Annotated in this window: 98 protein-coding genes and 2 pseudogenes (1 of these 100 running past the window's edge); 38 read left to right on the forward strand and 62 right to left on the reverse strand. The window is 53.7% G+C overall.

What is annotated here, in order from left to right:
• The 9 genes from tuf to fkpA all read right to left on the reverse strand — a co-directional run.
• The coding region (gene tuf, locus OGY17_RS03220; protein ID WP_286553871.1) for an elongation factor Tu at positions 1–1,034 on the reverse strand (1,034 nt) is incomplete at its 3' end.
• 69 nt (positions 1,035–1,103) lie between these two features.
• Positions 1,104–3,218, reverse strand: coding sequence for an elongation factor G (gene fusA / locus OGY17_RS03225; protein WP_003023659.1), 2,115 nt, complete (start codon positions 3,216–3,218; stop codon positions 1,104–1,106).
• 96 nt (positions 3,219–3,314) lie between these two features.
• A complete protein-coding gene (rpsG, locus tag OGY17_RS03230; RefSeq protein WP_003023657.1) occupies positions 3,315–3,785 on the reverse strand; it encodes a 30S ribosomal protein S7 in 471 nt (156 codons plus the stop codon).
• A gap of 95 nt (positions 3,786–3,880) precedes the next feature.
• Entirely contained in the window at positions 3,881–4,255 is a 375-nt protein-coding gene (rpsL, locus tag OGY17_RS03235) for a 30S ribosomal protein S12 (protein WP_003023654.1), read from the reverse strand.
• Between the two features lie 125 nt (positions 4,256–4,380).
• Positions 4,381–4,668 carry a sulfurtransferase complex subunit TusB gene (gene tusB, locus OGY17_RS03240; RefSeq protein ID WP_008786292.1) on the reverse strand — a complete coding sequence of 96 codons (288 nt, stop codon included), beginning with the start codon at positions 4,666–4,668 and terminating at the stop codon, positions 4,381–4,383.
• Positions 4,669–4,675: 7 nt separating this feature from the next.
• Entirely contained in the window at positions 4,676–5,035 is a 360-nt protein-coding gene (gene tusC / locus OGY17_RS03245) for a sulfurtransferase complex subunit TusC (RefSeq protein WP_191215363.1), read from the reverse strand.
• Positions 5,035–5,421 carry a sulfurtransferase complex subunit TusD gene (tusD, locus tag OGY17_RS03250; RefSeq protein WP_008786293.1) on the reverse strand — a complete coding sequence of 129 codons (387 nt, stop codon included), beginning with the start codon at positions 5,419–5,421 and terminating at the stop codon, positions 5,035–5,037. Before tusD ends, tusC begins: the two co-directional genes overlap by 1 nt.
• On the reverse strand, positions 5,421–6,143 hold the full coding sequence (locus OGY17_RS03255; RefSeq protein WP_003023643.1) for a helix-turn-helix transcriptional regulator: 723 nt from the start codon (positions 6,141–6,143) through the stop codon (positions 5,421–5,423). Before OGY17_RS03255 ends, tusD begins: the two co-directional genes overlap by 1 nt.
• A 167-nt stretch (positions 6,144–6,310) precedes the next feature.
• Positions 6,311–7,129, reverse strand: coding sequence for an FKBP-type peptidyl-prolyl cis-trans isomerase (fkpA, locus tag OGY17_RS03260; protein WP_003827768.1), 819 nt, complete (start codon positions 7,127–7,129; stop codon positions 6,311–6,313).
• A 232-nt stretch (positions 7,130–7,361) separates the two neighbouring features.
• Here fkpA and OGY17_RS03265 point away from each other — a divergent pair, with 232 nt between their 5' ends.
• Positions 7,362–7,580, forward strand: a complete 219-nt coding sequence (locus OGY17_RS03265; RefSeq protein WP_003023639.1) for a protein SlyX — start codon at positions 7,362–7,364, stop codon at positions 7,578–7,580.
• A gap of 113 nt (positions 7,581–7,693) precedes the next feature.
• On the opposite strand, the gene slyD is transcribed toward OGY17_RS03265, so the two are convergent.
• The 4 genes from slyD to kefG all read right to left on the reverse strand — a co-directional run bounded on the left by slyD (position 7,694) and on the right by kefG (position 10,966).
• Positions 7,694–8,305, reverse strand: a complete 612-nt coding sequence (gene slyD, locus OGY17_RS03270; RefSeq protein WP_008786294.1) for a peptidylprolyl isomerase — start codon at positions 8,303–8,305, stop codon at positions 7,694–7,696.
• A 94-nt stretch (positions 8,306–8,399) separates the two neighbouring features.
• Positions 8,400–8,600 carry a YheV family putative zinc ribbon protein gene (locus OGY17_RS03275; RefSeq protein WP_003023632.1) on the reverse strand — a complete coding sequence of 67 codons (201 nt, stop codon included), beginning with the start codon at positions 8,598–8,600 and terminating at the stop codon, positions 8,400–8,402.
• A gap of 9 nt (positions 8,601–8,609) precedes the next feature.
• On the reverse strand, positions 8,610–10,415 hold the full coding sequence (gene kefB, locus OGY17_RS03280; RefSeq protein ID WP_003827759.1) for a glutathione-regulated potassium-efflux system protein KefB: 1,806 nt from the start codon (positions 10,413–10,415) through the stop codon (positions 8,610–8,612).
• Positions 10,415–10,966: a glutathione-regulated potassium-efflux system ancillary protein KefG gene (kefG, locus tag OGY17_RS03285; protein ID WP_003023629.1), complete on the reverse strand. Its 552-nt coding sequence runs from the start codon at positions 10,964–10,966 to the stop codon at positions 10,415–10,417. The genes kefB and kefG overlap by 1 nt, the downstream gene beginning before the upstream one ends.
• Before the next feature lie 132 nt (positions 10,967–11,098).
• Between kefG and OGY17_RS03290 the strand changes: the two genes are divergently transcribed.
• Positions 11,099–13,000, forward strand: a complete 1,902-nt coding sequence (locus OGY17_RS03290; RefSeq protein ID WP_057067138.1) for an ABC transporter ATP-binding protein — start codon at positions 11,099–11,101, stop codon at positions 12,998–13,000.
• A 16-nt stretch (positions 13,001–13,016) separates the two neighbouring features.
• The gene (locus OGY17_RS03295; RefSeq protein WP_057067186.1) at positions 13,017–13,949 is read left to right on the forward strand and encodes a LysR family transcriptional regulator; all 933 of its coding nucleotides are present in this window, start codon (positions 13,017–13,019) and stop codon (positions 13,947–13,949) included.
• A 93-nt stretch (positions 13,950–14,042) separates the two neighbouring features.
• On the opposite strand, the gene mdcH is transcribed toward OGY17_RS03295, so the two are convergent.
• The 10 genes from mdcH to prs all read right to left on the reverse strand — a co-directional run bounded on the left by mdcH (position 14,043) and on the right by prs (position 23,665).
• Complete coding sequence (gene mdcH / locus OGY17_RS03300; protein WP_032945181.1) at positions 14,043–14,939, reverse strand: malonate decarboxylase subunit epsilon; 897 nt, start codon at positions 14,937–14,939, stop codon at positions 14,043–14,045.
• Positions 14,939–15,556: a malonate decarboxylase holo-ACP synthase gene (locus tag OGY17_RS03305; protein WP_258884052.1), complete on the reverse strand. Its 618-nt coding sequence runs from the start codon at positions 15,554–15,556 to the stop codon at positions 14,939–14,941. The genes mdcH and OGY17_RS03305 overlap by 1 nt, the downstream gene beginning before the upstream one ends.
• 3 nt (positions 15,557–15,559) lie before the next feature.
• The gene (locus OGY17_RS03310; protein WP_032945183.1) at positions 15,560–16,519 is read right to left on the reverse strand and encodes an AEC family transporter; all 960 of its coding nucleotides are present in this window, start codon (positions 16,517–16,519) and stop codon (positions 15,560–15,562) included.
• Positions 16,520–16,643: 124 nt separating this feature from the next.
• Positions 16,644–17,444 (reverse strand): biotin-independent malonate decarboxylase subunit gamma, encoded by an 801-nt coding sequence (gene mdcE, locus OGY17_RS03315; protein WP_267454277.1) that lies wholly within the window; start codon positions 17,442–17,444, stop codon positions 16,644–16,646.
• Complete coding sequence (locus tag OGY17_RS03320) at positions 17,444–18,277, reverse strand: biotin-independent malonate decarboxylase subunit beta (protein WP_286606389.1); 834 nt, start codon at positions 18,275–18,277, stop codon at positions 17,444–17,446. Before OGY17_RS03320 ends, mdcE begins: the two co-directional genes overlap by 1 nt.
• Positions 18,270–18,569 (reverse strand): malonate decarboxylase acyl carrier protein, encoded by a 300-nt coding sequence (gene mdcC / locus OGY17_RS03325; protein WP_032945188.1) that lies wholly within the window; start codon positions 18,567–18,569, stop codon positions 18,270–18,272. The genes OGY17_RS03320 and mdcC overlap by 8 nt, the downstream gene beginning before the upstream one ends.
• A 17-nt stretch (positions 18,570–18,586) precedes the next feature.
• Entirely contained in the window at positions 18,587–19,447 is an 861-nt protein-coding gene (locus tag OGY17_RS03330) for a triphosphoribosyl-dephospho-CoA synthase (RefSeq protein WP_267438797.1), read from the reverse strand.
• Positions 19,447–21,102, reverse strand: a complete 1,656-nt coding sequence (gene mdcA, locus OGY17_RS03335; protein ID WP_032945191.1) for a malonate decarboxylase subunit alpha — start codon at positions 21,100–21,102, stop codon at positions 19,447–19,449. Before mdcA ends, OGY17_RS03330 begins: the two co-directional genes overlap by 1 nt.
• 197 nt (positions 21,103–21,299) lie before the next feature.
• Positions 21,300–22,790 carry a nicotinate phosphoribosyltransferase gene (locus OGY17_RS03340; RefSeq protein WP_267438798.1) on the reverse strand — a complete coding sequence of 497 codons (1,491 nt, stop codon included), beginning with the start codon at positions 22,788–22,790 and terminating at the stop codon, positions 21,300–21,302.
• Between the two features lie 14 nt (positions 22,791–22,804).
• Complete coding sequence (prs, locus tag OGY17_RS03345) at positions 22,805–23,665, reverse strand: ribose-phosphate diphosphokinase (RefSeq protein ID WP_286606392.1); 861 nt, start codon at positions 23,663–23,665, stop codon at positions 22,805–22,807.
• Between the two features lie 191 nt (positions 23,666–23,856).
• On the opposite strand from prs, the gene OGY17_RS03350 reads away from it, so the two are divergent.
• The 4 genes and pseudogenes from OGY17_RS03350 to OGY17_RS03365 all read left to right on the forward strand — a co-directional run bounded on the left by OGY17_RS03350 (position 23,857) and on the right by OGY17_RS03365 (position 26,818).
• Positions 23,857–24,576 (forward strand): NUDIX hydrolase, encoded by a 720-nt coding sequence (locus tag OGY17_RS03350; RefSeq protein WP_286606394.1) that lies wholly within the window; start codon positions 23,857–23,859, stop codon positions 24,574–24,576.
• 35 nt (positions 24,577–24,611) lie between these two features.
• Positions 24,612–25,680, forward strand: a pseudogene (locus tag OGY17_RS03355) (hydrolase).
• Positions 25,677–25,895 carry a YheU family protein gene (locus OGY17_RS03360; RefSeq protein ID WP_003023615.1) on the forward strand — a complete coding sequence of 73 codons (219 nt, stop codon included), beginning with the start codon at positions 25,677–25,679 and terminating at the stop codon, positions 25,893–25,895. Before OGY17_RS03355 ends, OGY17_RS03360 begins: the two are co-directional and overlap by 4 nt.
• Before the next feature lie 53 nt (positions 25,896–25,948).
• Complete coding sequence (locus OGY17_RS03365; protein ID WP_008786301.1) at positions 25,949–26,818, forward strand: phosphoribulokinase; 870 nt, start codon at positions 25,949–25,951, stop codon at positions 26,816–26,818.
• Between the two features lie 93 nt (positions 26,819–26,911).
• Here the strand turns inward: OGY17_RS03365 and OGY17_RS03370 are convergent, their stop codons facing one another.
• Positions 26,912–27,319, reverse strand: a complete 408-nt coding sequence (locus OGY17_RS03370) for an OsmC family protein (protein WP_003827750.1) — start codon at positions 27,317–27,319, stop codon at positions 26,912–26,914.
• A 308-nt stretch (positions 27,320–27,627) separates the two neighbouring features.
• On the opposite strand from OGY17_RS03370, the gene crp reads away from it, so the two are divergent.
• Both crp and OGY17_RS03380 read left to right on the forward strand, forming a co-directional pair.
• The gene (gene crp, locus OGY17_RS03375; RefSeq protein WP_000242758.1) at positions 27,628–28,260 is read left to right on the forward strand and encodes a cAMP-activated global transcriptional regulator CRP; all 633 of its coding nucleotides are present in this window, start codon (positions 27,628–27,630) and stop codon (positions 28,258–28,260) included.
• A 51-nt stretch (positions 28,261–28,311) separates the two neighbouring features.
• Positions 28,312–30,399, forward strand: coding sequence for a YccS/YhfK family putative transporter (locus OGY17_RS03380; RefSeq protein WP_008786302.1), 2,088 nt, complete (start codon positions 28,312–28,314; stop codon positions 30,397–30,399).
• A 90-nt stretch (positions 30,400–30,489) separates the two neighbouring features.
• Here OGY17_RS03380 and argD read toward each other — a convergent pair whose 3' ends face one another.
• The 5 genes from argD to ppiA all read right to left on the reverse strand — a co-directional run bounded on the left by argD (position 30,490) and on the right by ppiA (position 33,826).
• Positions 30,490–31,707, reverse strand: coding sequence for a bifunctional acetylornithine/succinyldiaminopimelate transaminase (argD, locus tag OGY17_RS03385; protein WP_032945195.1), 1,218 nt, complete (start codon positions 31,705–31,707; stop codon positions 30,490–30,492).
• An 85-nt stretch (positions 31,708–31,792) separates the two neighbouring features.
• The gene (gene pabA / locus OGY17_RS03390; protein WP_153752109.1) at positions 31,793–32,356 is read right to left on the reverse strand and encodes an aminodeoxychorismate synthase component 2; all 564 of its coding nucleotides are present in this window, start codon (positions 32,354–32,356) and stop codon (positions 31,793–31,795) included.
• Positions 32,357–32,387: 31 nt separating this feature from the next.
• On the reverse strand, positions 32,388–32,990 hold the full coding sequence (locus OGY17_RS03395; RefSeq protein ID WP_005121664.1) for a putative adenosine monophosphate-protein transferase Fic: 603 nt from the start codon (positions 32,988–32,990) through the stop codon (positions 32,388–32,390).
• Positions 32,980–33,147: a FicA/YhfG family antitoxin gene (gene ficA / locus OGY17_RS03400; RefSeq protein WP_003827708.1), complete on the reverse strand. Its 168-nt coding sequence runs from the start codon at positions 33,145–33,147 to the stop codon at positions 32,980–32,982. The genes OGY17_RS03395 and ficA overlap by 11 nt, the downstream gene beginning before the upstream one ends.
• A gap of 106 nt (positions 33,148–33,253) precedes the next feature.
• Positions 33,254–33,826 carry a peptidylprolyl isomerase A gene (ppiA, locus tag OGY17_RS03405; protein WP_003023595.1) on the reverse strand — a complete coding sequence of 191 codons (573 nt, stop codon included), beginning with the start codon at positions 33,824–33,826 and terminating at the stop codon, positions 33,254–33,256.
• Between the two features lie 264 nt (positions 33,827–34,090).
• Between ppiA and tsgA the strand changes: the two genes are divergently transcribed.
• The 7 genes from tsgA (at position 34,091) to OGY17_RS03440 (ending at position 47,426) form a co-directional block, all read left to right on the forward strand.
• Positions 34,091–35,272 carry an MFS transporter TsgA gene (gene tsgA / locus OGY17_RS03410; RefSeq protein ID WP_032945197.1) on the forward strand — a complete coding sequence of 394 codons (1,182 nt, stop codon included), beginning with the start codon at positions 34,091–34,093 and terminating at the stop codon, positions 35,270–35,272.
• A 271-nt stretch (positions 35,273–35,543) separates the two neighbouring features.
• A complete protein-coding gene (gene nirB, locus OGY17_RS03415; RefSeq protein WP_008786307.1) occupies positions 35,544–38,087 on the forward strand; it encodes an NADPH-nitrite reductase large subunit in 2,544 nt (847 codons plus the stop codon).
• Positions 38,084–38,410: a nitrite reductase small subunit NirD gene (nirD, locus tag OGY17_RS03420; protein ID WP_003023590.1), complete on the forward strand. Its 327-nt coding sequence runs from the start codon at positions 38,084–38,086 to the stop codon at positions 38,408–38,410. Before nirB ends, nirD begins: the two co-directional genes overlap by 4 nt.
• A 186-nt stretch (positions 38,411–38,596) precedes the next feature.
• Entirely contained in the window at positions 38,597–39,406 is an 810-nt protein-coding gene (gene nirC / locus OGY17_RS03425) for a nitrite transporter NirC (protein ID WP_008786308.1), read from the forward strand.
• Between the two features lie 11 nt (positions 39,407–39,417).
• Entirely contained in the window at positions 39,418–40,791 is a 1,374-nt protein-coding gene (gene cysG / locus OGY17_RS03430) for a siroheme synthase CysG (RefSeq protein WP_286606396.1), read from the forward strand.
• A gap of 319 nt (positions 40,792–41,110) precedes the next feature.
• Positions 41,111–47,059 (forward strand): pectate lyase-fold domain-containing protein, encoded by a 5,949-nt coding sequence (locus OGY17_RS03435; RefSeq protein ID WP_286606397.1) that lies wholly within the window; start codon positions 41,111–41,113, stop codon positions 47,057–47,059.
• A 196-nt stretch (positions 47,060–47,255) separates the two neighbouring features.
• Complete coding sequence (locus OGY17_RS03440; protein WP_008786311.1) at positions 47,256–47,426, forward strand: YhfL family protein; 171 nt, start codon at positions 47,256–47,258, stop codon at positions 47,424–47,426.
• A gap of 66 nt (positions 47,427–47,492) precedes the next feature.
• On the opposite strand, the gene trpS is transcribed toward OGY17_RS03440, so the two are convergent.
• From trpS to OGY17_RS03500, 12 genes are all read right to left on the reverse strand, one after another.
• A complete protein-coding gene (trpS, locus tag OGY17_RS03445) occupies positions 47,493–48,497 on the reverse strand; it encodes a tryptophan--tRNA ligase (RefSeq protein WP_003827687.1) in 1,005 nt (334 codons plus the stop codon).
• Entirely contained in the window at positions 48,490–49,248 is a 759-nt protein-coding gene (gene gph / locus OGY17_RS03450) for a phosphoglycolate phosphatase (RefSeq protein ID WP_003837920.1), read from the reverse strand. The genes trpS and gph overlap by 8 nt, the downstream gene beginning before the upstream one ends.
• Positions 49,241–49,918 (reverse strand): ribulose-phosphate 3-epimerase, encoded by a 678-nt coding sequence (gene rpe / locus OGY17_RS03455; protein ID WP_003023561.1) that lies wholly within the window; start codon positions 49,916–49,918, stop codon positions 49,241–49,243. The genes gph and rpe overlap by 8 nt, the downstream gene beginning before the upstream one ends.
• 17 nt (positions 49,919–49,935) lie before the next feature.
• The gene (gene dam, locus OGY17_RS03460) at positions 49,936–50,772 is read right to left on the reverse strand and encodes an adenine-specific DNA-methyltransferase (RefSeq protein ID WP_003827684.1); all 837 of its coding nucleotides are present in this window, start codon (positions 50,770–50,772) and stop codon (positions 49,936–49,938) included.
• A 117-nt stretch (positions 50,773–50,889) separates the two neighbouring features.
• Positions 50,890–52,194 (reverse strand): cell division protein DamX, encoded by a 1,305-nt coding sequence (gene damX, locus OGY17_RS03465; protein WP_286606399.1) that lies wholly within the window; start codon positions 52,192–52,194, stop codon positions 50,890–50,892.
• 96 nt (positions 52,195–52,290) lie between these two features.
• On the reverse strand, positions 52,291–53,379 hold the full coding sequence (aroB, locus tag OGY17_RS03470; RefSeq protein WP_003827681.1) for a 3-dehydroquinate synthase: 1,089 nt from the start codon (positions 53,377–53,379) through the stop codon (positions 52,291–52,293).
• Positions 53,380–53,436: 57 nt separating this feature from the next.
• Entirely contained in the window at positions 53,437–53,958 is a 522-nt protein-coding gene (gene aroK, locus OGY17_RS03475) for a shikimate kinase AroK (RefSeq protein ID WP_003023552.1), read from the reverse strand.
• 404 nt (positions 53,959–54,362) lie between these two features.
• Entirely contained in the window at positions 54,363–55,610 is a 1,248-nt protein-coding gene (hofQ, locus tag OGY17_RS03480; RefSeq protein WP_149607332.1) for a DNA uptake porin HofQ, read from the reverse strand.
• Positions 55,513–55,926, reverse strand: coding sequence for a HofP DNA utilization family protein (locus OGY17_RS03485; protein ID WP_057067153.1), 414 nt, complete (start codon positions 55,924–55,926; stop codon positions 55,513–55,515). Before OGY17_RS03485 ends, hofQ begins: the two co-directional genes overlap by 98 nt.
• Entirely contained in the window at positions 55,916–56,371 is a 456-nt protein-coding gene (locus OGY17_RS03490) for a HofO family protein (RefSeq protein WP_286606401.1), read from the reverse strand. The genes OGY17_RS03485 and OGY17_RS03490 overlap by 11 nt, the downstream gene beginning before the upstream one ends.
• On the reverse strand, positions 56,355–56,894 hold the full coding sequence (locus OGY17_RS03495; protein WP_286606403.1) for a PilN domain-containing protein: 540 nt from the start codon (positions 56,892–56,894) through the stop codon (positions 56,355–56,357). Before OGY17_RS03495 ends, OGY17_RS03490 begins: the two co-directional genes overlap by 17 nt.
• Positions 56,891–57,673, reverse strand: a complete 783-nt coding sequence (locus tag OGY17_RS03500; RefSeq protein WP_241176491.1) for a type IV pilus biogenesis protein PilM — start codon at positions 57,671–57,673, stop codon at positions 56,891–56,893. The genes OGY17_RS03495 and OGY17_RS03500 overlap by 4 nt, the downstream gene beginning before the upstream one ends.
• Positions 57,674–57,793: 120 nt before the next feature.
• Between OGY17_RS03500 and mrcA the strand changes: the two genes are divergently transcribed.
• Positions 57,794–60,346: a peptidoglycan glycosyltransferase/peptidoglycan DD-transpeptidase MrcA gene (mrcA, locus tag OGY17_RS03505; RefSeq protein WP_003827669.1), complete on the forward strand. Its 2,553-nt coding sequence runs from the start codon at positions 57,794–57,796 to the stop codon at positions 60,344–60,346.
• A 105-nt stretch (positions 60,347–60,451) separates the two neighbouring features.
• Here mrcA and nudE read toward each other — a convergent pair whose 3' ends face one another.
• Entirely contained in the window at positions 60,452–61,012 is a 561-nt protein-coding gene (nudE, locus tag OGY17_RS03510) for an ADP compounds hydrolase NudE (RefSeq protein ID WP_003827667.1), read from the reverse strand.
• 322 nt (positions 61,013–61,334) lie between these two features.
• Between nudE and igaA the strand changes: the two genes are divergently transcribed.
• The 4 genes from igaA to hslO all read left to right on the forward strand — a co-directional run bounded on the left by igaA (position 61,335) and on the right by hslO (position 65,516).
• On the forward strand, positions 61,335–63,470 hold the full coding sequence (igaA, locus tag OGY17_RS03515; protein ID WP_032945218.1) for an intracellular growth attenuator protein IgaA: 2,136 nt from the start codon (positions 61,335–61,337) through the stop codon (positions 63,468–63,470).
• A gap of 62 nt (positions 63,471–63,532) precedes the next feature.
• On the forward strand, positions 63,533–64,201 hold the full coding sequence (yrfG, locus tag OGY17_RS03520) for a GMP/IMP nucleotidase (RefSeq protein ID WP_003023533.1): 669 nt from the start codon (positions 63,533–63,535) through the stop codon (positions 64,199–64,201).
• Between the two features lie 10 nt (positions 64,202–64,211).
• Positions 64,212–64,613 (forward strand): ribosome-associated heat shock protein Hsp15, encoded by a 402-nt coding sequence (gene hslR, locus OGY17_RS03525; protein ID WP_003837900.1) that lies wholly within the window; start codon positions 64,212–64,214, stop codon positions 64,611–64,613.
• A gap of 24 nt (positions 64,614–64,637) precedes the next feature.
• Positions 64,638–65,516 carry an Hsp33 family molecular chaperone HslO gene (hslO, locus tag OGY17_RS03530; protein WP_003023531.1) on the forward strand — a complete coding sequence of 293 codons (879 nt, stop codon included), beginning with the start codon at positions 64,638–64,640 and terminating at the stop codon, positions 65,514–65,516.
• A 109-nt stretch (positions 65,517–65,625) separates the two neighbouring features.
• On the opposite strand, the gene OGY17_RS03535 is transcribed toward hslO, so the two are convergent.
• Positions 65,626–67,344, reverse strand: a complete 1,719-nt coding sequence (locus tag OGY17_RS03535; RefSeq protein WP_286606406.1) for a DUF4153 domain-containing protein — start codon at positions 67,342–67,344, stop codon at positions 65,626–65,628.
• A 378-nt stretch (positions 67,345–67,722) separates the two neighbouring features.
• Between OGY17_RS03535 and pckA the strand changes: the two genes are divergently transcribed.
• Complete coding sequence (pckA, locus tag OGY17_RS03540; protein WP_125362809.1) at positions 67,723–69,345, forward strand: phosphoenolpyruvate carboxykinase (ATP); 1,623 nt, start codon at positions 67,723–67,725, stop codon at positions 69,343–69,345.
• A gap of 74 nt (positions 69,346–69,419) precedes the next feature.
• Here the strand turns inward: pckA and envZ are convergent, their stop codons facing one another.
• Both envZ and ompR read right to left on the reverse strand, forming a co-directional pair.
• Entirely contained in the window at positions 69,420–70,772 is a 1,353-nt protein-coding gene (envZ, locus tag OGY17_RS03545; protein WP_286606408.1) for a two-component system sensor histidine kinase EnvZ, read from the reverse strand.
• Positions 70,769–71,488, reverse strand: coding sequence for an osmolarity response regulator transcription factor OmpR (ompR, locus tag OGY17_RS03550; RefSeq protein ID WP_001157751.1), 720 nt, complete (start codon positions 71,486–71,488; stop codon positions 70,769–70,771). Before ompR ends, envZ begins: the two co-directional genes overlap by 4 nt.
• Positions 71,489–71,713: 225 nt before the next feature.
• On the opposite strand from ompR, the gene greB reads away from it, so the two are divergent.
• The 6 genes and pseudogenes from greB to OGY17_RS03580 form a co-directional block, all read left to right on the forward strand.
• Positions 71,714–72,187: a transcription elongation factor GreB gene (gene greB, locus OGY17_RS03555; protein ID WP_003023524.1), complete on the forward strand. Its 474-nt coding sequence runs from the start codon at positions 71,714–71,716 to the stop codon at positions 72,185–72,187.
• 98 nt (positions 72,188–72,285) lie between these two features.
• Entirely contained in the window at positions 72,286–74,619 is a 2,334-nt protein-coding gene (locus OGY17_RS03560; RefSeq protein ID WP_286606410.1) for a Tex family protein, read from the forward strand.
• Positions 74,620–75,051: 432 nt separating this feature from the next.
• Positions 75,052–75,279: a ferrous iron transporter A gene (gene feoA / locus OGY17_RS03565; RefSeq protein ID WP_003023519.1), complete on the forward strand. Its 228-nt coding sequence runs from the start codon at positions 75,052–75,054 to the stop codon at positions 75,277–75,279.
• An 18-nt stretch (positions 75,280–75,297) separates the two neighbouring features.
• Positions 75,298–77,616, forward strand: a complete 2,319-nt coding sequence (gene feoB, locus OGY17_RS03570) for a Fe(2+) transporter permease subunit FeoB (RefSeq protein ID WP_003827652.1) — start codon at positions 75,298–75,300, stop codon at positions 77,614–77,616.
• Positions 77,617–77,627: 11 nt separating this feature from the next.
• Positions 77,628–77,864: a [Fe-S]-dependent transcriptional repressor FeoC gene (gene feoC, locus OGY17_RS03575; protein WP_286606412.1), complete on the forward strand. Its 237-nt coding sequence runs from the start codon at positions 77,628–77,630 to the stop codon at positions 77,862–77,864.
• 233 nt (positions 77,865–78,097) lie between these two features.
• Positions 78,098–78,613, forward strand: a pseudogene (locus tag OGY17_RS03580) (Rpn family recombination-promoting nuclease/putative transposase); the annotation flags it as partial.
• Between the two features lie 44 nt (positions 78,614–78,657).
• Here OGY17_RS03580 and bioH read toward each other — a convergent pair.
• Positions 78,658–79,428, reverse strand: a complete 771-nt coding sequence (bioH, locus tag OGY17_RS03585; RefSeq protein WP_286606414.1) for a pimeloyl-ACP methyl ester esterase BioH — start codon at positions 79,426–79,428, stop codon at positions 78,658–78,660.
• A gap of 37 nt (positions 79,429–79,465) precedes the next feature.
• Here bioH and gntX point away from each other — a divergent pair, with 37 nt between their 5' ends.
• The 3 genes from gntX (at position 79,466) to gntT (ending at position 82,469) form a co-directional block, all read left to right on the forward strand.
• Positions 79,466–80,149: a DNA utilization protein GntX gene (gntX, locus tag OGY17_RS03590; protein WP_008786337.1), complete on the forward strand. Its 684-nt coding sequence runs from the start codon at positions 79,466–79,468 to the stop codon at positions 80,147–80,149.
• 58 nt (positions 80,150–80,207) lie between these two features.
• Positions 80,208–80,783 (forward strand): Fe-S biogenesis protein NfuA, encoded by a 576-nt coding sequence (nfuA, locus tag OGY17_RS03595; protein ID WP_003023509.1) that lies wholly within the window; start codon positions 80,208–80,210, stop codon positions 80,781–80,783.
• A 369-nt stretch (positions 80,784–81,152) separates the two neighbouring features.
• Positions 81,153–82,469, forward strand: a complete 1,317-nt coding sequence (gntT, locus tag OGY17_RS03600; RefSeq protein WP_003023507.1) for a gluconate transporter — start codon at positions 81,153–81,155, stop codon at positions 82,467–82,469.
• An 87-nt stretch (positions 82,470–82,556) separates the two neighbouring features.
• On the opposite strand, the gene malQ is transcribed toward gntT, so the two are convergent.
• Both malQ and malP read right to left on the reverse strand, forming a co-directional pair.
• A complete protein-coding gene (malQ, locus tag OGY17_RS03605) occupies positions 82,557–84,644 on the reverse strand; it encodes a 4-alpha-glucanotransferase (RefSeq protein ID WP_286606417.1) in 2,088 nt (695 codons plus the stop codon).
• A 9-nt stretch (positions 84,645–84,653) separates the two neighbouring features.
• Positions 84,654–87,047, reverse strand: coding sequence for a maltodextrin phosphorylase (gene malP / locus OGY17_RS03610; protein ID WP_286606419.1), 2,394 nt, complete (start codon positions 87,045–87,047; stop codon positions 84,654–84,656).
• A 618-nt stretch (positions 87,048–87,665) separates the two neighbouring features.
• Here malP and malT point away from each other — a divergent pair.
• The gene (gene malT / locus OGY17_RS03615) at positions 87,666–90,371 is read left to right on the forward strand and encodes an HTH-type transcriptional regulator MalT (RefSeq protein WP_032945235.1); all 2,706 of its coding nucleotides are present in this window, start codon (positions 87,666–87,668) and stop codon (positions 90,369–90,371) included.
• A gap of 41 nt (positions 90,372–90,412) precedes the next feature.
• Here the strand turns inward: malT and OGY17_RS03620 are convergent, their stop codons facing one another.
• From OGY17_RS03620 to glpE, 3 genes are all read right to left on the reverse strand, one after another.
• Positions 90,413–91,171 carry a DeoR/GlpR family transcriptional regulator gene (locus OGY17_RS03620; RefSeq protein ID WP_003023499.1) on the reverse strand — a complete coding sequence of 253 codons (759 nt, stop codon included), beginning with the start codon at positions 91,169–91,171 and terminating at the stop codon, positions 90,413–90,415.
• A gap of 45 nt (positions 91,172–91,216) precedes the next feature.
• Complete coding sequence (gene glpG, locus OGY17_RS03625) at positions 91,217–92,050, reverse strand: rhomboid family intramembrane serine protease GlpG (RefSeq protein WP_008786341.1); 834 nt, start codon at positions 92,048–92,050, stop codon at positions 91,217–91,219.
• A gap of 75 nt (positions 92,051–92,125) precedes the next feature.
• On the reverse strand, positions 92,126–92,452 hold the full coding sequence (gene glpE / locus OGY17_RS03630) for a thiosulfate sulfurtransferase GlpE (RefSeq protein WP_003827629.1): 327 nt from the start codon (positions 92,450–92,452) through the stop codon (positions 92,126–92,128).
• A gap of 198 nt (positions 92,453–92,650) precedes the next feature.
• On the opposite strand from glpE, the gene glpD reads away from it, so the two are divergent.
• Positions 92,651–94,159 (forward strand): glycerol-3-phosphate dehydrogenase, encoded by a 1,509-nt coding sequence (glpD, locus tag OGY17_RS03635; RefSeq protein ID WP_008786343.1) that lies wholly within the window; start codon positions 92,651–92,653, stop codon positions 94,157–94,159.
• A gap of 90 nt (positions 94,160–94,249) precedes the next feature.
• Here glpD and glgP read toward each other — a convergent pair whose 3' ends face one another.
• The 6 genes from glgP to asd all read right to left on the reverse strand — a co-directional run bounded on the left by glgP (position 94,250) and on the right by asd (position 104,999).
• Positions 94,250–96,697 carry a glycogen phosphorylase gene (glgP, locus tag OGY17_RS03640; protein WP_003827624.1) on the reverse strand — a complete coding sequence of 816 codons (2,448 nt, stop codon included), beginning with the start codon at positions 96,695–96,697 and terminating at the stop codon, positions 94,250–94,252.
• A 19-nt stretch (positions 96,698–96,716) separates the two neighbouring features.
• Entirely contained in the window at positions 96,717–98,150 is a 1,434-nt protein-coding gene (gene glgA, locus OGY17_RS03645; RefSeq protein WP_008786345.1) for a glycogen synthase GlgA, read from the reverse strand.
• On the reverse strand, positions 98,150–99,445 hold the full coding sequence (glgC, locus tag OGY17_RS03650; protein ID WP_003827621.1) for a glucose-1-phosphate adenylyltransferase: 1,296 nt from the start codon (positions 99,443–99,445) through the stop codon (positions 98,150–98,152). Before glgC ends, glgA begins: the two co-directional genes overlap by 1 nt.
• Positions 99,446–99,459: 14 nt before the next feature.
• Entirely contained in the window at positions 99,460–101,436 is a 1,977-nt protein-coding gene (glgX, locus tag OGY17_RS03655; RefSeq protein WP_286606420.1) for a glycogen debranching protein GlgX, read from the reverse strand.
• On the reverse strand, positions 101,436–103,619 hold the full coding sequence (glgB, locus tag OGY17_RS03660) for a 1,4-alpha-glucan branching enzyme (RefSeq protein ID WP_286606422.1): 2,184 nt from the start codon (positions 103,617–103,619) through the stop codon (positions 101,436–101,438). Before glgB ends, glgX begins: the two co-directional genes overlap by 1 nt.
• A gap of 273 nt (positions 103,620–103,892) precedes the next feature.
• Positions 103,893–104,999, reverse strand: a complete 1,107-nt coding sequence (asd, locus tag OGY17_RS03665; RefSeq protein WP_003827614.1) for an aspartate-semialdehyde dehydrogenase — start codon at positions 104,997–104,999, stop codon at positions 103,893–103,895.
• A 190-nt stretch (positions 105,000–105,189) separates the two neighbouring features.
• Here asd and yhgN point away from each other — a divergent pair, with 190 nt between their 5' ends.
• Both yhgN and OGY17_RS03675 read left to right on the forward strand, forming a co-directional pair.
• A complete protein-coding gene (yhgN, locus tag OGY17_RS03670; RefSeq protein ID WP_003023480.1) occupies positions 105,190–105,783 on the forward strand; it encodes an NAAT family transporter YhgN in 594 nt (197 codons plus the stop codon).
• 1,029 nt (positions 105,784–106,812) lie between these two features.
• Positions 106,813–107,259: a hypothetical protein gene (locus OGY17_RS03675; protein ID WP_008786350.1), complete on the forward strand. Its 447-nt coding sequence runs from the start codon at positions 106,813–106,815 to the stop codon at positions 107,257–107,259.
• A gap of 95 nt (positions 107,260–107,354) precedes the next feature.
• Here the strand turns inward: OGY17_RS03675 and gntU are convergent, their stop codons facing one another.
• The 5 genes from gntU to OGY17_RS03700 all read right to left on the reverse strand — a co-directional run bounded on the left by gntU (position 107,355) and on the right by OGY17_RS03700 (position 112,512).
• Positions 107,355–108,695, reverse strand: coding sequence for a gluconate transporter (gene gntU, locus OGY17_RS03680; protein WP_003827609.1), 1,341 nt, complete (start codon positions 108,693–108,695; stop codon positions 107,355–107,357).
• Positions 108,695–109,225, reverse strand: a complete 531-nt coding sequence (gntK, locus tag OGY17_RS03685; protein ID WP_003023475.1) for a gluconokinase — start codon at positions 109,223–109,225, stop codon at positions 108,695–108,697. Before gntK ends, gntU begins: the two co-directional genes overlap by 1 nt.
• 141 nt (positions 109,226–109,366) lie before the next feature.
• Positions 109,367–110,362 carry a gluconate operon transcriptional repressor GntR gene (gene gntR / locus OGY17_RS03690; RefSeq protein ID WP_008786351.1) on the reverse strand — a complete coding sequence of 332 codons (996 nt, stop codon included), beginning with the start codon at positions 110,360–110,362 and terminating at the stop codon, positions 109,367–109,369.
• Positions 110,363–110,655: 293 nt separating this feature from the next.
• On the reverse strand, positions 110,656–111,351 hold the full coding sequence (gene yhhW / locus OGY17_RS03695) for a quercetin 2,3-dioxygenase (RefSeq protein WP_003023472.1): 696 nt from the start codon (positions 111,349–111,351) through the stop codon (positions 110,656–110,658).
• A 123-nt stretch (positions 111,352–111,474) separates the two neighbouring features.
• Positions 111,475–112,512, reverse strand: a complete 1,038-nt coding sequence (locus OGY17_RS03700) for an oxidoreductase (RefSeq protein ID WP_125362799.1) — start codon at positions 112,510–112,512, stop codon at positions 111,475–111,477.
• Between the two features lie 470 nt (positions 112,513–112,982).
• Between OGY17_RS03700 and yhhY the strand changes: the two genes are divergently transcribed.
• The 3 genes from yhhY to tssD form a co-directional block, all read left to right on the forward strand.
• Complete coding sequence (gene yhhY, locus OGY17_RS03705; protein ID WP_008786353.1) at positions 112,983–113,471, forward strand: N-acetyltransferase; 489 nt, start codon at positions 112,983–112,985, stop codon at positions 113,469–113,471.
• A gap of 46 nt (positions 113,472–113,517) precedes the next feature.
• A complete protein-coding gene (locus tag OGY17_RS03710) occupies positions 113,518–114,402 on the forward strand; it encodes a hypothetical protein (protein ID WP_286606424.1) in 885 nt (294 codons plus the stop codon).
• Positions 114,403–114,672: 270 nt separating this feature from the next.
• Positions 114,673–115,343, forward strand: partial view of a type VI secretion system tube protein TssD gene (tssD, locus tag OGY17_RS03715; protein WP_286606425.1) — the 5' portion only. Its footprint extends 484 nt past the window's final position; only the first 671 of its 1,155 coding nucleotides appear in the window; the start codon lies at positions 114,673–114,675; its stop codon lies off the right edge, out of view.

Below are 115,343 nucleotides of genomic sequence, written 5' to 3' on the forward strand. Positions count from 1 at the left end.
GGCAGTTCGATGGTACCAGTCACGTCAGTAGTACGGAAGTAGAACTGCGGACGGTAGCCTTTGAAGAACGGAGTATGACGGCCGCCTTCGTCTTTGGACAGAATGTACACTTCAGATTCGAACTTGGTGTGCGGCTTGATAGAGCCCGGCTTAGCCAGTACCTGACCACGTTCGATTTCTTCACGTTTGATACCACGCAGCAGAACACCAACGTTCTCACCAGCACGGCCTTCGTCCAGCAGTTTGCGGAACATTTCAACGCCAGTACAGGTAGACTTAGCAGTCTCTTTGATACCAACGATTTCAACTTCTTCACCAACTTTGATGATACCGCGTTCTACACGACCGGTAACAACGGTACCACGACCGGAGATGGAGAATACGTCTTCGATAGGCAGCAGGAACGGCTTGTCAATCGCACGCTCTGGTTCTGGGATGTAAGAATCCAGGAAGCCAGCCAGTTCGATGATTTTCGCTTCCCACTCTGCTTCGCCTTCCAGCGCTTTCAGAGCAGAACCACGAACGATCGGAGTGTCGTCGCCCGGGAAATCGTACTGAGACAGAAGTTCACGAACTTCCATTTCTACCAGTTCCAGCAGCTCTTCGTCATCAACCATGTCGCATTTGTTCAGGAACACGATGATGTACGGAACGCCTACCTGACGACCCAGCAGGATGTGCTCACGAGTCTGCGGCATCGGGCCGTCAGTCGCAGCAACAACCAGGATCGCGCCGTCCATCTGCGCAGCACCGGTGATCATGTTTTTAACATAGTCGGCGTGGCCCGGGCAGTCTACGTGTGCGTAGTGGCGAGTCGGGGTGTCATATTCAACGTGAGAAGTGTTGATGGTGATACCACGAGCTTTTTCTTCCGGCGCGTTATCGATCTGGTCGAATGCACGAGCAGCACCGCCGTAGGTTTTAGCCAGTACGGTAGTGATTGCAGCGGTCAGGGTAGTTTTACCGTGGTCAACGTGGCCGATGGTGCCGACGTTAACGTGCGGTTTTGTACGTTCAAATTTTTCTTTAGACACGGCTATATTCCTTACTATAGTGCTCTCCCCTATGGAGAGAGCACGGGACTTAGGTTTTAATCCTGTGGATTATTTACCACGGGCTTCAATAACGGCCTGAGCAACGTTGTTCGGCGCATCGTCGTACTTCAGGAACTCCATGGAGTAAGAAGCACGGCCTTTGGTCAGAGAACGCAGCTGGGTTGCATATCCGAACATTTCAGACAGCGGAACTTCAGCATGGATAACAACGCCAGTGACGTTGGATTCCTGACCACGAAGCATACCACGACGGCGGCTCAAGTCACCGATTACGTCACCGGTGTTCTCTTCCGGAGTCTCTACTTCAACCTTCATGATAGGCTCAAGCAGAACTGGTTTCGCTTTCTTAAAGCCATCTTTGAAGGCGATAGAAGCGGCCAGTTTAAACGCCAGCTCAGAGGAGTCAACGTCATGGTAAGAACCGAAGTGCAGACGCACGCCCAGATCAACAACCGGGTAACCAGCCAGCGGGCCAGATTTCAGCTGTTCCTGGATGCCTTTATCAACGGCCGGGATGTATTCGCCAGGAATTACACCACCTTTGATGTCGTTGATGAACTCGTAGCCTTTCGGGTTTGAACCCGGCTCCAGCGGGTACATGTCGATAACAACATGACCGTACTGACCGCGACCACCAGACTGCTTAGCGTGTTTACCTTCGATATCGGTAACTTTCGCGCGAATCGCTTCGCGGTAAGCAACCTGAGGTTTACCGACGTTCGCTTCAACGTTGAATTCACGCTTCATACGGTCAACGATGATGTCGAGGTGCAGCTCACCCATACCAGCGATAATGGTCTGGTTCGATTCTTCGTCAGTCCATACGCGGAATGACGGGTCTTCTTTAGCCAGACGGCCCAGAGCCAGACCCATTTTTTCCTGGTCAGCTTTGGTTTTCGGTTCTACCGCGATGGAAATTACCGGCTCAGGGAATTCCATACGTTCCAGAATGATCGGGTGATCCGGGTCACACAGAGTGTCACCAGTGGTCACGTCTTTCAGACCGATTGCAGCAGCGATATCGCCCGCGCGAACTTCTTTGATCTCTTCACGTTTGTTAGCGTGCATCTGTACGATACGGCCGAAACGTTCACGTGCAGTTTTCACGGAGTTCAGGATGGTGTCACCGGAGTTAACCACACCAGAGTACACGCGGAAGAAGGTCAGGTTACCCACGAACGGGTCAGTAGCGATTTTGAATGCCAGAGCAGCAAACGGCTCGTCATCGCTAGCATGACGCTCAGCAGGAGTATCTTTACCGTCGTCCAGAATACCGTTGATCGCAGGTACGTCTACTGGGGATGGCAGGTAATCAATTACCGCATCCAGCATTGCCTGAACACCTTTGTTCTTGAACGCAGAACCACAGGTTACCAGGATGATTTCGTTGTTCAGAACGCGCTGACGCAGAGCTTTTTTGATCTCTTCTTCAGTCAGTTCTTCACCACCCAGGTATTTCTCCATCAGCTCTTCTGAAGCTTCTGCAGCGGACTCGATCAGGTTCTGGTGCCATTCTTCAGCCAGTTCCTGCATGTCAGCCGGGATATCTTCATAAGTGAAGGTTACGCCTGCATCTTCTTCGTTCCAGTTGATGGCTTTCATTTTCACCAGGTCAACAACACCGGTGAACGCTTCTTCAGCGCCAATTGCCAGCTGCAGCGGAACAGGGTTCGCGCCCAGACGGGTTTTGATCTGACCAACAACTTTCAGGAAGTTCGCACCCATACGGTCCATTTTGTTAACGAACGCAATGCGCGGAACTTTATATTTGTTTGCCTGACGCCATACGGTTTCAGACTGAGGCTGAACACCACCAACTGCGCAGTAAACCATTACTGCACCATCAAGCACACGCATGGAACGTTCTACTTCGATAGTGAAGTCAACGTGCCCCGGGGTGTCGATGATGTTTACGCGATGCGGTTCATACTGCTTAGCCATACCAGACCAGAATGCAGTAGTCGCTGCGGAGGTGATAGTAATACCACGTTCCTGCTCCTGCTCCATCCAGTCCATGGTGGCTGCGCCGTCATGAACTTCACCGATTTTATGGTTTACACCGGTGTAGAACAGAATACGTTCGGTAGTAGTGGTTTTACCGGCGTCGATGTGCGCACTGATACCGATATTACGGTAGCGCGCGATGGGTGTTGTACGAGCCATTTGATTCCTCGTTTATCTTTTAGGCGTTCAATTTAAGTAGCCCAAAGCGGGCTGCTTACTAGAAGCGCCCGCCTGGTGACTAAAACTCCGAAGGGATTACCAACGGTAGTGTGCGAACGCCTTGTTGGCTTCTGCCATACGGTGAACGTCTTCACGTTTCTTAACTGCAGTACCTTTGTTTTCTGCAGCATCAGAAAGTTCGTTCGCCAGGCGCAGAGCCATGGATTTATCACCGCGTTTACGAGCAGCTTCAACGATCCAACGCATTGCCAGAGCATTACGACGGACCGGACGGACTTCAACTGGTACCTGATAAGTAGAACCACCAACGCGGCGAGACTTAACTTCGACAGTCGGGCGCACGTTTTCGAGAGCTACTTCGAAAGCTTCCAGTTCGTTTTTACCAGAACGCTGAGCCAGGGTCTCCAGCGCGCTGTATACGATAGTTTCGGCAGTAGATTTTTTACCATCTACCATCAGGATATTTACAAATTTAGCCAGCAGTTCTGATCCGAACTTCGGATCCGGCAGAATTTTACGCTGACCAATGACGCGACGACGTGGCATGGAAATACTCCGTTGTTAATTCAGGATTGTCCAAAACTCTAAGAGTTTAGTTTGACATTAATATAAAACGTTTGGCCTTACTTAACGGAGAACCATTAAGCCTTAGGACGTTTCACGCCATACTTGGAGCGTGATTGCTTACGGTCTTTAACGCCGGAGCAGTCAAGCGCACCACGAACGGTGTGGTAACGAACACCCGGGAGGTCTTTTACACGACCGCCACGGATCAGGATCACGGAGTGCTCCTGCAGGTTGTGACCTTCACCACCGATGTAGGAAGTCACTTCAAAACCGTTAGTCAGACGAACACGGCAAACTTTACGCAGTGCGGAGTTCGGTTTTTTAGGAGTGGTAGTATATACACGAGTACATACGCCACGTTTCTGCGGGCATGCTTCCAGCGCAGGCACGTTGCTTTTTGCAACTTTGCGTGCACGTGGTTTGCGTACCAGCTGGTTAACTGTTGCCATTAAATAGCTCCTGGTTTTAGCTTTTGCTTCGTAAACACGTAATAAAACGACCTCATACAATATGAGGACGCAGAATTTTAGGTCGGTGTCGAAAAGGTGTCAAGAAATATACAACGATCCCACAATTACCAGGACATCTGGCTGGGATGCTTCACCGTAAGTCTGACGAAGTCAGTATAGCTAACCCTGACGACACTGTCTGAAATTTGACCACTCAAACCGCGAGCCTTAATGTCTTCTTCCAGTACATAGACCTTAATGGAGGCATTTTGCAGACTTTCAAGGAAACGGCTGCCTTCGATTGCCGCCGTCACGCCATCCTGGAGCAATAAAAGCTCATCGTCTTTATCTACCAGGCGAAGAAGAGAGGAGAAATCGGTAAGCCACGCGGAGCGATGTAGTGTGTGCAGCATGAGAGTCTCAAAACCTTAAAATGACGTCAAAGTTGCCTAACTCACGGCGTAAATCTTCCGGTTCAAGCGCTGTCGCATCGACCACAAAATTAACCCCCTGCTGAAGGCCCCGCTCGCGTAATGAAGCGGCGCACAGCCAACATTGATCGATATCGTACAACCCTAACAGCTTGAAGGTTGAGATATAGTCTCGCGCCAGCACGGCATCCGGTTGTTGTCCCTGGAGGATTTGAAAGACGCCATCGCCGATAAAAAACACGCCGAGGTCTTCCGTTAATGCAGATGTCGCCAGCAATGCATCTAACCCTTCACGGCCAGATGCGCTGCCATGCGGCACGGTAGAAAAGACAAAAGCAACACGTTTCATCAGAACTGCACCACGCGATCGCAGGTCAGGGATGCCTCAGCCAGCGATCCAAGCCCGCTGAGGTTAAAACCTGATTGTAAATTAGCCCCTGCCAGTCCCAGTCGCTTTGCCTCAGTTTCATCAACAACGCCGCGACGCAACGCCGCCGCCACGCAGATATTCAGCGTTACACCATGCTGTTGGTTCAGCTGTTGCCAGGCCCGCACCAGATCATATTCATCACTGGCGGGTGAAGTCAGTAAGTTGGCGTTATATACACCTTCTCGATAGAAAAAGACGCTGCATAACTCATGCCCTTCTTCGAGAAGCGCATGTGCAAATTGCAACGCGCTACTCGCCTGCTGCGTGCCATAAGCAGGCCCTGTCACCATGATGGCAAAACGCATTACTTGTCTTGCCCCTGGAAATCGCCGCTTTTAAACTGACGAATATAGAGGTAGACCGTATGTTTGGAGATGTTCAGCCGATCGGCGACCTGATTGATGGCATCTTTAATATCGAAGATGCCTTTCTCATATAAATTCAGGACGATCTGGCGGTTCTTCGCGTTGTTGGAAACATTGCGATCGGCATTCACTTCTTCGATCGTGAATTCCAGCGTCTGGGTAACCAGATCTTCCACCGAAGAAGCGAAGTTGACGGCAGAGCCCACTTCCGGGGTTTCCGGTGGGATAAAGGTATTCATTATCTGCGAGAAAGGAACATCAAGGTTCATGTTGATGCACAGCAGACCAATCACGCGATGCTCACGGTTGCGAATGGCAATCGTCACCGACTTCATCAAGACACCGCTTTTCGCACGTGTGAAGTAACACTTCGACACGCTGCTATCCGCACCCGTCATATCATGCAGCATACGCAACGCAAGGTCAGTAATCGGTGAGCCAATTTTACGGCCCGTGTGTTCACCGTTAGCAATGCGGATGGCCGAGCATTTCAAATCCTGCAAAGAGTGCAATACGATTTCACAATGGGAACCAATGAGCATCGCCAACCCGTCCACTACCGCTTCGTAGGATTTGAGGATATCGAAGTCGGTTTGATCGAAAGGACGTTGATCCAGCAAATCTAGCTCACTGGTTTCGTTGGTTAAAAGCGACCTGGACATGAAAAAAAGCACTCCTTTTCAGGAGCCTGTCGTTATGTTGTCAGGGCAGGCTCATCACTATTATAGGGGCATCTAAAGTAATACAGCGCACAAGGCGCTTTCCAGTATTAATTATATCCTGTCGATAATAAAAAACCGCCGCCCTGTGGGCGGCGGTTTCTGTTAGCTTATTTTTTGCTGCTGTCGGCAGCTTTATCTGCCGGTGCAGCATCTGGCTGCGCGTCAGCTTTCGGTGCCGGTTTGATGTCTAACAGTTCAACATCAAAGACCAGCGTAGAGTTGGCCGGAATACCCGGGACGCCCGTTTTGCCGTAAGCCAGATCCGGTGGGATAACCAGCTGGATTTTGCCGCCTTTCTTGATGTTTTTCAGGCCTTCAGTCCAGCCAGGGATGACACCGTCAAGACGGAAAGACAGCGGCTCACCACGGGTGTAGGAGTTATCAAACTCTTTACCATCGATCAGCGTACCTTTGTAGTTAACTACCACGGTATCGCTGTCTTTCGGTGCAGCGCCAGTACCTTCTTTCTCTACTTTGTAGACTAGGCCAGTAGAAGAGGTTTTAACGCCTTTCTCTTTAGCAAATTTCTCGCGGTAAACTTTACCTTTGGCTTCGTTGTCAGCCGCGTCTTTTTCCATTTTCGCCTGAGCGGAGCTCTTCACGCGCGCTTCAAACGCCTGCAGAGTTTGTTCGATTTCCTGGTCAGACAGTTTGCTCTTGTCTGCAAACGCATCCTGAACACCAGCGATCAGCTGATCTTTATCCAGTTTGATGCCCAGTTTTTCCTGCTCTTTCAGAGAGTTTTCCATATAACGACCCAGGGACGCGCCCAGCGCGTAAGCGGCTTTTTGGTCGTCATTCTTGAATGCTGCTTTGCTGTCAGCAGTAGCGGCTGGTTTCGCAGCATCAGCAGCGAAGGTGATCGGGGCATGCAGAGCAACAGCCATTGTGGTCGCCAGCAGCGTTACTTTAAACAGTGATTTCATCCATATCTCCAGGGCCGGGGCATCTCACCCCAGGGTTAGCTAACATAAAAATGTACTATAAAGCGTTGCAGAACAAATCAACATACAGGCACGCCCTATTATCACCACTTTTCAGACTCTTTTTGTTTAAATTAGTTTCGTTACCGAAGATTGAGTGCTGTGCAAACAAGCAAAGTTAAGTAGAATTCGCCGCAGTCCGCGATCTGCCGGAGAAAAAAGAAAGAGGTGAATCATGCAGGATACAACAATGGAAACTCGCCTGGCTGAACTGGAAAGTCGCCTGGCATTTCAGGAGATCACCATTGAAGAGCTCAACGTGACGGTGACCGCGCATGAACTGGAAATGGCCAAACTGCGCGACCATCTGCGTCTGCTGACGGAAAAGCTCAAAGCAACGCAGCCGTCCCACATTGCGTCGCAGTCTGAAGAGACCCCGCCGCCACATTATTGAGACGTAAAAAAAGCGGGGATATCCCCGCTTTTTTGTGCCGGATGACGACGTAAACGTCTTATCCGGCCTACGGTAGGCCTGATAAGCGTAGCGCCATCAGGCAATCATACCGATCAGTGGCAACCGCAGCCGCCGCCGTTACCTTTACCGCCACCGCCGCAGCAGCCTTCGCCGCCGTGCTCGTGACCATGGTCGTGACCGTGGCCGTGACCACCGCAGCAACCGTCATGACCGTGGTCATGATCGTGGTCGTGACCGTGCGCACCGTGAACGTGGCCGTGAGCCAGTTCTTCTTCGGTCGCTTCGCGGATAGCAACAACTTCTACGTTGAATTTCAGATTCTGGCCAGCCAGCATGTGGTTACCGTCAACCACAACGTGGTCGTCTTCCACTTCGGTAATTTCTACCGGTACTGGACCCTGGTCAGTTTCAGCCAGGAAACGCATGCCAACCTGCAGTTCGTCAACGCCCATGAAGACGTCTTTAGGAACGCGCTGCACCAGGTTTTCGTCGTACTGACCGTATGCGTCGTTTGCGCCAACAGCAACATCGAATTTGTCGCCAACTTCATGACCGTCCAGCGCTGTTTCCAGGCCAGAAATCAGGGAACCGTGACCATGCAGGTAGTCCAGCGGTGCACTCACCGGAGACTCATCAACCAACACACCGTCTTCTGTACGTACCTGATAGGCCAGGCTGACCACCAGGTCCTTTGCTACTTTCATGATATCTCCTGAGCATGGAAAGAATAGTGGCGCAGATTGTAGCGGAATTCTGCACCCGTGTACCCTCTAGCTTAAAAAAAGCTGCGCCATATCGCTAGTCCGGATGAAAAATCCCGATCACTTGCTCTTCTTTGCGAACGTGCTCGCGCGCCTCTTTATCGGCTTCCCGCATCTGATGACCGCACTTAACACACTCAACAATATCGATATTATTTTCGCGCCACATCGCCAGCGTATCCTGCGACTGGCAGGACGGACATTTTGCACCTGCGATAAAACGTTTACGAATTGCCATGGTTATCCTCTACTCAAATTCATCCCAGCCATCCAGCTGACGTCGCTCTTGCTGCATCTCTCGTTGGAAAATTTCCTCCAGCTCGCGCCGGGCTTCCCTGGCTCGAGAGATTTGTACCGTATCTGTATGCATGGGGATCAGTTCCCGCAGCATGCGCATATCCAGCCGCCGAAAATGCAGCTGAGCGCGCTGAGCCTGGTGCGGATGCATTCCCAGTGTAACCAGCGTTTTACGCCCCAACTCCAGCGCACTGGAGAACGTTTCGCGGGAAAACTGCGTCACACCAGCCTGTAATAACTCATGCGCCTCTACACGTCCGCGCGCTCGCGCAAGAATATGCAAATGCGGAAAATACTGTTGGCACAGTTCCACCAGTTTCATGGTGTCTTCAGGCTCATTACAGGTAATAACAATAGATTGCGCCGCCTCTGCCCCTGCGGAGCGCAACAGTTCCACCTGCGTGGCATCACCGTAATAAACCTTATAGCCATATTTACGCATCAGATTCACCGCGCTGATATCCCGCTCCAGAACGGTAATGCGCATTTTATTGGCCATCAACAGGCGACCAATAACCTGACCAAAACGCCCAAACCCCACCACAATCACCTGCGGTTTATCATCTTCCACCCAGGGTTTTTCGTCTTCCTCATCCGTGCCGTTAAACTGGCGGGAGAGCCATTTATCAATCAGCTTCATCACCAGCGGCGTGGTCATCATCGACAGCGTGACGGTCACCAGCAGCAACGCCATTTGGTCGCCCTGAAACAGCCGTTGCGAGGATGCCGTTGAAAACAGCACGAAAGCGAATTCACCACCCTGACTTAAAACCCCGGCAAATTGCATCCGTTCAGAGCTTCTCATGCCGTTAAGACGCGCCAGCACATACAGCACCAGCATTTTTACGACCACCAGCACGATCACGCTCGCTGCCACCCACAGAATATGGGTGTAGAGCACGCCGAGGTTGAGCGACATGCCAACGGAGATAAAAAACAGCCCGAGTAACAGGCCTTTAAACGGATCGATTGCCGTTTCCAACTCATGTCGGTATTCGCTTTCCGCCAGCAGCACGCCCGCGATAAACGTTCCCAGCGCCATTGACAGCCCCAGCGCATCCATAAATAAAGCAGAACCCAGCACCAACAGCAGCGTGGCAGCGGTGAACACTTCCCGCACGCCAGAATCCGCAATAAAGCGGAAAACCGGACGCAGCAAATAGCGACCGCCAATCAGCATGCCGGCAAAGGCCAGCACCTTCATCCCCACTTTGATCCAGTCAAAATGTTCGTCAGCAGAACCCGCCAGTAGCGGAACCAGTGCCAGCGCGGGGATCACCGCCAGATCCTGAAACAGCAGTACCGAAAAACCCAGTTGTCCGGATTCACTGCGGTTCATGCCTTTTTCGCGCATTAACTGTAGCGCCATAGCGGTCGATGACATCGCCAGACCAATGCCGCCAACCACTGCCGCCTGCCAGGAGAACGCAGTGAGCATCAATAATCCGGCCAGCACCACCGCGCTCAGCATCACCTGCGCGGCACCGACGCCAAAAATTGAACGCCGCAGTTGCCACAGTTTGGCGGGATTAAGTTCCAGCCCAATGATGAACATAAGAAAGACTACGCCCAGCTCGGAAAAGTGCAGAATTTCATCCACATCGCTGATGAATCCTAATCCCCACGGGCCGATAGCAATACCCGCCAGCAAGTAACCCAGCACCGGACCGATACCCAGCTTTGAGGCCAGGGGAACTGCAGCCACCGCCGCGAAGAGGAACAACACTCCCGCTGTCAATAAATCAGAACCTTCCATCAGCGGCCTCCCACAGGGATCGGATTCGCCAGCCAGTCACCATACGCTTTCGCATGGCTGTCCAGCTCCTGCTTCGTTTGCCGTCTGGCCCAGTAAACGATAATTGGGCTCATCCAGTGCATACGGCACATACCGGCCGTTAGCTCGAAAGGGCGCAGCACATCGCTCATTGGATAACGGTTTAGCGCGTCATAGCGGTAGGCACTTTCCGGTTCTCCGGTAGTGATAACGCTACGCCAGTACTTTCCCGCCAGTTGATTCCCTCCGGGGCCGCTGGCAAATCCGCGGCTCAGTACGCGGTCAAGCCATTCCTTTAACAGCGCCGGACAGCTATAGGTGTAGAGCGGATGCTGAAAAACAATCACATCATGCTCACGCAGTAGCGCCTGCTCATGCGGAATATCGATAAAAAAATCAGGATAGTGTGCGTAAAGGTCGTGCACGGTAACATTGCTAAGCTGCATGGCCGGTTTAAGCAGGACTCGGTTCGCGACCGAGTCCTGAGATTCCGGATGGGCATACAGCAGCAAGACTTTCGCTGGCTGGAACATCATCCCCCTCCCGGTTTTGTCTTTTGTCTATTTTCGACGTTTTGGGCTACCATTGCGCCTCAGTGCGGCAAATGGCCCACACATTACATTATCATAATGATAAATTAACATAGTCTGAACATACGGCGCCTTATGATTGTTTTCTCATCGTTACAAATTCGTCGCGGCGTGCGCGTCTTGCTGGACAATGCCACGGCCACCATTAATCCTGGGCAGAAGGTTGGCCTGGTGGGTAAAAATGGCTGCGGTAAATCTACCCTGCTGGCATTGCTGAAAAATGAACTCAGCGCCGACGCCGGAGGATTTACCTATCCGGGAAACTGGCAGCTTGCGTGGGTGAATCAGGAAACGCCAGCATTGCCGCAGCCCGCGCTGGAGTACGTCATTGACGGCGACCGCGAGTATCGTCAACTGGAAGCGCAGTTGAACGATGCCAACGAACGTAACGATGGACATGCCATTGCCACTGTCCATGGCAAGCTGGATGCCATCGACGCCTGGACCGTGCGCTCACGCGCCGCCAGCCTGCTGCATGGCCTCGGTTTCTCCAACGAGCAGCTTGAACGTCCGGTCAGCGACTTCTCCGGTGGCTGGCGTATGCGTCTCAACCTGGCCCAGGCGCTGATCTGCCGTTCAGACCTGCTGCTGCTCGATGAACCCACCAACCACCTCGATCTCGACGCGGTGATCTGGCTGGAAAGATGGCTGAAAAGCTATCAGGGCACGCTGATTTTGATCTCCCACGATCGCGACTTCCTCGATCCGGTGGTGGATAAAATTATTCATATCGAACAGCAAACCATGTTCGAGTACACCGGCAACTACAGTGCGTTTGAAATCCAGCGTGCGACCCGCCTCGCACAGCAACAGGCAATGTACGAAAGCCAGCAGGAGCGCGTGGCGCATCTGCAAAGCTATATCGATCGTTTCCGCGCTAAAGCAACGAAAGCGAAGCAGGCACAGAGCCGTATCAAAATGCTGGAACGCATGGAGCTGATTGCCCCAGCGCACGTGGACAACCCGTTCCACTTCAGCTTCCGTGAGCCGGAAAGCCTACCAAACCCGCTGCTGAAGATGGAAAAGGTTAGCGCTGGCTACGGCGATCGCGTCATTCTCGATTCGATCAAACTGAATCTGGTGCCGGGTTCCCGCATCGGCCTGCTCGGTCGCAACGGCGCGGGTAAATCGACGCTGATTAAGCTGCTGGCCGGCGAACTGGCCCCAATCAGCGGTGAGATTGGCCTGGCGAAAGGCATCAAACTGGGCTACTTCGCGCAGCACCAGCTGGAGTTTTTACGCGCCGATGAATCACCCATTCAGCATCTGGCACGCATGGCGCCGCAGGAACTGGAGCAGAAACTGCGTGACTACCTGGGTGGATTCGGCTTCCAGGGCGACAAAGTCAGCGAAGAGACACGCCGCTTCTCCGGTGGCGAAAAAGCGCGTCTGGTACTGGCATTGATCGTCTGGCAGCGCCCTAACCTGCTGCTGCTCGATGAACCAACCAACCACCTGGACTTGGATATGCGTCAGGCGCTGACCGAGGCGCTGATCGATTTTGAAGGCGCGCTGGTTGTCGTCTCGCACGACCGTCACCTGATCCGCTCCACCACCGACGACCTCTATCTGGTACACGACAAGAAAGTCGAGCCGTTTGATGGCGATCTGGAGGATTATCAGCAGTGGCTGAGCGATGTCCAGAAACAGGAAAACCAGGGCGACGAACCGGCGAAAGAGAGCGTTAACAGCGCCCAGGCGCGTAAAGACCAGAAGCGCCGCGAAGCGGAACTGCGCTCCCTGACGCAGCCGCTGCGTAAAGAGATTACCCGTCTGGAAAAAGAGATGGAGAAACTGCACGCACAGCTGGCGCAGGCGGAAGAAAAACTCGGCGACAGCGAACTGTACGACCAAAGTCGCAAAGCCGAACTTACCGCCTGTTTGCAGCAGCAGGCCAGTGCGAAATCCGGGCTGGAAGAGTGTGAAATGGCCTGGCTGGATGCGCAGGAACAGCTCGAACAGATGCTGGCCGACTAACTTTGGGAAGACGATGATGAATCAGCTGACGACCAACGATATTACCTTCCGCAAGCTGACCATCTTCATGACCTTTATGGAGAAGGGTAACATCGCCCGCACCGCCGAGGCGCTGAACATCAGCGGCGTTAGCGTTCACCGGGCGTTGCACACGCTGGAAGAGAACGTTCGTTGCCCGCTGTTCGTTCACAAAGGACGTAATCTTATCGCCCAACCCGCAGCGTGGACGCTGCTGGAGTACTGCCAGGAAGTCATCCAACTGATGGAGCGCGGGCTGGAAGAGACGCGCAAAACGGCAGGTGTGGGTCAGGGTCGTTTACGCGTTGGCACGCTCTACTCGCTGACGCTGGAGACGGTGCCGCACCTGATTATGGGCATGAAGCTGCGCCGCCCGGATCTGGAGCTGGATCTCACCATGGGCTCCAACGAAGCGCTGCTGAAGATGCTGGAAAACGGTACGCTGGACGCGATCCTGATTTCCATTTCAGAAAGCGAAATCGACCGCAACAGCCTCGAAGTGCTGCCCCTGTTCCACGACGATATCTACCTCGCCGCGCCGATGTCCGCTACGCTGGACGCCACCATGAAGGCGGACCTGCGTCACTATCGCAATGAGAAGTTTGTCTCACTGGCGGAAGGCTTCGCCACCTATGCCGGTTTTCAGGAAGCGTTTCATATCGCCGGGTTTGAGCCGGAAATCGTTACCCGCGTAAACGACATCTTCTCGATGCTCAGTCTGGTACAGGCAGGGGTTGGTTTCTGTTTGATGCCGGGGCGAATGAAGAAAATGTATGAGAATACCGTGAAGCTGCAAAAATTGGCTGAGCCCTATCAGATGCAGCAGCTTATCGCGATTGTCTTTGCCCGCAACCGCGAGCGTGACCCAAGCCTGTTGGCGCTGGCCGCCGAAGGGCGGATGTATGCGCGCAGCCTTAAGCCAAACGACTGATTGCCGGATGGCGACGCTTTGCGTCTTATCCGGCCTACGCGTTTCGAGCCGGTTTTGTAGGCCCGATAAGCGCAACGTCATCGGGCAATCACATCACGCACGAAGGCGTTTCGCCAGATGCACGGCAACATCCACGCCGCTGCGCTCCAGAGAAACAGACTCCCCTTCCCACGCCGCCTGACGCGTTAAGCAGGTCAGCACGCCACCGGGCGGCATTTCAATCGCCAGCCGCGCTTCACGTTCGTTAGCGGAGATAACCGCCTCCTGCCAGCGCACGGTACGCGCCATATTCATCGCCAGGTCGTCAGCAATCCGCTCCGGCTGCCACAGTACGCGCCCGGTGCTGCCGCTGAGGTAGGCGTAGCGTGGGCGAGAAAGCGTCACCTTACTGAAAGCCTCAACCAGCTTTTGTGCCGGTTCCGCCAGTAGTTCACAGTGAGAAGGCACGCTCACCGCCAGCCGGTGCGCCTTGCTGGCGCCTTTCTCCAGCGCGCGTTTTGCCACATCGGCCATCGCTTCATCGCTACCCGCAATCACAATCTGCGTTTCGGCATTCAGGTTGGCGATATAGGTTCCGCTGCCTGCCACCAGACTTTCCACCTGACTTAACGTTAGCCCCATAATCGCCGTCAGGCCGTAGCCATGCGGATACGCCTGCTCCATTAAGTCACCGCGCAGCGCCACGAGCCGCAGCGCGTCGGCAAAATCCAGCGCCCCGGCGAGCACCGCTGCCGGGTAAGCGCCGATAGACAAACCGCTGACGATATCCGGCGACACGCCGCGACGCTCCAGCTCATGCGACCACGCAACGCCCGCAATCAACAGTGACAGCTGCACCGCGCGGGTATGCTGTAGCGCCATCGGCGTGTCGAGTGTATCGGCCTCTGCGCCCAGCACCTCCCGTGCCTGCGCCAGCTCTGTTCCCGGCAGGTTTTGCAGCATCCCCGGATGCTGAGTGCCTTGCCCCGGAAAGGTAAACAGAATTTTCATTACTCCTCCCTGCTCCACGGGTCGCTCACCAGACGCGGCCCCTGCGCGGTTTTTAACAGTGCTTTACCGTCGCGCAGCCATTCGTTAAGGGCAAATGCGCCACAGGGCGTCTCAACCTGGGTATCGGCACGGCAAAGCCCTCCCGCCACCTGCTGTTGCCATTTGACCAACAGCTCGCGTGATAACGGCTGAGGCGCGCGGATCAGCAGATCCAGATCGCTTGCCGCGTGGATCACCGGGATCCCGGTAGCCAGCGCATAGCCGGTACTGCCGGTGATGCCCCACGTCCACGGCCACGCCTGCTGCGTCAATAACAACGCCACCTGAAGCGGTGGCTGAGAGATAAAAGGCGAACGCAGCAGCGACAGCGTATCCACCAGCGATTCCGGCGAGCAGACGCGAACAACCGCCTCCGCTTTCACCCAACCGGCGGCGCGCTGGTCGCGCTTCATCCCGCGGACGCCCACGGGAATACGCCCCTGCGCATCAACATCACGCCGTACGACCACCGGCAGGCCGCTATGCCAGACGGTATCCACCCAGGATTCCGTGACATCTTCGAGCGCGTCGCGCGCGTTCAGCCAGATAAGGTCGTGTGGGCGTAATGTTGTGCTCATGATTTAGATTCCTGAAGTCAGCGAGATAAACAGCGGCAGCGACAGGATACACAGTACGGAGCTCAACAGCAGCACGGCTTCTGCATCAGGCGACTGCACGCCAAAGCGGTTACCGAACACCACGCCGAAGAAACCCGCGGACAGCGCAATCATCAGGATAGCGGTAATCGCCACGGAACCATGCAGGCCGAAAATCAGCACGATACCCCAGGCAATAGCCGGTTGAATCAGCAGCTTAGTGATGGTGGAGGTAATCACCACGGTGTTGATCTGCAGTTTACGCGCAGAAAGAATGACGCCGGTCAGGAATAGCGCCGCCGCAGTAGCAGACAGACCCAACGGTTTGATCGCCGCCAGCACCAGCTCCGGCATTTTAATACCAATCGCGGAGAGGATGACCCCCAGCAGCGGGCCCATGACGATCGGTTTTTTGATCGAGCGCCACATCAGCACCGGCAGCATGGAGAGTGTAGAACCGGAGTTTCCACCTTCCGCGCGCGCTTTCTCACGTTCGAGGATCAGCAGGCAGAACGGCGTCATCAATACGGAACCGCAGGCAATGGAAACGGCAACGGACAGCGAGGTGGAAGAGGTTTCACCCAGCACGCTACCCAAAATCGGCAAGCCCAGCGCGGCGTAGTTTGGCAGCGCAACGGTCAGGGTCAGCACGGCGGCGTCCTGTGGAGATTTCTTGAAAACTTTGGTCGCCATAAAGTAGATGGCGGCATAGGTAATCCACATCGCCAGCGTCAGTACCACAATCAGCGGTGACTGCGCGACGATACCCGCCCACGGCGTTTGTACCGTGGCGCTAAACAGCGCTGCGGGTAACGCAAAGTCCATCACGAAGATATTGAGCAGGGAGACATTTTTGTTGTCCACCATTTTGGCCTTCCCGGCCCAGAATCCCAGCAGCATGATGACGAAAATCGGAGCAAGAGCATGAACAATTACGTAAGTCATATTTCACCTGTAATGAAAAAAGTTAGCACTGGCGCGATGATTATTATTTTTTCAGATGCAGTGACCCACGCGGGCGCAGCGTATGCGCCCACGGAGCCGTACATCCGGCAGGTCTCTTTTTTACTTACCAGCTAGCCCGCATGCGTTCGCGTACGAGGGCAGAGCTGCGGCGGTTGTCAGCGCCCAGACGGCTTTTCAGCGTCGGGTCCTGACGAGCGTCATTGATGGCCTGTTGCAGCGTGGTTTTCACCAGCGCCAGATCTTGTGCAGATGGGGCATCCGGATTGCTGATATCCAGCAGATTCTCCAGCAGCCCCAGGGTGGCGTAGTTGCTGATGTCATACGCCATTGGCGGAATGGACGCCGCCAGTTTTTCCAGCGCCTCAACGGTACGCAGGGTGATGCGCGCCGCCGACTCTTTACCCATCGCATGGATCAATACGCCTTTATCGTTGAAGGCTATCAGACGGTTTGCCTGGTAGCCGTGCGCCAGAAACGCGCCGGACATTGCTTTACCAACGATAAGACCAATCACCGGGTGACCCGCCAGACGCGCATTGGCATATGCCGCCGCCGCGCCGGCCAGCGCCTGGTGAATGCCGAAACCTTCTTCACGGCGACCGTAGGCCTGGCTCGGCACGTCAATCACCGCCACAATCGGGCGCTTGACGGCTTTATCGGCATCGGCGGCGATGGTTTCGCTCACCACTTTCGCCAGCGTCCAGCCTTCCAGCAGACCGACTTCGCCTTTGGCTGCGCGTGGATAATGGTTATTGGCATCGGGAACGACCGCGATAAAACGCGCGGTTTCACCGTTCAATTCACCGTCTGCCGCCTGTACGGACGGGCACAGCCCCTCGATACGTTTAGCGTTTGGCACCAGCGTTTCCAGCCATAATTCGCCACGGCTAATTACGTTACTCATCATTTCACCTCCCGGGCGAAGAGCGCTCTAATCTGTTCTGAATCGGCCTGTTTGCGGGTGTCGAAGTTGCTCAGGCGATCGAGATACCAGTCGTAGTTATCGGTGCGATGTTTTGCCGGAATGCCTTTGGCCAGCGCCTCGTTCATGGCGGCTTTCACCGCTTTCACACCGTCGTTGACCAGTGCTTCTACCAGCCCGCTTTGGTAGCGAACTTCCCCCCCTGTCATGCTCCAGATGAACGGACGGTCGCGGGAGTCATACTCTTCAATCCCGGCTTCCTGCTCGATAACCTGCGGGCCGTTGAGGCCGAGGCGCGCTTCACGGGTGACAATCAGATAGCTACACAGCGCCGCCGCAATAGACATCCCACCGAAGCAGCCGACTGTACCGGCCACAATGCCCACCACCGGGGTATAACGACGCAGGTCAACAATCGCCGCATGGATATCGGCAATCGCCGCCAGACCGAGGTTCGCTTCTTGTAAACGCACGCCGCCGGTTTCCAGGCTCAGGACCGCCTGAGTCGGGATGCCGTTGCGGTTATCTTCCGCCGCCAGCTCCAGCGCCGCCGCCATTTTGGCGCCGGACACTTCGCCCATGCTGCCGCCCTGGAACGCGCCTTCAATCGCCACCACCACTGCCGGTTTGCCGTTAATGGTGCCTTTCGCCACCACCATGCCGTCATCAGACTGCGGGACAATGCCCTGTGCGCCGAGCCACGGCGACATCACGCCTTCAAACGGGTCAAGCAGTTCACGGTAGCTGCCTTCGTCCAGCAGCGCATGCGCACGCTGGCGCGCTTTTAATTCGATAAAACTGCGATCATCACGCATAGCTCACCTCTTCAAAAACCTGTTCGATACGGATGCGCGCCACGCCCGGCGTCGCGCCGAAGTCATGGATCGTCAGTTTGCCCGCAGGCAGGCTGCTGACCGTTTGCAGACGGTTGAACAGCGCTTCCCAGCGACGGGTGCTGTTATCGACAGAAGTGGTGATATCAATGGTTAACGTCTGGCCCTGGTCGGCGGTGAATAACACCTCCATATCCCCAGAGCCCACAACGCCTGCCAGCGCTTTGCCGCTTAAGGTGCGGCTGGCCGGTACGGTTAACGTAATGTGTTCCATAACATCCTCTTAATGCTTTAAATACGGCGATTCGACGTGGTTTCGACGCGATCGAGAAACAGCGTGGCGGCAAGCAGGTCAGCGGCACCGCCCGGCGAAGCGTTCAGCGCCAGCATCTGGCTATCCAGTTCCGCTAATGCCGCCTGACCCGCCGGATGAGCGCTGCCACCAGAATTCAGCACCGCACGGGCACCGTTCTGCATGGCATCAAGCCCTTCCAGCCCTGCGCGAGACAGCACACAGGTATCGGTCAGTGAGGTCATGATCGCCATCAGCGCATCCAGCCTCGCGTGCGTTTCGCTGCTGCCGCTCAGGCGGCTTAAACGCAGCTGCGGCAGCGCACGTTGCATCACATGCGGAAACGCCTGCTGCGCTTCTTCACGTGCGCCGGGTACGCGGTAACGGTGCGTCGCACGAAGCCCCTTACTGAAGACTTTTGGCGCCGCATCGTCCGGCAGCTTCGCCAGCTCTGCGGCGGTAGCCGCAACCTGTTGGGCGCTACCTCCGCCACCGAGCATCGCCACGGCGCTCACCAGCAGCCCCAGCGCCCAAATCGCGCCGCGGTGGGTATTCACGCCGTGGGTCGCGGCCATCATCTGCTGCTCGCCTTCACGGCCGAGTCGCCCTATGGTTTGTCTGAGCGCAATATCCGCTGGACGCTGCCAGCTTTGCTGCGCCAGCGCCTGAAACGTGGGGGTCAGGCTGTGCGCGGAGCGCTCCATTAGCGAAAGCGTAAGATCGTGGTGCGCGCCGTTCCCCCGACTGTCCACCAGACCGGGTTTCGGGCTTAATCGTGCTTCGTCAATCAGACACTGCGTGGCGGTTCGCGCCAGCCATTCGGCACCGCCTTCAACCTGAATCTGGGGCAGAAGTTTCATTACCAGCTCCGGAATTTCGCAGGTGGGTTGTAAAGACCGCCGGACCATTCCACCAGGTCAGCGACACTACCGGCTGCCAGCAGCGAACGGGTGGCATCGGTACGACGAATGCCCATATCTTCCGGATAGACCACCTTGCCGCTCTGACGCAGTTCGGCAACGCGTTTAGCGTCAACGCCCAGACCGATATCGGTGATCCCGGCGACCGCAGCCACCATCGCGCGGCGCTCTTCGAGATCTTTGGCGCGGTAGAGGTAGGCAATACCTTCTTCAGTCAGCACATGAGTCACGTCATCGCCGTAAATCATTACCGGCGCCAGCGGCATGCCGGAGGCTTTCGCCACCTCTACCGCGTCCAGTTTTTCGACGAAGGTTGGCTTCACGCCCGCCTGGAAGGTTTCCACCATCTGCACGACCAGTTTTTTACCGCGCTGCATCGGATCCGGTTCGGTGATCATATTCAGCCAGGCTGGCGTTGCATGACGACGACCGTGCGGGTCATGGCCCATGTTCGGCGCGCCGCCGAAGCCGGAAAGACGGCCGCGGGTTACGGTGGATGAGTTGGCGTAGCCATCAACCTGCAAGGTGGAGCCGATAAACATATCCACCGCGTACTGCCCTGCCAACTGGCAGAAGGCGCGGTTAGAACGCATAGAGCCGTCAGAGCCAGTGAAGAAGATGTCCGGACGGGCGCGGATGTACTCTTCCATCCCCAGCTCGCCGCCGAAGCAGTGCACGCTTTCTACCCAGCCGCTTTCAATCGCCGGGATCAGCGTCGGATGCGGGTTCAAAGTCCAGTGTTTACAGATTTTGCCCTTCAGCCCCAGCTGTTCGCCGTAGGTCGGCAGCAGCAGTTCGATAGCGGCAGTGTTGAAGCCGATACCGTGGTTCAGCGACTGCACCTGGTGTTCCGCGTAGATGCCTCTAATCGCCATCATCGCCATCAGGATGTGTTCCTGTTTAATCAGGCGCGGGTCGCGGGTAAACAGCGGTTCAATAAAGAATGGTTTGTCGGCGACAACTACGTAGTCAATCCAGGATCCCGGAATATCCACGCGCGGCAGGTCGCATTCATCATCTACCAGCTCGTTCACCTGCGCGATAACGATACCGTCATGGAAGGCGGCGGCTTCCACCAACGCCGGAGTATCTTCGGTGCTCGGCCCGGTGTAGAGGTTACCTTTACGGTCAGCTTTATAACCGGCAATCAGCGCCACGTTCGGGGCCAGGTCAACATAAAGACGGGAATAGAGTTCGATGTAGGTGTGGATGGCGCCGATTTCCAGTTGGCCATCTTCCAGTAGCTGCGAAATACGCAGGCTCTGGGTACCAGAGAAGGAGAAGTCCAGCTTGCGGGCGATGCCTTTTTCAAAGATATCCAGGTGCTCGCTGCGCCCGACGCTTGGCATAATCATATGCAGGTCGTGGACAATCTGCGGATTGACTTCAGCCAGCATGCGGGACAGGAAATCTGCCTGCTTCTGGTTATTACCTTCTAATACCACGCGGTCACCCGGCGCGATCAGTTTTTCCAGCATCGCGGTCAGGTCTGCGGTCGGCAGCACCTTGCCCTGCACCGGAACGGAAGCCAGGCGGCGCTGTTTTTCCGTACGACGGGTGTTCCAGACTCGTGCTGGCGTTTGCCCAGATAACATTATTAACCTCCTGATTCAGCTAATCATTTTGATTGCTTAACACTGGAAAGAGTGTGCACCCTGGTGAGAAAGTCATCAATTAAGCGTAGGAAAGCATCATTAGCTTGAGAGTAATAATTGAAGTAACCATTTGTGACGATGATCAATTCACGCCGGGAGGGAGGAGGAAGCGGGTAAAGCTACCCGCTTGCGGAAAACTAGCTTTGTGCCGCCAGACGCTGGCGGATATCTTCAAAATGTTCACGGTTAAACAGCTTGCCGTTGAGAAAACGAGTTTTCAGCTCCCCTTCCTGCTCTTGCTCCCAGGTCTGTTCGTCATGCAGACGCAGTTCCCCTTGCTCATCACGTGTGACGCGAAGCAGACCACGGGCTGAACGTTTCAGACCATTATCAGTTTTCGGTTCTTTAAAAATCGTCCGGCCTTTGCCGTCGACTTCTCCCCACGTCGCTTTCATCGCAAAACCAAAGGTGTCACGTGTGTTGTATTGATAAGTAAAAGAACCAACGCCAAATACGACGTTTGAACTGGCAAATCCTTTCGCTTCCAGACGACGCAGGATCTCATTCGCTCGCTCAAGGGTGATGGAGTCGCCATAAATCAGTCCGACATGCGGGTCGAGCACCTTGTAACCTTTGGCGTTAATCGTGCCGCCAAAAATCTCCCACAGCACTTCCACGGACCCTTTCTCCTGAGCGGTACGATCGCTGCGGGTATCCTCATCTGCGCCAATACCACACAGGATCTCCACCGGGTTGCCGCTATCCGGACGGAATACCACCCGACCTTCACGCGCCAGAATGATGTTCTTCAGTTCACGGGTATATTCCGTCAGCACCTGCCAGTAGTCCCAGGTATCAGAGACTATCGATACAAATCCTTGCGGGTAGAGATCGGCAATCAGGCGGCGGAAGGTTTCAATTTCATGCTCGCGCTCACCCATACACATCACGCTGTGTTCGGTAGCCGGAATGCTGGCGCCGATAAAATAGGGCTCGCCGTCGGTGTAGTAATCGCGGGCGTACAGCAGAGATGGAATACTGTCGGTCCCTTTAAAGCTCAACAAATGCCCACTGCCCGCCTGCATGGTGTCCTGTAATCCGGACATACCGCGAAATGAAAAGTCATGGCACTGGAAGTCAAGGTGCGTCAGGTCGCTACAGGTTTGCTCTGCCCAGCGAGCGCAGATTTTGCGGTAGTGGTGAGCTATCGTGGCATTTGTTGACGCCTTCCACAGCTCCGCCGACAGCACGGTCTCCAGGTAATTCACCAGCCAGAAAAACTCGGGTTGGGTGTTGATGATAGTTAAAACCGGTACCGCCATCGGGACTTTGCTGCCTTCATCCAGCGCCTTGATGTGCAGCGGCAGATAGCCCAACTGATGCAGTGCACGAATATGGTCCACCGCCACCGCATCTTTGCCCAGATAGCTGTCCATGACCTGTTTGTATTCGCTGACCACCTCGTCTTCCGGGCGGGCAAAGAACGCCTCATTAAACAGGTCGACTAAAAACCACTGCATAAAACCCTGCAGGCCGAAGAATACCAGTTTGCCATCCGCCAACGGCGAGGAGAAAAAGCGATCGCTGCGCGGGGTAAAGTTGGAATACACGCGATGGGTACCCTGCGGATACTGTACGCGATGAGAAACTTTGTAGCCGTCGATAGCCAGAATCGGGTTCATTTTCATAATCAGTCTCTCCCTCAGGCGCGGTAAATCGCGTCAATATCGATAAGCTCAAGCTGCGGATGTACCAACGCTGGGGCAGCTAAAGAGGTGGTGGTGTAGATAGCGTCAATACCGTTTGCAAACAGGTGATCAACGCCCTTAGAAAAGATACCGTGGGTGACATACAGGCTGACACTGCGGGCGCCAGCATCACGTAACACCTGTGCAGAGCCTATAAACGTACCGCCTGCGTCACACAGATCGTCAACAATCAGCAGATCCCTCCCCCTGACGTCTCCAGCCAATAACGCAAATCCCGTCAGGCTGCCGCTTGCCACATCACGTTTTTTACTCAGGATGGCGTACTGCTCCACACCGGCTACTCTGGCTACAGCATCAATCTTCTTCAGCGATCCCGCATCGGGAGCAACCAGCATCAGCGCGTTTTGCTGAAACAGCCGCGATAATGACGCGCTTTGCATCAGGCAGACCTCCTGGGGGATCGCCACAAAGTTGTCGATTGCAGCCGCCGCCGCATCGCTGTGCGGGTCGAGCACGTTGACCTTGTCAAATTTCAACGTATTGAGCTGACTGGCGAAGACTTTCAGCGCAAAGCTGTCACCCGATACCATATGTCTGTCCTGACGCGCCCACGGCAGCCAGGGAAGGTCGAGATGGCTGACCGGTACATCGGTCTGATGACGTACCGCCTCAACCAGTTGCGCCAGCAGCATAAAATCGTTCATATCACGCATAGCCGTGGCACGGATGCGCATCAGGCGAGCAAAGGTTGGCAGCGCATCGGTGACTTTTAACCAGACAGCACCATCAGGAAAAACACCGCTGGCAACGGCATAGGTCTGGTCGTCCAAAGTTAGTGTCAATTTTATGTTCATCGCGCTCACCCCTTAATTGTGTCCCTTCGACACAATTAATAATGTCCCTGTGACACATATTAAGCAAGCATAAAATGAATTATTTTTAAGCCGTGAGCTAATCCACTGATAAGCAATGAGAAAAAACGAACCTTGCCCCCCGGTGTCGGGCTGGTACACTTGTCAGCGTTACAAATCATCGTGAGTACCTTATGACCACCGAAGCCGACTACCTGAATCAGTACGACGCCAGCCGCTTCCCTTCACCTCTGGTGACGGTAGATAGCGTGTTATTTACCCTGCATCAGCAGGCGCTGTGCGTATTACTGGTCGAGCGGGCAAACCAGCCGCAAAAAGGGCGTTGGGGATTACCCGGCGGCTTTATTGATATCGAAAACGATGATTCAACCCGCGCCACCGCGCTGCGCAAACTCACCGAAAAAACAGGCGTTTCGCCTTCGTGGCTGGAACAACTGGATACCTTTTCCGGCCCTGATCGTGACCCGCGCGGCTGGAGCCTGACGGTCACCTGGTTTGCACTAATCGCCTGGGTAGACTGCGCGCCCCATATCGCCAGCGTCAGCAATGCCCGTTGGGTCCCGGTTGATGAGCTGAAAAATTATTCACTCGCGTTCGACCACGGAGATATCATTACGGCGGCCCTGCATCGCTTACGGCAAAAAACGATGTACTCACTCCTGCCTGTATACTGCTTGCCGGAGACATTTACCCATGGGCAACTGCTCGAAGCCACTGAGGTGATCCTCGGCCAGTCGATCCAGCGTAAAAGTCTGATTCGTCGCTTTGAAGCGTCAGGAATGTTTGAAGATACCGGAGAAAGCGTGGCGACAGGGACGCGTAAAGCCCGCCTGTGGCGACGTAAACCCAACGTCGATTTTCATCTTTTCTCGCGTAACCTGCTGACTGACTAGCGACAAAATCACATATTGGCTAACCCGCACGCGCTGTGCGCGGTATAGTTATTCTTTCCGATTATTAATTGCTCCGGTGTTATGGTTGAAATCACGTCCACAGAAATGACCCCACCTACCGACGATTCGCGAGAATTCCGCCCGATGCGCGGTATCAGTAACCGCCATCTGCAGACGATGCTGCCGCGTTTAATTCGCCGCAAGGTGAAGTTCGACGCCCACTGGCAGCGTCTGGAATTGCCCGACGGTGATTTCGTCGATCTGGCGTGGAGTGAAGATCCGCAACAGGCGAAACACAAACCGCGCCTGGTGGTTTTTCACGGTCTGGAAGGCAGTCTGAACAGCCCCTACGCACATGGCCTGATTGAAGCAGCGCAAAAGCGCGGCTGGCTGGGCGTGGTAATGCATTTTCGCGGTTGCAGCGGCGAACCCAATCGTCTGAACCGCATTTATCACTCCGGTGAAACAGAAGATGGCACCTGGTTTTTACACTGGCTGGAGCGTGAGTTCGGTCGCGTACCGACCGCGGCGGTAGGTTATTCACTCGGTGGAAACATGCTGGCTTGCCTGCTGGCAAAAGAAGGCAACGATATTCCGATAGATGCGGCGGTTATCGTTTCTGCACCTTTCGTGCTGGAAGCCTGTAGCTACCATATGGACAAGGGCTTCTCCCGGGTCTACCAGCGCTACCTGCTCAATCTGTTGAAAGCCAATGCCTCACGGAAGCTTGAAGCTTATCCAGGTTCGTTGCCGGTGAGTCTGGCCCAGTTGAAATCTTTGCGCCGCATTCGCGATTTTGACGATCTAATCACCGCCAAAATCCACGGTTTCGCCGATGCTATAGACTATTACCGCCAGTGCAGCGCCATGCCGTTGCTCAATCGGATCGCCAAACCAACGCTGATTATCCATGCGAAAGACGATCCGTTTATGGATCATCATGTGATCCCGAAACCGGAAAATCTGCCCTCACAGGTGGAGTACCAGCTTACTGAACACGGCGGCCACGTCGGATTTATAGGTGGCACGGTGCGCCGTCCTGAGATGTGGCTGGAATCAAGAATCCCGGACTGGCTGACAACGTATCTGGAGGCATCATCATGATTATCCCCTGGCAAGATATCTCCCCGGACGCGCTGGACAATTTGATTGAAAGCTTTGTCTTGCGCGAAGGCACCGATTATGGTGAACATGAACGTTCGCTCGAACAAAAAGTCGCCGACGTCAAACGCCAACTACAATCAGGTGAAGCCGTGCTGGTGTGGTCTGAACTGCATGAAACGGTCAACATTATGCCGAGGAAGCAGATTCACGAGTAATCCGTAGCCGCCTGCCGACTTTACTATAATTACAACCATTTCATGGAGTTGTTATGTCTGCCAAACATCCGGTGATTGCGGTAACAGGATCCAGCGGCGCGGGGACCACCACCACCAGCCTCGCGTTTCGTAAAATTTTCGCGCAGTTAAATCTGCGCGCCGCCGAGGTGGAAGGTGACAGTTTTCATCGCTATACCCGTCCGGAAATGGACATGGCGATTCGCAAAGCGCGCGATGCCGGGCGGCATATCAGCTATTTTGGCCCCGAAGCTAATGACTTCGGCTTGCTGGAACAAACCTTCATCGAATACGGTCAGACGGGCAAAGGCCAGTCGCGAAAATATCTGCACACTTACGATGAGGCCGTACCATGGAACCAGGTTCCGGGGACATTCACGCCCTGGCAGCCGCTGCCTGAACCGACGGATGTACTGTTCTACGAAGGGCTGCACGGCGGTGTTGTCACCCCGCAGCAAAACGTGGCCCGGCATGTCGATCTGCTGGTTGGCGTGGTACCTATCGTAAACCTGGAATGGATCCAGAAGCTGACCCGCGATACCAGCGAGCGTGGACATTCGCGTGAAGCGGTGATGGACTCGGTGGTACGTTCAATGGACGATTACATCAATTACATCACACCGCAGTTTTCCCGGACGCATATTAACTTCCAGCGCGTACCGACCGTCGATACCTCCAACCCCTTTGCCGCTAAGAGCATTCCATCACTGGATGAAAGCTTTGTCGTGATTCATTTTCGTAACCTGGAAGGGATCGATTATCCCTGGTTACTGGCCATGCTGCAGGGCTCATTCATTTCCCATATCAATACGTTAGTCGTACCTGGCGGCAAGATGGGTCTGGCGATGGAATTGATTATGCTGCCGCTGGTACAGCGACTGATGGAAGGTAAGAAGATCGAGTGATGTGGTCTTTTGCCGGATGGCGGTTGATGCCTTATCCGGCCTACGCGTTTATATCCTGTAGGCCTGATAAGTGTAACGCCATCAGGCATGGCATCACGCAGCAGCAACCACTTCATAGGAATGGGTAATATTCACAGCCTTTTCCAGCATCAACGCCACGGAGCAGTATTTTTCCGCTGAAAGATCGACGGCGCGGGAGACAGACGCATCTTTCAGATCGTTACCCGTTACGATGAAATGCAGGTTGATGTGGGTAAACAGGCGCGGCGCTTCATCACGACGCTCTGAAGTCAGCTTCACTTCGCAGTTGGTCACATCCTGACGACCCTTTTGCAGGATCGATACCACATCAATTGCGCTACAACCGCCAGCAGCCATTAATACCATTTCCATCGGGCTCGGCGCTTTATCACCGGAGTTACCGTCCATCAAAATTTGGTGGCCAGAGGCGGACTCACCGAGGAAGGTTAACCCCTCAACCCACTTTACACGCGCTTGCATATTTCGTAACTCCAATGTTTCAATTTTCCTGACAGATTACGCGCACATAACAATTCTCGCAACGGAAGGCGACCTGCGTCATGCTGAAGCGAGACACCAGGAGACACACGGCGAAAGCTATGCTAAAACAGACGGGATGCTACAGTAATACATTGACGTACTGCATGTATGCAGAGGACATCACATTACAGGCTGCAGTATATTTTTGACAGCCCCTTTCCCAGGTAGCGGGAAGCATATTTTTGCAAACCCAGAGGCAGCGTCGTTTTCTGGCTCTGGAGACAGCTTATAACAGAGGATAACCGCGCATGGTGCTTGGCAAACCGCAAACAGACCCGACTCTCGAATGGTTCTTGTCTCATTGCCATATTCATAAGTACCCATCGAAGAGCACGCTGATTCACCAGGGTGAAAAAGCGGAAACGTTGTATTACATCGTTAAAGGCTCCGTGGCAGTGCTGATCAAAGATGAAGAAGGGAAAGAAATGATCCTTTCTTATCTGAATCAGGGCGATTTTATTGGTGAATTAGGCCTCTTCGAAGAAGGTCAGGAACGTAGCGCCTGGGTACGTGCCAAAACCGCATGTGAAGTCGCTGAAATTTCCTACAAAAAATTTCGCCAATTAATCCAGGTCAACCCGGATATTCTGATGCGCCTGTCTTCTCAGATGGCTCGTCGTCTGCAGGTCACGTCTGAAAAAGTGGGCAACCTTGCCTTCCTCGACGTAACCGGTCGTATCGCGCAGACTCTGCTGAATCTGGCGAAACAGCCTGATGCGATGACCCACCCGGACGGCATGCAGATTAAAATCACCCGTCAGGAAATCGGCCAGATCGTTGGCTGCTCCCGTGAGACCGTCGGTCGTATTCTGAAGATGCTGGAAGATCAGAACCTGATCTCCGCACACGGTAAGACCATCGTCGTCTACGGCACGCGTTAACCCCATCGAAGTGGCGCGTTACCCAGTAATGCGCCACTTTTGTTTACTCCGATGTGGCGAAGACTGATATACCACCCAGAGATCAACTACGCACTACGACAAACGCTGGTGCTATGTTTACCTGTGGCTGTTGGTCTGATCATCGGTCAGCTTCATTTGGGGCTTCTCTTTTCCCTCGTCCCTGCCTGCTGCAACATTGCCGGTCTTGATACCCCGCACAAGCGCTTTTTCAAACGCTTAGTCATTGGTGCATCGCTGTTTGCCGGGTGCAGTTTGATCATGCAGCTACTGCTTGCGCAAACTATACCGCTACCATTGATCCTCACCGGCCTGACGCTGATTCTTGGCGTAACCGCCGAGCTAAGCCCCTTGCATGCGCGATTACTGCCAGCCTCGCTTATCGCGGCGATTTTCACGCTCAGCCTGGCCGGGAATATGCCCGTCTGGGAGCCACTGCTGATCTACGCGCTGGGCACGTTATGGTACGGCCTGTTCAACTGGTTCTGGTTCTGGATGTGGCGCGAGCAACCGCTCCGCGAATCGCTTAGCTTGCTGTACCGTGAATTAGCCGATTACTGTGAAGCCAAGTACAGCATGCTGACCCAGCATGCCGACCCAGAAAAAGCGCTGCCTCCCTTGCTGGTTCGCCAACAAAAGGCGGTGGATCTGATTACCCAGTGCTATCAGCAAATGCATATGCTGTCGGCACATCACAACAACGAATACAAACGCCTGCTGCGTGCTTTCCAGGAGGCGCTGGATTTACAGGAGCATATTTCCGTTAGCCTCCACCAGCCAGAAGAAGTGCAAAAACTGGTTGAGCGTAGCCACGCGGAGCAGGTAATTCGCTGGAACGCGCGAACCGTCGCCGAACGCCTTCGGGTACTGGCCGATGATATTTTGTATCACCGCTTGCCGACCCGTTTCTCGATGGAAAAGCAGATTGGCACGCTGGAGAAAATCGCCAGGCAGCATCCGGACAATCCGGTGGGGCAATTTTGCTACTGGCACTTCAGCCGTATTGCCCGCGTGCTACGGACCCAGCGCCCGCTGTATGCCCGTGACTTAATGGCTGACAAGCAGCGTCGGTTGCCGCTGATCCCTGCCCTGAAAAACTACCTGTCGTTGAAATCCCCAGCGCTGCGCAATGCCGGACGCATCAGCGTTATGTTGAGTATCGCCAGCCTGATGGGCAGCGCCTTACACCTGCCAAAGCCTTACTGGATTTTGATGACAGTCCTGTTTGTTACGCAAAATGGCTACGGGGCGACCCGGGTGCGCATCTTACACCGTTCCGTAGGTACGCTCGTTGGACTGGTTATTGCCGGCGTCACGTTGCACTTTCATATTCCCGAAGGTTTCACGCTGGCGGCCATGCTGCTGATCACTCTGGTGAGTTATCTGATCATCCGTAAAAACTACGGCTGGGCTACCGTCGGTTTTACGGTAACGGCGGTATACACCCTGCAACTGCTGACGCTGAACGGGGAAGAGTTTATCGTGCCGCGGTTTGTCGATACGGTGATTGGCTGCTTAATCGCCTTTGGCGGCACGCTCTGGCTGTGGCCACAGTGGCAGAGCGGTCTGCTGCGTAAGAACGCCCACGATGCGCTAGAAGCCGACCAGGAGGCCATTCGTCTGATCCTCAGCAACGATCCACAGGCCACGCCGCTGGCGTATCAACGCATGCGCGTCAACCAGACGCAAAACACGCTGTTCAACTCGCTGAACCAGGCAATGCAGGAGCCAGGATTTAACTCGCACTACCTTGCAGATATGAAACTGTGGGTCACGCACAGCCAGTTCATCGTTGAACACATCAACGCGATGACCACGCTGGCAAGGGAACATACGATGCTGACGCCGGATTTGGCGCAGCGGTATCTGGAGTCCTGTGAAATTGCACTCCAGCGCTGTCAGCAGCGGCTGGAATATGATGGGCCGGGAAGCTCGGGAGATGTGAATATTCTCGAAGCGCCAGAGATGCTGTCCCATGGTCCGTTAAGCACCCTTGAGCAGCATCTGCAGCGGGTTCTTGGGCATCTGAACACCATGCATACCATTTCGTCGGTAGCATGGCGTCAGCGACCGCACCACGGGATCTGGCTGAGCCGCCGACTACGGGACATGAAGGGTTAAGAGATTTGCCGGATGCGCTACGCTTATCCGGCCAACGAATCACACCTTACCCTGTAGGCCGGATAAGGCGCGCGCGCCGCCATCCGGCAATCAGCCCACCACCTTCGCTACCGCCTGCGCGAAACGCTGCATCCCTTCATCGATATCCGCCTGCTCCACCACCAGCGACGGCGCGAAACGCATCACGTCCGGCCCGGCGTTCAGCACCATCACCCCTTCGTGTGCGGCGGCATAGAGGAAATCGCGCGCCCGGCCTTTAAACTGCGGCTTCAGCTCGGCGCCAATCAGCAGCCCCATCCCGCGAATATCGCTGAAAATGTCGAACTGTTGATCAATCTTGTGCAAATGCTGGACAAACGCCTGACGCCGGGCCTGAATGCCTCCCAGCACCTCCGGCGTGTTGATGATATCAAACGCTGCCCCCGCTACCGCGCAGGCCAGCGGGTTACCGCCGTAGGTGGAGCCGTGCGAACCCACGTGGAACGCGGAGGCAATCTCCTGAGTGGTCAACACCGCGCTTACCGGGAAGCCGCCACCGAGCGCCTTCGCGCTGGTGAGGATATCCGGCGTCACGCCGTAGTGCATATAGGCAAACAAATCGCCGGTACGCCCCATCCCGCTCTGCACTTCATCAAATACCAACAGCGCCTGGTGCTGGTCACAAAGTTCACGCAAACCTTGCAGGAATTCCGGCGTTGCCGCAGTGACGCCGCCCTCTCCCTGAATAGGCTCAACCACCACCGCGCAGGTATGATCGTCCATCACCGCTTTGACCGCATGCAGATCGTTAAACGGGACATGGATGATATCCGCCGGTTTTGGCCCAAAGCCGTCGGAGTATTTCGGCTGCCCACCAACGGATACGGTAAACAGCGAACGGCCGTGAAACGCATTATGGAAGGCAATGATTTTGGTTTTGAACGGGCTATGACGCACGCAGGCATAGTGGCGCGCCAGCTTAAAGGCGGTTTCGTTGGCTTCAGTACCGGAGTTCATGAACAGCACGCGCTCGGCAAAGGTCGCATCAATGATTTTACGGCCTAAGCGCAACGCCGGTTCGTTGGTAAAAACGTTGCTGGTATGCCACAGGGTTTCACCCTGGGTTTTTAACGCCTCAACCAATGCCGGATGGCAATGCCCTAACGCGGTCACTGCAATGCCGCCCGCGAAATCAACATACTCTTTGCCCTGTTGATCCCACACTCGACTCCCTTTTCCTTTTACCGGGATAAACTCAGCCGGTGCATAAATCGGCAGAATCACTTCATCGAATGTCGCGCGCGTAATTGCAGTTTGTTCAGTTGCCATGTCATTACCACCCTGTTAAGCAGAAACGCCAGTGAAATTATAATCACAAAATATGAATAAAAAATCACTGAATAGCAACTACAAATCAGCGATTGAGAAAATTAGCCAGCAGCTGATGCCCCTGTTCGCTGAGAATACTCTCCGGGTGAAACTGTACCCCTTCCATATCCCACTCGCGGTGACGAATGCCCATAATCTCCTGCGTTTCACTCCAGGCTGTTACCTCAAAGCACTCGGGAAGCGTCTCAGGGGCAACCACCAGAGAGTGGTAGCGCGTCACCGTTAATGGGTTTGCGAGTCCCTGAAAAACACCCTGCCCGGTATGGGTAATCGGCGAGGTTTTACCGTGCATCACTTTAGCCGCCCGAACTACGCTCGCGCCAAAGGCCTGCGCCATCGCCTGGTGGCCAAGACAAACACCCAACAAGGGAAGCTTACCGGCGAAATGACGAATAACATCCAGTGAGATACCGGCGTCATCCGGTGTGCATGGCCCAGGGGAAATCACGATTTTTTGCGGGGTCAGCGCGTCGATTTGCGCCAGCGTCAGCTCGTCGTTGCGCCGGACAAGGACATCAGCGCCCAGTTCGCAGAAGTATTGGTACAGGTTCCAGGTAAAAGAATCATAGTTATCAATAAGCAGGATCATGGCGGCTCCGGTACATAAGAACCGCGCTATTCTACTCAGTTTCCGGGGCTTCGCTTACCACTTTACGAAATATCGCCCGCAGTGCAGACAGGTCACCCATCGCCCCGCTCTGATTAGCCTGATTCCACTCCTCAACCGGAATGCCATCCCAGCTCAGCATATACCCGGCATGAATCGCTAACTGTTCGAAGAAAATACGCTGCGCCAGGCCACTGCCGATGCGAAACGGATGCAGCACATTGATTTCGCAATAATAGTGCGCAAGACGATCGACAAACTTGTCTTCCGGTAATCCCACCAGCCAGGACTCATCTTCCAGGTCCTGCATCAGCGCATTGCCCTCTTTCTCGATATAGGCGAAGTGGCAAAAGCGAGTATCGCCCTGGTAAATATCGACTTCACGCAGGTGTCCCGCCCAGTCAAAAATATCCCGATACAGCTGGCGATGAATGGCGCACAGGTGCGGTAAGCCCCGTTTAAGCGGCCCCAATTCGATAGTCGCCGCACGCAGCGCTGTCAGTTCATAAGCCGCCTGCGCCAAACGCTGCGCCTGATGAATCCCCAGACGGTTACGCATGACATTCAGGCCCGGATATAAATACGGGTCGCGACCATCACCGAATTTATCGCTCATAGTGCCTCCTCAGCTCTTCAAGACGCGCCAGGGCGTCTTCAGCACTCAGAGTAACCCGTGGAATATCTACGCCTTCCAGCCGTCGGCTGGCCTGGAAATTGGCGTTTCGCCGTTGTTCCCACAGCCTGGACTTTTGTTTATCGGTGAGTTTTTTCACGTGACCTCCCTGAATGAGCCGACACTTGCCACAAGTATAAGCAGCAATTTCGGGTTACGCAGAGAGAGGGGTGAACGCGGGCAAGAACTACCCGCGCAAGATACGATTACGGCAGGACTTTAGCAGAAAGGATAACAATCGGTTTTGACGGGACATTCTGGTATGGACCGACATCATGGGTCTGTACCTGAGAGATCTTATCCGCGACATCCATACCTTTCACAACTTTACCGAAAACAGCGTAGCCAAAGTCACGCTGGCCGTGATCGAGGAAAGCGTTATCTGCAATATTGATAAAGAACTGGCTGGTCGCGCTGTCTTTATCCGCTGTACGCGCCATAGCAATCGTGCCGCGAGTGTTACGCAGTCCGTTATCGGCTTCATTCTTGATTGGCGGGTTAGGTTTCTTCTGCTGCATCTGCTCGGTAAAACCGCCGCCCTGCACCATGAAGCCTGGGATCACACGGTGGAACGTGGTGTTGTTATAGAAACCACTGTTGACATAATCGACAAAGTTTTGCACTGAAACCGGGGCTTTCTGACTGTTCAGCTCCAGCTCAATGTTACCAGCAGAGGTTGTCAGCAGAACATGTGGATCACCTTTTGCTGCCAGTGCTGCGGGGGAGAGAGCAGAAAGAGCGAGAACAGCTGCAACAGCCGCCAGAGTCGATTTGAGCATGAGAATTCCTTAACAAGAGCAGAAATGAAGCAAGTGAATTGATTCTAAAGAGCCTTCAAGGACAAGGCCATCCCTTTACTTAATTTTACGTACCTGAAACAAATGTAACCTCATGGCTGCAAGTATCAATGTGATCAAGATCACATAGAAAAATGTAACGCACCAAGTTATTACCGATAAATATTTAAATGCGTCACTAAAGCGCCTAAAATCTGCCCGCTCACGGCGCAGTCAATGCGCCTTACACTTCTATACAGGCCAGTCATGACTAACAGCAATCGCATCAAGCTCACATGGATTAGCTTTCTCTCCTACGCCCTGACAGGTGCGTTGGTAATTGTCACCGGGATGGTGATGGGAAACATCGCAGATTACTTCCATTTGCCCGTTTCCAGCATGAGTAACACCTTCACCTTCCTGAATGCCGGCATTCTGATCTCTATCTTTCTGAATGCATGGTTAATGGAAATCGTGCCACTGAAAACCCAGTTGCGCTTCGGCTTTATCCTGATGGTACTGGCCGTTGCCGGACTGATGTTCAGCCATAGCCTGGCCTTGTTCTCCGCCGCCATGTTTGTATTGGGCCTGGTAAGCGGTATCACCATGTCGATTGGTACGTTCCTGGTAACTCAAATGTACGAAGGTCGTCAGCGCGGTTCCCGCCTGCTGTTTACTGACTCCTTCTTCAGCATGGCCGGTATGATTTTCCCAATGGTTGCCGCGTTCCTGTTAGCGCGCAGCATCGAATGGTATTGGGTCTATGCCTGCATCGGCCTCGTATACGTCGCCATTTTCCTGCTGACCTTCGGTTGTGAATTCCCGGCACTGGGTAAACACGCTCAGCAGTCAGACGCGCCGGTAGTAAAAGAAAAATGGGGGATTGGCGTGCTGTTTCTGGCGATCGCTGCACTGTGCTACATCCTTGGTCAGCTGGGTTTTATCTCCTGGGTCCCGGAGTACGCCAAAAGTCTGGGCATGAGCCTGAACGATGCGGGTAAACTGGTCAGCGACTTCTGGATGTCTTACATGGTTGGCATGTGGGCATTTAGCTTTATTCTGCGTTTCTTCGATTTGCAGCGCATCCTGACCGTACTGGCGGGTCTGGCTACCGTCCTGATGTATCTGTTTATCACCGGTACGCCAGAGCATATGCCGTGGTTTATTATGACGCTGGGCTTCTTCTCCAGTGCGATTTATACCACCATCATTACCCTTGGCTCCCAGCAGACGAAGGTCGCCTCACCCAAACTGGTTAACTTCGTTCTGACCTGCGGCACCATCGGCACCATGCTCACTTTCGTCGTCACCGGCCCTATCGTGGCACACAGCGGCCCGCAGGCGGCATTGCAAACAGCTAACGGCTTGTATGCGGTTGTATTCGTGATGTGCTTTATTCTTGGGTTTGTCACGCGCCATCGCCAGCATAACGCCCCAGCAACGCATTAATCTCACTGCCGGATGGTACCCACATCATCCGGCACATTCTCGCCCTCCTCTTCTTTCACTGGTCATGTAGGCCAATTCTTACAAAAACCCCTTAATTTGTACGCTATTTATACAAACACGAAAACCCAAATAATTCCGTCACTTATAAAAATGCTGACAAATCAGCTATATACCTCTTAAGGAGTATATAAGGGCGAATTTGATTTGCATCAATAAGCGCGGTTGCTGAATCGTTAAGGTAGGCAGTAATAGAAAAGAAATCGAGGCAAAAATGAGCAAAGTCAGACTCGCTATTATCGGTAATGGTATGGTCGGCCATCGCTTTATTGAGGATCTTCTTGATAAATCCGACGCTGCCAATTTTGATATTACCGTCTTCTGTGAAGAACCCCGCAAAGCGTACGACCGCGTACACCTGTCTTCCTACTTCTCCCACCACACCGCCGAAGAGCTTTCTCTGGTGCGTGAAGGATTCTACGAGAAGCACGGCGTTAAGGTGTTAGTGGGCGAGCGCGCAATTACCATTAACCGCCAGGAGAAGGTAATCCACTCCAGCGCAGGTCGTACGGTTTACTACGATAAGCTGATCATGGCGACAGGCTCTTACCCGTGGATCCCACCGATTAAAGGTTCGGAAACCCAGGACTGCTTCGTTTACCGCACCATCGAAGACCTCAACGCGATTGAGTCTTGCGCGCGCCGCAGCAAACGCGGTGCTGTTGTCGGCGGTGGTCTACTGGGCCTGGAAGCCGCCGGTGCGCTGAAAAGCCTCGGCGTTGAAACCCACGTGATTGAATTCGCCCCAATGCTGATGGCTGAACAGCTGGATCATATGGGTGGCGAGCAGTTACGTCGCAAAATTGAAAGCATGGGCGTGCGTGTGCACACCAGCAAAAACACCAAAGAGATCGTTCAGGAAGGCACCGAAGCGCGCAAAACCATGCGTTTTGCCGACGGTAGCGAACTGGAAGTCGATTTCATCGTCTTCTCTACCGGTATTCGTCCACGCGACAAACTGGCCACCCAGTGCGGCCTGGACGTCGCGCCACGCGGCGGGATCGTCATTAACGACACTTGCCAGACATCTGACCCGGACATCTATGCCATCGGCGAATGCGCCAGCTGGAACAACCGCGTGTATGGTCTGGTCGCTCCAGGCTATAAAATGGCGCAGGTTGCCGTTGACCATATTCTCGAAACTGAAAACGCCTTTGAAGGCGCGGACCTGAGCGCCAAGCTGAAGCTGCTCGGCGTTGACGTCGGCGGTATTGGCGACGCGCATGCGCGCACGCCGGGCGCCCGTAGCTACGTCTATCTCGACGAAAGTAAAGAAGTCTACAAACGCCTGATCGTTAGCGAAGATAACAAAACCCTGCTCGGCGCGGTTCTGGTGGGCGACACCAGCGATTACGGCAATCTGCTGCAACTGGTGCTGAACGCCATCGAACTGCCGGAAAACCCGGATTCACTGATTCTGCCAGCACACGCAGGCAGCGGTAAGCCGTCTATCGGTGTCGATAAACTGCCGGACAGCGCGCAGATTTGCTCCTGTTTTGACGTCACCAAAGGCATGCTGGTTGCCGCTATCAACAAGGGCTGCCATACCGTTGCGGCGCTGAAAGCGGAAACCAAAGCCGGTACCGGCTGCGGCGGGTGTATCCCGCTGGTAACGCAGGTCCTGAACGCCGAACTGGCGAAACAGGGTATCGAAGTTAACAACAACCTGTGTGAACACTTCCCGTACTCACGTCAGGAACTGTTCCATCTCATCCGCGTAGAAGGCATCAAAACCTTCGAAGAGCTGCTGGCAAAACACGGGAAAGGTTACGGCTGCGAAGTGTGTAAACCTACCGTAGGTTCCCTGCTGGCTTCCTGCTGGAATGAGTACATCCTCAAACCGCAGCACACGCCGTTGCAGGACACCAACGACAACTTCCTGGCGAACATCCAGAAAGACGGTACTTATTCCGTGATCCCGCGCTCTGCGGGTGGCGAAATTACCCCTGAAGGCCTGGTAGCTGTGGGCCGTATCGCGCGTGAATTTAACCTGTACACCAAAATTACCGGTTCTCAGCGTATCGGCCTGTTCGGCGCGCAGAAAGATGACCTGCCGGAAATCTGGCGTCAGCTGATTGAAGCCGGTTTTGAAACCGGTCACGCGTATGCCAAAGCGCTGCGTATGGCAAAAACCTGCGTAGGCAGCACCTGGTGCCGTTACGGCGTCGGCGATAGCGTGGGCTTCGGCGTGGAGCTGGAAAATCGCTACAAAGGCATTCGTACCCCGCACAAAATGAAATTCGGCGTCTCCGGCTGTACCCGTGAATGTGCGGAAGCTCAGGGTAAAGACGTGGGTATCATCGCCACTGAGAAAGGCTGGAACCTGTACGTTTGCGGTAACGGCGGGATGAAACCTCGTCATGCAGACCTGCTGGCAGCGGATATCGATCGCGAAACGCTGCTCAAGTACCTTGACCGTTTCATGATGTTCTACATCCGTACTGCCGACAAACTGACCCGTACCGCACCGTGGTTAGACAATCTGGAAGGCGGTATCGAGTATCTGAAGTCCGTCATCATCGACGACAAGTTGGGCCTGAACCAGCATCTTGAAGAAGAGATGGCCCGTCTGCGTGAAGCTGTGGTGTGTGAGTGGACAGAAACCGTTAACACCCCATCCGCGCAGGTTCGCTTCAAACACTTTATCAACAGCGAAAAACGCGATCCGAATGTCCAGGTTGTGCCTGAACGTGAACAACATCGTCCGGCCACGCCTTATGAGCGTATCCCGGTGACTCTGGTGGAGGAAAACGCATGAGCCAGTGGAAAAACATCTGCAAAATCGATGACATTCTGCCTGCAACAGGCGTCTGCGCCCTGTTAGGTAACGAGCAGGTTGCGATTTTCCGCCCGTATCACAGCGATCAGGTGTTTGCGATCAGCAACATCGACCCGTTCTTTGAGTCCAGCGTGCTTTCTCGTGGGCTGATTGCTGAACATCAGGGCGAATTGTGGGTTGCCAGCCCGCTGAAAAAACAGCGTTTTCGTTTAAGCGACGGTCTGTGCATGGAAGACGAACAGTTCTCCGTGAAACATTACGAAGCGCGAGTGAAAGACGGCACGGTGCAACTGCGCGGTTAATAAATTTTGGGAGGCGCAACGCCTCCCCTTTTTTGACGTATTTGTAGGTCTTTTATTGGTAGGCCTGATAAGCGTAGCGCCATCAGGCAATTGCACAGGCACATTGCCGGATGGCGGCATAAATGCCTTATCCGGCCTACGGTTACGATTTCTTTTTATTGTTTGTACTTCAAGGATAATCAACACATGTTCACAGACACTATTAATAAGTGTGCGGCTAACGCTGCGCGCATCGCACGCCTGTCGGCTAATAACCCGCTTGGATTCTGGATCAGTTCAGCAATGGCGGGAGCCTATGTGGGTCTCGGCATCATTCTTATTTTCACCCTCGGTAATCTGCTCGACCCGTCCGTTCGTCCTCTGGTGATGGGTGCAACCTTTGGTATCGCCTTAACGCTGGTCATTATTGCCGGTTCGGAACTGTTTACCGGCCACACCATGTTTCTGACGCTCGGCGTCAAAGCAGGCACCATCAGCCACGGTCAGATGTGGGCTATCCTGCCAAAAACCTGGCTGGGTAACCTGGTCGGTTCCGTGTTTGTCGCTCTGCTTTACAGCTGGGGTGGCGGTAGCCTGCTGCCGGTCGATACCAGCATCGTCCATTCGGTTGCTCTGGCGAAAACGACCGCGCCTGCAATGGTTTTGTTCTTTAAAGGCGCACTGTGTAACTGGTTGGTTTGTCTGGCAATCTGGATGGCAATCCGTACCGAAGGCGCAGCAAAATTCCTCGCTATTTGGTGGTGTCTGCTGGCGTTTATCGCTTCCGGCTACGAGCACTCCGTTGCCAACATGACGCTGTTTGCCCTCTCCTGGTTCGGCCACCATAGCGAAGCCTATACCCTGTCAGGAATTGGTCATAACCTGTTGTGGGTGACACTCGGTAATACTTTGTCCGGTGTCGTATTCATGGGATTGGGTTATTGGTATGCTACGCCAAAATCGGAGCGTCCGGCTCCGGCAAAAATCAATCAGCCAGAGGCTGCTGCCAATAATTAAGGGGTAATGTCGTGGATCATTTGCCTATATTTTGTCAACTACGTGACCGCGACTGCTTGATCGTCGGCGGTGGTGATGTCGCAGAACGCAAAGCGCGGTTACTGCTGGAAGCGGGCGCTCGTTTAACGGTTAATGCGCTGGCGTTTATTCCGCAGTTCAAAGTATGGGCAGATGAAAACATGCTGACGCTGGTTGAGGGGCCGTTCGATGAGTCCCTGCTCGACACCTGCTGGTTGGCTATTGCCGCCACCGATGACGATACCGTCAACCAAAGCGTCAGCACCGCCGCAGAATCACGTCGTATCTTCTGCAACGTGGTCGATGCGCCAAAAGCAGCCAGTTTTATCATGCCCTCCATTATCGACCGCTCACCGCTGATGGTGGCGGTCTCCTCCGGCGGGACATCGCCAGTGCTGGCCCGTCTGCTGCGTGAAAGGCTTGAATCCGTACTGCCTCAGCATCTGGGCCAGGTCGCGCAGTATGCCGGCAAGTTGCGCTCCCGAGTGAAGCAACAGTTTGCCAGCATGGGTGAACGTCGCCGCTTCTGGGAAAAATTGTTCGTGAATGACCGCCTGGCGCAGTCGTTGGCGAACAATGACCTGAAAGCCGTCGAGGAAACCACTGAGCAAATGCTCAGCGAACCGCTGGATCACCGTGGTGAAGTGGTGCTGGTTGGCGCCGGTCCTGGCGATGCCGGCCTGCTGACGCTGAAAGGGCTACAGCAGATCCAGCAAGCGGATGTCGTGGTCTATGACCGTCTGGTTTCCGACGACATCATGAACCTTGTACGCCGCGATGCAGACCGAGTGTTCGTCGGTAAACGTGCGGGCTATCACTGCGTACCGCAGGAAGAGATTAACCAGATCCTGCTGTGTGAAGCACAACAGGGCAAGCGCGTGGTTCGACTGAAAGGTGGTGACCCGTTCATCTTTGGCCGCGGTGGCGAAGAGCTGGAAACGCTGTGCCATGCCGGTATCCCATTCTCTGTAGTGCCGGGTATTACCGCAGCCTCCGGTTGTTCTGCCTATTCCGGCATTCCACTGACCCATCGTGATTACGCTCAGAGCGTGCGTCTGGTTACCGGACACCTGAAAACCGGCGGTGAGCTGGACTGGGAAAACCTGGCAGCAGAGAAACAAACGCTGGTGTTCTACATGGGGCTGAACCAGGCGGCCACGATTCAGGAAAAATTGATCGAATTTGGCATGCAGCCCGATATGCCCGTCGCCCTGGTAGAAAACGGTACCTCCGTGAAACAGCGTGTCGTCAATGGCGAGCTGACTCAGCTAGGAGAGTTGGCGCAACAGGTTGAAAGCCCAGCGTTAATTATTGTTGGTCGTGTGGTAGGCCTTCGCGATAAGCTGAACTGGTTCTCAAACCATTAATTGAATGCAAATAAATGCCCTGACTCTCAGGGCATTTATTTTCTCGTTTATTATTCATGATTTATTCTCAAACCTGAATTAAGAAAGACTAAACTCATTCACCAACAAAATGAATCTGCGCTCTAATTTATAAAAAACACGTAAAATACCCTATTTATATCCGTACAACCCATAAATCTAATTCACATCCTAAATAATACATGACCATTGAGTAATTTGACGAAGCACGGTCATTCAGTGGCAAAATAATAAATTACCTCGAAATAAATTTATGCCTTCAATGGCATATTTTGTGCGTATTTATTTAAGGATGTCGATTATGCAAAGGAAAAAACTCATTGCTGTGGGTATTGCTCTTGCGTTGCAAACTTACTATCTCCCGGCGATAGCCGCAGATAGTAGCGACGATGACAATGATTGCCCTACTGATATATCCGTATTATCAAAAGCCGAACGTAACAAACTCTCCGCACGCTGCCTGGCAGATTATACAGAACAAGACAATCACTGGGGATGGGTCGCAGGTGGTGTCGCTGCGCTAACAGCTGGTGTAGCGATAGGTATCGATAACAATGGCGGCGGCCATTCCCACCATAATGATACTCCGGCAACCCCATCAGATAATGGCGATGTAACGCCCACACCTCCTGACGACGATAGCGGCGATGTAACGCCCACGCCTCCCGATGACGATAGCGGCGATGTAACGCCCACGCCTCCCGATGACGATGGCGGCGATGTAACCCCCACGCCTCCCGACGACGATGGCGGCGATGTAACCCCCACGCCTCCCGATGACGATGGCGGCGATGTAACACCTACACCTCCTGATGATACCTCTGTTATTACCTTCAGTAACGGCGTCACCATCGATAAAGGCCTGAACACACTGACATTTGACGGTATCAAGCTGGATAGCGGCACGGACCTCGGCGGCGCCGTATGGAATTACGTCGAACAGGACGATCGGTGGCAGATCGCATTACAAGACGGTAAAACGCTGCTGGTTTCCGACTGGAAAGTGACCGATGAGAATGCCGCCGTCATTGAAGGTACGGTACAAGGAAGCGGCCTGTACTGGAAATATGACAACCAGGGATACCTGATCGTTGCCGATGACCAGACAACCGTCGTCGCTGGCGATGACGCTTCAAATACTGCCGATCGCGGGGTTGATACCCGTGGTGAAGGTAAAACTGGCGTCATCATCTCCGGCGATCGGACAAGCAACGCGTTAAGCGGTGATTCCTCCGTCAGCGATGGTGCGGTCGGCATCGTCATTACCGGTGACAACACCACCAATACGATTTCAGGACAAAGCACCGTCGACGGCGCAACCGGCGCGCTGATTTCAGGTAACGGCACCACCACCCGCATTTCCGGTGGCATTGACGTCACAGGTGGCGGCACCGGCATGGTGATCGATGGCAACGAAACCACGGTGGCGAATACCGGCACCTCTAACATCAGCGGTCAAGGTTCAACCGGCTCCATCGTCAATGGCGACAACTCGCACGTTATCAACGATGGTGAACTCTATGTGGCCGACGGCGCTACCGGGGCAAAGATTACCGGTGATGATGTCCTCATCGACAATAAAGGCGATACCACCGCCAGCGGCGCAGGTTCTACCGGGCTATTTATTGACGGCGACAACGCAACCATTAACAGCGAAGGGAAGCAGGATATTTCCGGCGGCGCAACGGGCATCCTGATTAACGGCAACAGCGCCACCTTCGATAATATCGGCACCACCGATGTCAGCGGCGCAGGCTCTATCGGTATCAGCATCACCGGCGACAAAACGCGCATTACTAACGATGGCGAACTAAACGTTACCGACGGCGCGACCGGAGCCAAAATGACCGGTGATGGTGCGGTGATTGATAACACCGGCGACTCAACGGTATCCGGCGCGGGGTCTACCGGACTGTACATTGCAGGTAATAAGGCGCTGGTTATTGGCGAAGGAGATCAAACCATTGCGCAGGGCGCAACGGGTACCGTCATTGCGGGCGATAATTCCCGAATCGCGAATACGGGTGATATCACCGTGGATGGCGCGGGCTCGATCGCTGCAGTCATTGATGGAAATAATAATAGCCTGACTCAGGCAGGTGACATACTAGTCACCAACGGCGCGACGGGTATCGTCACTGACGGGTCGGGTAACGAAATCAAAAACACCGGCAACGCGACCGTGCGCGATGCAAACTCCGTGGGTTTTGTGATCGATGGTGAAAGAAATGTCTTTAATAATAAAGGGAATATCGACGTCAGCCTGAATGGTACTGGCGCAAAAATGAGTGGCGACTCGTCACAGGCGACGCTGGATGGTGATATCAATGTGACCGCTGTCGAGGACAGCAACGGCCTATACCGTGGTGCACAGGGCCTCGATATGGCGGGTGATAACAATACGCTGAATATTACCGGCAACGTCACAATCAGCGGTGACTATGACGCAGATAGCCAGATGGCCAGCAACAGCGATACCCTCCAGGGAATCACCGTCAGCGGCACGAACAATCAGGTGGATCTAACCGGCTCGCTTAACATCAATGTTAGCGATGTGAGCACGGTAAGTGGACAGTGGCTGGATACATACGGCCTCACGGTCAAAGGTGATGGCAATACCGTCAATCTGATGGGCGGTATTGATATCAACTACGCCGAAAATGGCGATGGCGAAGTATCGTCTGTTACAGGCATAAATATAGACGGAGCTAGCAGTGTCACATTAAGCGGTGAGTCCACATTGAATATCACCACCCTCCCCGGCGGCTCAGTGACACTGGCCAATGTACAAAACGGCGGCAGCTTAACGTTAGACCAAAACTCTGTAATTAAAATCACAGAAACAGTTTTGCCCAGTGAGCATTACACCTACAACGCAATATTAACCGCAAAAGGCCAGGGTTCATCGATCGATAATCAGGGAGCCATCGTTGATGACGGCGCTGTCGCCCTATTATTCGCCCGCAGCGGCGCACAGGCAAAAAACAGTGGCGATATTAGCGCCTATGCCACAAGCGGTCATGACAACCGTAATGCAATCACTGCGGCTACCGATCAAGGATCGATAGTTAGCAACGCAGCGGGAGGATCAATCACGCTGGTATCGTCACTAACCCCTGGCAGCGATGGAGGAATAGGAACCTTCCCGCTGATTTGGTACAGCAATACGCTGTACGCCATGCTGGCGGAAAACTACGGCGAAGTGAGCAACGAGGCAGGCGCCACAATAAATCTCCAGGGGGCGGGGGTCTATGGCGTATCCGCCAGTAAAGGGACGGCCCTCAATGCCGGAGATATTTACCTGGACGGCTTCGTCCCGACGCTGAACGACGATAATACCGTCGCCAGCAAAAGCTACTGGTCACCATCACAATTCTATCTGACCAGCTCGGCAATGGTGGCAGGCACCACCGACGGTGGTTATGGCGATGCAACCGCCACCAATACAGGCACCATTACCGTCAATAATGCGGGCTTCGGTATGATGGCACTTAACGGCGGCACAGCCATTAACCAGGGCACTATTAACCTGACCGCCGATGCAGGCGTCACCAAAACCGATGATAACCAACTGGTGGGCATGGCGGCGCTGAATGGTGGCATCGTGATTAACGACACCACAGGGACCATCAATATTGATGCCAATTACGGCAAGCCTTTCCTGACTGACAGCAAAAGTACCGTGGTTAACTACGGTACGGTCTGTTATGACAGCAACTGCCAGGGCAGCGACGACTACAACCCAACCGACAGCAACGTTTCCCTTACTTTTGCTGATGGCGATGTCATTACCGCCGCAGGCGAAACGCTTACCGGCGAAACCATCATTACCAATCCGATAGCAACGGAAACCGTACACATTAGCAACGCGGGCACCGTCAGCGGCGGCAAGGTCATCGTTAAAAATTACGGCGATTTAACCAATGCCGACACCGGCAGCATCAGCAGCGTCAGTATTGCAACAGGCGGCACCTATACCAACGAAGGTACAACAGCGGCAGTCTCCGTTGACGGCGGTATCTTCAACAATACAGGCACCGTGACCGGGAAAACCGGCACCACCGTCGCAGGTTCCATTATCAACAACAGCGGGTCCATGAACACGGTTGAGCAATGGTCCAGCACCATGAACAATACCGGCATCGTGACGGACTGGACCGGCGCATCGGGTGGTGCGGTACTGAACAACAACGCTGGCGGCGAAGTCGATAAACTCAAATTTACCGCTGCCGCAACCGTCAATAACGCGGGTGTCATTAATAACGGCACCGTCGATAAAAACGGTACGCTCAATAATCTTGAAGGCGGCGTGATGACGCTGGCAGATAACGCCCTGTGGTCCGGTGCCTTCAATAACTGGGGGACAGTGAACAGCGATGCCGATATCGCCACCGGCGGGAGCGGGCACACGCTGTACAACGGCAGCACTGGCGTCATTAACGGGCAGGTCACTACCTCGAAAAATAATGGCGGCAGTAAAGCCATTAACGACGGCACCATCAACATTGATAAAACTAACAATGTGGCGATGTCCGCGCACGGCAGCGCGAAGATGGTCAATAATGGCACTATCAATGTAGGTACAGTAGGCACCACGCAAACCGGCATGGTCGGGATGCAACTGGAATCAGATGCCAAATCCGATGCGGTGATCGAAAATAACGGCACCATCAATATTTACGCCAGCAACTCCTACGCCTTCAGCCTGTTGGGCAGTAACGGCCATATCGTCAACAACGGCACGGTCTACATTGATGACAACGTGACTGGCTCCGGCTTTATCAAGCAGGATGGTAAAACCATTGAAGGCAGCGGCGAAAACGGTGATGGTACGGAAGTGCATTATGTTGACTTCACGGCCCCCACGGAACCTGCTATTACCGATGGCACGACAACCGTTACCACCAGCGACAGTGCAGATTCATCGGCCACCAACAACCTGTCGGGCTATGTGGTCGGAACCAGCGCTGATGGCAGCGCCGGTAAGTTGATGGTCAGCAATGCCAGCATGAACGGCGTGGAGATTAACACCGGTTTTACCGCAGGTACTGCCGACACCACCGTCAGCTTTGACAACGTGGTCGAGGGCAGCAACCTGTCCGACGCAGGTGCCATTCAGTCCACCTCCGTGGTGTGGAATGCACAGGGCAGCACCGATGCCAGCGGCAACGTTGACGTCACCATGACCAAAAACGCCTATGCCGATGTGGCGACCGATAGTTCCGTCAGTGACGTGGCGCAGGCGCTCGACGCCGGTTACACCAACAACGAGCTGTACACCAGCCTCAACGTTGGCTCCACCGCTGAACTGAACAACGCGCTTAAGCAGGTGAGCGGCAGTCAGGCAATCACCGCATTCCGTGAAGCCCGCGTGCTAAGCAACCGCTTTACCATGCTGGCCGATGCCGCGCCGCAAATTAAAGATGGCCTGGCGTTCAACGTCGTAGCGAAAGGCGACCCGCGCGCTGAGTTGGGCAACGATACCCAGTACGACATGCTGGCATTACGTCAGTCGTTGGATCTCACCGCCAGCCAGAATCTGACGCTGGAGTATGGTATCGCGCGCCTGGACGGTGACGGTTCGAAGACCGCGGGCGACAATGGCCTGACCGGCGGCTACAGCCAGTTCTTTGGTCTGAAGCACAGCATGGCGTTTGATGAAGGTCTGGCGTGGAAGAACAGCCTGCGTTATGACGTACACAACCTCGACAGCAGCCGTTCTGTCTCTTATGGCGACACCAACAAGGTGGCGGATTCCAACGCACGTCAGCAGTATCTTGAGTTCCGCAGCGAAGGGGCGAAAACCTTCACCATGCTCAACGATACGTTGAAAGTCACGCCGTACGCCGGGGTAAAATTCCGTCATACGCTGGAAGGCAGCTATAAAGAGCGTAGTGCGGGTGATTTCAACCTGTCGATGAACGCTGGCAGCGAAACCGCTGTGGATTCCATTGTCGGAATGAAGTTCGACTATACCGGTGAAAATGGCTGGAGCGCCAGCGCCACGCTGGAAGGCGGTCCGAACCTGAGCTACAGCAAGAGCCAGCGTACTGCGTCACTGCAAGGTGCCGCAGGCCAGTCCTTTGGCGTAGACGACGACCAAAAAGGCGGAGGCATCAACGGCCTGGCGACGGTCGGTGTGAAATACAGCGCCAAAGACGCCAGCCTGAATCTGGACGCTTACCAGTGGAAAGAGGACAACATCAGCGATAAAGGCTTTATGTTGAATTTCAGAAAAACATTTCGCTAATTAATTAAACCCGCAGCCTGGTATTATTTATTAATACCAGGCTTTTTTATTTAAATTCAATTCACTAATCGTATGTTTTATATATAAAGCGACATGTCCTTTTCTGGACTACTTAAAGTTTATGTTAGTTGATATCTTATCCGGCGAAAAATGGACTTCATCCATTTAGAAATAGATATCTAACAAGGATTTTGACATGTTTAAATTTGCAAAAATCACCTTAGTTGCTGGTGTTCTGGCTACGCTGACCGCGTGTACTGGTCATATCGAAAACACAAAAAATAACTGCAGCTACGATTATTTCCTGCATCCAGCAATTTCGATTTCAAAAATTATTGGTGGCTGTGGCCCGGCTGCGAATCAGTAATAGAAGCGATTGCGCAGATACAAAAAAACCGGGAACTTCCCGGTTTTTTTAACAACACAGAGCGCATTACGGCTTGGCGACAAAACCAATCGCTTCGTAAACGGCTTTCAGCGTAACAGATGCGCGGGCGCTGGCTTTTTCCGCACCTTCTTTCATCACTTTCTGCAGGAAAGCTTCATCGTTACGGAAACGGTGATAGCGTTCCTGAAGCTCGGTCAGCATACCGGAAACGGCCTCTGCGACTTCACCTTTCAGATGACCATACATTTTGCCTTCGAAGTGCTGTTCCAGCTCCGGAATGCTCTTACCGGTGACGGCGGAGAGAATATCCAGCAGGTTGGAAACACCCGCTTTGTTCTGCACGTCGTAGCGTACAACTGGCGGCTCTTCGGAGTCGGTCATCGCACGTTTGATTTTTTTAACCACAGATTTCGGATCTTCCAGCAGACCGATCACGTTGTTGCGGTTGTCATCCGACTTGGACATTTTCTTCGTTGGCTCCAGCAGCGACATCACGCGCGCGCCGGATTTAGGAATGAACGGCTCAGGCACTTTAAAGATGTCGCCATACAGGGCATTAAAGCGCTGGGCGATATCGCGGCTCAGTTCCAGATGCTGTTTCTGATCTTCGCCAACCGGTACCTGGTTGGTCTGATACAGCAGGATGTCTGCCGCCATCAGTACCGGATAATCAAACAGACCGGCGTTGATGTTCTCCGCATAGCGCGCGGATTTATCTTTGAACTGGGTCATACGGCTCAGCTCGCCGAAGTAGGTGTAGCAGTTCAGCGCCCAACCTAACTGTGCATGCTCCGGTACGTGAGACTGCACGAAAATGGTGCTTTTTTCAGGATCGATACCGCATGCCAGATACAGCGCCAGCGTATCGAGCGTTGCTTTACGCAGTTGCTGAGCATCCTGACGAACGGTGATGGCATGTTGGTCAACGATGCAGTAGATGCAATGGTAGTCATCCTGCATGCTCACCCACTGACGCAGCGCACCCATATAGTTGCCAATGGTCAATTCACCTGAGGGCTGTGCGCCACTAAAAACGATGGGCTTAGTCATTTTTTGATTCCTGATTTTCGCTATGCGGAAGCCCGAGAGCGGGCAGTAGTTCATTAATACGGTCGTAAATAACGTCGGGCTGGCTCAGCGCGATCGACTCGCCGTAGTTGTAGCCATAGGTCAGGCCAACGGACGGACAGCCAGCAGCTTTTGCCGCCTGAATATCATTGCGTGAATCCCCTACGAAGAGCATTTGCTCAGGCTTGATGCCAAGCTTACTTGCCACAAGCAGCAGCGGATCCGGATGCGGTTTTTTATTCTGCACGTCGTCACCACCGATGACCACGCTAAAGTACTTGGCGATATCTAATGCTTCGAGCAATGGCGCGACAAACGGGGTCGGTTTGTTGGTCACCAGACCCAGCGGCAATCCTTTCGCATGCAGCGCGCCCAGCGTGTCGGCAACATCAGGGAACAGGAATGTCCCCTCTTCTGCGACATCGCCGTAGTATCTGTCGAACAGCTTACGCAAAATGCGTACCTGCTCCTCGGCGGGAATATCATCATCAACGGGCGGTTTACCCATCGTTTTACGTAATGTTGCGCGCTCCTGACGGGACCACGCCAGCGCGCGCTCCATCAGTACATCTGCACCGTTACCAATCCAGGTGATAACGCGTTCTTCTCCGGCAACCGGCAGTTCCAGCGCATACAGCGCCATGTCCACCGCTGCGGCTAATCCCGGCGCGCTGTCGACCAGCGTGCCGTCGAGGTCAAATGCAGCGCCCCGAATATCCTGAAACTTATCCATGACTTACCTTCGCCAGTTCATTGCGCATTTCATCAATGACTTTTTTGTAGTCTGGTTGGTCGAAAATGGCGGAGCCTGCAACAAACATATCTGCGCCTGCCGCGGCAATTTCACCAATGTTATTCACTTTGACGCCACCGTCCACTTCGAGGCGGATATCGTAGCCAGATTCATCAATACGACGACGCACTTCGCGCAGCTTATCCAGCGTTTGTGGGATGAAGGACTGTCCGCCAAAGCCTGGGTTAACGGACATCAGCAGGATCACATCGAGCTTATCCATGACGTAGTCCAGATAGCTCAGCGGTGTTGCCGGGTTGAACACCAGGCCCGCTTTACAGCCATGCTCTTTGATCAGCTGTAAAGTGCGATCGACATGCTCGGAGGCTTCCGGATGAAAAGTAATGATGCTGGCGCCAGCGGCGGCGAAGTCCGGGACAATACGATCGACCGGTTTCACCATCAGGTGAACATCAATCGGGGCGGTGATGCCATATTTACGCAGCGATTTCAGTACCATCGGTCCGATGGTCAGGTTCGGTACGTAGTGATTGTCCATGACGTCGAAGTGCACGACATCGGCACCGGCAGTCAGCGCTCTCGCGGTGTCCTCACCCAGGCGGGCAAAATCAGCCGACAGAATTGAGGGGGCGATCAAATACTGTTTCATCCGCTTCTCCTTGAGATTTATTTCTTCGCAGGCGTTACGACTCCTGGTTTATACAGTGCCAGCAGTTCGTTCACCTTTTTACGCGTGCCGCCATTGCTGCTTATGCTGCGCCGCACTTTGACCTGAAAATGTTTCGCCGCTCGGTACCATTCACGGGTATCGGGCGTATCGTGGTTCGAAATTAACACCGGGATCTGCTTACTGACCAGCTTTTCTGCCATCTCGGCCAAATGCGCCTGCTCTTTCGGGCTAAAGCTGTTGGTGTGATACGCAGTGAAATTTGCCGTCGCCGAAAGCGGTGCATAAGGGGGGTCACAATAGACCACAGAGTTGCTATCCGCACGGTTCATGCACTCTTCATAGGAGAGGCAATGGAACTCCGCATTCTGCGCTTTCTCAGCAAAATGGTACAACTCGGCTTCCGGGAAGTAAGGTTTTTTATAACGCCCAAACGGGACGTTAAACTCGCCGCGCAGGTTATAACGGCACAATCCGTTGTAACCAAAGCGGTTCAGATACAAGAACAGCACTGCTCTGCGGAACGGATCCTCGCTGGCATTAAATTCTTCTCTGAACCGATAGTACACCTCAGCCTGATTGGTTTCAGGCATAAACAGCTCACGCGAAGCCTGCACATACTCATCGGTACGCGTCTTCACGATGTTATAGAGACTGATAAGGTCGCTGTTGATATCGGCAAGAATATAACGAGAAAAGTCGGTGTTGAGAAACACCGACCCGGCACCCACGAAAGGTTCAATCAGGCACTCACCCTGAGGTAAATGCCGTTTGATATCATCAAGCAGGGGGTATTTCCCCCCTGCCCATTTCAAAAAAGCGCGATTTTTTTTCATGCTGACTAACTAATTACACCTTCTCCGGCTGTGGAGAAAGCTCCGACAGCATCCTGCGCTTTAGTCTTTGTCCCGCAATTGGGCGAAACATCAAACCATTGCAGAACATATCCTATCTTACTTCAAATCGGCCTGAACCTGATGCAGCGGTTTTGCCCACGGGTTTTTCGCCTGAATATCAGCGGGTAACGTAGACACTGCACGTTTCGCGTCTTCTTTAGACGCATACACGCCTGTCACCAGAACATACCACGGTTGACCGTTACGCGTCGTCTGGTACACCACGTAGTTCTTCAGGTTTTCTTTCTTCGCCCAACCGTTCAAGTTGTCGTAGTTAGAAGAACTGCTGAGCTGCAGCGTGTAATGGCTGGACGGCGCAGATTTTAACGCTCCAACATTACCTGCACTTTTCGCTCCGCCAGCAACAGGCGTTGTCGTTGTTGCTGTCGCCGTTGACGCAGGCGTTGCGGTCTGCGTTGGCGTCGCAGTTGCTTTCGGCTCAGCGGTCGCTTTCGGCGTAGCGGTTACCACAGGTGCTTTAGTTGTGGTGGTCGGCGCGGTAGCAGTTACGGTTGGTTTTGCCTGAGCAACAGGTTTCGGCTCTGTCGGCGTCGCTTTCACCGTAGTTTGCGGTTTACTCTTCGGCTCAATAACGGCCTGTTTACGTTCCTGGCGCGTAGCAGCAGGACGCTCAGTCGTTTCCGTTTTCGCCGTCTGGCGCGCAGCATTACCATTACGCATCGGCGCAACGGTCGCAGGTTCGGTCGGCAGCGTAGAGTTAACCACTGCGTTGTTAACCTGCTCCTGACCCTGCGGTTGTGTCAGAGCATTGTTCAAATCGCCCTGCACTTCAACACGCTGCTGGCCTTCGGTTGCCGCAGGTGCCTGACCTTGAGTCGGGGTAGAGGAAATCGGTGGCAGGGAAACATCCTGCTGGGTATTGCCAGCGGTCTGCTCAGTGCCCGTTGCAGGAGCCGTTGCGCTCGCCTGATCCGTTGCATTGCTGCCAGAAAGATCGATGCTCTTCTCACCAGATGCTGCCTGCTCATTGGAAGAAGATGAGGGGGCTTTCAGCGCAGAACCAATGCCGATAATCAGCAGCAGCAGTACCAGAACACCCACACCCATCATCATATATTGGCGGGAGGCAGGTTTGCTGGCGGCTTTCTTACGCTTGCGCGGACGACGTTCTACACGCTCTTCATCCACGGCATCGTCATCAGATTCATACTCTTCTTCAATGTCCTGCTCTTCTTCACGCTCTTTGCGTGCTCGTGCAGGACGGCGATCGTCAGCATCCAGATCAACATCATCAAAATTGATTTGCGGCTCATTATCGCGTTCAGACGATTGACGAGAACGACCAGTACGACGATCGCTGGGATCGGGTTTCAGCTCGTCTTCTGGTTTGAATTCATCCATTTAACACCCCACTCAAAGGTTAATGCTTACGACTTTGCACATAACCTGAAGCTAAAAGACCTACGTTTCGCAACGTAAGCCTGACCTTTCTTGTTGTTACGCCTGCTGGCAATCAGCAATAGCGTTAAGAACCACCTCGTGCGACACTCCGCCGCGCACTTCACTCTTCCCTATCGCTCGCGGAAGCACCAAACGAATCTCTCCCGCTAACACTTTTTTATCTCGCAGCATGTGCGGCAGATAAGCCTCGGTGGACATTTCACGCGGCCCATTCACCGGTAAGCCAGCTCGCTGTAACAGCGTAATGATGCGCTGCGTATCAGCGGAGGTGAACTGACCCAAACGTTCTGACGTACGGGCAGCCATTACCATACCTGCTGCGACTGCTTCACCATGTAACCAATTGCCATAACCCATTTCAGCTTCGATCGCATGGCCAAACGTGTGTCCCAGATTCAGTAAAGCACGTAAGCCCATTTCACGCTCGTCTGCTGCGACAACTTCTGCTTTCAGCTCACAACAACGACGGATACAGTACGCCATTGCCGGACCATCCAGACGCAGTAACGCATCCAGATTGTCTTCCAGCCAGCTGAAAAATTCACCGTCAAGAATGATGCCGTATTTGATCACTTCCGCCAGCCCCGATGCCAGCTCACGCGCAGGAAGCGTTTTCAGACAATCGAGATCCACCACCACGGATGCCGGTTGGTAAAACGCGCCAATCATGTTTTTACCGAGGGGATGGTTTACGGCGGTTTTGCCGCCAACGGAGGAGTCGACCTGCGACAACAGAGTTGTCGGGACTTGAATAAAACGAACACCACGTTGATAGCTGGCTGCCGCAAAACCGGTCAGATCGCCAATCACGCCGCCGCCAAGGGCAACTAACGTGGTATCACGACCGTGCGGTTTTTGCAGTAACGCGGTGAAAACCGTATCCAGAACCGTCAGGCTTTTATACTGCTCGCCATCGGGAAGGATAACGCTATCAACGTTAACACCCGCCTGTTCAAGTACGCCGCGAACCTTATCGAGATAAAGGGGAGCCAGGGTTTCGTTGGTCACCAACATAACCTGATCGCCCGATTTCAGCGGTAAGAATGAAGCTGGCTCATTGAACAAACCAGCCGCGATGGTGATAGGGTAACTACGTTCCCCGAGAGTGACTGTGATCCTCTCCATTACGCGACATCCACCTTAGTTACTTGTACCCGCAGACGAGTGTGTATTCAGCCAGAATTAGTTGCTTTCCAACATATGAATAATCTGGTTTGCTACGACTTTTGCGCTCTGATCGTCGGTGCGAATGGTCACGTCAGCAATCTCTTCGTACAGAGGATTGCGTTCGTCAGCCAACGCTTCCAGAACTTCACGAGGCGGTGATTCTACCTGCAGCAGCGGGCGTTTCTTATCACGTTGAGTACGTGCAAGTTGTTTTTCAATTGTCGTTTCAAGATAGACCACGACGCCACGCGCGGAAAGACGGTTACGTGTTTCACGTGATTTTACAGAGCCACCGCCAGTTGCCAGCACAATACCCTGTTTTTCCGTCAACTCGTTGATGACTTTTTCTTCGCGATCACGGAAGCCGTCTTCACCTTCTACATCGAAGACCCAGCCCACATCAGCTCCGGTTCGTTTCTCAATCTCTTGATCAGAATCGTAAAATTCCATATTGAGTTGTTGAGCTAACTGGCGCCCAATAGTGCTTTTTCCGGCACCCATAGGCCCAACCAGAAAGATATTGCGTTTCTCTGCCATTTTTTCGGTACTACTAAGACTATTCGTTAATGGTAAACCCGCTTCGCAGACACCCAGCGCAGCAGGACATGAACTGAAACCTCATAAGATATTGCGAGAGTCAGACTGAAAATTATCTCAATACTCAAGCGGGTTTGGCAACTGAATAAATCACCAAACCTAACGCATTTCTGGTCGTGGCAGGCATGCTACCCTGCAAACATCAGACCTGGCGACGTATCGCGCAGTCAAATGACACCCAATAAGCCTATGGCACACCACCGGAAAGGCAAAGCGTATTCACTGCCGCATAAGTAAAGAAAAGTACCGACGCTCAAATCGGTACTCCTTGTATGCTAAATACACCCTCACGTCAAATCCCTGAAACGTGTTCAGTGCAAAAACAACGGCTTTTCATGCATAAGTTATTCCGTTGAAACCAGTCTGGGCGTAATAAAGACCACTAATTCGCGCCGTTCGTCTTCTTTACCATCATGGCGAAAAAGAGAGCCAAGCCAGGGAATGTCGCCTAATAGCGGCACGCTGTCGGCTGCGGATTTATTCTTATGTGAAAAAATCCCGCCAAGCGCAATCGTCTCGCCGCTTTTTACCTCGACCTGCGTTTCAATCTCCTGCTTGTCGATAGCCAGCACTTCGCCATCTGCCTGCTGTAGAACCTGTCCGGGAACATTCTGGCTGATATGCAGTTTCAGCCTGATTCTCCCTTTCTGCAACACCGTTGGTGTTACCTCCATCCCCAGTACCGCTTCCTTGAACTCGACGGATGTCGCACCGCTTTCACCGCTGGAGACCTGATAAGGGATCTCACTGCCCTGCTTAATACTGGCAGGTTGCAGGTGAGATGCCAGTAATCGTGGACTGGCGATGATATCCAACTGCTGTTTTTGCTCCAGCGCAGACAACTCCAGTTCCAGTAAACGACCGTTAATACGGCCAATGTTAAATCCCACACGGGATGTGGCGGTGGCTACAGAAAGGTCGCTGGCGAGCGTCGTGACATTCCCAACCGCCCCCGAGTGTTGTGCGTCAGCCAGCGACCACTTCACTCCCAGCTCGCGCAAACTTTTTTCATTAATAGTCACGATATGCGCCGCCAGTTCGACCTGGGCAACCGGCAAATCCATTTCCGATACCCACTTTTCCAGGGTGTTAAGCGCAACGCTATTATCACGCAGCAGTAAGCGGTTGGTCCGTTTATCCACCGTCATGCTTCCCTTGGCACTGAGCAGCTTTTCTCCTGCTTTTGCCAGCTCGGCAGCATCGGCATAGTGCAAAATAATGCTGCGCTGCTCCAGCGGCATACTGGCCTGAATCCGCGCCTGTTCATTGTCCTGGCGGGCCGCATTTTCACTCTGCCATTGAACAGAATGTACATGCAGGATGTTTCCCTCCTGGCGTAATACCAGTCCGGCACTTTTTACCACCGTCTGCAATGCCTGCTTCCAGGGGACATCCGTCAAATGCAGCGACAGCACACCGCTGACATCTGGCGAAACCACCAGGTTTTTCTGTTCCTGTTCAGCCAGCGCCTGCAATACTTGCGTAACCGGCACATCATCGACCACCAGCGTCACGTTTTGCGGTTTCGTCGCCAGTGCGCTCGTTATCCCGACCGCCAGCGCTATTACTATCCACGCTATCCATCGCTTCATTTACCGCTCCTTGTCGTTGCCACTGCCACCGCGGCGGTTCGCAGTTTTTTTCTGTGCCGAGGGTTATGTTCTGGGCCGTTATCTGCGTAATCGTCCAACCGTTTTTCAGGACGTCATTTGGCTTAACCCGCCGCCATTTTTTCTGGCTATCCTGAACGATGCCAATGGGTCGCGTGCCCTGGCTCACCATGCCCTGAAAACGCCATGTCGACAGCTCAGCAATTTGGCAACGGTCCTCCGGCGGCAGGAAGGGATTACGCATACCGGTGAGCATCAGTACGCTTACGCATATCAACAGCCAGCGTTCAACCGTCATTCAGACGCTCCAGCTGTAGCGTTAGCAGCAGCTCCGTGTCTTCTGCGCTAAGCGAAAATCGGCTGACGTTCATCCCCTGATCCGCCAACTGGACAAACGTCTGCGGGATAGCATCCCAGGCCGATATCAGCGCCATCTCTCCGCCTTGCGCGGAGGGTTGCCAGTGGATAAGACGAGTAAGTGAAGTCTGAAACAGTAGCGGAGAGAACAGGGTCAGTTTCTCTTCCGGCTCTGCTGGTGATGCCGCTAACAGATAGACATCTCGCCATTGCATCTGAATAGCTGCCCGTTGCTGGACCAGCGTCTCGCGTCGCATCGTCCGCTCCCGCACTACGGGATAAAGACATAACGTCACCAGTATGAGTAGCCCCAACATCCAGCCGCACCAACAGATGAGTCGAAAGCGCGGCGACTGCGCTAACCAGACATCACAGAGCGTTATCATGCGCACCGCTCCGTGTCAGTCGATAGTGGAATTGCCAGCGTCCCTGCACATCCTGCTGCGTTTCACCGGGGCTGCTCAACTGAAATAATGGCTGCTGGCGTAATTGCGCTTCCAGAGTCTTCAGCGCGGCAAAGTTCAGCGTGTTTCCCGTCAGTTCCAGCGAGCCCTGCTGCCAGGTCATTTTTGTTAACCACGCCTGCTCAGGCAGTAATTCCGCCAGCTCTTGCAAAACCGACTGCCAGCTTCGGGTCTGCTCACGCTGTTTGCTCCGTGCCTGCACCTGTTGCCATCGTTGCTGGCGCTGCTGCATACGCGGCTTTAGCGCCATTAAGGCCTCGACACGCGTCTTTTCGGCATCTGCCAGCAACAATTCAGCCCGATTTTCTACACTCAACACGCTGTAGTAGCGCAACAACACGCCAATACTAAGCAGTAGCGAAGCGCTAAATAAGATGCCCCAGAAGCGCAGGCAAGCGTAACGCCGAGTCTGACGCCAGGGCAGAAGATTAATGGTCGCTATCATCGGTACGCGCCTCCCATAGCGAGTCCCAGCGCAATGGCGAAGTGATGACTTTGCGTTGGAATGGGCGGCTGGCGTACAGACACGGCGCTCAAAGGATCGAAGCCGCCAGGGGAGCATTGCGCAATGGCTGTCGGGGGAAGAGACAATGTCGCGGCAAGCTCATCAATACTGCCAATATCGCCCGTTGATTTACGTCCCCATGCCGAACGGGTCGCCCATAACCACTGGGCGTCATCACGCCATACCAGACACTGCTGATGCTCTGGCAAGAAGGGAATAAATCGCTGTAACGCGCTGGCATCCGGTGTAATCGCCGTAACCTGCACCTTCAGGGTTTGGATAAGCGTCAGAAGCGCTGAAATCTCTTTGCTTTGCGCAGCAGTGACGTTAAACGCCGGGCTCAACGTGTCTTCGCTATAATCAAAATGCAGCGCATCCGGCGCCATATCCAGTTCACGCGCCATCGAACCAGACAACCATGCGGTTTGCTCTGGCTCGCGTAACGTCATTGTCGGACGAGGAAACTTTTTTTGTAACGTCCTGTTGGCGGGAAAAGAGAGATGAATATGGTGTCGGCGAGGAAGCTCCCGGCTCCACGGCAGCAGCGCGGCGACCAGCTGTTCAGGCTCGCGAATGTGGCCATCGACGATAGCCTGAGGCGTCAGCGGTATACGCCACCAGCGTTGCAGATACCAACCTGATGCTTCGCGAACGATAGCGACAGCCAGCGCTTCATGTTGCTGAATATGCAGACCAATTTTCCAGATATTGAAAGCCATTGCTGATGATCTCCTTATCACCCGTCGCTTTAACGGGTATATCAATGCGTCTGGCTTGCCTTTATACTACCGCGCGTTTGTTTATAAACTGCCCAAATGCCACTAAATGGGAAATCTCCAGTGAAGTTCGTAAAGTATTTATTAATCCTTGCAGTATGTTGCATCCTGCTGGGAGCAGGCTCGATTTATGGCCTCTATCGCTATATTGAGCCGCAATTACCTGACGTCGCGACGCTCAAAGATGTGCGTTTACAGATCCCGATGCAGGTTTACAGCGCTGACGGCGAGCTAATCGCGCAATATGGCGAGAAACGTCGAATCCCGGTCACGCTGGATCAGATGCCGCCGGTAATGGTTAAAGCCTTTATCGCCACAGAAGACAGCCGCTTTTATGAGCACCATGGGGTAGACCCGGTGGGGATCTTCCGTGCGGCCAGCGTCGCATTGTTCTCTGGTCACGCGTCGCAAGGGGCGAGTACCATTACCCAACAGTTGGCGAGAAACTTCTTCCTGAGCCCGGAACGTACGCTGATGCGTAAGATCAAAGAAGTGTTCCTGGCGATCCGCATTGAACAACTGCTGAGTAAAGATGAGATCCTCGAACTGTATCTAAACAAGATCTATCTGGGGTATCGCGCCTATGGCGTGGGTGCTGCCGCGCAGGTCTATTTCGGTAAGACGGTGGATCAACTCAGCTTAAGTGAAATTGCGGTGATTGCCGGTCTGCCAAAAGCGCCGTCAACCTTCAACCCGCTCTATTCGATGGACCGTGCAACCGCGCGACGTAACGTTGTACTGTCGCGTATGTTGAGTGAAAACTACATCACGCAGGCCCAGTACGATCAGGCGCGCGGCGAGGCCATTGACGCTAACTACCACGCGCCGGAAATCGCTTTCTCTGCACCGTATCTGTCTGAAATGGTGCGCCAGGAGATGTATAACCGTTATGGCGAGAAAGCCTATGAAGACGGGTATCGCATCACCACCACCATTACGCGCAAAGTACAGCAGGCAGCTCAGCAGGCAGTACGTAACAACGTGATGGATTACGACATGCGCCACGGCTACCGCGGCCCGTCGAACGTGCTGTGGAAAGTGGGCGAAAGCAGTTGGGACAGCAAGAAAATTACCGATACGCTGAAAGCGCTGCCGACTTATGGCCCCCTGCTGCCGGCGGTTGTTACCAGCGCCAATCCACAGGAAGCCATTGCCGCGCTGGCGGATGGTACATCAGTGTCATTACGGATGGATGGTATGCGCTGGGCGCGTCCTTACCGTTCGGATACTCAACAAGGCCCGACGCCGCGTAAAGTGACCGACGTAGTACAGACTGGCCAGCAAATCTGGGTACGCCAGGTGGGAGATGCCTGGTGGCTGGCGCAAGTGCCGGACGTCAACTCCGCCCTGGTCTCCATCAATCCGCAAAACGGCGCGGTGCTGGCGCTGGTTGGTGGTTTTGACTTCAACCAGAGCAAGTTTAACCGTGCAACCCAGGCGTTACGCCAGGTTGGCTCCAACATCAAGCCATTCCTGTATACCGCCGCAATGGATAAAGGTCTGACGCTGGCGAGCATGCTCAACGACGTGCCAATCTCCCGCTGGGATGCCGGTGCTGGTTCCGACTGGCAGCCGAAGAACTCCCCGCCGCAGTACGCCGGTCCTATCCGCTTACGTCAGGGGCTGGGTCAGTCGAAAAACGTAGTGATGGTACGCGCCATGCGCGCTATGGGCGTGGATTACGCGGCAGAGTATTTGCAACGTTTCGGGTTCCCGGCACAGAACATTGTGCATACCGAGTCACTGGCGCTGGGTTCGGCTTCGTTCACGCCGTTGCAGGTGGCGCGCGGTTACGCGGTGATGTCTAATGGCGGCTTCCTGGTCGATCCGTATTTCATCAGTAAGATTGAAAGCGATATGGGCGGCGTTATCTTCGAAGCGAAGCCGAAAATTGCCTGCCCGGAATGCGATATTCCGGTGATATATGGCGATACCCAGAAATCTAATGTGCTGGAAAACAGTAACGTAGAAGATGTCGCCGTCTCGCAAGAACAGCAGAATGCCGCCGTGCCTATGCCGCAACTTGAGCAGGCAAACCAGGCTCTGGTCGCGCAAAGCGGCACACAGGAGTACGCTCCGCACGTGATCAACACGCCGCTGGCCTTCCTGATTAAAAGCGCGCTGAACACCAATATCTTTGGTGAACCAGGCTGGATGGGAACCGGTTGGCGCGCAGGTCGCGATTTACAGCGTCATGATATCGGTGGGAAAACCGGGACCACCAACAGCTCTAAAGATGCGTGGTTCTCCGGTTACGGACCAGGGGTAGTAACGTCGGTATGGATCGGCTTTGATGACCATCGCCGCAACCTTGGTCATACAACGGCTTCCGGCGCGATCAAAGACCAAATCTCCGGCTACGAAGGCGGTGCGAAGAGTGCGCAGCCTGCATGGGATGCTTACATGAAATCCGTGCTGGAAGGTGTGCCTGAACAGCCGCTGACGCCACCACCGGGTATCGTGACGGTCAATATCGATCGCAGTACCGGTCAACTGGCGAGCGGTGGTAACAGCCGTGCAGAGTATTTCATTGAAGGTACTCAGCCAACGCAGCAGGCGGTACACGAGGTAGGGACAACCATTATCGATAATGGTGAGACACACGAACTGTTCTGATCGATTGCCGGATGGCGCTTCGCTTATCCGGCCTACAATTTCGGTACAATTATTTGATCTTCCGGAATTTTGTAGGCTGGATAAGGTATCAGTTGGCAATCGTAATTAAAGCCGTCCCTGCCCTTTCAGCCATTCACGGACGAGGAACAGCGCACTGACATTACGTGCTTCATGAAAATCAGGATCTTCCAGCAGGTCCATCAAATGCGCCAGCGGCCAGCGCACCTGCGGTAATGGCTCGGGTTCATCACCCTCCAACGATTCAGGATATAAGTCCTCTGCCACCACGATGTTCATCTTGCTGGAGAAATAAGATGGCGCCATGCTGAGTTTCTTTAAAAACGTCAGATCTTTTGCGCCAAACCCCACCTCTTCTTTCAGCTCCCGATTCGCCGCCTCAAACACGCTTTCGCCAGGATCGATTAATCCCTTGGAAAAACCCAGTTCGTAGGACTCCGTCCCGACCGCGTACTCGCGAATAAGGATCAGATGGTCGTCAACAATCGGCACAATCATTACCGCTTCACGCGTGGATGGACGCATACGTTCATAAACGCGGCGTACACCATTGCTGAACTCAAGGTCCACGCTTTCGACCTTAAACAGCCGGGATTGGGCGACGGTTTCCACTTTCAAAATCGTGGGTTTCTGTAATGATTTGCTCATTGTGAGGATCTTTGCTGTGAAATCTGGGGTTATTGTGCGATATACCGCACGGTTTCGGCAATGTGAATTGCCGTTTATTTACATTTATGTAACGTACTAAAAGTTAATCCCTATTTCAAATTAAAAGTCAATAGGTTGAAATAACTCCAGGAATTTGCTGATATTCCATTTTTGGTGATTTTGCTATGATTCGCATTTACTGGGCTGTACTTAAAGATGCTCAAGTTCGACTCCACACTTGCCGATAGCCAACCACAGAATCACGAATATTGAACAGGGTGCGACTGACCACGCCTGACAGACTAAGTAAGATGGGGAAAGCATGAGCACCATTCTGATTTTTTTAGCTGCTTTGCTGGCCTGCTCATTGCTTGCAGGATGGCTACTCAAATCAAAATCCAGGCAGAAAAATTTACCCTTGAGCAGCGTCTTCTCAGACGCCTCGAAACGTAAACTCACACCTGAAGAACGCAGCGCAGTCGAAAACTATCTCGAAAGCCTTAGTCAAATTCAGCAAGTACCCGGTCCCACGGGAGCCAGTGCTGCACCGGTCTCATTAACGTTGAATGCCCAAAGTAATAGCGTCATCGTGCTTACTCGTTCGATTACACGTTACGGCATTACCACCGACGATCCTAACAAATGGCGCTACTATCTTGATTCCGTTGAGGTACATCTTCCCCCTTTCTGGGAACAATACATCAACGACGAAAACAGCGTTGAGATAATCCACACCAATACGATACCGCTGGTTATCTCGTTGAACGGCCATACGCTGCAGGAATATATGCAGGAAGCGCGAGGTTATGCGTTACAGCACACCGCTTCTACCCAGGCTTCCATTCGTGGTGAAGAAAGTGAGCAGATTGAACTGCTGAATATTCGCCAGGAAACCCATGAAGAATATGCGCTCAGCCGCCCTTCGGGATTGCGCGAGGCGTTACTGATAACCGCATCATTCCTGCTGTTCTTTTTCTGTTTGGTTATCCCGAATACGTTTGTTCCGTGGGCAGTTGGTGGCGCGGTGTTGCTGTTAGCTGCGGGTCTGTGGGGATTGTTCGCCCCGCCGTCCAAAAGCGCCCTGCGGGAAATTCATTGTCTGCGCGGTACGCCACGTCGCTGGGGGTTATTTGGCGAAAACGACCAGGAACAAATTAATAATATCTCGCTGGGTATTATTGATCTGATCTACCCACCTCACTGGCAACCTTACATCGCCCAAGACCTTGGCCAGCAAACGGATATCGATATTTATCTCGATCGCCACGTTGCCCGCCAGGGGCGTTTTTTATCTCTGCACGATGAAGTGAAAAACTTCCCGTTACAGCACTGGCTGCGCAACGCCGTCATCGCAGGCGGCTCGTTACTGGTACTGCTGATGCTGCTGTTTTGGATCCCGCTGGATATGCCGATAAAGGTCACGCTCTCCTGGATGAAGGGCGCGCAAACTATCGAAGCCACCAGCGTTAAACAGCTCGAAAACGCGGGCGTTCGCGTGGGTGACACGCTGCACCTGAGTGGTACGGGTATGTGTAACATTCATACCCAAGGAAGCTGGAATGCGCAGCCTGCCACGCCGTTTATGCCTTTCGATTGCTCGCAAATTATCTGGAATGACGCGCGCGCATTGCCGCTGCCTGAGTCTGACCTGGTGAATAAGGCTACCGCGCTCACGCAGGCCGTGAGCCGTCAGCTGCATCCCAAACCTGACGATGACTCTCGCGTCAGCGCATCGCTACGCTCAGCAATCCAAAAGTCCGGCATGGTATTACTGGACGATTTTGGTGAGATTGTCCTGAAAACGGCCGATCTGTGTGCAGCCAAAGATGAATGTGTGCGCTTAAAAAATGCGCTGGTTAACCTCGGTAACAGTAAAGACTGGGCCGCGCTGGTGAAACGGGCAAACGCAGGCAAACTGGATGGCGTGAACGTGCTGCTGCGTCCGGTAAGCGCAGAGTCACTGGATAATCTGGTAAATACCTCTACGGCACCGTTTATTTCACGCGAGACTGCGCGAGCAGCCCAGGCGCTGAATAGCCCTGCCCCTGGCGGTTTCCTGATTATCAGTGATGAAGGCAGCGATCTGGTCGATCAGCCGTGGCCGACGACCTCGCTATATGACTATCCTCCCCAGGAACAGTGGAACGCCTTCCAGCGCCTGGCGCAGATGCTGATGCAGACGCCGTTTCGCGCGGAGGGGATCGTCACCAATATTTCGACTGACGCCAATGGCACCCAGCACATTGGACTGCACCGTATTCCGGACCGCTCAGGTTTATGGCGCTACCTTGGCACGACGCTGCTGATGTTCTCCATGCTCGGATGCGCTATCTACAACAGCATACAGGCATTCAGACGCTACCAGCGTCACCGCACCCGCATCGCGGAAATTCAGAGCTACTACGAAAGTTGCCTCAATCCAACGCTGATTGACAACCCGGAAAGCCTGATTCGATAACACGCTCGCGCGACAGGATATGCTACCCTGTCGCGCATCATGTTTTCTTCTGGGGAGTTTCCATGCATATCAATATTGCCTGGCAGGATGTCGACACCGTGTTGTTAGATATGGACGGCACGCTGCTCGACCTGGCATTCGATAACTATTTCTGGCAAAAACTGGTGCCGGAAACCTATGGCGCGAAGCAGGGTATCTCTCCTCAGGAAGCTCAGGACTATATTCGTCAGCAGTATCATGCCGTGCAGCATACGCTAAACTGGTATTGCCTGGATTACTGGAGCGAGTGCCTGGATCTGGATATTTGCGCCATGACCACGGAACAGGGACCGCGCGCCGTTTTGCGCGAAGATACCGTACCGTTTCTTGATGCCTTAAAAGCCAGCGGCAAGCGCCGCATTTTGCTCACCAACGCGCATCCGCATAATCTGGCGGTGAAGCTTGAGCATACCGGTCTGGCCTCACACCTTGATTTATTACTTTCCACCCACACATTTGGTTATCCCAAAGAGGATCAGCGGTTATGGCACGCTGTGGCTGAAGAAACGGGAATGAGTGCAGAGAAGACGCTGTTTATTGACGACAGCGAACCCATTCTCGACGCCGCTGCTCTGTACGGTATTCGTTACTGCCTCGGCGTGACCAATCCCGACTCCGGCATCGCCGAAAAACAGTACGCACGCCATCCGTCACTGAATGACTACCGCCGACTGATCCCCTCACTGATGTGAAGGAGACGCCATGAAAGAAAAGCCCTCTGCTGAAGTCAGGCTGGATAAATGGCTGTGGGCTGCACGCTTTTACAAAACGCGTGCGCTAGCCCGCGAAATGGTTGAAGGCGGTAAGGTGCACTACAACGGCCAGCGCAGTAAGCCAAGCAAGATTGTCGAGCTGAACGCCACCCTCACCCTTCGCCAGGGAAATGACGAACGAACAGTCATTATCAAGGCCATCACCGAGCAGCGTCGCCCGGCAACGGAAGCCGTTACGCTGTATGAAGAAACCGCGGAAAGCGTGGAAAAACGCGAAAAAATGGCGCTGGCGCGTAAACTTAACGCGTTAACCATGCCGCACCCGGACAGACGACCGGACAAGAAAGAGCGCCGCGACCTGTTACGATTTAAACACGGCGACAGCGAGTGACTGTCACCTGCAAGAGAGATGATTATGCCGCAACATGACCAATTACATCGTTATCTGTTTGAAAACTTTGCCGTGCGCGGCGAGCTGGTGACCGTATCGGAAACCCTGCAACAGATCCTCGAAAATCATACTTACCCGCAACCGGTCAAAAACGTACTGGCTGAGCTGCTGGTTGCCACCAGCCTGCTCACCGCCACGCTGAAATTTGCCGGTGATATCACTGTGCAGTTGCAGGGTGATGGTCCGCTGAGCCTGGCCGTCATCAACGGCAACAACAATCAGCAGATGCGCGGTGTGGCCCGCATGCAGGGTGATATTCCTGAAGATGCCGATCTGAAAACGCTGGTGGGCAACGGTTACCTGGTGATCACCATTACCCCGGAAGAAGGCGAGCGTTATCAAGGCGTGGTCGGTCTGGAAGGTGACACGCTGGCAGCGTGTCTGGAAGATTACTTCATGCGTTCTGAACAGCTGCCGACACGCCTGTTCATCCGCACTGGCGACGTTGATGGCAAACCCGCTGCTGGCGGAATGCTGCTGCAGGTAATGCCGGCGCAAAACGCGCAGGCAGATGATTTCGATCACCTGACAGCCCTGACCGAAACCATCAAAGCCGAAGAGCTGCTGACGCTGCCGGCCAACGAAGTGCTGTGGCGCCTGTACCACGAAGAAGAGGTTACTCTCTACGATCCGCAGGACGTTGAGTTCAAATGCACCTGTTCACGCGAACGCTGCGCAGGCGCACTGAAAACGTTGCCGGACGAAGAAGTGGACAGCATTCTGGCGGAAGAAGGCGAGATCGATATGCACTGCGATTACTGCGGTAGCCACTATCTGTTTAACGCCATGGATATTGCTGAGATCCGCAGCAATGCCTCCCCTGCCGATCCACAGGTTCATTAATCACTGTCTTGCCTGATGGCACGGCGCTTATCAGGCCTACGGAAAATCTGTCGTAGGCCTGATAAGACGTTCGCGCTGCCATCCGGCAAAAACGATGTCGGCAACACACTCATTCGGTGTAATAAGTCATCGGCAGTCTTTTGCCATCAATAGTGATATCCCGCCAGATTCTTGGGGCTGAGCCCAGTTGCTGATTCGCTACCGCCTGCAGCAATTTATCCTTAGTGAATCCGTCAGGTAGCGTGGCAACAGCTAACAAATCCCATTTGTTTTTTTGCATGCCGAAGATCAGACTCTCCCCATCGCCAAAGGCATATAACACCTGCTCAGGATGACCATCCGCATTGAGGTCCTGACTCACCAGTACGCACGCATTCTGCTCAGCACAAGAGGTGATGCGATACCCCTGTGTTTTGACAAACGCCCAGAACGCATCGTCTGGCTTCTGGCTCCCCGGAGCAATCACAACCTTCGATACTAACTGTGTTGCGCTTAGCTCTTTAACCGGATCCCGGCGCCCTTGCAGCAGAGAATTCAAGTCGCGTCTGCGTTTACTGTCTTGATTAAACGCCACATCTTTTTGTAATGCTTCCAACGCTGCGCGCCCCGGTTTTCCGCTGTGATCCAACATATACAGGCTGACTTGATTCGGTTTAATTTTCCCGCTGTGATACAGCCCCATATGGCTGTTAACGCTGATGCGCCAGGCATCAATAACCGGCGATGACAGCAGAACCAACAGCCCCAATGCCAGCAACGAAACGCCAAGAATGACCGGCCCCTGAAGCTCAAGCGGATTGCGCCCGCGGCGCAAAATGCTGGCCAGATAGCCAAACGACCATACCAGCAGTACCACGACCACCAGCACGCCATAAACACGCTCAGGCGTCCAACCGTACTGCTGTATTCGCACCCACAGTGACCAACCGGCAATCAGCATATAGATGGGCGCGACAATCAGAGAGCATTTGATCAGGTAGCGTAACGCGCCTGGATAGGGTAACGCCTCTTTTTGCGGTTCACGCACGATAGCCATCAACAGCAACAGGAGCAGCGTCAGCGTTGACATCAACCCGGCCGCAGACACGCGTTGCGAAATAGCCTCCAGCCCGGTGAAGGGTAAGGTCAGTATGAACATCAGCGCCAACAGCGCGACCAGAGGTAACAGACCGGTGGCGATAAACGTCAGTAATTTTTGTACCGCCGTGACCAGACGCGACTGTGTGCGGGCCAGTACTACTGCCAGTGCGGTAATCAGACCAAAGGCCACATAGCCAAACCAGTCGGTATCAAAGAAGAGCGTGCTGAAGAAGGGAATACCGACCAGCTTAAACATCTCGCTCCATAGCAGGAGCACCAGCCAGAACAAACCGTTGGCGACAAAGACAATCAGCAACGTCAACGCATTAAGCCACAATTGCCGATAAAAATGCGGGTAACGCGCCTGCTCACGAGAGACATGAAGCGAGTACTGAATCCAGGGCAAAGCAAGCATCGCCATCAGCAGTAAACGCCAACCGTAGAACATAAAAACTTCATGTTGCCGCCACTTATCACTGTCCTCGACTTGCCACTTTAGCCAGACGCTCATCGCCAGCACCACAACAAAGATCAGCGCCATCCAGTACCACAGCGCGCGTTGTTTGAAAGAAACAACAGTAAGCAAAAGTGCCGAGGTGATCGCAATCGTCGCAGGCATGCCATAGAACAGCCAGCCGTCATTATGGGGCGCCAGATATGTCATCAGCAGATAGCATAATGTCCCCTGCAACAGGCCGATGAATATCATGCCCCAACGCGTCGTACGTGAAATTTCAGCACTATCCATGTCAGTATCCAGAATGAAGGGAAAAGCTAATTATCGCATCAACTTCACAATTTTGAGCATTGATAGAGCGATTTCAGACCACGACGACGGGAAGTGAATCGATATTGTTTATGTATAACCAACGCTCATTTCTTACGTGAATGCGATTACACTCACAAGATTCCCGCCAAAAACACTCTCCATTAACGTTTTAAGAACATTTTCCACAACAAAAAAGGGTTTCCTGCCATAATATCTGCCTCTTTGTGACAGGAGTCGCAGCGCATTCGGTCGCCCGTGATTTTCCCGGATGCGTAAATCTATGAGCCTTGTCGCGGTTAACAATCCCTAAAAAACCTTACTATTCCAGGTAATACATATTGGCTAAGGAGCAGTGAAATGCGTGTGAACAACAGTTTAACCCCGCAAGATCTCAAGGCTTATGGTATCAATGACGTTCAGGATATCGTTTACAATCCAGACTACGACACGCTTTTCCAGGAAGAACTTGATCCAAACCTGGAAGGTTATGAGCGTGGCGTGTTAACGAATCTGGGCGCCGTTGCCGTTGATACCGGTATCTTTACCGGACGTTCGCCAAAGGATAAGTACATTGTCCGTGACGACACCACGCGCGACACGCTGTGGTGGTCCGACAAAGGTAAAGGTAAGAACGACAACAAACCGCTCTCCCCGGAAACCTGGCAGCATCTGAAAGGATTAGTCACCCAGCAACTTTCCGGCAAGCGCCTGTTTATCATTGATGCTTTCTGCGGCGCTAACGCCGATACCCGTCTTTCCGTGCGCTTCATTACCGAAGTTGCCTGGCAGGCGCATTTTGTCAAAAACATGTTCATCCGCCCAAGCGACGAAGAGCTGGTTGATTTCAAACCTGATTTCATCGTGATGAACGGCGCTAAATGCACCAACCCGCAGTGGAAAGAGCAGGGTCTGAACTCCGAAAACTTCGTGGCTTTCAACCTGACTGAGCGTATCCAGTTGATTGGTGGTACCTGGTACGGCGGCGAAATGAAGAAAGGTATGTTCTCCGTAATGAACTACCTGCTGCCGCTGAAAGGCATTGCCTCCATGCACTGCTCAGCAAACGTTGGGGAAAAAGGCGATGTGGCAGTCTTCTTTGGCCTGTCCGGCACCGGTAAAACCACGCTGTCCACCGACCCGAAACGTCGCCTGATTGGCGATGACGAACACGGCTGGGATGACGACGGCGTGTTTAACTTCGAAGGCGGTTGCTACGCGAAGACCATCAAATTGTCTAAAGATGCCGAACCGGAAATCTACAACGCGATCCGTCGTGACGCGCTGCTGGAAAACGTCACCGTGCGCGAAGATGGTTCCATCGATTTCGATGATGGTTCAAAAACTGAGAACACCCGCGTTTCCTACCCGATTTATCACATCGATAATATCGTTAAGCCGGTGTCAAAAGCGGGTCATGCTACCAAAGTGATCTTCCTGACCGCCGACGCATTTGGCGTGCTGCCGCCGGTTTCTCGCCTGACGGCAGACCAAACGCAGTACCACTTCCTGTCTGGCTTCACCGCCAAACTGGCCGGTACCGAACGCGGCGTCACCGAACCGACCCCAACCTTCTCTGCCTGCTTCGGCGCAGCATTCCTGACTCTGCACCCAACGCAGTACGCAGAAGTGCTGGTGAAACGTATGCAGGCGGCAGGTGCACAGGCGTATCTGGTTAACACAGGCTGGAACGGTACCGGCAAGCGTATCTCTATCAAAGATACCCGTGCGATTATCGACGCCATCCTGAACGGTTCGCTGGATGACGCGGAAACGTTCCGTCTGCCGATGTTTGACCTGGCTATCCCGACCGAGCTGCCGGGCGTGGACACTCGCATTCTCGATCCGCGTAATACCTACGCATCTCCGGAGCAGTGGCAGGAAAAAGCCAATGCGCTGGCGAAACTGTTTATCGAGAACTTCGAGAAATATACCGATACCCCAGCGGGTGAAGCGCTGGTTAGCGCCGGACCGAAGCTGTAACGAAAAGTGCCGGATGGCGGTTTCGCCTTATCCGGCCTACAGCAACAAAAAGGGAGGCATTTTGCCTCCCTTTGTTATGCGTCTTTCGTGTTGCCCGGCGCGCGAGTGAAGGGAACCGGAAGCCATGCACGAATCGACAGCCCACCGCGTTCACTGGTACCAATCTCCAGCATACCGTTATGGTTATCAATAATACGCTGCACAATCGCCAGACCCAGGCCCGTGCCGCTGGTACTGCGCGCGCTGTCGCCGCGGACAAACGGCTGGAACAGGTGCTTACGCTGCTCCGGCTTGATGCCCGGACCATCATCTTCTACCTGGAACCAGGCGCGATGCTGCTCCATTCCGCTACTGACCTTAATCCAGCCGTTGCCGTAGCGGGCGGCATTAACCACCATATTGGCAACCGCACGCTTGATCGACAGCGGGTGCATCTTCACCTGAATGCTGCCCAGCAGCAGCGCAGTTTCGATTTCACGTTCGTAGCCGCTTTCCGCCGCAACCACTTCACCCAGCACCGAGTTCAGATCTGCCATCTCCATTGGCATCTCCTGACCGGTACGCAGGTAATCGATGAACTGCTCGATGATGGCGTTACACTCTTCGATGTCCTTATTGATGGACTCCGCAAGATAACCGTCCTCTTCGCCCATCATTTCCGTCGCCAGACGAATACGCGTCAGCGGGGTACGTAAATCGTGGCTCACGCCCGCCATTAACAGTGTACGGTCATCGGCCAGCTGCTTCACGCCCGCGGCCATATGGTTAAAGGCTCGGGTTACGGAGCGCACCTCTGAAGCGCCATACTCACGCAACGGCGGCGGAATGATACCTTTCCCCACCTGCAGCGCCGCATGTTCAAGATCCACCAATGGCCGGTTCTGGATACGGATAAACAGCCACGCCCCACCGATAGCCAGCAGCATAATCGCTAGCGTATAGCGGAACAGCGGCGAGAAGTCACCCTGATGAATTTCTGTAAGCGGCACGCGTACCCAGATATTGGGCGACAGCCAGGTTTTCAGCCACACGACCGGCGAGCTTTTGTTTACCTCAACGCGGACTTCCGTTGGGCCACCCAGCTGCTGCGCCATCTGATGGCTTAAGAATTCATAGTGTTGCGCCCAACGCAGTCCGGCCTCTTCAGCAGCCTCGTTGGAATAGAGAGAAATACCCAGCTCACGATAAATTTCCCGGCGGAATGCGGGCGGCACCACCAGTTGCGTACCGTCCTCCAGTTGCAGTTTATCGGTCATCAGCATACGAACTTCGTACGCCAGAACCTTATTAAACTGCTGGAGGCTCGGCAGAATCGCGAAGTTCAGCACTACCAGGTATGTCGTCACCAGGCTGGCAAACAGCAAGGTGACGATGAGCAATAACGTGCGGGCAAACGAACTTCGTGGTGAGAAGCGCATTCGCCTCATGCTTTAGAACCGTCCGGAACAAAGACATAGCCCAGACCCCATACGGTCTGAATGTAGCGTGGATGAGCCGGATCTTCTTCCACCATGCGGCGCAGACGGGAGATCTGGACGTCGATAGAACGTTCCATCGCAGAATATTCACGACCACGGGCGAGGTTCATCAGCTTGTCGCGGGACAGCGGCTCGCGCGGGTGGCTTACCAGCGCTTTCAGAACCGCAAACTCCCCACTGGTGAGCGGCATCGGCTCATCTTCGCGGAACATTTCACGCGTACCGAGGTTCAGCTTGAACTTACCAAAAGCGATAACCGCTTCTTCCTGAGAAGGTGCGCCCGGCAGTTCATTCGCCTGACGACGCAGGACTGCGCGAATACGTGCCAGCAGCTCACGCGGGTTAAACGGTTTCGGGATGTAATCGTCGGCGCCGATTTCCAGCCCTACGATACGGTCAACTTCTTCACCCTTCGCTGTGACCATAATGATCGGCATCGGGTTGCTCTGGCTGCGCAGGCGACGGCAAATAGACAGGCCATCTTCTCCCGGCAGCATTAAATCCAGCACCATCAGGTGAAAGGACTCACGGGTCAGCAGACGATCCATCTGCTCAGCGTTTGCGACGCTTCGAACCTGGAAGCCCTGCTCGGTCAGATAACGCTCCAGAAGCGCACGCAAGCGCATGTCGTCATCGACCACCAGAATCTTATAGTTCTCTTGCATTGTTATTACTCCCAAAGGTTCGCAACAATTAAGTGTATATTCTTAAGAAAGCTAACGTGAGTCACCAGCGAATTCTGGTATGAATTCCAGGCTAAATTGTTACAAAGCATATTAAACAGCAGCTTAAGTATACAATGTTTCTCGCAATACATTATTTATTCTGTTGATATGCTCACGTAATACTAATTGTGCGCATCATCACAGAGTCGAAGGTAAAACAATAAGATGAAAACGCCCCTGATAACCCGTGAAGGGTATGAAAAACTTAAACAAGAGCTGAATTATCTCTGGCGTGAAGAGCGCCCGGAAGTCACCAAAAAAGTTACCTGGGCCGCAAGTCTGGGTGACCGCAGCGAAAATGCCGACTACCAGTATAATAAAAAGCGCCTGCGTGAGATCGACCGCCGCGTCCGTTATTTGACCAAGTGCATGGAGAATCTAAAAATCGTCGATTACTCCCCACAGCAGGAAGGCAAAGTCTTCTTTGGCGCATGGGTTGAGATTGAAAATGACGATGGCGACATCCGCAAATTCCGTATTGTTGGCTACGATGAGATCTTCGGTCGTAAGGATTACATCTCAATCGACTCACCAATGGCGCGGGCGCTATTGAAAAAAGAGGTCGGCGATCTCGCAGTAGTAAACACCCCAGGTGGCGAAGCCAGCTGGTACGTGAATGAGATTGAATACGTGAAGTGAGACCGGAACAATCCGAAGCCCCGGCAGATGGCTGGCATTTTTGCCAGTCAATCCGTATAACTATCCCCTGATTTTTTATCCTATAGACGAAGCTATCCATGATGAATGATTCTTTCTGCCGCATTATCGCAGGTGAAATTCAGGCTCGTGCTGAACAGGTAGAAGCTGCCGTTCGCCTGCTTGACGAAGGGAACACCGTGCCGTTTATCGCACGATATCGTAAGGAAATCACCGGCGGTCTGGACGATACGCAACTGCGTAATCTGGAAACCCGTCTGGGATATCTGCGTGAACTGGAAGACCGCCGTCAGGCAATCCTGAAATCTATCGGCGAGCAAGGCAAACTGACCGACGATCTAGCGAAAGCGATCAACGGCACGTTAAGTAAGACCGAACTCGAAGACCTCTATCTGCCGTACAAACCTAAGCGCCGCACCCGTGGGCAGATCGCCATTGAGGCCGGACTGGAGCCGCTGGCAGACCTGTTGTGGAACGAACCGTCTCACGACCCGGAAACGGAAGCCGCAAAATATCTCAACGCCGAAAACGGCGTGGCGGATACCAAAGCCGCCCTCGACGGCGCGCGCTACATTCTAATGGAGCGCTTCGCTGAAGATGCTGCTCTGCTGGCGAAAGTACGTGATTATCTGTGGAAAAACGCCCACCTGGTCGCCACCGTGGTAAGCGGTAAAGAAGAGGAAGGCGCTAAGTTCCGCGACTACTTCGATCACCACGAACCGATTTCTACCGTGCCATCCCATCGTGCGCTGGCCATGTTCCGTGGCCGTAACGAAGGCGTGTTGCAACTTTCACTGAATGCCGATCCGCAATTCGATGAGCCACCAAAAGAGAGCCACGGCGAGCAGATTATCCGGGATCACCTGGGACTACGCCTGAACAACGCCCCAGCAGACAGCTGGCGTAAAGGCGTGGTTAGCTGGACGTGGCGCATCAAGGTGCTGATGCACCTCGAAACGGAGCTGATGGGTACCGTGCGCGAACGTGCGGAAGATGAAGCTATCAACGTCTTTGCCCGTAACCTGCATGACCTGCTTATGGCCGCTCCGGCCGGGCTGCGCGCCACCATGGGCCTCGATCCAGGTCTGCGTACCGGTGTAAAAGTGGCAGTGGTTGACGGTACCGGCAAGCTGGTCGCGACCGACACCATTTATCCGCATACCGGTCAGGCCGCCAAAGCCGCCGCTGCCGTTGCGGCGCTGTGTGAAAAACACAACGTTGAACTGGTGGCGATTGGTAACGGTACGGCGTCGCGCGAAACCGAGCGTTTCTTCCTCGACGTGCAAAAGCAGTTCCCGCAAGTGACCGCGCAGAAAGTGATCGTCAGTGAAGCCGGCGCGTCGGTTTACTCCGCATCCGAACTGGCGGCGCTGGAGTTCCCGGACCTCGACGTATCTCTGCGTGGCGCGGTGTCTATCGCCCGTCGTCTGCAGGATCCGCTGGCTGAGCTGGTGAAAATCGATCCGAAATCTATCGGCGTGGGCCAGTATCAGCACGACGTAAGCCAGACTCAGTTGGCGCGTAAGCTGGATGCGGTGGTGGAAGACTGCGTGAACGCCGTCGGCGTCGATCTGAATACCGCCTCCGTACCGCTGCTGACCCGTGTTGCTGGTCTGACGCGCATGATGGCGCAGAATATCGTTGCCTGGCGCGATGAGAACGGTCAATTCCAGAACCGTCAGCAACTGTTAAAAGTCAGCCGTCTTGGGCCTAAAGCCTTTGAACAGTGCGCGGGCTTCCTGCGTATCAACCACGGCGATAACCCGCTGGATGCCTCAACCGTTCACCCGGAAGCTTATCCGGTTGTGGAACGCATTCTGGCCGCCACCGAGCAATCGTTGCGTGACCTGATGGGTAACAGCAGCGAACTGCGTAATCTGAAAGCTGCTGATTTTACCGACGAACGCTTCGGGGTGCCGACCGTCACCGACATCATCAAAGAGCTGGAAAAACCGGGCCGCGATCCGCGTCCTGAATTTAAAACCGCGCAGTTTGCCGATGGTGTAGAAACCATGAACGATCTGCTGCCGGGAATGATTCTGGAAGGGGCAGTCACCAACGTCACCAACTTCGGCGCGTTTGTTGATATCGGCGTTCATCAGGATGGTCTGGTGCATATCTCTTCGCTGTCGAATAAGTTCGTCGAAGATCCGCACACCGTGGTGAAAGCAGGCGACATTGTGAAGGTGAAAGTGCTGGAAGTGGACCTGCAGCGTAAGCGTATCGCGCTGACCATGCGTCTGGACGAGCAGCCGGGTGAAACCAATGCGCGTCGCGGCGGCGGGAATAACGATCGCACTCAGGGTAATCGTCCGACGCCAAAAGCCGCGAAACCACGTGGCCGTGACGCACAGCCTGCGGGCAACAGCGCCATGATGGATGCGCTGGCGGCGGCGATGGGTAAAAAACGCTAAGTTTAAACCCTGTGCCGGATGGTGGTGTAAACGCCCTGTCCGGCCAGGTTATCGCCATTAATTTGCAGGCCGGATAAGACGCATGAGCGTCGTCATCCGGCATATTTAATCTATGTCCCGCTTTGCACCAAAATATATTTATCACTTCATTAACAGATGAAACCTTAATTAAACATTAAGATCCCCAATAATTACTTCCGCGAATCACTCGTTTCCAACCAGAATAAATATTGAGGAATATCAAAATTGGCTCAAATTATTATCCAATTGTACATTCCGTCACATTTATTCTATTGATGATAGAAACCATTCTCATTATCATTGATTTGTTGATTATTTACTCTTTCCTTACGTTGGCTAATCATCTGGTCTCATGCCGCCCTGTCGCCCCATGAGGTAATCATCCAGTTAGCGAGATATAAGTAGGTCCCTATGCAATTCACTCCTGACAGTGCGTGGAAAATTACCGGTTTTGCCCGTGAAATCAGCCCGGCTTATCGTCAGAAACTGTTGTCACTTGGCATGCTACCCGGCTCATCCTTCAACGTGGTACGCGTCGCCCCGCTCGGCGATCCTATCCATATCGAAACGCGTCGCGTAAGTCTGGTATTGCGTAAGAAGGATCTGGCGTTATTAGAAGTGGAAGCGGTTTCCTGTTAATACAGTGAGTCTATAAAAATGAAAAAACTAACCATTGGTTTAATTGGTAATCCTAATTCCGGCAAGACAACTTTATTCAACCAGCTCACCGGCGCGCGCCAGCGTGTAGGCAACTGGGCTGGCGTTACCGTTGAGCGTAAAGAAGGCCATTTCGCCACGACGGACCACCAGGTCACGCTGGTCGATTTACCCGGCACCTATTCTCTGACGACAATCTCATCCCAAACCTCTCTCGATGAGCAGATTGCCTGTCACTATATTTTAAGCGGCGACGCGGATCTCTTGATCAACGTGGTCGATGCTTCAAACCTTGAACGCAACCTCTACCTGACGTTGCAACTGCTTGAGCTGGGTATTCCCTGTATCGTCGCACTGAACATGTTAGATATTGCTGAGAAACAGCAAATCCGTATCGATATCGACGCCCTCTCCGCTCGTCTTGGCTGTCCGGTGGTTCCACTGGTTTCCACCCGCGCCCGCGGCATTGAAGCACTGAAGCTGGCGATCGATCGCTACAAAGAAAACGACACCGTTGAGCTGGTCCATTATGCCCAGCCGCTGCTGCAAGAAGCTGATTCCCTCGCCGACGCAATGGCCAAAGATATGCCGCTTAAACAGCGCCGCTGGCTAGGCCTACAGATGCTCGAAGGCGATATCTACAGCCGTGCTTACGCCGGTGATGCAGCACAAAACCTTGATGCCGCTGTTGCTCGCCTGAGCGAGACAATGGACGACCCGGCGCTACATATTGCCGATGCACGTTACCAGTGCATTGCCGCTATCTGCGATACCGTCAGTAATACCCTGACGGCAGAGCCGAGCCGTTTCACCACCGCGGTAGATAAAATTATCCTCAACCGCTTCCTCGGTCTGCCGATTTTCCTGTTCGTGATGTACCTGATGTTCCTGCTTGCCATCAACATTGGCGGCGCGCTGCAGCCGTTGTTTGATGTTGGCTCCGTGGCACTCTTTATCCATGGTATTCAGTGGATTGGCTATACGCTGCATTTCCCGGACTGGCTGACCATCTTCCTGGCCCAGGGCCTTGGCGGCGGGATTAACACCGTGCTGCCGCTGGTACCGCAAATCGGCATGATGTACCTGTTCCTCTCCTTCCTTGAAGACTCCGGCTACATGGCGCGCGCCGCGTTTGTGATGGACCGTTTGATGCAGGCGCTGGGACTGCCGGGCAAATCGTTTGTCCCGCTGATCGTCGGCTTTGGCTGTAACGTACCGTCTGTAATGGGCGCACGTACGCTGGATGCCCCGCGTGAGCGTTTGATGACCATCATGATGGCGCCGTTTATGTCCTGTGGCGCACGTCTGGCGATTTTCGCCGTCTTCGCCGCAGCGTTCTTTGGTCAGAACGGCGCGTTGGCGGTCTTCTCGCTGTACGTGCTGGGTATCGTTATGGCGGTGTTGACTGGCCTGATGCTCAAACACACCATCATGCGTGGCGAAGCAACGCCGTTCGTGATGGAGCTGCCGGTATATCACGTACCGCACATTAAGAGTCTGATCATTCAAACCTGGCAACGTCTGAAAGGCTTCGTTCTGCGTGCAGGTAAAGTCATCATCATCGTCAGCATTTTCCTCAGCGCGTTTAACAGCTTCTCACTGAGCGGGAAAATCGTCGACAACATCAACGACTCTGCTCTGGCTTCCGTTAGCCGCGTCATTACCCCAGTCTTCAAACCGATTGGTGTTCACGAAGATAACTGGCAGGCAACCGTAGGTCTGTTCACCGGCGCGATGGCGAAAGAAGTGGTTGTCGGTACGCTGAACACGCTCTATACCGCAGAAAACATTCAGGAAGAAGAGTTCAACCCGGCAGATTTCCACCTCGGTGATGAGCTGCTCGGCGCGGTAGATGAAACCTGGCAAAGCCTGAAAGACACTTTCAGCCTGAGCGTGCTGGCTAACCCTATCGAAGCCAGCAAGGGCGACGGTGAAATGGCTACCGGTGCAATGGGCGTGATGGGCGAGAAATTTGGCAGCGCCGCCGCCGCGTACAGCTACCTGATCTTTGTTCTGCTGTATGTACCGTGCATTTCAGTGATGGGCGCTATCGCACGTGAATCCAGCCGTGGCTGGATGAGCTTCTCGATTCTGTGGGGCCTGAATATCGCCTACTCTCTGTCGACGCTGTTTTATCAGACGGTCAGCTACAAAGAGCACCCGACCTACAGCCTGGTGTGCATTTTAGCGGTCATCCTGTTTAACATCGTGCTGCTGGGCCTGCTGCGTCGAGCTCGCAGCCGCGTGGACCTCGCACTGCTGGCAACCAACAGAACGGCGAGTTCCTGCTGTTCCAGCACGACTGGCGATTGCCACTAAGGTTATCGACAATGGCATCGCTTATTCAGGTTCGTGATTTACTTGCTTTGCGGGGGCGCATGGAGGCGACACAAATTAGCCACACGCTGCATACCCCGCAACCCATGATTGACGCCATGCTGAATCAGTTAGAAAAAATGGGCAAAGCGGTGCGGATTCAGGAAGATGCCGACGGGTGTCTTTCCGGAAGCTGCAAAAGTTGCCCGGAAGGTAAACCCTGCCTGCGCGAGTGGTGGGCTTTACGCTAATCAGATGCTCTTTGCCGGATGGCGCTACGCTTATCCGGCCTACAAATGATGCAAACATCCAGGCCGGATAGCGCGTTTACGCTGATATCCGGCTTTTTTGCGTAATGGATTCCACACAGATTTCATTATTTCAGCAAAAAAGATCTATCCTCCAGCCAGCCACGCATCGTTATTAATCCGTGGATGATTACTGGTAACCTGGGAAGTAGAGTCTCGTCATCTTTTTTCTCAGGTATAGCACCGCGTTTCCACTGATCGATATCACTGTTGTGCCCGATGACGAGATTATGCAGCATCGCCGGATGGCGCTGTTGGAGCTCATCCAAAAGCATATTCGTAAACGCGATTTGATGGGGCTGGTAGAAAAACTGGCCATCCTGCTTGTTAAAGGACACGCTAATGACAACCAGTTGAAAGCCTTGTTTAATTATTTAATGCAGGCCGGTAACACCACACATTTTGGCGAGTTTCTTCATGAAGTCGCCGAACGTTTACCCCAACATAAGGACAAGTTGATGACTATCGCCGAAAGATTACGACAGGAAGGGCACCTTAATGGTCTTCAGGAAGGCCATAGGAAAGGGTTGCAAGAAGGGTTACAGGAGGGGTTACAAACGGGTCTGCAACAAGGCAAACGAGAGGAAGCATTACGTATTGCATCAACTATGCTGGCTGATGGTATAGACCCACTAACCATCTTCAGAATTACTGGCCTGACCGCTGAGGATCTGGCTACGCGCAGCCATTAATCTTAGGCCCGGCGAGCATGGCACCACCGGGCAACACATCAAATTTATAGTTTCTGTTTTAACGCCACAAGCGCTGCACAGAATTCGGCGGGATGCGAGATAAACGGCGCATGCGCCGCTTTGGCAAACACCAAAGACTCGCTCTGCGGCCACAGGGCATCCAGCATCGGGACGACTTTGCGCGGCACCAGCCCGTCAAGATAGCCGTACAACCGCAGGAAAGGCATTTCCACCGCGCACAGCGGTTCTCGCAGATCGACCGTTTTCAGGATCTCAAGTCCACCATTGAGCACCTCGACGTCCGGCATGGGTAAAGCCAGTACCGTTTTCTTCAGCGCTCGCGCATCCTGACGCGCAGTTTCTGTGCCCATCGTTTGCAATGCCAGAAAACGCTCCACCGTACGCTGGAAATCTTCGCTCAGCTGCTGCTGGAAGCCTGCCAGCACCTCTGGCTTGATTCCCGGCCACTCATCCCGCGCGCTAAAGCAAGGGGAAGACGCGACGGTCACCAGCGCCTGAACACGATCAGGATGCGTTAACGCCACCTGACTCGCGACCAGCCCGCCCAGACTCCAGCCGAGCCAGATAGCTTTCTCCGGTGCCTGTTTCAATACCCGCTCAGCCATCTCTTCCAGTGACATTGCACCGAAACCCTGGCTACGACCAAATCCCGGTAAGTCGACAAGATGCAGCGTAAAATGCGAACTCAGTTCCTCGCTTATGCAATGCCACACTTGCGCATTCAGTCCCCATCCGTGCAGCAGCACAAGATGGTAATTTCCCGAACCCTGGGTCTGCCACCAGATGTCATTCATCAGTTATTGTTCTCTTTTAGCCTGAAAGGATGCATCTATGCTAACAGTACCGGGATTGTGCTGGCTATGCCGAATGCCCCTGACGTTAGGGCATTGGGGGATCTGCTCAGTCTGTACGCGGGCAACGCGTCAACACGCCAGCCTGTGCCCTCAATGTGGACTCCCTGCCGCTCATACCGTCATTCCCTGTGGGCGCTGCCTGCAAAAACCGCCGCCGTGGCAGAGACTGGTTACCGTCAGCGACTATGTTCCGCCGTTGAGCGGGCTTATCCACCAGCTCAAGTTTTCACGACGCAGCGAAACAGCCTCAGCTCTTTCACGTTTGTTGTTGCTGGAGGTACTACAGGCCCGGCGCACCAGCGGCCTTCCTCTACCGGACAGGCTGGTCAGCGTCCCGCTCTGGCAACGTCGACACTGGCGCAGAGGGTTTAATCAGAGCGATTTACTGTGCCGTCCGCTGGCACGCTGGCTGGGTTGCGACTGGGACAGCCGGACCATCTCGCGGGTTCGGGCAACCGCCACACAGCACCATCTCAGCGCCCGATTACGTAAACGTAACCTGAAAAATGCCTTTCGCCTTGAATTGCCGGTGCAGGGACTCCATATGGTTATTGTGGATGATGTCGTCACTACCGGAAGTACCGTCGCGGAAATCGCGCAGCTGCTTTTACGCAACGGCGCGGCGACTGTCCAGGTATGGTGCCTGTGTCGAACCTTGTAGAGCCTCGATGATGGGCGTATTATAACCAAGTAAAATAGTCAACTATTAGGCCATTACTATGATCCATATTTCCGATGCTGCACAAGCGCACTTTGCCAAACTGCTGGCAAATCAGGAAGAAGGGACACAAATCCGCGTATTTGTGATTAATCCCGGCACGCCTAACGCTGAATGCGGCGTTTCTTATTGTCCGCCGGACGCCGTGGAAGCAACCGACACCGCCATTAAATTTGACCTGCTGACCGCATATGTTGATGAACTGAGCGCACCGTATCTGGAAGATGCAGAAATCGATTTCGTTACCGACCAGTTAGGCTCCCAGCTGACCCTGAAAGCACCAAACGCCAAAATGCGTAAAGTTGCCGATGATGCGCCGCTGATGGAACGCGTGGAGTACATGCTGCAATCGCAGATCAACCCACAGCTGGCTGGCCACGGTGGTCGTGTCTCTCTGATGGAAATCACCGATGAAGGCTACGCCATTCTGCAGTTTGGCGGCGGCTGTAACGGCTGTTCAATGGTAGATGTAACGCTGAAAGAAGGTATCGAGAAACAGCTGCTGGCTGAATTCCCTGAACTGAAAGGCGTTCGCGATTTAACCGAACACCAGCGCGGCGAGCACTCTTACTACTAACGCCCGAACCTGTAGAGTATCCGTAGGCCCGATAAGACGCACCCGCGTCGCTATCGGGCATTGCTGCCGAATGGTAGCGTAACGGCCTACAACACTGCATTTCTCTGCCTGTGCCCTGCAACAATCCCCCGCATAATTTGACCAGCTTCTCATATTTTAAATTTTGCCTGTCCAGGTGATTTTCAAGCGCAGCATGTTACCCGTATCATTCGTGTCAGCACCTAACACACACATAATAGCCAGTTAAACTGATTAGTTTTGAAGGCAACCAGCATTGGTGCTGAGAATACTCTGTTCCCGGTCGGGACAATCGGAATTTGTCATCTAAACACTGACGTTACCCATAACAAAGTAAAGGCCAGGTAAATCATGCCATTAGTCATCGTTGCTATCGGTGTAATCTTGTTACTCCTCCTGATGATCCGTTTCAAAATGAACGGCTTCATCGCTCTCGTCCTGGTGGCGCTTGCTGTCGGATTGATGCAAGGGATGCCACTGGATAAAGTCATCGGTTCGATTAAAGCCGGCGTCGGCGGAACCCTTGGCAGCCTCGCCCTGATTATGGGTTTTGGCGCCATGCTGGGCAAAATGCTGGCGGACTGCGGCGGCGCACAGCGCATCGCAACCACGCTGATTGCTAAATTCGGCAAAAAACACATTCAGTGGGCAGTGGTATTAACCGGATTCACCGTCGGTTTTGCCCTGTTCTACGAAGTCGGCTTCGTGCTGATGCTGCCGCTGGTATTCACCATTGCTGCCGCTGCTAACATCCCGCTGCTGTACGTTGGTGTGCCGATGGCGGCTGCGCTGTCCGTTACTCACGGCTTCCTGCCGCCGCACCCGGGTCCAACCGCTATTGCCACCATTTTCCACGCAGATATGGGTAAAACTCTGCTGTTTGGTACGATTCTGGCAATCCCGACCGTTATTCTCGCCGGTCCGGTATACGCGCGTTTCCTGAAAGGCATCGATAAGCCAATCCCGGAAGGTCTGTACAGCGCAAAAACCTTCACTGAAGAAGAGATGCCAGGCTTTGGCGTCAGTGTCTGGACCTCTCTGGTCCCGGTTATCCTGATGGCAATGCGCGCCGTGGCGGAGATGATTCTGCCGAAAGGTCATGCTTTCCTGACGGTTGCTGAATTCCTCGGTGACCCGGTCATGGCAACGCTGATTGCGGTGCTGATTGCGATGTTCACTTTTGGTCTGAACCGCGGACGTTCGATGGATCAGATTAACGACACGCTGGTGTCCTCAATCAAAATCATCGCGATGATGCTGTTGATCATCGGTGGTGGCGGTGCCTTCAAACAGGTTCTGGTTGATAGCGGCGTAGACAAATACATCGCTTCAATGATGCACGGCTCTAACGTGTCTCCGCTGCTGATGGCATGGTCTATCGCTGCAGTACTGCGTATCGCACTGGGTTCCGCAACCGTTGCAGCGATTACTGCAGGTGGGATTGTGGCACCGCTGATTGCAACGACCGGCGTAAGCCCTGAGCTGATGGTTATTGCGGTTGGTTCCGGTTCCGTCATCTTCTCCCACGTGAACGATCCTGGGTTCTGGCTGTTCAAGGAGTACTTCAACCTGACCATCGGTGAAACCATCAAGTCATGGTCAATGTTGGAAACCATTATCTCCGTCTGCGGTCTGGTAGGGTGTCTGCTGCTGGGTATGGTGGTCTGATAAAACTGAGCCTGATGGCGCTACGCTTATCAGGCCTATGTGCTACGAGCCATCACCATAAAAAAGCCGGGGAAACCCCCGGCTTTTTTACTTCTTCTTCGCGGCCGCTTTTCGCCGCTTATCCAAATCCTTAATCAGCTTATTCACGCCCTCATCGGCAAACATCTGCTCCAGCGTGGCGGTGAGCTTACGCCGCCAGTTTTTGTACTGGTCGCTGGTCCCCGGAATGTTGACCGGCTCAGCCATATCCAGCCAGTCTTCCGGTTGCAGGCCCAGCAACGCACTGTTGCTGTCAGCGATGTAGCGTTGCATGCCGCGATTCAGAATCGGCGTCATCGACATCAGGGACGCCTTGTGACCGGCACGTTTTGGCAGGCAGCCGTATTTATGCAGCGCGTCCAGCAGCCCTTGTTTCGCCAGTTCCCGGTCCTGATACAACCCGCGCAGCACGACTTCATCCGGATACAGGCCCAGTGCTTTACCTAGCGTCAGATCGCCGCTATCCCAATAACCTTTAAGCGTAGGAAGGTCATGCGTCGCCGCGACTGCCATTGATTGTTCCGGGTACGCTTTCGGCGCACGGAAGTTTTTCTCATGGTCATTCTCAAAATAAAGCACTTTGTAGGAGTAGACGCCGCTGTCACGCAGCTTGCTGACGATCTCCACCGGCACGGTACCCAGATCTTCACCAATCACCATGCAGTGGTGACGTTTACTTTCCAGCGCCAGAATTGAAAGCAAATCATCGACCGGATAATGCACGTAGGCACCGTGATCGGCAGTTTCACCGTAAGGGATCCACCACAGACGCAGCATCGACATGACATGGTCGATACGCAACGCGCCGCAATTCTGCATATTGGCGCGCAGCAGTTCGATAAACGGTTCGTAGGCGCGTGCCGTGATGATGTGCGGATCCATCGGCGGCAGTCCCCAGTTTTGCCCAAGCGGACCGAGAATATCCGGCGGCGCGCCAACTGAAGCTTTCAGGCAATACAACTCGCGGTCACACCAGGTTTCCGCCCCGCCTTCGGCCACGCCAACGGCCAGGTCGCGATACAGCCCTATCGGCATTGCAAAGCCCTGGCTGGTTTTCCAGCAGTCAGCAAACTGGGTATACGCCAGCCACTGTAACCACAGGAAGAAATCTACGTCATCACGATGTTCTTCGCAGAAGCGTTTTACCTCTGGCGAGTCCACTGACTGGAAAGCTTCTGACCACACCGGCCAGCCCCAGCGCAATGCGTCCTCTTTCACCTGATGCGCATGCAGCGCATCAAAGGCCGCCTGCCAGTAGAGGCTATCCCCTTCCTGAGCCACAAACTGGCGAAATGCCGCCATCTGCTCATCATCACGCGCAGAGAAGCTTTTCCACGCCATACGTAGCGCCGTCATCTTCAGTGCGGTAACAGCAGAATAATCAACCCACTCGGCATCGCGCGCGCGTTGCAGAGCTTGCTGAGTCGCGGGTTTCTTCCACCACGCCTGCGCCTCTTTACTCAGACGGAAATCATCTACGGCGTTTACATCAATATAAATAACGTTCAACCAGCGGCGTGACGACGGGCTGTACGGGCTGGCACTCTCCGGATTCGCCGGATACAGCGCGTGAATCGGATTAAGCCCGATAAACGCGCCGCCGCGTTGCGCCACATCCACCAGCATGGTGCGGAGATCGCCGAAGTCGCCAATCCCCCAGTTCTTTTCCGATCGCAAGGTGTAGAGCTGAACACATGCGCCCCACAGCTTCTGCCCGGCTAACAACGCCTGCGGTTCATAGCAGCGCTTTGGTGCCACGATGATACGACAATGGGAACGCAGCTCGCCCTGGGTCAGGGTCAACGTGTGATACCCCTCCGGCAGCTTCGCCGGAAGGTTAAAAGATTTACCGCCGACGGCATGCCCTTTGTGCTGCACGCCCTCTTCGGTGGTCAGCAGCCAGTTAAACTCTCCGTTTCCCTCAACCGCCAGCGGCATTTTCTTGCCAGCGGTATAGACCATGACATTCGGCACCGGGGTTACCGCCACCTGAGTGGCAGCGGTGGTGCGATGCATGGCGTCAAGCAAACGCCGTTTGGTTTCGGCGCCAATAGACTGCGGTTTACCGTGGGCATTAATGTAATTGGGGCTGATCCCCGCCGCCAGCGCGGCATTATCCAGACGTTTGCTTTCCATCGCGATTCCTTAACGTTTCGCCTGCCAGATACGAGCCTGATAATCGCGGATGGAGCGATCCGAGCTGAACATGCCGCAACGCGCGGTATTCAGAATCGCCGCCCGGGTCCAGGCGTCCTGGTCACGATACAACACGTCAACCTGCTTCTGAGCTTCAACGTAGGCCGCGAAGTCCGCCATCACCAGATACGGGTCGCCGCCCTGCTTGCCGATACTGTGCAGCATCTGGTCAAAGGCATGCTTGTCGCCATCGCTGTATTTCCCGCTTTCCAGCTCTTTCAGGACAGCATCCAGCACTTTGTCTTTTTTACGCCATTTCACCGGGTCGTAGCCTTTGGCTTTGAGCGCCTTCACCTCTTCCACGGTATGACCAAAGATAAAGATATTCTCGTCACCCACCTTCTCGGCGATTTCGACGTTTGCGCCATCCAGCGTACCTACGGTTAACGCACCGTTCAGCGCCAGCTTCATGTTACCGGTGCCGGAAGCCTCTTTCCCTGCGGTTGAAATCTGCTCAGAGATATCCGCCGCCGGGATCAGCATTTCCGCCGCCGAGACACAATAATCCGGCAGGAAGACGACCTTCAGTTTGTCACCCACTTGCGGGTCGTTATTGATGGTTTGCGCAACCTGGTTGATGGCGAAGATGATATTTTTCGCCAGGTAGTAACCCGGCGCGGCTTTTGCGCCAAACAGGAATACACGCGGCACGCGATCGGCCTGCGGGTTCTCACGAATTTCTTTGTACAACGCCAGAATATGCAGCAGATTGAGGTGCTGGCGCTTGTACTCATGAAGACGTTTAATCTGAATATCAAAGATAGCGTTAGTCGTTATTTCAATACCGGTGCGCGCTTTAATAAACTTCACCAGACGCTCTTTGTTCGCCAGCTTGATGTCACGATACTGCTGACGGAACTTCGCATCGTCCGCGTATTTTTCCAGATTGATCAGCTGATCGAGATCGTTAGCCCACTCTTTTTTCAGCGATTTATCCAGTAGTGCGGCAAGCGCCGGGTTGCATTGCTTAATCCAGCGACGCGGAGTAATCCCGTTAGTGACGTTATGGAATTTGTTCGGCCAGAGCTGGTGATATTCCGGGAACAGATCTTTCACCACCAGATCGGAGTGCAGCGCCGCCACGCCGTTGACCGCAAAACCGCTGACCACGCACATATTGGCCATACGCACCTGTTTATTGTGCACCACTGCCAGCTTCGCCCATACTTCAGCATCACCCGGCCAGGTTTTATCAACCAACGTCTTAAAGCGGTCGTTAATTTCTTTGATGATTTGCATGTGGCGCGGCAGGAGTGCTTTCACCAGTTTCTCATCCCAGCACTCTAACGCTTCCGGCATCAGGGTGTGGTTGGTGTAAGCGAAGGTCTTGCTGGTAATCGCCCACGCATCGTCCCAGCTCATCTGGTGCTCATCAATCAGCATGCGCAGCAGTTCAGGGATCGCGATAGTCGGGTGAGTATCGTTAAGTTGAATGACTTCGTAATCAGCCAGTTCGTGCAGCTTACGCCCTGCCAGATGATGGCGGCGCAGAATGTCGGCTACGGAGCAGGCGCACTGGAAGTACTGCTGCATCAGGCGCAGCTTTTTACCCGCGGTGTGGTTATCGTTCGGGTACAGCACTTTCGTCAGTTTTTCAGCGTCGATGCCCTGCTGCTCTGCGCGCAGGAAATCGCCGTCATTAAATTTGGTCAGGTTAAACGGGTGCGCATGGCTGGCCTGCCACAGACGCAGCGGTTGCGCTACGCCGTTACGGTAACCAAGAACCGGCAGATCCCAGGCCTGGCCGGTGATAGTAAACCCTGGCTCCCAGTGCCCTTCTTTGGTGACCTTGCCGCCAATCCCAACCTGCACATCCAGCGCCTCGTTGTGACGGAACCACGGGTAGCTGCCACGATGCCAGTCATCCGGGGCTTCCATCTGTTGGCCATCGGCAAATGACTGACGGAACAGGCCGTACTGGTAGTTGAGACCGTAGCCCGTCGCCGACTGGCCGACTGTCGCCATCGAATCAAGGAAGCAGGCCGCCAGGCGTCCCAATCCACCGTTACCCAACGCCGGATCGATCTCTTCTTCCAGCAGATCAGTCAGGTTGACGTCATGCGCTTTCAGCTCATCGCTCACCGCCTGATACCAGCCGAGGTTGAGTAAATTGTTGCCGGTCAGGCGACCAATCAAAAACTCCATTGAGATGTAGTTAACGTGACGCTGATTTTTTGCCGGTTTCGCCGCAGGCTGGGCGCTGAGTAACTCAGCCAACGCCCCACTCACTGCCTGCCACCACTGGCGCGACGTCATTTCTTGAGCCGACAGTAAACCGAAGCGCTGCCACTGACGCGTCAGGGCAGCCTGAAATTGATCTTTGTTGAAAGTAGGCTGTGACATAGGGGTTCCAGATCCTTAGGTAATAAAACAACGTTATCGCTAGTTTGCCTGGCTCGTTGTTGACATTCCTCATCCTGGCACGGATTAGGGAGGGAGGAGGAGCGGGGATGAGCATAAAAGTGTGATCGTCACCACTTAAAGGGGAGGTAATTGCCCGTAAATTCGCGCAAACCCCGCATAACGCTCTTCGGATGACGCATTAGTAACAAAGGATTAATCGACAATATCAAATAGCGATATGACGATGAGAAACAATGTGTAAATAGGGAAATAGTTTCTAACCTGAAATATCTGTGCCGGATAAGATAGTTCACATAAAACTTTTAAGTCGGCCACAAAATTCGGTGATATTCATTAGCTATTTGAGTAACCATATAAAAAGAGAGGGATTTTTCAACACAATTAAAATAACGACGGATCCAGTCGCCACGCCTGTTGCGACTCTTTAAAGCATTTATTGCAATAGATGTATAGATTTGTGACATAGTGCAAAATCAGACACACAAAAAGTCCGCTTAGCTTGCATAAAACACCAATCTGGCCGACCTTATATCTATTAATTACGAAGCGCAAAAAAAATCATTCTTCCCTATTTTCACACAGTGAAGTGACTAACTTATGTTGATTCCGTCTAAATTAAGTCGTCCGGTTCGACTCGACCATACGGTGGTTCGTGAGCGCCTGTTGGCTAAACTTTCCGGCGCGAACAATTTCAGGCTTGCCCTGATAACAAGTCCTGCTGGTTATGGAAAAACGACGCTGGTTTCACAATGGGCGGCAGGGAAAAATGATTTAGGCTGGTATTCTCTGGATGAGGGCGATAATCAGCAAGAGCGCTTTGCCAGTTATCTGATCGCCGCTATCCAACAGGCAACAGGTGGACACTGCACCACCAGTGAAGCAATGGTGCAAAAACGTCAGTACGCCAGCCTGACGTCACTGTTTGCCCAGCTATTTATCGAACTGGCCGAGTGGCACCGCCCGCTCTACCTGGTAGTAGATGATTATCATCTGATCTCTAATCCGGCCATTCACGAAGCGATGCGTTTCTTCCTGCGTCATCAGCCTGAGAACCTCACGCTGGTCGTGCTGTCGCGCAACCTGCCGCAGTTGGGTATTGCCAACCTGCGGGTGCGCGATCAACTGCTGGAGATAGGCAGCCAACAGTTAGCCTTTAACCATCAGGAAGCCAAACAATTTTTCGACCGACGTTTGTCCTCCCCCATCGAAGCGGCTGAAAGCAGCCGAATGTGCGATGACGTTGCTGGCTGGGCCACAGCATTACAACTGATCGCCCTTTCCGCCCGCCAGAACAATAACTCCGCTCACCAGTCGGCACGTCGCCTCGCCGGGATCAACGCCAGCCATTTGTCCGATTATCTGGTTGATGAAGTGCTGGACAGCGTTGACCTCGGCACCCGTCACTTCCTGCTGAAAAGCGCCATTCTGCGTTCCATGAACGATGCGCTAATCGTCCGCGTTACCGGGGAAGAAAACGGCCAGATGCGGCTGGAAGAAATTGAGCGCCAGGGGTTATTCCTGCAGCGAATGGATGACGTTGGCGAGTGGTTCAGCTATCACCCGCTGTTTGGCAGCTTTTTACGCCAGCGCTGCCAATGGGAGCTGGCGAACGAACTGCCCGAAATACACCGCGCCGCAGCTGAAAGCTGGATGGCGCAAGGCTTCCCCAGCGAAGCTATCCACCACGCGCTGGCGGCCGGCGACGCCCATATGCTACGCGATATCCTGCTTAATCATGCGTGGGGACTGTTTAACCATAGCGAGCTGACGTTACTGGAAGAGTCGCTGAAAGCCCTGCCGTGGGAAAGCCTGCTGGAAAATCCGCGTCTGGTTCTGTTGCAAGCCTGGCTGATGCAAAGCCAGCACCGCTACGGAGAGGTTAACACCTTGCTGGCGCGCGCAGAGCAGGAAATGAAAGGCGACATGGAGCCGACACTGCACGCCGAATTCAACGCTTTACGGGCGCAGGTAGCGATTAACGACGGCAACCCTGACGAAGCCGAACGCCTGGCGAAACTGGCGCTGGATGAGTTACCCATCGCCTGGTTCTATAGCCGGATCGTCGCTACCTCGGTGCACGGCGAAGTCCTGCACTGTAAGGGCGATCTCACGCGCTCTCTGGCGTTAATGCAGCAAACCGAGCAAATGGCGCGTCATCATGACGTCTGGCATTACGCGCTGTGGAGCCTTATCCAGCAAAGCGAAATTTTGTTTGCCCAGGGCTTTTTACAGGCCGCCTGGGAAACTCAGGAAAAAGCGTTCCAGCTGATCAAAGAACAGCACCTGGAACAGCTGCCGATGCACGAATTCCTGGTACGTATTCGCGCGCAGCTACTGTGGGCATGGGCGCGTCTGGATGAATCAGAAGCTTCTGCCCGTAGCGGTATTGAACTGCTTTCCACTTTCCAGCCGCAGCAACAGCTACAGTGTCTGGCGTTGCTGGTTCAGTGTTCACTGGCACGGGGCGATCTCGATAACGCTCGCAGCCTGCTCAACCGTCTGGAAAACCTGTTGGGCAACGGTCACTATCACAGCGACTGGATCTCCAACGCCGATAAGGTGCGGGTGATTTACTGGCAAATGGTGGGCGACAAAAACTCGGCCGCCAACTGGCTGCGCCACACGCCGAAACCAGAATTCGCCAATAACCACTTCCTGCAAAGCCAGTGGCGCAACATCGCTCGTGCACAAATCCTGCTCGGCGAGTTTGAACCGGCTGAGATTGTGCTGGAAGAGTTGAATGAAAATGCGCGCAACCTGCGCCTGATGAGCGATCTGAACCGCAACCTGTTGCTGCTTAATCAGCTCTACTGGCAGGCAGGGCGCAAAAATGACGCCCAGCGTGTGTTACTCGACGCCCTACAGCTGGCGAACCGTACCGGGTTTATCAGCCACTTTGTTATCGAAGGCGAGGCCATGGCGCAACAACTGCGTCAGCTGATTCAGCTCAATACCTTACCGGAACTCGATCAGCACCGCGCCCAGCGCATTTTGCGTGAGATTAACCAGCACCACCGCCATAAATTCGCCCACTTCGATGAAGGATTCGTTGAGCGTCTGCTTACTCACCCGGAAGTGCCGGAGCTTATCCGCACCAGCCCGCTGACCCAGCGCGAATGGCAGGTTCTGGGACTGATTTATTCAGGCTACAGCAACGAGCAGATCGCCGGTGAGCTGGCCGTCGCGGCAACGACCATCAAGACGCACATCCGCAATTTGTACCAAAAGCTCGGCGTCGCACATCGCCAGGATGCGGTGCAACATGCGCAGAAGTTGCTGAAGATGATGGGGTACGGCGTTTAGTTAATGCCTGATACGCAACGCTTATCAGGCCTGGAATTACCTTAGCACAGCTCTAACTGGATATGATGGTCAGCAATCACCTGCATCACACCAGCAGGCGGCAGCGTGTCGGTATACACCGCATCCACCATGCTGATGCTGCCCATATTCACCATCGCGTTACGCCCAAACTTCGAGTGGTCCACCACCAGCATCACATGCCGTGAATTCTCAATGATCGCGCGTTTGGTACGAACTTCGTGATAATCAAACTCCAGCAGAGAACCATCGCTGTCGATGCCGCTGATCCCTAAGATGCCGAAGTCCAGACGGAACTGGGAAATAAAGTCGAGGGTCGCTTCGCCCATAATACCGCCATCGCGGCTACGCAGTTCACCACCGGCGAGGATTATGCGGAAATCCTCTTTCGCCATCAGCGTGTTCGCCACATTGAGGTTGTTGGTCACAATGCGTAAATTACTGTGATTAAGCAGCGCGTGAGCCACCGCTTCCGGCGTGGTTCCGATATCAATAAACAGCGTTGAGCCGTTCGGGATTTGCGTGGCAACTTTGCGGGCAATGCGCTCTTTTTCCGCCGTCTGCGTCGCTTTACGGTCATGCCACGGGGTGTTGACCGAGCTGGATGGCAGCGCCGCGCCGCCGTGATGGCGCAAAATCATGTTCTGATCGGCCAGATCGTTAAGATCGCGGCGAATCGTCTGCGGGCTGACGGAGAAATGCTCCACCAGCTCTTCAGTACTGACGTATCCCTGTTTTTTTACCAGCTCGATGATCGCGTCATGTCGTTGTGTTTGCTTCATTAGTGTTCCCTGAAATTTTGCCGGATGCGCTAACGCTTATCCGGCCTACAAAGTTCGTTTCCGCACATTCATCGTATCGGCAAACGCCATTGCCAGACCCACGGCCAATCCGGCGACATGAGCGCCATTCGCCATCGACATGCCGAATAGATCAAACCAGCCGGCAACAATCCAGATCAAAGCAAAGATAATCAAACCACGCTGCAGGAAAATACCGCTTTGCGGATCGCGCTCGCCGCGCAACCACACGTAGCCCATCAGCGCATATACCACGCCAGACAGTCCACCAAACCACGGGCCGCTAAATTTCTGCTGAACATAGCCGCTCAACAGGGCGCTGATCACGGTAATTACAATCAGTTTTCCACTGCCCAGACGCTTTTCAACCGCACCGCCGAGATACCACCACCACAACAGGTTGAACAGAATATGCATCAGCGAGAAGTGCATAAAAGCGTGGGTGAAATAACGCCAGAATTCAAATTTCAGCGAAGGGTCAAACGGCCATGCCAGCCAAAGCATCACCGCCTGGTCGCCCAGCACGTTCATCGCGATAAACACCAGCACACACGCGGCCATTACCAACCAGGTTACCGGGCCTGCGCGTTCGCGCAATGTGGCCAGGAACGGATAACGCTGGTAGTGCAGACCGCTGTCGGTCTGACCCGACTGCCAGCTTGCCGCTAGGTAGCGCGGATCGCCCGGATTCTCCAGAAATCGCGCCAGTTCAGCATGCACGCGCTCGGCCTGGGACTCATCCGCCAGCCAGACATCCGTTTGCTGATGTTGTTGAATCGTCAGGATAACGCCCTGTGTCGCCATATAATCAACAAATGCCTGCGCCACGCGGGGGTTAGCAAAAGAGGTAATCATCAACATGGTTGCTGTCGCTTATTCCACACAAAAGAGGACAGTATATATATCCTACCCGTTTCAGGCTGCATCTTTGTTAGCTTACGAACCGTATGCCACTTCTGCCGGAAAATGTCGATGCCAGGCGTCGAAGCCGCCGTCAACGCTGTAAACCGCGTCATAACCCTGCTGAAGAAGATATTGCGCCGCACCTTTACTGCTGTTGCCGTGATAACACATCACCAACACGGCGGTGTCGAAATCATGCTCGCGCATAAATGACCCCAGCGTGTCGTTCGTCAGATGAAACGCCTGCGGGGCATGACCCATGGCATAGCTTTGCGGATCACGGATATCCACTAACACCGCGCTCCCCTGATGCAGCTTCTGATGCGCTTCTTCGACATTAATACATTCAAACTGATCCATTGCTCTCTCTTCTTTATATGGCAGGTGACGCTTTTCAGACATGTTACTGCTTAGTGTACGTCCCGACGGCAGTTAAACGCCATAATGTTATATGTATCACTGTAAATTGTTTATCCGATGTTACCAATGGCGCGATTCTTTGCTATTATGCTCGATAACGAACATTAATGAGCTATAACGAAAGTGCGAGAGGCCAGCATGGAAACCAAAGATCTGATTGTGATAGGTGGAGGCATCAACGGTGCCGGTATCGCGGCAGATGCCGCTGGACGCGGTTTATCCGTGCTGATGCTGGAAGCGCAGGATTTAGCCTGCGCCACCTCTTCCGCTAGCTCCAAACTCATCCACGGTGGCCTGCGCTACCTGGAACACTACGAATTTCGTCTGGTAAGCGAAGCGCTGGCCGAACGTGAAGTGCTGTTGAAAATGGCACCGCATATCGCCTTCCCGATGCGCTTTCGTCTGCCCCACCGCCCGCATCTGCGTCCGGCGTGGATGATCCGCATTGGTTTGTTTATGTACGATCATCTGGGCAAACGCACTAGTTTGCCAAGTTCTACCGGTTTGCGTTTTGGCGCAGATTCCGTAATGAAACCTGAGATTGTGCGCGGTTTCGAATATTCTGACTGCTGGGTAGACGATGCGCGACTGGTTTTGGCAAACGCCCAAATGGTTGTACGTAAAGGCGGAGAAGTATTAACCCGCACTCGCGCCACTTCTGCTCGCCGTGAAAATGGTTTGTGGATTGTTGAAGCTGAAGATATCGATACCGGCAAAAAATACACCTGGCAGGCGCGTGGCCTGGTCAACGCCACCGGTCCGTGGGTGAAAGAGTTCTTCGACGACGGTATGCACCTGCCATCACCGTACGGCATTCGCCTGATTAAAGGCAGCCACATCGTAGTGCCGCGCGTACATACCCAGAAGCAAGCTTATATTCTGCAAAACGAAGATAAGCGTATCGTGTTTGTTATCCCATGGATGGACGAATTCTCGATCATCGGGACGACAGACGTTGAATACAAAGGCGATCCGAAAGCAGTGAAAATTGATGAAAGCGAAATCAATTACCTGCTGAAGGTCTACAACGCGCACTTTAAGAAACAGCTGGGCCGTGATGATATCGTCTGGACTTACTCGGGCGTGCGTCCGCTGTGCGATGACGAGTCTGACTCACCGCAGGCGATCACCCGTGATTACACGCTGGATATCCACGACGAAAACGGCAAAGCGCCGTTGCTGTCGGTCTTTGGCGGTAAGCTGACCACCTATCGTAAGCTGGCTGAGCACGCGATGGAAAAACTGGCATCGTACTACCAAGGAATTGGTCCGGCATGGACGAAAGAGTGCATTCTGCCTGGCGGTGACATTGGCGGCGATCGCGAAGATTACGCGGCCAAACTGCGCCGTCGCTACCCGTTCCTGACCGAGTCGCTGGCACGCCATTATTCTCGCACCTACGGCAGCAACACCGAATGGGTTATCGGCGAAGCCACCTCGCTTGCCGAGTTAGGTGAAGACTTTGGCCATGAGTTTTATGAGGCCGAACTGAAATATCTGGTCGATCATGAATGGGTTCGTCGTGCGGAAGATGCGTTGTGGCGTCGCACGAAAGAAGGTATGTGGCTGAACGCTGAGCAGCAGTCGCGTATGACCCAGTGGCTGGCGGAGTACATTGAAAAACACCAGCTGTCGCTGGCGTCCTGATAAAAATGCCGGATGCGGCTAGCGCCTTATCCGGCCTACAAGAGTGCATAAACGTAGGCCGGGCAAGCGAAGCGCCCCCGGCATCGTGTGTTACAACCGCACCGAATCGATATGCCAGATGTTTTCGGCGTACTCTTTGATCGTCCTGTCCGACGAGAAGTACCCCATGTTGGCAATATTAATCATCGACTTGGTGGTCCACTCTTCCGGGTGACGATACAGTTCATCAACCTTATCCTGGCAATCAACGTAGCTGCGATAATCCGCCAGGACCTGATAGTGGTCGCCAAAGTTAATCAGCGAATCCACCAGGTCGCGATAGCGTCCCGGCTCCTCAGGGCTGAATACGCCGCTGCCGATCTGCGTCAGCACCTGGTGCAGCTCTTCGTCTTTCTCGTAATACTCACGCGGCTTGTAGCCCTGGCTGCGTAAAGCCTCTACCTCTTCCGCCGTATTACCAAAGATAAAGATATTTTCTGCGCCCACATGCTCCAGCATCTCAACGTTAGCGCCGTCCAGCGTACCGATGGTCAGCGCACCGTTAAGAGCAAATTTCATATTACTGGTACCGGAGGCTTCGGTCCCGGCCAGAGAAATCTGTTCAGAAAGGTCGGCAGCTGGAATAATCACCTGCGCCAGGCTGACGCTGTAGTTGGGGATAAACACCACTTTCAGCTTGTCGCCAATTTGCGGATCGTTGTTGATCACTTTCGCGACGTCGTTGATCAGGTGAATGATGTGTTTCGCCATGTAATAAGCAGAAGCCGCTTTACCGGCGAAGATATTCACACGCGGCACCCACTCAGCATCAGGATCGGCCTTAATGCGATTGTAGCGGGTGATCACATGCAGCACGTTCATCAACTGGCGTTTGTATTCGTGAATACGCTTGATCTGCACATCAAACAGCGATTTCGGGTTCACCACCACGTTCAGCTGCTGGGCGATGAGCGTGGCCAGACGCTTTTTATTCTCCAGCTTCGCGCGGCGCACAGCCTGATTTACCAGTGGGTAATCGCAATGCTGCTCAAGCTCGCTGAGCTGGCTGAGATCGGTTCGCCAGGTGCGGCCAATATTCTCATCCAGCACTTCAGAGAGCGACGGGTTAGCCAGCGCCAGCCAGCGGCGCGGCGTCACGCCGTTGGTAACGTTGCAGAAGCGAGTCGGGAAAATCTTCGCAAAATCAGCAAACAGCGACTGCACCATCAGGTTGGAGTGCAGCTCGGAAACGCCGTTAACCTTGTGGCTCACCACCACCGCCAGCCATGCCATACGCACACGACGGCCGTTAGATTCATCGATAATCGACGTCCGCCCCAGCAGAGCAGTATCGTTTGGATACTGTTCCTGTAACGTCTTCAGGAAGTAGTCGTTGATTTCAAAGATGATTTGCAGATGGCGCGGCAAAATTTTGCCCAGCATATCGACGGGCCAGGTCTCCAGCGCTTCGCTCATCAAAGTGTGGTTGGTATACGAGAAGACCTGACAGCAGACCTCAAACGCATCATCCCAGCTGAACTTATGCTCATCGATCAGCAAACGCATTAGCTCAGGGATCGACAGCACCGGATGGGTGTCGTTGAGGTGAATGGCGATTTTATCCGCCAGGTTGTCGTAGGTTTTGTGCAGCTGGTAATGACGGCTCAGAATGTCCTGCACCGTGGAGGAGACTAGGAAATACTCCTGGCGCAACCGCAGTTCGCGTCCTGAATAGGTGGAGTCGTCCGGGTACAGTACGCGGGAGACGTTCTCGGAGTGGTTTTTATCTTCCACCGCCGCAAAGTAGTCGCCCTGGTTAAATTTACCGAGATTAATCTCGCTACTGGCCTGGGCATTCCACAGGCGCAGCGTGTTGGTGGCGTCGGTGTCGTAGCCGGGGATAATCTGGTCGTAGGCGACCGCGAGGATCTCTTCGGTTTCTATCCAGCGCGTTTTCTTGCCTTCCTGCTGAATGCGACCGCCAAAACGCACTTTGTAGCGCGTGTTGTGGCGTTTGAATTCCCACGGGTTACCGTATTCCAGCCAGTAGTCCGGCGACTCTTTCTGGCGGCCATCAACAATGTTCTGCTTGAACATACCGTAGTCATAACGAATACCGTAACCGCGTCCCGGCAGGCCCAGCGTTGCCAGTGAGTCCAGAAAGCAGGCCGCCAGGCGCCCGAGACCGCCATTGCCAAGACCTGGGTCGTTTTCTTCGTCGATCAGATCTTCAAGATCCAACCCCATACCTTCCAGCGCATTTTTGACATCGTCATAAATACCCAGCGATAACAGTGCATTGGAAAGCGTGCGGCCAATCAGAAACTCCATAGACAGGTAATAGACCTGACGAGTTTCCTGAGATAATTGCGCACGGTTAGAACGCAGCCAGCGCTCCACGAGACGGTCGCGCACCGCGAACAACGTGGCGTTCAGCCACTCATGTTTATTGGCAATGACCGGGTCCTTACCAATCGTGAACATCAGCTTATAGGCAATAGAATGCTTAAGTGCCTCTACGCTGAGTGTGGGCGATGCATAAGTAAATGGAGCATTCATATAGGTGATTCCTGGATATCTATTTCAAGCGATAGTAAAGCTCACGGTATGACTTCGCCGCGACTTGCCAGCTAAAATCCATGGTCATGGCCTGACGTTGTACAAACCGCCAAAGCGAAGGCCGGGACCACAATACGAAAGCACGCCGGATCGCGCGTAACAGCGACCAGGCATTACTATCTTCAAATACAAACCCACTGGCGATACCGTCCGCCAGGTTTTCCAGCGAACTGTCAGAGACTGTATCAGCCAGCCCACCGGTGCGCCGCACCAGCGGCAGCGTGCCGTACTTCAGTCCATACAACTGCGTTAAGCCACACGGCTCAAAACGGCTGGGAACCAATATCACATCGGCCCCACCCATGATGCGGTGCGAGAAGGCTTCGTGATAGCCGATCTGCACACCCACCTGTCCTGGATGTTCCGCCGCTGCGGCGAGGAATCCTTCCTGTAATACCGGATCGCCCGCGCCTAGCAATGCCAGCTGTCCACCCTGCTCTAACAACCCCGGCAGCGCTTCCAGCACCAGATCCAGCCCTTTTTGACTGGTCAGACGGCTCACCACAGCAAACAGCGGTACTTTATCGTTGACCTTAAGTCCCATCGCTATCTGAAGCTGACGTTTGTTTTCTGCCTTCTCCTCCAGCGTGTCGCGCGTATATCGCGATGCCAGCAGGAGATCGGTTTCCGGGCTCCAGATTTTTTCATCAACGCCGTTCAGCACGCCGGAAAGACGGCCTTCACGATGACGCTGCTGCAACAGACCTTCCATCCCGTAGGCAAACTGCGGCTCGGTAATTTCCCGCGCGTAGGTCGGACTGACCGCCGTAATGTGGTCGGCGTAGTACAACCCTGCCTTCAGAAACGAAATCTGCCCGTTAAACTCCAGTCCGTGCACATTAAAGAACGACCATGGCAATTGGATGTCATCCATATGCTTTGCATAAAACATGCCTTGATACGCCAGATTGTGGACGGTGAACACCGATTTCGCCGGATGGCCGCGCGCCGCCAGATACGCCGGAGCCAGACCCGCATGCCAGTCGTGCGCATGCACCACATCCGGGCGCCAGAATGGGTCAAGGCCACAGGCCATTTCACAGCCAACCCAGCCCAGCAATGCAAAACGCTGCACGTTATCGGTATACGCATACAGGTTAGTGTCGTGATACGGGCTACCGGGGCGGTCATAGAGATGCGGCGCGTCAATCAGGTAAATACCCACGCCGTTGAAATGCCCGAACAGCAGCGTGATACGTCCGGCGAAGGTATCCCGACGCGTCACTACCTGCGCATCGGGAATGCCGCGACGAATATCAGGAAACGCCGGGAGCAGCACGCGGGCATCCACGCCGTCCGCTATTTGCGCTGCGGGTAACGCCCCAATAACATCCGCCAGTCCCCCGGTTTTTAACAGGGGGAACATCTCTGAACAAACGTGTAAAACCTGCATTATCGCTCCTGTTTGATCTGCAGTTTGCGTAGCATTTCACGCGTGACCAGCACAATACCTTCCTCTGAACGGTAGAAACGACGCGCATCTTCTTCCGCGTTTTCACCAATCACCATGCCTTCGGGAATAACGCAGGCGCGGTCGATAATGCAACGACGTAAGCGGCACGAACGTCCCACCCACACTTCAGGTAACAACACTGCCGAATCAATGTTACAGAATGAATTCACCCGCACTCGCGGGAACAGAACGGACTGCACCACCACCGAACCTGAAATTATGCATCCGCCAGAAACCAGCGAGTTCAGCGTCATTCCGTGGCTGCCGGAACGGTCCTGAACAAATTTCGCCGGTGGCAGCGATTCCATGTGCGTACGGATTGGCCAGTCCTGGTCGTACATGTCCAGTTCAGGCGTCACCGAAGCCAGATCGAGGTTCGCCTTCCAGTAGGCTTCCAGCGTACCCACGTCACGCCAGTACGGCTCGGATTCCGGGTCAGACTGCACGCAGGACAACGGGAATGGATGTGCATACGCCATGCCAGCTTCGGTGATTTTCGGGATAATGTCTTTACCGAAATCGTGACTGGAGTTTTCATCGAGGTCATCTTCCGCCAGCAATTCATATAGATAATCGGCGTTGAAAACGTAGATCCCCATACTGGCAAGAGATTTGGTCGGGTCACCTGGCATAGCTGGCGGGTTGGCGGGTTTTTCAACGAACTCGATAATTTTATCGGTGTCGTCCACGTCCATTACGCCAAACGCGCTGGCCTCTTCAATAGGCACTGGCATACAGGCCACGGTGCAACGCGCGCCTTTCTCGACGTGGTCGATCAGCATGCGTGAGTAGTCCTGCTTGTAGATATGATCGCCCGCGAGGATCACCACATATTCCGCTTTATAGCGTCGAATGATGTCCAGGTTTTGGGTCACCGCATCCGCCGTACCGCGATACCAGTTTTCACCCTGCATTCTCTGCTGGGCAGGCAGCAGATCGACAAACTCGTTCATCTCTTCGCTAAAGAACGACCAGCCGCGCTGAATATGCTGCACCAGCGTGTGGGACTGGTACTGGGTGATCACGCCAATTCGGCGGATCCCGGAGTTAATACAGTTGGATAAGGCAAAATCGATAATGCGGAACTTACCGCCAAAGTGCACAGCAGGTTTGGCACGTTTGTTGGTTAAATCTTTTAAGCGGGTACCGCGGCCACCGGCCAGGATCAGGGCAACAGATTTTAATGGCAGCTGGCGCGCCAACATTACACGATCGTTCTTCTCTAAACTCACCATGACTAACTCCTTTTTTATCTTCTCTGGAACACACACAGTCCGTGCGCAGGTCCCTGCCAGACAGCCGTAAGCACCGGATTATCCTCTCCGGCAAATGGGGGAACGGCGCACCATTCCCCTTCAGGTAAAACGATATCTGTCACCTCAAGCGTGGCATTTATTGCAATCAGAAAACGGTCTGAAAGCAGGATTTGCATCTGCCTCGGGCCGTTTTGCCACTCATCCGCACTTAAGGGTTGTGCGTACTTATTCAGCCAACGAACATTGCCATCGCCCTCTTCCCACCAGCGATCACCCGTCAGTGCAGGAATTTGCTGGCGAAGATGGATCAGGGCAGCGGTAAATGTGGTTAGTCCGCTGTTTGCCTGCTGCCAGTCCAGCCAGGTCAGGGCGTTATCCTGGCAGTAAGCGTTATTGTTGCCGTGCTGGCTATGACCATGCTCATCGCCCGCCAGCAACATCGGCGTCCCCTGGGAGAGCAACAGCGTGGATAACAGCGCATGAATGCTGTCGCGCCGCCGCTCAATCAGGTCCAGCGTGCCGCCTAATCCTTCTTTACCATGATTGTCGCTGTAGTTATTGCTAGTGCCGTCGCGATTTTCCTCACCATTCGCTTCATTGTGCTTATTTGTGAAGCACACACAGTCGCGTAGCGTAAAACCGTCGTGCGCAGTCACCAGATTGACCGTCGCGCTGGGTTTGCGACCATCGCGTTTAAACACGTCGCTTGATGCGGCAAAACGCCCGGCAAACTCACCCAACGAGAGATTACGCTGGAGCCAGAAGCGTCGGGTCGCATCGCGGAAATGGTCATTCCACTCGGCAAACGGCGGGGGAAAATTCCCCACCTGATACCCGCCTTCACCAATATCCCACGGTTCCGCAATCAGCTTAACGCGTGAGAGCAGAGGACAGTTTTGGATCGCGGTAAACAGTGGCGCATCCTGACGAAACACAGGTGTACGCCCCATGACGGAAGCCAAATCAAAACGAAAACCATCCACATGGCAGGTTTCAACCCAGTAGCGCAGGCATTCACATGCGTATTCCACAACACCCGGATGGCTCAGATTGAGGGTGTTCCCACAACCGGTCCAGTTGTAGTAATCACCATCGTCCCTGATCCAATAATAGCTACGGTTATCAATTCCGCGCAGCGAGAAGACGGGGCCTTCGAGATCCAGCTCGGCACTGTGGTTCAAAACGATATCGAGAATGACCTCAATCCCCGCTTTGTGCAGCGCTTTTACCGCGTCGCGAAACTCATCAAGCGCACTCTCCGGCGAACAGGCATAGGCCGGATGCAGCGCAAACATCGCTACCGGGTTGTAGCCCCAATAGTTCGACAGCCCCAGCCGCTGAAGCCGTGGTTCGCTGGCAAAATGCGCCACCGGCAGCAGCTCCAGCGCGGTAATGCCGAGGCGCTTGAAGTAATCGATCATCACTGGATGGCCCAGCGCTTTGTAGGTTCCGCGAATCTCTTCCGGCAGCTCAGGATGCAAATACGTCAACCCTTTGACATGCGCTTCGTAAATCACGGTATTGCCCCACGGCGTGCGCGGCGGGGTATCATCCTCCCAGTCATAATGATCGGACACCACCACGCCCTTCAGCGCGATGGTGGCATTATCATGATGATCCGGTTCATTTAGCCCACCGTGCAGCAGCGGGTTATCTTTTAACTCGCCATCCACCCGACGGGCGCAAGGGTCAAGCAGCAGCTTGGCCGGATTAAACCGGTGGCCCTGCTGCGGTTGCCATGGGCCATGAACACGATAGCCATAGCGCAGACCGGGCCGGGCGATGGCCAGATAGCCGTGCCAGACATCACCGCTACGCCCCGGCAGGTCATAGCGAAGTTCGCACCCTTGCTCATCGAATACGCATAATTCAACGCGTTCAGCGTGGGCTGAGAAGAGTGTGAAATTGACACCATGGCCGTCATACGTTGCACCATGGGGGGTGGCGTTGCCGGTTGCCAGTTGCGTCATTACCCCTCCCGAACCAGCCAGATCGTTGCCAACGGCGGTAACGTGAGGCTCAGTGAGTGCTGACGACCATGGCTGGTGATTTCATCGCTGTGCACCGCACCGCCATTGCCGGTATTGCTACCGTGGTAATGCATCGAGTCGGTATTGAGGATCTCACGCCATTTGCCTGGCTGATTGATACCGAAGCGATAGCCGTGGCGGGGCACAGGCGTAAAGTTACTGACCACGATGATTTCATTGCCGACCTTGTCACGACGCACGAAAGCCAGCACCGAACGTTCGTTGTCATCTACCACCAGCCACTCAAAGCCATAGGCGTCAAAGTCGAGCTCGTGCAGCGCTTTGTGATGACGGTAGGTGTGGTTCAGATCGCGCACCAGACGCTGTACGCCGTGGTGCCAGTTATCGCCACCTTCCAGCAGGTGCCAGTCGAGGCTGGCGTCATGGTTCCATTCACGTCCCTGCGCAAACTCGTTGCCCATAAACAGCAGTTTTTTGCCCGGGAAGGCCCACATCCAGCCGTAGTAGGCGCGCAGGTTGGCAAACTTCTGCCATGCATCTCCCGGCATGCGATCGAGAATGGATTTTTTACCGTGTACCACTTCATCATGCGACAGCGGCAGGACAAAGTTTTCGGTGTAGTTGTACAGCATGCCGAAGGTCAGCTTGTCGTGATGGTACTGACGATGAATCGGGTCCAGCTTCATGTAGTCCAGCGTGTCGTGCATCCAGCCGAGGTTCCACTTATACCAAAACCCTAAACCGCCCATATCCTGTGGTCTTGAAACGCCGGCAAAGTCGGTCGACTCTTCCGCCATGCTCACCGCACCAGGCACCTGCTCGCCAAGAATGCGGTTGGTATTGCGCAAAAATTCAATGGCTTCGAGGTTTTCACGACCACCAAATTCGTTTGGGATCCATTCCCCTTCTTTGCGGCTGTAGTCGCGATAAATCATCGACGCCACGGCATCCACGCGCAGCGCGTCAATACCAAAGCGTTCAATCCAGTACAGAGCATTACCCACCAGGTAGTTGCTGACTTCACGGCGACCATAGTTGTAGATCAGCGTGTTCCAGTCCTGGTGATATCCTTCGCGCGGGTCGCTGTGCTCATACAGGTTGGTGCCATCAAACTCTGCCAAACCAAAGTCGTCCGACGGGAAATGACCCGGCACCCAGTCGAGAATGACGTTCAGCCCCGCCTGATGCGCGGCATTCACGAAATAGCGGAAATCATCGCGCGTCCCGAAGCGACGGGTCGGCGCATACATGCCGGTAGGTTGGTAACCCCAGCTACCGTCGAACGGATGCTCGTTAATCGGCAACAATTCGAGGTGGGTAAAGCCCATCCACTTGGCGTAAGGCACTAACTGATCCGCCAGCTCGCGGTAGCTCAGCCAGAAGTTGTTATCGGTATGACGACGCCATGAACCCAGATGTACTTCATAGATAGAGATCGGCGCATCAAACTGATTGGCTTTTTTACGCTCCTCGCTTTGCACCACTTTTTCCGGCAGACCGCAAATAAGTGACGCGGTTTCCGGGCGCATTTGCGCTTCAAACGCGTAAGGGTCGGCTTTAATCCGCAGCTTACCGTTGGCATCGATCATCTCGTATTTATACAGCTGACCATGCTGCGCACCGGGGATAAACAACTCCCAGATACCGCTTTCTTTACGCAGGCGCATCGGGTGGCGACGGCCATCCCAGTAGTTGAACTGACCAACCACCGAAACACGCTGGGCGTTGGGTGCCCAGACGGAGAAACGCGTACCGGTGACGCCATCCATGGTATCCGCATGCGCACCCAGCGTTTCGTAAGGTCGCAGATGCGTACCTTCAGATAACAGCCAGGCATCCATATCCTGGATCAGCGGGCCAAAACGATAAGGGTCATCAATCAGATTCTGCTGTCCATGCCAGACAACGGCCAACTGATAGCGAAAGAAATTTTTACGGCGGGGAAGTACTGCACAGAAAAAACCGCGAGAGTCGAGGCAATCCAGCTTGCCGACTTTGCGTCCGGTTTTGGGTTCGATCACCCACACTTCGGTGGCGTCAGGTAATAGGGCGCGGACTTCAAGTCCAGCATCAGTTTGGTGCATACCGAGTACGGAAAAAGGATCCGCAAAATGGCCTGCAATTAGCGCATTAATCACGTCTCTATCGATACGAACGGACATGGTTGTCATCCTGTTTTATGGCGTCACCCCTTCCAACTGATTTTCGACATCAGGTAGTGACACTTTTTTTGACCTGAACGGCGCAGCACAATTGTGCATCCTCTCTGCGTCGTCCCACCTTCAGGCAACAACTTAATACCTCCGGTACTAAGTCACCCTTAAAGAATAGCCAATGCTTTATCTTACTCCTGGTAAAAAATGAAACATCTGCGCTTACTCCTGTATTACGCAAAAAAAGGGGTGATTCCTCACCCCTTGATCGTTAACAAACTATTACGCCAATTGGCGCAGCATACGGCGCAATGGCTCCGCAGCACCCCACAGCAACTGGTCGCCCACGGTAAAGGCTGACAGGAACTCCGGTCCCATGTTCAGCTTACGCAGACGGCCTACTGGCGTGGTCAGCGTGCCGGTAACGGCCGCCGGGGTTAACTCACGCATGGTGATATCCCGATCGTTTGGTACAACTTTGGCCCACGGATTGTGCGCCGCCAGCAGTTCTTCCACGGTCGGAATAGACACATCTTTTTTCAGTTTAATGGTGAACGCCTGGCTGTGGCAGCGCAGCGCGCCGACGCGCACGCACAAACCATCAACCGGGATCACGGAAGACGTGTTGAGAATTTTGTTGGTTTCCGCCTGTCCCTTCCACTCTTCGCGGCTCTGACCGTTATCGAGCTGTTTGTCGATCCACGGAATCAGGCTACCGGCCAGCGGTACGCCAAAGTTATCAACCGGCAGTTCGCCGCTGCGGGACAGGGTCGTTACTTTACGTTCGATGTCGAGAATAGCAGAGGAAGGGGTCGCCAGTTCCTCGGCCACATGGCCATACAGATGACCCATCTGAGACAGCAGTTCACGCATATGGCGCGCGCCGCCGCCGGAAGCCGCCTGATAGGTCGCTACGGAAACCCAGTCAACCAGGTCATTGGCAAACAGGCCACCGAGGGACATCAGCATCAGGCTAACGGTACAGTTGCCGCCGACAAAGGTCTTAATGCCTTTGTTCAGGCCGTCGGTGATGACATCCTGGTTAACCGGATCGAGAATAATGATGGCATCGTCTTTCATACGCAGCGAAGAGGCTGCGTCAATCCAGTAACCCTGCCAACCGCTTTCACGAAGCTTTGGATAGATTTCGTTGGTATAATCGCCGCCCTGACAGGTCACGATGATATCGAGCGCCTTCAGCGCATCCAGATCAAAAGCGTCCTGAAGTGTGCCGGTCGCGGTGCCACCGAACGTCGGTGCCGCCTGCCCGAGCTGGGAAGTAGAAAAGAAAACAGGGCGAATGGCGTCGAAGTCACGCTCCTCAACCATGCGTTGCATGAGAACAGAGCCGACCATACCGCGCCAGCCGATAAAACCAACATTTTTCATAGCGTTTTTTCCTGCAGAGATGTGTGCTGTGTATGCTAACCAGTATCCTACTGGCCTATCCTTCACCATACAAAAAGCAGCCAAAGTCGCAAGTGAAATTAATCAATGATAGCGAAGCCATCAGTAATGCGACTTATCCCGCTGCGCAAGCAAGCAGAAAGTCCGCGGTAATTATCAGGGAATTTGAGTTATGAATGAAATCATTTCAGCGGCAGTTTTATTGATCCTGATTATGGATCCGCTCGGAAATCTGCCCATTTTCATGTCCGTATTGAAACATACCGAACCAAAACGCCGTCGCGCGATTATGATTCGCGAGCTGTTCATTGCGCTGTTGGTGATGCTGATATTCCTGTTTGCGGGCGAGAAAATTCTGGCATTTCTTAACCTGCGTGCAGAAACCGTATCGATCTCCGGGGGCATCATTTTGTTCCTGATCGCCATTAAGATGATTTTCCCCAGCGCCACCGGGAATAGCACCGGGCTTCCGGCTGGTGAAGAGCCATTTATCGTACCGCTGGCGATTCCGCTGGTCGCCGGTCCGACAATCCTGGCCTCATTAATGCTGTTGTCGCATCAGTATCCAAACCAGATGGGGCATCTGGTGATTGCGCTGCTGATCGCCTGGGGCGGTACATTCGTGATTTTGCTGCAGTCTTCGCTGTTTTTACGTCTGCTGGGAGAGAAAGGGGTTAACGCGCTGGAGCGCCTGATGGGGCTGATTCTGGTGATGATGGCAACCCAGATGTTCCTCGATGGCGTGCGGATGTGGATGAAGGGGTAACCGTTTTGAAGCTGGAGAGCATGGCATTTCAGAGAACGATTCCGTTCACGTTATGTTCATTGCTTCTCTGAGATCTCGTCACCAGTGAACGTGTTAAGGGGGCTACGCAGCCCCCTTAACAATCCCGGCTCCCGGCAGGAAAATTGCCACTTCGTGGTTCCCTCCACTTATTCCTCCAGGCTACCGGGCCGGGCGCGAGGCAGCGTCCATGCAAAACGCGCCCTGAACCCGCATCCCTGCGGGTTCTCCCGGCCTTACGGAAACGCGTCGGCAATTTTCAGCCGGACCAGCCCACACCTGACCACCTGAGCTTTTACTTGAATACCTGTGAACAGCAAAACGGATATAGCTGAAAGCCAGAGCGCTGAAGCGACACCCTGGTCCGGCTGAAAATCGATGAGGTGTTGACGGCTGACCGGGTCTGCCCGCAGGGATGCGGGCAGAGGGGACGGCCTGCATGGATGCAGGCTCGGCCCCGACCCGACAGGCAGACGGAATAAGACGAATAACTCGCGCAGCGACGATTTTCCCGCCGGGAGCCTGGGTTGCAAGGGAGGCGGCGGTGAGCCTCCCTTGCACGTTCACGGGCATCAGCGCTTCAGAGAAATGACACCACTGAGGTGAACGGAACCCTGAGCAATAATCACATGTTCACCCTACATGCTTAACTGAACGGCATTGCACTGTAATACCAGGTATTCCTTATGCTTTTAAACCGCTGAGAAAACGTATTTTCATTTCTGCGAAGCGCCTTCCGGAATGCCCCCTTGTCAGCATCGCGGATTAGCATTATCTTCTCGCTGCACCTGCAAAATCAGGTGCCAGAATTAGCCTTCTGAACTCCTTCATCGGTGACGCAAGTATTTTTGTGTCGCACGCTTAGGTACACTCCAATGGTGGACCGGGCGGGGGCGTCGCAAGACGCGCCGGTATCCGATGAGGCCGGTAAGGCTAACCCTGTTCGGCTCCACCTCCAGTGAGATTAGCCTCTCCAGTGGTGGATGAAAATCACTCATCGGAGGCTGCCCTATGGCAACGACCCCTCTCTTTTCACACTCTTTATTTACCCTGCCCTTTAGCCATGCCACGGACTTCACCGAGTTGGCGGATAACTGTGAGCGTTTTGTCGAAGGGCTTGTTGAATGTCATGACCCGGTTGAAAAACTGGCGATGTGCGCGCGCCTGTCGGCCTGTCTGGCACTATTGCAACCAACCTTAACGGAGCCTGTACCGCAGCATCTACAGGCCAGCCTGACGGTAGAAACCTTACCGACCCGCACTCCCCTCTTTGAACCCGAACCAGATCAGATGGGGCGTTACTGCCAGCTTTTAACGCATTTGCTGATGAGCAAAACGCTTTCTGATGATATGGAGCGGGTGGCGGGTGATTTGCTGCAGGATTTGGTGGATTATTTCGCCGACACACTGAAAGCGCCGCGCTGGTTGAAAACCGAGGATGGGGTGATGGTGCTGTAAAAAAGCCGGGTGGCGGCTTCGCCTTACCCGGCCTACGGTGTCGATATGTGCTCGTTTCCAGGCCCGGTAAGCGCAAGCGCCACCGGGCAATGCCATCAGCTCAACAGCTGGAAGGCAATCATACCGACAATCGCGCCGACCGTACCGAGGATGGTTTCCATCATCGTCCAGGTCTTCAGAGTTTGCGCTTCAGTCGCACCGGTAAATTTACCGAACAACCAGAAACCAGCGTCGTTAACGTGGCTGACCACGATAGAGCCGCCCGCGATACAGATAGACAGCGCCGCCATCTGGGCACCGGAGTAGTTCAGTTGCTCAATCACCGGCATCACCAGACCGACCGCCGTTAAGCAGGCCACTGTCGCGGACCCCTGAATGATACGCACCGCCGCCGCCAGCACGAAGCAGGTGATAGCGATCGGCAAGCCCATACCGGTTAACGCTTCGCCCAGTGCAGGACCAACGCCGGAATCTACCAGTACCTGTTTGAACACGCCGCCCGCACCAATCACCAGCAGAATAATCCCCGCTGGCTGAAGCGCATGGCCGCAGATTTCCATCACGCGGTCTTTTGGCATGCCCTGGCGCACCGCCAGACCATAAATCGCCACCAGACAGGCAACCAGAATCGCGGTAAACGGATGACCGATAAACTCGAACCATTCGTAGGTTGAAGAACCGACCGGAACAAAGCGTGCAGCGATGGTTTTCAGACCAACCAGCACCAGCGGCAGCAGGATAAGCGATAAGCTGAAGCCAAAGGAGGGCATTTTGCCTTCGCCCAGATGCGGCTCGGTAATGTCTTCCGGTACGTGCAGCTCAACGTAACGGCTGATGAAGTTACCCCACAGCGGCCCGGCGATAATCATGCCCGGAATCGCGGCGCACAGGCCAATCAGGATCATCCAGCCAAAGTCGGCGTGCATCTGAGAGGCCAGCAGCATCGGCGCAGGCCCCGGCAGCAGGAACGCTGCGGCAGCCGCCACGCCCGCAAACAGCGGAATGACCAACTTAACCAGGTTAGTACCGGTATGGCGCGCCATTGAGAACGCTACGCTAATCAGCAGCACAATCGCCACCTCAAAGAACAGCGGCAGCGCGCAAATCAGACCGGCCAGGCCAATCGCGTAATGTGCGCGGCTATGACCGAAGGATTTCAGCATTTTGACGGCAATCTGATCGACCGCGCCGGTCTCATGCAAAATCTTGCCGAACATCGCCCCCAGCGCCACCACAATCGCCAGGAAACCGAGCGTGCCTCCCATCCCTTTTTCCATGGTCGCCGCGATTTTATCGAGCGGCATACCGGAAAAGAGACCTGCACCAATGGATACCACCATCAAAGCAACGAAGGCGTGCATACGCGCCTTCATCACTAAAAACAGCAGTAATAAAACGGACCCTACTGCTGTTAAAACAAGCGTTAATGTGCTCACTACTTACTGCCTTGGTTAATAACCTCAATGGTGCTGGCGACCACACCGTCCAGTGGTTGATCGATATCGACCACCAGTACATCGTTTTCATTCGCACCCGGTTCTTCCAGCGCTTCAAACTGGGTAACCAGCATCTGCGTTTTGAAGAAGTGGCCTTTACGCGCCTTCAGACGGCTTTCAATAACGTCAAAATCCCCTTTCAGATAAATGAAAGAGAGGTTCGGGTTACCGTCGCGCAACTGGTCACGGTAGACTTTTTTCAAGGCAGAACAGACGATCAGCGAAACTTTATTGGTACGCTGCATCGCGAAGGCGGCGTCATTCAGCGCCTGTAACCACGGTTTACGGTCGTCATCGTTAAGTGGCTCACCGGAAGCCATTTTCATGATGTTGCTGCGCGGATGGAGAAAATCGCCATCAAGAAACGCGGCCTGCAGTTGATGCGCCACTTCGCTGGCGACAGCAGATTTACCGCTGCCCGATACGCCCATCAGAACGTAAACGTGGTGATCATGATTAGTCGTGCTCAAAGCGTTGCCCCCACTGGTACAAGAATCAGGAAATTGTTACGGGTAACTGTTATCGGTAACATTGTCCAGCCGGATAAATAGAGAAGCAATATCCATTCGTGCTCGAAGTGTATAAGTGTGAGCTACTTCAAACTTGTTGGCTTAAATAGATCCGCCCGGTGACAAGGTGAAACCTAAATCTAACATTTTAGGCGTGACTGCTTCACCACGAATGCGCGCCAGCAGGCGTTCTGCGCCAATGCTGCCCATCCGTTCACGTGGCGTGAGCACACTCGCCAGACGCGGCTCCATCACCTGCCCGATGTCGTGACCGTGGAATCCGGCAATCGCCATGTCATCCGGGATTTTCAGCCCTAAACGCTGGCATTCGAAAGCCGCCCCTACCGCCAGGTCATCGTTGGTACAGAAAACGCCGTCGAGCTGCGGGTATTCGCGTCGCGCCTGACGGATGAGTTCAATACCGGAGGAGTAGGAAGAAGACTGTTCCACCATCACGCTGTACGGCACCAGGTTGGCATCGCGCATTGCCTGCTCGTAGCCTCTCTGTTTGATGATAGTACGTTCATCAAGACGAGCGCCAAGATAGGCTACATGACGGTGCCCGCGGGCGATAATAGCGGCAGTCATCTGACGCGCGGCTTCGAAGTTGTCGAAACCGACGGCGATATCCAGACACGGAGACTGGCTGTCCATCAGCTCAACCACCGGGATACCGGCAACTTCAATCATTTTCAGCGTACGGGGCGTATGGCTACGTTCGGTGAGGATCAGGCCATCGATATTCCACGACAGCATCGATTCCAGGCGCTCTTGTTCCATCTCAGGCTTATAGCCGTAGTGCGCGAGCATAGTTTGATAACCATGGGCGTCGGTGACGGCCTCAATGCCGCGTAGCACTTCAGCAAAAACCTGGTTAGTGAGAGACGGTAACAGCACGCCGATAGCGCGGCTGGTGGCGTTAGAAAGGATATCAGGAGCGCGATTGGGAATATAACCCAGCTCATCAAGTGCAGCGGCAATTTTGCCCCGCAGCGCCACGGAGACCTGCTCCGGGTTACGCAAAAAGCGACTGACCGTCATTTTGGTCACGCCCACGCGGTCGGCTACATCCTGAAGTACGGGTCTTTTCTTTTTCATCGTCCTGAAGCGTTAAAAAGGGATAGATTCCCCCAGTTTACCACGGACGTGCGTGAACCTTTGCAGAGAAAAAAAGGAGTTTTTATTGTGATAAATACACAAAATCATTCGAGTTGCATCAAGGCGGCGACGCAGTGACAAATTCGTCAGGAACGAATTTGAACAACCGAAGGTTGCCTCTGGTGAGGGACAAGGATGTCCCTCATTAAATCCCCGGGAGCGTACATTAAGTACGCGACCGGGGTGAGCGAGGAAAGCCAACACAGATGCGGCTTGAAGGATGACGTGTATTTTTAGACTGGCGGCAGGTCAAACAGTAACACTTCACTGTCGCTGTCGGCATGAATAGAAATTGCCTGTTCATCCCAGATTGCCAGACCGTCGCTGGTGGTCGCTTTGGTGCCGTTAATCGTCACGTTGCCTTTTACCACCTGGATCCAAACGCGGCGTTCCGCGGCAATCTGATGCACCGACTGCTCATCTTTGACCAGCGCCCAACGGTACAGCTCCATATCCTGGTACACTTTCAGTGAACCATCACGGGCATCCGGCGACAGCACCAGTTGTTTACCCTGAGCGGCATCGAAACGACGCTGTTCATAGCGCGGAGTAATACCGTTCTCCTGCGGCATGATCCAGATCTGATACAGATGCAGCTTCTCAGTATTGCTCGGGTTGTACTCCGAGTGACGGATCCCCGTCCCGGCGCTCATAATCTGAAACTCACCGGCCGGAACCTGCTCTTTGTTGCCCATGCTGTCCTGATGCTCCACCGCGCCTTCCAGCACGTAGGTCAGGATTTCCATGTCTTTATGGGGGTGAGTACCAAATCCCTGACCTGCATCGATCACGTCATCGTTAATCACGCGCAGTGCCGAGAACCCCATAAAGTTCGGGTCATAGTAGTTGGCAAAAGAGAAGGTATGCCATGAATCAAGCCAGCCATGATTAGCGTGGCCACGGTCGTTAGCTTTGCGTAAGTAGATCATTGTGTTCACCCCCAGATGTTTTCGATGGAGTAAGTGTGGACTCAATCCGTCTGGGATCATAGAGGGTGAAAATTGACTCCTCTGTTCAAAAAATATGAACAAGCCCAGAGGAGTCTGTGCAGGCTATTTGGCGAGGGTTATCGTGGCAGGCGTTGCCTGTTCAAAGGCGCGTTCGAGGATCTCCAGGTTGGTAAGAACTTCAGATTCCTTGACGTAATTAGGCGCACCGGTGGTCAGCGTCTGGTACAGCGCGTCATACACGCGACCGTAATCCCCCACTTCCGGCTTTACCTCTTCTTTTACCGTGATGCCGTCATCGTTGACGTACTCTAGCATCCCAATGGAATCATCAGCAGCGAAACCTGGCTCACCCGGCATGATATTGGCCTTCAGGCTGCTTTCCTGCTGGTCGATGCCGTACTTCACAAACGAGCCTTTGGTGCCATGGACGATAAACTTCGGATAGTCGATTTTCACCAGATGACTGGTTTTAACAATGGCTTTCAGGTCGCCGTAAAACAGCTGCGCTTCAAAGGTATCGTCCGGGTTCGCTTTGTTGCGCAGACTGCGAATGTCATAGGCTACATGGTCAGGACGTCCGAACAGCGAGATAATCTGATCCATGGTGTGTACGCCCAGACCATAAAACGCGCCGTCCTGCGGCAGTCCCGGCTTGGTTTCTGCTTCAGGACGGTAGTAATCGAAATGGCTTTCAACCTCAACAATCTTGCCGAGCTTGCCGCTCTCAATGGCTTTTTTCGCGGTGAGGAAGCAGGAGTCAAAACGGCGATTCTGATACGGCGTAACGGTCAGTCCTTTGCTTCGCGCCAGTTCGAACAGCTCTTTTGCTTGCGCAAGCGTCGGCGTGAAGGGTTTCTCAACCAGCACATTTTTACCCGCTTCCAGCGCGCGTTTAGCATATTCAAAATGGCTGTCAGCATGGGTACAGACGATCACCAGTTTCACCTGCGGATCGTTTAAGATCTCGTCGAGGTCGCTGGTGAAGTGAATATGCGAATACTGCGGCGCCTGCTCTTCCGGCCTGGCGTTGCGGCGGAAAATGTGCGCGACGTGCCAGCTATTTTTGCGGTTGAGGACGTACGGCAAATGGTAGCGGGTGGTGCTTTTACCAAAACCAATAAATGCGCAGTGTAAGGTCATGAGACGATCCTTTTGAAGGTGATTGTCTACACCATAGCGCAAAGCGGCTGGAGACTGAATCCATCCTGTCATCGTGCCGGATGCGGCGTTGCCTTATCCGGCCTACCGCATTATACAGCCAAAAGATCGGGCGTAAGTGGCGTAGGCAGATTATTCACGGCCTGCGCGCAGCAACCGGAGCGTACACAGAGTACGTGAGGATTGCGAGCACAGCCTGGGATTATGCTGGCAAGCAAACTAGCCCGAAACCCAGCCAAAAAAAAAGCCAGCAAAAGCTGGCTAAAGTAATACTGGAAGCAATGTGAGCAATGTCGTGCTTTCAGGTTCTCCGTAGGGGTTCCCCTGAACGCAGAGCAATAATAATCATTCTCATTCGCACTTGTCTACTTCTTTTTGCAAAAAAATGCAGTTGACGGATTTTTCTTTCTCAGCGAGTGTAAATGCACAATTAACCCTGCAGGAGATAAGGAATGAGTGAGATAGTGATACGCCACGCTGAACCGAAAGATTACGACGCAATTCGTCAGATCCACGCCCAGCCGGAGGTGTACCACAACACGCTACAGGTTCCTCATCCTTCTCTCGAAATGTGGCAAGCGCGGCTAACCGAGCAAGCCGGTGTCAAACAGCTGGTTGCCTGCATTGATGATATCGTCGTGGGGCATCTCTGTATTGAGGTCGCGCAGCGCCCGCGCCGCAGCCACGTGGCCGATTTTGGTATCTGCGTGGATGGCAGGTGGCACAATCGTGGCGTTGCCAGCGCGCTGATTCGTACGATGATCGACATGTGCGACAACTGGCTGCGCGTCGAGCGCATTGAGCTGACAGTATTTGTTGATAATGAGCCTGCTGTAGCAGTATATAAGAAGTACGGCTTTGAAATCGAAGGCACCGGTAAGAAATACGGCCTGCGCAACGGTGAGTATGTTGATGCCTACTTTATGGCGCGCGTGAAATAAATTTAAGGGCGAGCCTTATCGCCCTGCTTATTGAAAGGACGCAATAGTGAAAAAGTTTCTTCCCCTGGTTTTGCTGGCCTCGCTCTCCCCTGCTTTTGCCACTACCGTACAAAATCTCGATTCCGTAGCCAGTGCCATCCAACATCCTGAAGGTAAACAGATTTTTGCTGAGCAAATGGCAGGAGCAACCCCTGCGAAAGGATTTGGTGAGCTTCCTCAGGGCTTATCTGAAAAGCAGTGGATTGCATGGGTTGCGCCGAATGAAGATCCTGGCAACCTGATCCTGACCGGTGCTAAATCTTGGGGAAAAGACGGTAAATATATTGGCATTGCCTGTTTCGCCGATAATAAGGCTGACGCCGAGCAAGCAAAAAAATACGCGGATTACACCTGCCCGGAAAACTACAGCAACGGGCGCGCCAATAAATTATATCTCGGCGTTTTTTCCTGGCAGAATCCACAGCTAACGCCGATTGCACGCTCGGAAAAACCGTTAAACCAGCTCTCAGAGTGGAATAAAGCTGCTGAAAAAGAGAGCGATGATGAGTCCGTCAGACCGCTGGCTTATTATACAAAGCTGGATCTGGCACCGTACCGGATAGCACCCGATACCCTGGCATTCGGGGTGCGGGGTGGATACTCTGATGCGTATTCCGGCGGCGGCGCATTTTATGAAGTGCTGGAACTCTACACCATCAAAGACAGCAAGATAATCAACGTGTTTTCTGACCTTGTTTATTACTATTCGGACATCGCCGGAGACTGGAATAAAGACGGCACAAGGCAGCACGACATCAGCGAAAGTAAGTACATTCTCAAAATGCGCTCGGCAAAGACGCACGGATTTTATGACTTAGAGCGCGTTAGCCTACAGGATAAAAGCAGCCAAATATTCCGCTGGTCCGAATCACTGCAGCGATATGCGCCATAACCTACCGGTCAGGCCTACATCGTTCAGAACGCTGTAGGCCATTGATACGGGTCAATTAACATCAGCAAACCCTCCATTAATAACTCCAAATTATTGAATGTATAAATTCTTATCTCATACATTATTTATATTCAGATTCCCCTCAATAAAATTCACTTAAAGTGAAACGTTTTATTTCTGCTATATACGAACGACATTAGAAAGCGTAATAAAAACAAAGAGCAAAATTACCATTTTTACGACAACAAGTAATAAAAGGATAAGGATGTCATGAGTGATATCGTCTATCTGATGGTTTCAGGACAACATCAGGGCGCTATTTCTGACGGATGTGGAACCAATGCATCCGTGGGTAACCGCTGGCAAATAGGGCACGAAGACGAAATTTTTACTTTTTCGCTGTCTAATAGTATAACCAGTACTGGTAGAGGTTCACATTTTCACGGACTGCAATTTTGCAAACTGATAGATAAAAGCACCCCATTGTTTGTAAATGCTATTAACAACAACGAGCAGTTGTATATGGAGTTTTATTTCTACCGCATCAATAGGTTCGGTAGATGGGAGAAATATTATTATATTCAACTGCGGGGAGCATTTCTATCAGCCATTCAACACCAATTCAGCGACAATAATTTAGACACAGAAACAATAACCATCAACTATGAATATATCCTCTGCAAACATCTTATTGCCAACACTGAGTTCAGCTACCTGGCGTTGCCCGAGAACTACAACCGCCTGTTTATCCCTCGCCCAAAAACACCCGTAGACAATGGCCTCAAAACGTTAAACAGCAAAGAGGTTGACAGACTGCTTGCCGCCGGAGGGATCTACAACGGGAATATCGACGGCTTCAGGGAAACGGCGGAAAAGTTGGGGGGCGATGCGATTAAAGGATATGATCAAGTCCTGAATGAAAAAACTACAGGTGCGTTACT

Origin of the sequence: Citrobacter sp. Cpo126 (genome assembly GCF_030332445.1) — a bacterium.
Taxonomy (GTDB): domain Bacteria; phylum Pseudomonadota; class Gammaproteobacteria; order Enterobacterales; family Enterobacteriaceae; genus Citrobacter; species Citrobacter portucalensis.

Coding starts and splice junctions, on each gene's coding strand:
- fusA (WP_003023659.1), bottom strand. CDS start 3,218: ATGGCTCGTACAACACCCATCGCGCGCTACCGTAATATCGGTATCAGT.
- rpsG (WP_003023657.1), bottom strand. CDS start 3,785: ATGCCACGTCGTCGCGTCATTGGTCAGCGTAAAATTCTGCCGGATCCG.
- rpsL (WP_003023654.1), bottom strand. CDS start 4,255: ATGGCAACAGTTAACCAGCTGGTACGCAAACCACGTGCACGCAAAGTT.
- tusB (WP_008786292.1), bottom strand. CDS start 4,668: ATGCTGCACACACTACATCGCTCCGCGTGGCTTACCGATTTCTCCTCT.
- tusC (WP_191215363.1), bottom strand. CDS start 5,035: ATGAAACGTGTTGCTTTTGTCTTTTCTACCGTGCCGCATGGCAGCGCA.
- tusD (WP_008786293.1), bottom strand. CDS start 5,421: ATGCGTTTTGCCATCATGGTGACAGGGCCTGCTTATGGCACGCAGCAG.
- OGY17_RS03255 (WP_003023643.1), bottom strand. CDS start 6,143: ATGTCCAGGTCGCTTTTAACCAACGAAACCAGTGAGCTAGATTTGCTG.
- fkpA (WP_003827768.1), bottom strand. CDS start 7,129: ATGAAATCACTGTTTAAAGTAACGCTGCTGGCGACCACAATGGCTGTT.
- OGY17_RS03265 (WP_003023639.1), top strand. CDS start 7,362: ATGCAGGATACAACAATGGAAACTCGCCTGGCTGAACTGGAAAGTCGC.
- slyD (WP_008786294.1), bottom strand. CDS start 8,305: ATGAAAGTAGCAAAGGACCTGGTGGTCAGCCTGGCCTATCAGGTACGT.
- OGY17_RS03275 (WP_003023632.1), bottom strand. CDS start 8,600: ATGGCAATTCGTAAACGTTTTATCGCAGGTGCAAAATGTCCGTCCTGC.
- kefB (WP_003827759.1), bottom strand. CDS start 10,415: ATGGAAGGTTCTGATTTATTGACAGCGGGAGTGTTGTTCCTCTTCGCG.
- kefG (WP_003023629.1), bottom strand. CDS start 10,966: ATGTTCCAGCCAGCGAAAGTCTTGCTGCTGTATGCCCATCCGGAATCT.
- OGY17_RS03290 (WP_057067138.1), top strand. CDS start 11,099: ATGATTGTTTTCTCATCGTTACAAATTCGTCGCGGCGTGCGCGTCTTG.
- OGY17_RS03295 (WP_057067186.1), top strand. CDS start 13,017: ATGAATCAGCTGACGACCAACGATATTACCTTCCGCAAGCTGACCATC.
- mdcH (WP_032945181.1), bottom strand. CDS start 14,939: ATGAAAATTCTGTTTACCTTTCCGGGGCAAGGCACTCAGCATCCGGGG.
- OGY17_RS03305 (WP_258884052.1), bottom strand. CDS start 15,556: ATGAGCACAACATTACGCCCACACGACCTTATCTGGCTGAACGCGCGC.
- OGY17_RS03310 (WP_032945183.1), bottom strand. CDS start 16,519: ATGACTTACGTAATTGTTCATGCTCTTGCTCCGATTTTCGTCATCATG.
- mdcE (WP_267454277.1), bottom strand. CDS start 17,444: ATGAGTAACGTAATTAGCCGTGGCGAATTATGGCTGGAAACGCTGGTG.
- OGY17_RS03320 (WP_286606389.1), bottom strand. CDS start 18,277: ATGCGTGATGATCGCAGTTTTATCGAATTAAAAGCGCGCCAGCGTGCG.
- mdcC (WP_032945188.1), bottom strand. CDS start 18,569: ATGGAACACATTACGTTAACCGTACCGGCCAGCCGCACCTTAAGCGGC.
- OGY17_RS03330 (WP_267438797.1), bottom strand. CDS start 19,447: ATGAAACTTCTGCCCCAGATTCAGGTTGAAGGCGGTGCCGAATGGCTG.
- mdcA (WP_032945191.1), bottom strand. CDS start 21,102: ATGTTATCTGGGCAAACGCCAGCACGAGTCTGGAACACCCGTCGTACG.
- OGY17_RS03340 (WP_267438798.1), bottom strand. CDS start 22,790: ATGAAAATGAACCCGATTCTGGCTATCGACGGCTACAAAGTTTCTCAT.
- prs (WP_286606392.1), bottom strand. CDS start 23,665: ATGAACATAAAATTGACACTAACTTTGGACGACCAGACCTATGCCGTT.
- OGY17_RS03350 (WP_286606394.1), top strand. CDS start 23,857: ATGACCACCGAAGCCGACTACCTGAATCAGTACGACGCCAGCCGCTTC.
- OGY17_RS03360 (WP_003023615.1), top strand. CDS start 25,677: ATGATTATCCCCTGGCAAGATATCTCCCCGGACGCGCTGGACAATTTG.
- OGY17_RS03365 (WP_008786301.1), top strand. CDS start 25,949: ATGTCTGCCAAACATCCGGTGATTGCGGTAACAGGATCCAGCGGCGCG.
- OGY17_RS03370 (WP_003827750.1), bottom strand. CDS start 27,319: ATGCAAGCGCGTGTAAAGTGGGTTGAGGGGTTAACCTTCCTCGGTGAG.
- crp (WP_000242758.1), top strand. CDS start 27,628: ATGGTGCTTGGCAAACCGCAAACAGACCCGACTCTCGAATGGTTCTTG.
- OGY17_RS03380 (WP_008786302.1), top strand. CDS start 28,312: ATGTGGCGAAGACTGATATACCACCCAGAGATCAACTACGCACTACGA.
- argD (WP_032945195.1), bottom strand. CDS start 31,707: ATGGCAACTGAACAAACTGCAATTACGCGCGCGACATTCGATGAAGTG.
- pabA (WP_153752109.1), bottom strand. CDS start 32,356: ATGATCCTGCTTATTGATAACTATGATTCTTTTACCTGGAACCTGTAC.
- OGY17_RS03395 (WP_005121664.1), bottom strand. CDS start 32,990: ATGAGCGATAAATTCGGTGATGGTCGCGACCCGTATTTATATCCGGGC.
- ppiA (WP_003023595.1), bottom strand. CDS start 33,826: ATGCTCAAATCGACTCTGGCGGCTGTTGCAGCTGTTCTCGCTCTTTCT.
- tsgA (WP_032945197.1), top strand. CDS start 34,091: ATGACTAACAGCAATCGCATCAAGCTCACATGGATTAGCTTTCTCTCC.
- nirB (WP_008786307.1), top strand. CDS start 35,544: ATGAGCAAAGTCAGACTCGCTATTATCGGTAATGGTATGGTCGGCCAT.
- nirD (WP_003023590.1), top strand. CDS start 38,084: ATGAGCCAGTGGAAAAACATCTGCAAAATCGATGACATTCTGCCTGCA.
- nirC (WP_008786308.1), top strand. CDS start 38,597: ATGTTCACAGACACTATTAATAAGTGTGCGGCTAACGCTGCGCGCATC.
- OGY17_RS03435 (WP_286606397.1), top strand. CDS start 41,111: ATGCAAAGGAAAAAACTCATTGCTGTGGGTATTGCTCTTGCGTTGCAA.
- OGY17_RS03440 (WP_008786311.1), top strand. CDS start 47,256: ATGTTTAAATTTGCAAAAATCACCTTAGTTGCTGGTGTTCTGGCTACG.
- trpS (WP_003827687.1), bottom strand. CDS start 48,497: ATGACTAAGCCCATCGTTTTTAGTGGCGCACAGCCCTCAGGTGAATTG.
- gph (WP_003837920.1), bottom strand. CDS start 49,248: ATGGATAAGTTTCAGGATATTCGGGGCGCTGCATTTGACCTCGACGGC.
- rpe (WP_003023561.1), bottom strand. CDS start 49,918: ATGAAACAGTATTTGATCGCCCCCTCAATTCTGTCGGCTGATTTTGCC.
- dam (WP_003827684.1), bottom strand. CDS start 50,772: ATGAAAAAAAATCGCGCTTTTTTGAAATGGGCAGGGGGGAAATACCCC.
- damX (WP_286606399.1), bottom strand. CDS start 52,194: ATGGATGAATTCAAACCAGAAGACGAGCTGAAACCCGATCCCAGCGAT.
- aroB (WP_003827681.1), bottom strand. CDS start 53,379: ATGGAGAGGATCACAGTCACTCTCGGGGAACGTAGTTACCCTATCACC.
- aroK (WP_003023552.1), bottom strand. CDS start 53,958: ATGGCAGAGAAACGCAATATCTTTCTGGTTGGGCCTATGGGTGCCGGA.
- hofQ (WP_149607332.1), bottom strand. CDS start 55,610: ATGAAGCGATGGATAGCGTGGATAGTAATAGCGCTGGCGGTCGGGATA.
- OGY17_RS03485 (WP_057067153.1), bottom strand. CDS start 55,926: ATGACGGTTGAACGCTGGCTGTTGATATGCGTAAGCGTACTGATGCTC.
- OGY17_RS03490 (WP_286606401.1), bottom strand. CDS start 56,371: ATGATAACGCTCTGTGATGTCTGGTTAGCGCAGTCGCCGCGCTTTCGA.
- OGY17_RS03495 (WP_286606403.1), bottom strand. CDS start 56,894: ATGATAGCGACCATTAATCTTCTGCCCTGGCGTCAGACTCGGCGTTAC.
- OGY17_RS03500 (WP_241176491.1), bottom strand. CDS start 57,673: ATGGCTTTCAATATCTGGAAAATTGGTCTGCATATTCAGCAACATGAA.
- nudE (WP_003827667.1), bottom strand. CDS start 61,012: ATGAGCAAATCATTACAGAAACCCACGATTTTGAAAGTGGAAACCGTC.
- igaA (WP_032945218.1), top strand. CDS start 61,335: ATGAGCACCATTCTGATTTTTTTAGCTGCTTTGCTGGCCTGCTCATTG.
- yrfG (WP_003023533.1), top strand. CDS start 63,533: ATGCATATCAATATTGCCTGGCAGGATGTCGACACCGTGTTGTTAGAT.
- hslR (WP_003837900.1), top strand. CDS start 64,212: ATGAAAGAAAAGCCCTCTGCTGAAGTCAGGCTGGATAAATGGCTGTGG.
- hslO (WP_003023531.1), top strand. CDS start 64,638: ATGCCGCAACATGACCAATTACATCGTTATCTGTTTGAAAACTTTGCC.
- OGY17_RS03535 (WP_286606406.1), bottom strand. CDS start 67,344: ATGGATAGTGCTGAAATTTCACGTACGACGCGTTGGGGCATGATATTC.
- pckA (WP_125362809.1), top strand. CDS start 67,723: ATGCGTGTGAACAACAGTTTAACCCCGCAAGATCTCAAGGCTTATGGT.
- envZ (WP_286606408.1), bottom strand. CDS start 70,772: ATGAGGCGAATGCGCTTCTCACCACGAAGTTCGTTTGCCCGCACGTTA.
- ompR (WP_001157751.1), bottom strand. CDS start 71,488: ATGCAAGAGAACTATAAGATTCTGGTGGTCGATGACGACATGCGCTTG.
- greB (WP_003023524.1), top strand. CDS start 71,714: ATGAAAACGCCCCTGATAACCCGTGAAGGGTATGAAAAACTTAAACAA.
- OGY17_RS03560 (WP_286606410.1), top strand. CDS start 72,286: ATGATGAATGATTCTTTCTGCCGCATTATCGCAGGTGAAATTCAGGCT.
- feoA (WP_003023519.1), top strand. CDS start 75,052: ATGCAATTCACTCCTGACAGTGCGTGGAAAATTACCGGTTTTGCCCGT.
- feoB (WP_003827652.1), top strand. CDS start 75,298: ATGAAAAAACTAACCATTGGTTTAATTGGTAATCCTAATTCCGGCAAG.
- feoC (WP_286606412.1), top strand. CDS start 77,628: ATGGCATCGCTTATTCAGGTTCGTGATTTACTTGCTTTGCGGGGGCGC.
- bioH (WP_286606414.1), bottom strand. CDS start 79,428: ATGAATGACATCTGGTGGCAGACCCAGGGTTCGGGAAATTACCATCTT.
- gntX (WP_008786337.1), top strand. CDS start 79,466: ATGCTAACAGTACCGGGATTGTGCTGGCTATGCCGAATGCCCCTGACG.
- nfuA (WP_003023509.1), top strand. CDS start 80,208: ATGATCCATATTTCCGATGCTGCACAAGCGCACTTTGCCAAACTGCTG.
- gntT (WP_003023507.1), top strand. CDS start 81,153: ATGCCATTAGTCATCGTTGCTATCGGTGTAATCTTGTTACTCCTCCTG.
- malQ (WP_286606417.1), bottom strand. CDS start 84,644: ATGGAAAGCAAACGTCTGGATAATGCCGCGCTGGCGGCGGGGATCAGC.
- malP (WP_286606419.1), bottom strand. CDS start 87,047: ATGTCACAGCCTACTTTCAACAAAGATCAATTTCAGGCTGCCCTGACG.
- malT (WP_032945235.1), top strand. CDS start 87,666: ATGTTGATTCCGTCTAAATTAAGTCGTCCGGTTCGACTCGACCATACG.
- OGY17_RS03620 (WP_003023499.1), bottom strand. CDS start 91,171: ATGAAGCAAACACAACGACATGACGCGATCATCGAGCTGGTAAAAAAA.
- glpG (WP_008786341.1), bottom strand. CDS start 92,050: ATGTTGATGATTACCTCTTTTGCTAACCCCCGCGTGGCGCAGGCATTT.
- glpE (WP_003827629.1), bottom strand. CDS start 92,452: ATGGATCAGTTTGAATGTATTAATGTCGAAGAAGCGCATCAGAAGCTG.
- glpD (WP_008786343.1), top strand. CDS start 92,651: ATGGAAACCAAAGATCTGATTGTGATAGGTGGAGGCATCAACGGTGCC.
- glgP (WP_003827624.1), bottom strand. CDS start 96,697: ATGAATGCTCCATTTACTTATGCATCGCCCACACTCAGCGTAGAGGCA.
- glgA (WP_008786345.1), bottom strand. CDS start 98,150: ATGCAGGTTTTACACGTTTGTTCAGAGATGTTCCCCCTGTTAAAAACC.
- glgC (WP_003827621.1), bottom strand. CDS start 99,445: ATGGTGAGTTTAGAGAAGAACGATCGTGTAATGTTGGCGCGCCAGCTG.
- glgX (WP_286606420.1), bottom strand. CDS start 101,436: ATGACGCAACTGGCAACCGGCAACGCCACCCCCCATGGTGCAACGTAT.
- glgB (WP_286606422.1), bottom strand. CDS start 103,619: ATGTCCGTTCGTATCGATAGAGACGTGATTAATGCGCTAATTGCAGGC.
- asd (WP_003827614.1), bottom strand. CDS start 104,999: ATGAAAAATGTTGGTTTTATCGGCTGGCGCGGTATGGTCGGCTCTGTT.
- yhgN (WP_003023480.1), top strand. CDS start 105,190: ATGAATGAAATCATTTCAGCGGCAGTTTTATTGATCCTGATTATGGAT.
- OGY17_RS03675 (WP_008786350.1), top strand. CDS start 106,813: ATGGCAACGACCCCTCTCTTTTCACACTCTTTATTTACCCTGCCCTTT.
- gntR (WP_008786351.1), bottom strand. CDS start 110,362: ATGAAAAAGAAAAGACCCGTACTTCAGGATGTAGCCGACCGCGTGGGC.
- yhhW (WP_003023472.1), bottom strand. CDS start 111,351: ATGATCTACTTACGCAAAGCTAACGACCGTGGCCACGCTAATCATGGC.
- OGY17_RS03700 (WP_125362799.1), bottom strand. CDS start 112,512: ATGACCTTACACTGCGCATTTATTGGTTTTGGTAAAAGCACCACCCGC.
- yhhY (WP_008786353.1), top strand. CDS start 112,983: ATGAGTGAGATAGTGATACGCCACGCTGAACCGAAAGATTACGACGCA.